Here is an 89371-nt window from a genome sequence, read left to right as displayed (position 1 = left end):
AGCAGAAACCGCTCTCGTTACCCGCTGTATATAGTACTCTTTCAAATAAAGAGTCAATATCATTTTTTACTTTTTTTTAAAATAAAATAACATAAACAACTGGTTGTATTTCAATACATTACACTAAAATAAAAATAAAACATGAAAACAGAAAGAGTTAAAGGGAGCATGGCGCCTTTAAAGTAAAATATAGCACCCTATTGCAATGCATAAAAATAGGAAGTGCCTAGGAATGGATTAATCACAATAACGCTTGTTTTATGTTACTTTAATTCTGCACAGGTACGATTCATAAAGACATTAATGTATAAAGAGAATTCGTATGATCTGTAATTTGTAAAAAGAATCAAATTCTTGTAGAAACATGCTAAGCTATGCTAGCTTTCTTTATTTAATATTGAAAAGTACTCTTAAAATCTATGTGGGATAACGAACAACAAAAAAACGATCCCGGACAGGACCCTGCTCTTGTCGTCAAACGCTTGCGTCCTGCGCGCCGACAAGTCTCTGTCCGTTGGCTTACGGGAACCGTTCTGACAGGAATCACTTCCTGCATTCTTATGGGTATTGCACTTTTTACGGCTCTTGATGAACAACAACGATTGGTAACCCCTCCACAATGGTTTACAAAAGAAAACCTCTCCCATACACAAGATCCTGAGGCCAATGGGTATAAAGGTGATCGTATTTTTCCCACCCATGCACGGCAAAGCTTTGACAGCAAACGTCAATTTGAACTATCGATTCTGCAAAAAAAAGGCGATGAACAAGTTATTCAAACACAACATTTTGAATGGATTCGTATGGCTTTAGCCGAAAAGCGCCCCCAGAAATATAGCTATCCCAAATTTGATTCTTTAAGCATTCTTGCCAGTGATTCGAAAAATCAAAGCGCCAAACCACAAGATTCTGGACAGATTTATGGAGCAAAGGTTGAAACAAAAATCACCTTACGCAGCTATGATTTTAAGGTAAATCAATTCGATTTTGACAACAACGATACGCTGACAGATGAAGAGGCACAACAAGAAGTGCAAAAAGCTGGATTCACTTTAGAAAAAAGTACCGAACTTCTTTCAGTTCTCACATTGATTGATCCTTTAAAATTAGAAGATGCATCCACTGATTCCCAAGGCACAGAATCCCCTGAAGTTCGCATTGTTCAAGAAAATGTAACCGTTTCTCCTCAAAGTCACCGTATCGATCTGACAAAAAACTATGTTGAAGATATTATTCCTATTCGTAAAAAACAAAAGATAGCCGATGCTTTCAAAAAAACCAGTTATACAAAAAAGCAAATTGAACAGGTTGTAAAAACGCTAGAAAGAATGAGCCTTTCCGATACCCTTAAAGAGGGAAGTCTTTTACGCATTGGTATTGTGACACAAGCTGGTGAAGAAGACCATCTCGTACGCGCAAGTATCTATCAAGGAATGTATCATGTTCTCACCATTGCGCTGAATGATAAAGGCCAATTCATTGAAAGCACAGAGCCTAAAATGTCTAAAGCTCTTAAAACGGCTTTTCAAAATGGTATTCCGCATTCTTATATCAATAGCGCGCAATTACCAACAGCTTATGATGCACTCTATAATGCCTTGCTAAGCCATAATATATCACAATCTCTCTCTCATCGTCTTATTCGTCTGCTTGCCACCAATATTGACATGAAAAGTCCGATAACCCCCAATGATCAAATCGAAATATTTTATGCCGTACCACAAAGCGATAAAGAAAACCAAAACGGCAAAAAGAACTTGAAAGCAAAGGAAGCATCCAAAAACACTGATCCAGAAATTCGTTATATTAGCGCAACTTTTGGAAATACAACTTATAAATATTACCGTTATCAATTAAAAGATGGAAGCGTTGATTATTATGATTCTGAAGGGAGGAGTTCAAAGCCTTTCTTGCTGCGCAAACCCACACCAAATGGGATTTTTGGCTCCCCCTTTGGTCCACGCAAACATCCTATTTTAGGCTATGTTCGCATGCATACGGGAGTTGATTGGGTTGCTCCTAAAGGATCACCCATTATTGCTGTAGGGGATGGTGTTGTCACAAGAGTAGGCGTAACAGGCGGCTATGGAAATCACACGGAAATTCAACATGCTAATGGATACGTCAGCAGTTATTCACACCAAAGCCGTTATGCACCAGATATCAAACCAGGCGTGAAAGTACGACAAGGACAAATCATTGGGTATGTTGGAACAACAGGAATGGCAACCGGTCCCCATTGTCATTTTGAAATCATTGTCAATGGCGTCAAAGTTGATCCCATGCGCATCCGTATACCGGATAGCAAAGCCTTAACCAATCAAGACCTACAAACATTCCTACAAGAAAAAAACAATATTGATTCTTTGATAAACAGCCCGTTAACACCCTCCGAAGAGACTTAAAGCATGAAAGAATCTGCATTTTTACGACTCAAAACATCTAAAAAATATGCTTTAGCACTTATTTTTCTCAAAGAGATTTCCGCACTTTAAATATCTGTAAAGAATACGCCAAAATATGCCACCACCCAAAGTCGCATAACAATGATTAAAAATAAAACGCCCTCCCATTCGCAGGTTTACGCACAATAGAAAAGTGCAAAATATGAAACCCAAAAAGGCTAACTCTTCTTGTTTGTTTTATCAAAACGATAAAAATCGCTTTGTTGTCCATGCGATAAAATCTTAATCAAAGGTAAGTTTTTCTAAAGGATGAAGATTCTAAAACCCATATCATTCTATAAACAACCCGACTTCTTGTTGAATGCTTATGCTGTTCATAGCCTTAAAGGACAGTGTTTCATGAACTTTATGAGCAAAGTATCCTTAAGAATATTCGTTACACACTTTTACAAAAACACCACATATTTAAAGTTTTACATGCCTTACAAAAAATAACAAAACTTGAAAAAACAATCTCTTCGCAAAGAAATAGAGCTTACTAATATAAGTATTATTGGCTTAAAGGAGCTCTTATTCAAAATAAATTTAAATTTTAACTTAAGCACTTCAAAGCTATAAAACATACAAAAAAGAAGAATTTTAAAAGCCGATAACCGGAGTCAACAAAGCGAAAAACAAAGAGACCAAAAGATGAAGAAGCAAAGTTTCTTCTCTTGAAGACAATTGACAATCTGATATGAATGGTGCTGTGTTCACGTTATCTAAGTCATATTTTATTCTCATTTTTATTAAAACGAACAAGCAGAGAGCAAAGAGTTTATCTCTTTAAAAAATCAGTCAGAGCTTTTTTTTGAACTATTCATGCTGAGTTTTGGCAAAGGAATGACAATCTTTGTGCCTCCTAAAGCAGAAGTTTCAAACAGAGGTTTCTCACCAAATTGCATACAGAGTTGTTCCACGACCACACGACCAAGCCCTGTTTTTTGTTCTAAAGTTTGGCTTTTCATTCCCACGCCATCATCTTCTACAATGAGCATCAACTGCCCATCTTTCTGGGGACCAAAAGAGATATAAATATGACCCGTACGTTGATCAGGAAAGGCATGTTTAAAGGAATTTGTTAGCAATTCACCAAGGATAATTCCAAGTGTTGTCGCATCTCTTGAAGACAGGCGACAATCTTTAAAGTTGGTGTGAATGGTGATGTTTTCACGCAATTCAAAAGGGACTGCCAATTCGACATCATGCACAACAGAACTGAGAAACTCTGCCAAAAAAGTCGTTTCCATATCATCACTTAAGCGCAAACGACGATGTGCGGTAGAAATTGTCTGAATACGATCACGTGCAGCTCCTAGAACAGAACGGACCTCTTCATTTTTGCTCCGGTTTAACTGGAGCCCCAGCAAAGAAGATACTGTCCCCAGAGAATTGCCAATGCGATGGCTTGCATCCTGCAACAATATTTCAACCCGTTGGCGTTCTTTTTCAGCGTGATTGCGTGCTCTTTCTAATTCTTGTGTTCGTTCTTTTACGCGGGCTTCCAGAGCGATATTTTCGCTATGAAGCAGCAATTGATACAATTTTAAAGAGCGCACATCACGATGAAAACGATTAATAACAAAATAGGCAGAAATAAAAGTACTCACAACGGAAACAATAGCTGCCAATGTCAAAGCAGCCCGCATCAATGCGATACCCTCACGCTGTTTTTGTCGCACCACATCATCCCCATTAATAAAGCTTGTCATCAATTGAGCTAAACGTGCCACAGGAATCTTTGATACTTCAAAAGAGGCCGTATGAGAAGGTTGTTCAGGAATTCCATCAAGAGCATGCATATGGGCACTCATAAATGCTTTTCGTGCTTCAACCTCTTTTTTAAAAGCCGTAAACCATTCATACCATTGTGGATGCGCATAAACGATAAGTGCGGTATAATCGAGAATATCTCCCAACTCCCGCTCTGCATTTTCAAAACGTATTTTATCTTCCGCCTTGCGCGTTTTTGCATAGCTGCGATCAGCAACAGCCATATCAATCAAGCTAATAAGGACCAAATCAGCCTGTTCGCGTAATTCTGAACTTGTATTCAACTGTGCGACTTCTCGATCAACGGCATTTGAAAGCAACATAATAAAAACCGATGCCAAAAGAGCCATAACAAGAGAAACAACAATCGCTACCCACCGCCAGCGTGATATCGTTGCATCAGAAGAAGGCATTTGAAGCATCAAATTTGTTTTTGTTGTCATAGAATGTCCATTGGCGAACTTGAAAGTCGTCATTTTTCAGTACAAAGGAAGGCAACCTTATGGAACATAAAACCTAAAGCCCGTGAGAAAGTTTATACAGGCTTTTCTTGTGTTCCTAAGGATACACGCCACACACTCTGAATTCCCTCAGATACTGACTTTACTGTAATAGCTATAACGGGAATAAAAAAAACAAGGCTATCGATCATAATTATTATGCTTTTTTAGCCGTTAAATGAACACAATGTGCTTCCAGCTGAATAAGAATCAGGACCATAATCAGACTCTCCATCCACCTTGAGAAGTTCTTGTAATCGATTACGCGCTCTGCTCACACGGCTTTTAATGGTTCCAACAGCACACCCACAAATAGCTGCGGCATCTTCATAAGAAAACCCCGATGCGCCAATGAGAATAATGGCTTCTCTTTGATCGGCAGAAAGCAAATTTAAGGCTTTTTTGAAATCTTGCAAATCAAGCGATCCATATTGAGCAGGATGAACAGCAACATTTTGAGTAAACACGCCATCGGTATCTTGAACTTCTCTTCCCTTTTTACGCATTTGACTATAAAATTCATTGCGCAAAATGGTAAAAAGCCAAGCCTTAAGATTGGTTCCCATCTCAAAACTGTCTTGCTTAGCCCACGCCTTCATAACAGTATCTTGGACCAAATCTTCGGCTTTATCCTGCTTGCCACTTAAAGAAACAGCAAAAGCTCGTAAAGCCGGTAACACCAAAAGGAGTTCTTGTTTAAAGTTTTTCGCGCACTTTGACATAAAGGATTCAAACCTTTTCCACATTGTTTAAGCCAAATTGCTCTGCGCGCTCCAACTTCTCTAAAAGCTCGAGCAAACACCGTGGCAGTGCTTCTTCTTGAATTTCCATGTAAAATTGACGTAACTTCCGTGCTATTTCGCTATTGACCCCGAGAAGATCATCTCCAACTGTAAATTGTGTGGTGAGATTTTTTTCATCACGGTCGTTCATTTTTCATCCCCCTAATCCATATAATATCAGTAGCACCGCGAAGAATTTTTTCGCCTTATGGTTGTAAATATAGCTGTCGGTAAAAAGTTCCATACAAATCAAGGAACTTTTTTATCTGCTGAGAATTTCAACCAACAAAATGCTTGAAAGGTCAAAGGAGTTATAAATTATGTCATTATCAACGCGCATTGCCCCGCATCTTCCCTATCTTCGGCGTTTTGCCCGCTCTGTCACCGGTAGCCAATCCTCTGGCGATGCTTATGTGTCAGCGATGTTGGAAGCACTCATTGCCGATATCTCCATTTTTCCCAAAGCATCCAGTGACCGAATTGGTACTTATTGGCTTTTTTGCCATCTTTTTGACCAAACCACACCGAACATCCCTGAGCCCCTGCCCCAATTTGGTCTTGAACAAAAAACCAGTGCCAAATTATCCTATCTCACGCCTCGTGCACGCCAAGCATTTTTGCTCATTGCCGTTGAAGGATTTCATGAACAAGAAGCCAGCGAAATCATGAATCTGGATACAAAAGAATTCCGTAAGCTTCTCAACCAAGCATCCATTGATATTTCTCAACAAATTGCCACTGAAGTAATGATTATTGAAGATGAACCTCTTATTGCGCTTGATATTGAGCAAATGGTAGAAAGCCTAGGTCATCGTGTTGTAGGAATAGCGCGCACGCGTGATGAAGCTGTCATCATGTATCATAAGAAAAAACCACGGTTGATTTTAGCTGATATTCAATTAGCCGATAACAGTTCAGGTATTGACGCGGTCAACGAGATTTTGAAAAATGACCGTATACCGGTGATTTTCATCACGGCTTTTCCCGAAAGGCTACTGACCGGCGAGCGTCCAGAACCAACTTTTTTAGTGACCAAACCTTTTAACCCTGATATGGTGAAAGCGCTTATTTCCCAAGCTTTATTTTTTCAAGAGAATGCTTCTAAAGCGGCTTAGAACAGAGTAACATCTTAAAATTATGATCGTTACGCCTCTTTCAAAGCCTCCCATAGATAGATCTCATATGAGTGCGCTCATGCAAGCGATTCGTGGTGCTGATATTTGTGTTCTCTATCAGGCAACAAATCTGGTTTATTTATGGGCTGAAAACTTGCCACACCATTTGCACAATAAATGGCGGGTTGGGTGTCGTGACAGCGACTTTTTTTCGCTTGACCTTGCAGACAATATGGAAACCATCAAACTGCAAGTTTTAGCGAGTGGCAAAATGCAAACTGTTGAAGCACGTTTTGAAGATACAAAAAAACAAGAGATTTGGTACAAATTTTCTATTGATTGCCACCGCAATGATAACGGAGACATTATCGGTATTATCACCACCGGTGTTAATATTTCCGGCTTACGCCGCCGTGAACAAGTGCTTAAAATCCTTCTTCGCGAGGTCAGTCATCGTTCTAAAAATCTTCTAGCGATCATTCAAAGTATTGCCAGCCAAACCGCCCGCTATACTGAATCTCTTCAGGTTTTCTTACGAAAATTTCAAGGTCGTCTTCATTCTCTTTCTCATTCTCAAGATCTGATCACTGATTCCGATTGGCGTGGCGCTCAATTTCGCGAATTGGTCCAAACGCAGGCTTTAGGCTATTTTATGAAAGAAACAGGACGTTTTTCACTTGAAGGCGTAGATCCTTATCTTTTTCCCAATGCCGCTTTGCATATTGGTTTGGCTTTTCATGAACTGATTGTAAATTCTCTTTCTTTTGGGGCCCTTTCCCAAGAAAAGGGTAGCATCTGTGTACGCTGTGAAATCGAAACAAAACTGAATGGCAAAACGCAACTTATCATCACTTGGCGTGAAAATTTTGAATCCGGCATCCCTCCCACAAACAATAAAAAAGCCTGTTTTGGTAGTGCCGTTCTCGAAAAAATCGTTCCCATTTCCGTAAATGGTTCCGCTTCCCTCAAATTGACAAAAGAAGGAATTCTCTATTGCCTCTCTGTTCCTGATACTTATTTTGATATTTTTTCTTAAAAGAGCATTTCAAATAACAAACAAGAGGAGTTTCCCCTTTTTTAGCAAAATTTCTCATCTATTTTATTAAGCACAAAGATATTTTCCAGCCTCTTTAAACCAACCACTATGCCCCCCAATAGTTCCCCAAAACCTTAACGATGAAAACTTAAGCCATATAAAATCCATTTCCGCTGTCAATCAACTTTCATCCCTTATAGAACCGCATATTTTAAGAGAGAAACCAAAACAATGAAGAGTAAACCGTTTCAGCTTTTATATGCCAAATAAAAGCGAACCTATTACCTATCTCTTTTTGTGTAACTTTCGCAATGCGCATACAATTCCATTTTGGCAGAATATGAAATTTCAAGGAGTAAAGCTAACATCCATCATCACTCTTCAGCTTTACGGGACTAAAGCATCCACGACAATAACAATTAACTGATGAAATTACACATTTTATGCTTTTATTTATCGCATTCTTTAATTGAGATATCCTCTTCAGGTACAATAGGACATCCTAAAACAGAATACACTTGTGTTTTTCATTCATGCACTTTTTTAATATTTCCCAGCGCATCCACGCTTATTTCAAAACAGTGTCTGTAAATAAAATATAATAGCCCCCGTAAAGTGAACCATCAAGCACGCCCCTTTTTACCCCACATCCTTCTTTACCTTCATGCCCATTTTCACTTCATAAAAATAGTAGCTGAGCATTATCATACCCTTTGTCCCTCATGTTACAACAGCCATTGACCTTTGAGAGCGTTCATAAGAGGCATTTTAGTCTTTTTTCAAATATTTCTCACCAACACAAAGCCCACACACAGCCTTTTATGACGTGCAAACCAATGACTTTTATTAATTCACTATAGACCGACATCTCAAAGGGGGAACTAAAAAACTGTAAAAACGTTTAACGGTGAAGAAGCCCCTAGACTGACAAATTGGAGTCCATGCTGTCAACCTCTCATTTGGAAAATAATTGATGAATCCCCTTGTTTTTATCCTCTTATTAGTTTCATGTACAGATGATTTCAATAGTTGCTATTCGAACAATACAATGGTTAAAATCTATCCAACGGCTCAAGCATGTGAACAATCCATGATACCATCCACAAAAAATTTTGCATTTTCTGGACAACAAATTTTTGCCCAATGTATAGACGTACATGCAGATTTACATCAACAAGAAGTAAAATTGATCTGGTCTGTAACAAACCGTGGAAATTTCCTGCTTAAAAGCCAAAACGAAAATAACAAGATATCTACAGTCCAGAAAGAAGGCATTTTACCAACATCGCTTCCTCTTTTGCATTCTTCTTCCACAAACCTCTTGCACAAAAAACTTTAAAAGCATAAACCCATCAGATCTCAAAAAAAATAATCAATGAAAGACATGATGGATAATAAGCGCATGCAACCTTCAAAAGACCATCACACAGAGCAAAATTCTCTGCCTCAAGATCTCCCTTTAGATCCTGCTGTAGAACGAGTGAGAAAAAAACTTATGGGTTTAATGATTATTTCCGTTTTAATAACGCTTTTCCTTATTCTAACCGTACTGTTTTTAATTGTTTATAAAGTGATCGCAACCGGATCAGCGCCAAAACAAACAGAGTTATCTTCCTCTCCCAGCAAAACCCCACACATTATCAATCATACGCTCTCTTTACCGGAAAAAACACAGATTTTGTCGCAAGGCCTCTCAGAACACAATATTGTACTGAAAGTTTTAACCCCTGATGGACAAACAAAATTTATGATTTACAATTATCACACCGGTGCACTAATCGCCGTTCTTTCTGTTGAAACAACAAAAGAAATATCGGAAACAATGCCTCATTAAGCAACTAACATCACCACAAGCCCTTACACAGCATCCCTGAAGATTTAAACATTTTCCTCTGCTTCAAGATACGACCACTCTGGCAATGGTGCGTTTTTCTCTGTATCTCCTCACTTAAATCTCGGAAAAGAAGAAACCTTTCTGTCAACGCATTCCCATGCTTAAGGAAACTGACATCGCTTGGGAAAAGCTAATAAACGTGCAAGAAATGCATCTTCTTGAATGCAAAAAATCAACATATTAATTTAATAGTGATTATTTATTTTGCATGTCGAACGAGAACCTCAAATACTGTAGGATTCTCCCCTTTCAAATCTGTTCATGAGGAACTGAATCAAAATCATTCCCCACATATCGCAGCAAGGAAATGGATGAATAAAAATAGCTCTTATGAATGATCCGGTATCAAAAGAAGAACTGTTGCAACATTGAAAATTAAAGCAATAACGCTCAGCTTACATCTTTTATTAAGCAAGGATAGCCGATAAATTTCACATGATAGGATTAGTGAGCACCATCGCAAAGTGGGCATAAATACATTGAACGATAGTAAATATAAGTGTCAATAAATAAAACAACGACATTGTGTTCTTCATACAAGAACTGCCTCTTAAAATACACGGATGCGTTTTTCTCTGTATCCCCTCACTTAAATCCCAGCAAAGAGGCAATCTTGTCTGTTGACACCCTTCGTTAAGTTCCTGACACTGACCGTGAAAATTCAAAGAAAGCGCAAGAAGCTTCTTAAGCATATATAATTTACCATCATGATACCAATAACATCATCACAAGCGCTTACACAGCATTCTGAAGGTTTAAACATTTTCCTCTGCTTCAAGATTAACCACTCGGCGACGGCGCGTTTTTCTCTGTATTCCCTCACCTAATCCAGGCAACGAAGAAGCCTCTTTTGTTGCTGTTGATGCATCTCCATTGCTCGTGCTTTCTGCTGTTGTAAGTGAAAGCTCAAGAGATGATTCATCTTGTTGGGTCCGTACAGTACGTCGACGGGGAGAACGGCGTGTTTTTTTGACAGGTTCAACATTTTTCTCAGAGCGACAGTGCTCTTGATCCGTTTTTTCATCGGATAGAGCCTCTAAAGCATTTTCACGCGCATCCCCATTTTGCGTTTTAGCATATTGGCCATTGCCATTTTTTTGCGTCGGCATCTGTAATACATCTGTATCACCCTCGACAGCATCCTTTTTTTCACCGTCAAGATTTATTTCACCGCATTCTTGCTCGTTGTTTTCATCACGATTTTCATCACCACGATTTTCATCACGTCGAACCGATTGAGACATTTGTCCAGCTGCTGCTAAAATAATACGCAAATAGTGCTCGGCATGTTGTAAATAATTCTCCGACATAACACGATCACCTGCACCTTGTGCATCACGCGCAAGGCTTATGTATTTATCGGCAATTTGCTGAGCATTCCCGCGAATTTTAACATCCGGACCGCTGCTTTCATAATTGCGAGACAACGGATTAGGACCGCGACGATTATTATTGTTATTACCATTATTGTTATTATTGCGACCGCGTACCCGTCTATTTTGTTGTGGCCTCATCTTTATCCCTTTTTGGAGTGTTTGTCTTATGTATGTCTTAATTGACTCTTCCTCATTGCATTACCTTTTGATAATGCTGATCATTTTTAACATATGGTTATCAAGCTATCCGCGTTTATTTTACTCAAACGAACCCTACTGATATTGATAAAAGCATATATTTTCTTGAAAATCACAAAACAGCAGGGAAATCGTAAATCAAAAATTCCCTCTTTCTCTGTCAAACAGCAGAAACCTAATGATGTTCACGTAAAATTCCAAGTGTTTTTTTTAAAATAAACCATATTTCACTAAAAAAATAATTATCTTGTGGACAACAAAAAGGAAAACACACATACACAACATACCTGACAAAGAAAAAATTCCTGCCAGAGAATATTAGAAGCTTCCCTTTTTTGCTCTAAAACCACCGCTCCTAAAAACGCCGATATCCTCTACCCCCTCGTGCATTTAACTCACAAGCACTTCCATCCCAACGAGTCACTGCGCGAACCTCTTTATTTTATGAATATAGCCTCTCTTCATCGCTAAAGCAACCCCTTGCGAGCGATAATCCACGATCGCTTCACAAAACCTCTTGATCTTTACAGATAGATTAATACGAAATATTATTCAAGCCCTATAAACACCAGGAGATTAATCCTCTTTCCTAAATTAAGCCCGATACTATCAATTTCTATTTTAACCCATGTTTAACCCATGGAATTTTTAAGTTAATCACAGTTTTTATTTATAACAAATTGAGCTTAAAAACAAAATATTTAAATACAAAAAAATATCAAATTATGAAAAAAACGACCAATATTTCACGTTTTTTTAAAAATCAACTTCTTCTCAAAAAAAATGCCCCTCTCAAAGCCTATCAATAAGAATGGCATAACGCATTTCCTTTCTTATCTTTCCTGATAAAGTCTTTTCTGATAAAGAAAACTGGAATTATAAAACAAGCACATTTGTAAACCTAGCACAGCGCTTTACGCATGAAGCAGCCTTGAATGTTTATAAAAGGTATGTTTCTTTTTTAGTCATTTTTATCATGTCTATTGACTTACGCCCTCAAAGAACGAAGGTTCTCAAGTCACACTGCTCTGTCAACAATCAAAATTCTTGTAAAATTCGTACACTTAATTGATTTATAACAATAATTCATATCTTTTGTGTTGAGTAAGAAAACTTAATACCGTAGGATTTTTCATCCTCAATCTGTTTGCTGTTGAATCAATCTCTTTTTCTTGCATATTACACGTGGGAAAGCCTGCGTAGAGTAAAAACGATAAAAAAAGGCTAAAAGTGCCTCTTATGAACCGTCTCTAAGGCTCAAGAACTGTCAGCAGACACCATTGGGCGCTAGCAAAGTGTGAGACGGTACCGGCTTACTCTTTTTTAAAGTGTAAAGATGAATATGCTTTATAAATTTTATACACTTCATGGGGGCTTTACCATTATACCATTCACCAGAACCATTACGAAATGGGTTTCCAACGCCTGTTATTTCCCTTAAAAAAGCTCAACAAATTCTCCTGAAACTCCACCACGCCCCCTTAAACATTTCAAGGGGGAATCCATGCCTTATGTCGCCACACCTTAAATAAGAAGTGTGATATAACAAGATCAATAAATAAAATTGCTATCGGTCTCGAGGCAGATCGTAATTTAAGAGGTTTTTATCTTCTCATCAAAATTCGCATCCTTTTAACTTTCCGAATAAAAACTTAAAAGTAATTGCGTCTTTTGCCTTTTTTGTTTTCTTTTTCATTGAGAAAACAATCGCGTAAGAGAAAATAATTTCCATCCCCAGGTCGTACCAACGTCAAACATTGTTTTTTTGCAGTATCAGAAAGCTGATCCCACATTTCACGAATAGCAAAATAAGCCTCACTTTCCAAATTAAGACAATGCTGATAAACCTCTTTTTTCATATCGGGCATAACGGAAGCAGAAATTTCCTTGCAATATACACGCAGATCAAAAACAGGAATAACCAATTCAACGGGTGCTTGTTGTGTTATTTTTTTATGAGAAGAAAAATAACTGACCACCTTTGCAACAACAAAACACAAAATCACTATACAAAAAAGTATTATGCAAACAAAAGCAATCTTGCGATATAATCTTTTGAAATAAGCCTTTTGCCTTGCACGGATTCTTTTTTCCATAAAGATTGCACCCTTTAACATCCCAAGAGAAGCTTTTACAGCAAAAAATGATAGAAGCATCTGTGTACACAATACAGGTTATAGCAGCAAACGATCAAGACTCTTATGTCAAAAGACTCTCTTTTTTTATCGTATAATTTTTATCCTATAAAATTTTTGTGAAACACTTTTCTCATGCCCTTTATGAAAAAATAGAGATTATGATTTTCTTTCACCACCTTAAAAGACGAAGATTCTTCATCCATGTGGCTCTATAAACAATTCGTCTTCTTTAAGACACATCACTTTGATTTATAAAGAGTATTTATTGTTTTGCATATTGAATGAAAGACCCGAATACCATAGGATACTCTTATCCTAAATTTGTTTTCCGTTGAAACGATCAAACCATGTCGCTTGCAAATTACAAGCGGAGTTGGCATGTGGATTAAAAACTGTACAAAAAAGACATATACCTCTTATAAAGCGTCTCACGAACCAAAGCTGTCATAACATTGGGAGCTGGAAAAGTGTATGAGAATACCAACCTGCACTTTTATGAAGCATAAAGATGAGGGAGATACCTTATAAGTTTTATCCATTTCATAGGGGCTTTACCCCTATACCATTGACGAGTGTTCTTGTGAAAGGGACTTGGGAGTAGGACATCTCTTTAAAACAAGTCCGTAAATATGCAATAAATATATATTCGGAGACAAATAATATTTGGGGCATTCTTTTTTTATGTAAGAGGCATAATCCCAAAAAGACACGCGATACACAAAGGCATAAGGCATTATCTTTATTATTTAAATAATATTGCTATAGATAGTTTTGAAAATTATAAAGCAAAAAGATGATAGCACGACGAGTGATTGATATGCCTTTATATTTTTCTCAATAAGGCTGTCTCCCTATTTCAGCAATCACTCAAATACAGCCCCCATCTGTCATACATAAAGTCTAGCTTACAAAAGCTGGAGTCGCTCAGAGAGTTTTGCCCTTCTGAATCCGTAGGATTCTCATTCTTCTTTCTCTCAAACATGCTGCAGCGTTGAGATTTGATGTTGACTGATAAGCAACAGAAAAAGCTCTGCACTCTCTTAAGAAAACAATGCCTTAAGGTTACACACATAATGGATTAGAAAGATGTCCTAGCTTTTTATCAAACATGCTGTAAAACAACGAGCGCAACATATTGGCTTTTTGCTTATCCCAAAATGTTCATCCTAATTTCTTGCCTCCAATTCCCTTGCCTCCTATGCATAAAGATCAAGTTGAAGGAAATATATGAACAACCCTGAACTCGAAAACATGAAAGGACGACGTGACAGAGTTTCGCGTTCCTTTGTCATGCAAAAGCATTAGACATTCTGAAACAAGCACACTTGCTATCTCGTAATGATTTCTTTTTTCTGCTACCGGTCAAATCCCTTTATTTAGAGAATTAGCTATCACAAGTTATGCAACAAATAGCGCTATATGCAACAAACAAAGCCTGATTTATATCCGCATGGAATCCGTTCCAGTTTACATGATTGGCTCACAAAATCCACTTGACTTTCCCCTTCTTCTTTCCCCCTCATGGGATCTCTATCACCATAGAACAAAAAGTGATATTTTATGACGCTTTATGGACAAAATCCCCACTGCCCGAAGAGTTCATCACATGATGAAAAAACACCCCTCATATTTACCACACACAAACACTTCAATATATAAAATCTTACATGCCTTCTATCACCGCACTCTCAAAAGGCAATCACTACAACAAGATAAGAAATTATTGATGCAAAACTCCAAACAAAGAAAAGAATGGACTTTCTAATCGAGATCAACAAACACTGTAAAAGACACATTTGCATTTTTGATCATGCGAGCATGTATGATAATAGACCTTCAAGTGCGCCACCATTTTACGCTTCACCCCATATCACTCTCCATCAGACAGTAACAAACATTCTTTAACTATTCAACGCCCCCCATTATAATCAACGCAAAGAAACTAAAACAGATACCTGCATTTTTAGTTTGAATCTTCCTTATTGGGATAAAACACTCAAGAATTTAGAGATTTCACTGCAAAACGAAATCACAAAATACAATGATGCGAATAATGAAAAAAATATCCAAAGCCACCTCAATAATAGATATATAGCACCCCTGTTATTAAACAGAAAAAAGCCGCACCTTTAAATGGCGCGGCTTATGAATAGAGATATAATTAAATAAAATACAAAAGAAATCAATAATAAATACTTATACACAAATCGTATAATATTGCAAGCTTTTTAATTATATTTATAAAATTTATCCAAAAAGAGTATAAATAATGACGCCTTCGTATTAATGGAAGTCATTTGCAACAACGCACTTTCTAAAATCAAAACGTATCAAATAAATCAAAATACTTTGTAGCTTTATTTCAATATCATCCATGAAAAACACACATGCTTTAAGTACATAATTATAATAAAACCCATTCTTTTACGCTTGTAAAAGCTGGTTTTTCTTAACTTGCATCCACCACTTCAAAAGACGAGATTTCACCCAATCTGATCTATTAATAGCTCGGATTATAGCGGGGTCCATTTAGCTTTCCCACATATGATTTACTTAAACTTAAAGCTCAACAAATAAGCCCTGCCTTAAATATTTGGCACACCTTTAAAAACACTTTTTGTGTTATTTGGGCTCTTACAAAGAGGCTTGCCTTATATCATCACACCTGAAAGGACAGTCTTTACAGCGTAAGACAAATAAACAACCGCTTGTGCAATCTTGTTTGATAAGAAAACAAGTGAAATTTTAGCCTTCAAGCCTGCTCAAACAGTACAACATTGCTCTTCTTTATAAGAAAAGATATAATGATACGCATTTTTTTCTTATAGGAATTTTTCTGCTTTTATTCTTGTGACAATTAAAACTTTCTTTTTATGGGATTTTTGACAAATTAAAATTGCGATAAACTGCTTTTTTCTCTTTTAAAAAAGCGTAGAAACAGCAAATTATTTATAAATTTAAAATCATTGAATGCTCTATCCAAAAGCTTTTTAAAATTATTGCAAGATTTTTTATCGTCTACAAACTTCTTTTGCCATGCGTTTCTGTTTGGGCACGGCTCCTTTCTCCGTAGGCTTTAAAAAACTTGCCCTTAGATTTCAATATGCGCCTTAATCTCCCAATACCCCATGATTAACTTTCCTGCAACAACGCTTCTCTTTTTAAAACTACACTCCCTATCAATTTTTTACCTTTTTTAACATCTCAAACAGAGTGCAATTCCACACCCCACCGAAGATATAAATAAGGTGCATCTGATCTATAGTTTCAACCCATACCTATTGTTATAATCAGTTTGTTATGACCACTCTTTTCTATTTTTCCTTTTTAAACAAAGAAGAAATCCCTCTAGACTGCTCAACACCCATGTATTGACTAACATTACTGTACTGTGTATTTCTAGCGGCTCATGTGCTGTAAGTTCTGAAACAAAAGAGCTGTCGTCTATTTTTGACCTTTCGTTTATTGAAGGAAAAAATATGTCTCCAACGGACAATGATTCTATTTTAATGTCTGATCCGCTCACAATACTGCTTGATGTCGTTAATCCACCACTCACAACACTATTAATACTGTCTTGATTCTATTTTTTCGTATTTTTTTTCTGTTCGACATTGATAAGATCTAGAGCATTTAATTTTTTTTCTAAAGCGTCCATGCGCTTTGAAATTTTTGTAATATCTTCAGATGCTGTCTTCAACAATGCGTTTAAAGGAGCATGTCCCATTCTTCCGCTAGCATAAAGAACCACACGAATACATTCAGGATCATCAATATCAGCAATAGAAAATGGAAAAAGTGCCATTATATCCCCCTTTTTGATAAGCTAAACGCGTATTAAGCATTTGAATATCTTTTTCCGTTGTACGGCTCTTGCATTCTTCAAGACAACCTCAGACAACCTCAGACAACCTCAGACAACCTCAGACAACCTCAGACAACCTCAGACAACCTCAGACAACCTCAGACAACCTCAGACAACCTCAGACAACCTCAGACAACCTCAGACAACCTCAGACAACCTCAGACAACCTCAGACAACCTCAGACAACCTCAGACAACCTCAGACAACCTCAGACAACCTCAGACAACCTCAGACAACCTCAGACAACCTCAGACAACCTCAGACAACCTCAGACAACCTCAGACAACCTCAGACAACCTCAGACAACCTCAGACAACCTCAGACAACCTCAGACAACCTCAGACAACCTCAGACAACCTCAGACAACTATGTGAAAGGCTTTTGAAAAAATTTCCTCATCAAAAATTTTTACAAGGTATTTTTTAGATTATAGTCTGTTTTCCACCTAAAGTGATAATTTTATCACCTGAAACCAAAGAAAAATGCATGTCACCTTGCTGCTTTGTTGGCTTTCCCCAAAATGACAAAGCCACGCTCACCGGGCTTCAAACAATGCCAATCGATAAACAATAGTCTGTAAACAATCTGACTTCTTATCTAATGGATTTGACTGAGCTTCCCCTTCAAATGCAGCCTTGTCTAGAGTTATTCTACAAAAAACGCTGCTTTAAGAATACGCACAGACGAAAAACATCCCAATGCATAAAGTTTTAACCGCATCTCAAACAATGGTATTTTACGACACAACGGGATAAACCATTGTTTTACAGATTTTCTCGTATCACTCTCATTCTGTTTCAAGAAGTTTCCTAACAAGTAAAAAATGCCATCTAAGAGAGTTCAATTACTCACCATGTGTTAAACGCATCGCCAATCTGCTCTAGCCAATAAAATGCCCATTTTAAAAGAATGAACGCTTTTTGCATACACGCTCTACCCAAAAGAAGGAGAGCACCATTTTGCCTTTTCTCTCTTTAAATAAACATATCCATTGATCTCTTCCCGCCACCTAAAAAGACGAAGATTTTAGCCCCACATCGGTTTGAAACAATCCAACTACTCTGAAGGGATTCCGTCTGCTGCTTACCTTATATAATTCACTTGCATAAGGCTTAACGAAGCACCCCATCCCCTGAATAGATGTCTCTTCAATACTTAAATGGATCAAGTATTGTATGTCTTATTTTCCTTATATCACCATATCACCATATCACCATATCACCAGCTTCAATAATAGTGTTTTACGGTATAACAAGATAAAATTTTATCCATGGGCTTTTTGTCATCGCCCACCAGCGCTTTAAACCCAGCACCTTAAACAATGTATCACGATACCACAAGAGGGAGCCTTTTGGATAAAATCTTTATTCCTCAGAAAAAACTCTATGAATAAAGGAAGATTTTTTGTTCTCTTTTACCCCTACCTTCAATAATTACTGTCTTGATCCTCTAAAGAACAATAGGCAAACTTACCTTTAGACATCCAACAAAGGCAGCACAAAAAATAAAATAATAAAGAGAGTTCAGTTTTTTTCTAAAGCACCTCAAAACTTTCTGCACAATATATTCTATAAGACTTTATATTCTATAAGACTTTTTCTCATAATAGATATTTTGCTCATTTTTATCTTTCTCTCTCAAAGCTTTCATTCTCAGGCTTTGACAGCATAAACCACCGCCATATTGACGGGGCGTGTTTCATCTCCCCCTGTTTTTTGCAACAAGACCTTATGTTCATGCTCTCCTGCAGGAGCTGTCAACAAATTTTTATAGGAAACTACTAGAGCCATATCTTTTTTATAACTACCGTTATTTAGCTCCTGAACTATGTTGTTAATCATTGCCAAACTATGCTGGTGTTTACCTGTCGAATCTGTTTTTCCTTCATGAGTATGAGATTTAAAAGACTCTTCTTGTCGACTTCCCAAGCGACGTCCTTTATCAATTGCTTTTCCACTATCGAGCCCCCGTAAAAACATTCCACGCAAATCGGGAACATTGAATGTTGTTTGCCCATTTCCTTTTCCCCACGTTTCCCCCAAAACAGCAAAGAGATTGGCATAGTTCTTTCGCGAATATTCTTTACCATCACAGAGTAACCATCCAGAGGGTATTTTTTCTGTAGCAAAAGTCCCAATAAATCCAGAAGAAAAAGTTTCAGGCAAAGGAGGAAAGGGCGGAATTTCAGGAAGTTTTATAGTAGGATTGGTTAAAAACCATCCATCAGCATTTTTTCCGGCAATATCACACGTATAGACGATTTCATAAAGCCCCCCCTTTTGAATTTCCCCCCCTTTTAAAGGCATAATACCCTCTGGCGTTGCCATATAAGTTGGTCTTGGCGGCAATTGATTTAAAGAAACATTTGTTATTCCTCTGTTGACGCCTTGTGCTTTAAAGCGCACAACAATGCCATCCATATAAGTCTCAAAAAAAGACTTTGTCGCCAAACGAAGTGATGTCCTCTCGTTTTCCACATCGACAGTAAACTGTGTTTCAATCCCGCCCCCATTATCCAACAAATATTCTTTGATGCGTTGCATCATAGCGCGGGCACTATCATTGACTGTGCTTGGCGGTTGCCCTTCTGCCCAGTTTATACTCTCATCGACATAAGCATTTTCTGATGCGATAATTGACCAATCATAAATCGAACTCATAGAAGATACTCTTTTTTCAAAAAGGGAAAACGAGCAAAAAATGAAGAAAAGAAAGCCGCAATTTTATTTTTAGATGCCGGTATTTTGTCCATTTTCATTTTCTCCATTTTCAGTCCTATTTTTTCATAATCAACATGCAATAACTTTGTTTTTGCATTGACATAAACAGCTTCAGGCTTCACACGCAATACGTCTTGCGCCATAACGCCCTGATAACGTTGTGGATTTCCTTTATAATTAAAGGTATAAAGTGGATATCCCTTTTTCTGCCCCACAGGGATAATATTTTCTTTTGCTCTCACATCACAAAGCCCTAAAATTCCTCCTACCAATCCAAGTACTTGCTGCGCATCACGCAATGGATCTTTTGTCACAGAAGGCATTGTCGTGGATTTTCCTGAAGTCGTTCCGTAATTTCCAGCAGCCTGTGTTCCTATCTGTAACAAGTTTTGCAATCGGTTCCAATCTTGATTATCTTTTTCTGACCATTTTTGGCGTTCAGCATCTAAGATATTTTGACGATTTACATCTTGAATCATGCCCCCTTTCAAAGCATTGCTTTGCACATTACTCTGTCCTTGATAATAGCTATTTGCCGCATTAACCTGATCATTCTGAGAGCGATCAATCATCTGGTTTGCATTCATCATATTGTTAATATCTTGATTATATTGCTGTGCTGCAGCATTTGTTGCTAAAGCGCCTAGTTCATCGGCCAGCACACCGGTGTGAGCCCCAGAGCCATAACGTCCTGCCCCAGACATCGATTGATTAATTGCATCGGAAGTTTTATTCAGGGCATTTTGCAATGCAGTATTAAATTTACTATTGCTTCCAATCCAGCTTCCCTTAGCCATACCGGAAAGATTTGTAGCGCTGTTGGTTGGTGCATTCAACCATTGCGTTACCGTTGGATTGTTATAGAGCCCTGCTGCTTGTTGTAAACCGGTCAGAGCATTTTTTGTCATATCGCTAAGACCAGCGACTCTGTCTCCCTGATAAACGTTGCCGCCAATTCCTTTATTATAAAGTCCTAGTGCATCAGCACTGGCTTGTTTAAAAATATCAGCCGCCCAAGCAGGTGGAGCATTTGTTTGTGTTGTTGTCTGCACTTGAGGTGTGGTTTTTCTACTCATGGCTTGAGAACCTTTCTATATTGAATAAGATTACGAGAATATCCGTGATGAGCGAGCCTTTTCGCCCATCCAGTTCTTCCAAACATGTGCATTTCTTCAGCATTAATTGTTCGCGCCCATTTTTCGACTTCATCAATCAATTTGACCAATTTCAGCCCTCCCTCTCCAGCAAGATCTGAGAGAACGACGCATTTTTTCCCTGTATGGGTTATTTCAACCTTGGTTATTGCAAAAGCACTAAATTGGATTTTATTTTTTAAGACCAGCCACAATTGTACTTGTCCTGTAGCGATTTCTTCAGCAATTTTTTCCAGACAAACATCATCAGGAAAGCGCTGAGCATATTTTTTCAATGCAGCATTGAGTGCCTCTTGATAGGGAGCTATTTTTTCCCATGGCCATTGCTCTGTCAAATGAGCAGAATACAAATCTTGACTCTCTTGCATCATAACTTTGGCTCTTTTAGCTTTATCACTCATCTCCCCTTAAATAACATCCCCCTACGCATTTCTCACGTTCCATGCTTACCGCACAAAAAAAGAAAAGAAGCCCCATCATCCCTTTGTCATAACAAATAGGAAACTTTCTTCTTTATAAAAATAAGCCATTGTGCAGACTATTTTTCCTTTATCGCAGAAAAGCATGAAGCATAACGCACCACCTTGTTCCTTTGTTTATAAAGGCTTTGGCCTATCGCATGCCGGCTCGCGTCAATTCCACATCAAATCCAGTGACATGAGTCCAATTCACCCCTTCAGGAATGCGCAATTTAAAGCGATAAAACCGTGCCCTTGCGCGACAATGAATTTGTCCAGTATTATAAGAAGGCTGTTTTTCTGGCAACCAAACAGTTTCCTCTTCAAGAGATTGTCGAAAGCGCATTCCCACAGACAAATAAAACTTTCCACTATTGACTTGAGGCATAATATTTTTCACCCGTGTTATCATGCCATTTGTCTGCCCCATTTCTTGTGATGTCACGACACAAGCCATAGCCCCCCCAGAAAACGAACCCAGTCTCCCCTGTTGATCAAATGCCCCCAGAATAGGCGATTCATTTTTCCAAGCTTTACTATCGAGAGAAAAGGACAAATCATCAATATTCTTAGTCACAAAATCAAGACCTTCTAGGGTTGTTCCTGCTAAGAAAATAGGCAATATCATTTTGATATCCACGAGAGCTTTTGTCCATTTTTGCAATCCCCAATCATAAATGAGCAAGATACGTTTATGAAGGTTCTCATCAGAATCAACCATCCAATAAACACGATTATACACCCCATCGATAGCCGCAGACATGGTATACAGATTATCCTGCCTTGATTTTGCGGTCATCGTTCGATCGACTTTTTCGAACCCAATAGGGATAATCTGTCCCTCATTTGTTATTTGATAAAAACCGCCCTCATCGGCAAAGAATGCTAAATCGCCTCTACAAACAATCGATTCAGCATTTTTTGCACCTCGTTTATCGTGAATTTTTTGGAAACTAAAGATAATCTTAGAGCCAGGGATAAAAGAACCAGCATAGATTGCAGAACGCATAAAGATAATTGGATTTGTTGTCTCGGTTGCCCCTTGGACGAATCCGCCATCAGGAAAATCTTGATAATCGCAACTTTTTTTCCCCACGGTCCAAAACTCAGCATCATTTAATCCAGACCAATGAACCCGCCTTGGATGCTCGGTTAATTTCATCAAACAAACGAAATCTCCCCAGATTCGAACAATCCCTGCTTGTGGTGGATTTCCCCCCAAATTTCTAAATGTTTTATCATGATTAATATCAATCACTTGTGGTTTATCATTGGCATTCACAGCAATGATAAAATCACCAAATAAAGCAAAAGACCACGGAGCATCAACATTAGCAAGATAAGATTTTCCTTTTTGGCTAATATCCTTCCACTTCATTGTTGTATTATCAAGCAAGAATATTTTTTCTCTTGTCCCAACAATAATAGAAACCCCATTTTTTGTTTTAACCGCAAGAGCACCTAAAATTGGCTCAGGACAAGGCTCTGATAAAGGTTCAAAACTTGGCATAGGAATATAGGAGCCATCAGCCGGTAGCACATTAACAAGTTCATCGGTAAAAATTCCATTGATATCCGCCACATCGGGTCGATAATCAGCGATTGGGAAAAAAGCCATCAAGACCCCCATAAAATCTTTGAAGAGCCTAGTGCCATTCAAAACACCAAGGCTTATTGATAAAAAACCACAAAAGCCCTTAAAACTCTAAAGGCATAAAATTCAACAAAATACACAACCTTAAGTTGATTAACACGTCGAAAAAAAAAGATACCATAAATAATGGCATACCCAGCGCCATCCACCAGCCCTTCACCATCAATCCCCAGCGCTTATCCAACCATAAGGGACAAACCAGCCATCAACGATTTGGAACAAAGCCTTTTAAAAACTCATTGGGCGAATCTTTGAGGAACCTTTTCGGCGCGATGTTTCAATGCGCAAAGCTTGAAGCTGTTCTTGAAAATCTCTGAAAGAAACGGCGGCATATTCAGGGTCTTTAAGAATATTTTTATAAAGTTCATATTTTGCCCGTGCTTTAATAAGATCAAAAGCATAAATCAACCAAGGATTATCGTTTTCTTTCAGCTGTTCATCGGCAAAATGAACAGGAGCATAAGAAAGCTGCATAGTTTCCACATGTTCTGGTGTTGGAAAGAGTCCTATTTTTTGATCAAGGCACGTATAAAAGAATGGCGTTCCTAGCGCAGGATGCATACCATATTGTTGATGCAACACTTCCAAGGGCTTAAAGAACAACTTTGTTGGTGTTGCATTCTTTGTTGCTAAAAAGACGCCTTCCAAGCTCTTTTCTGATTCAATAAAAACTCTCTCTTCTTGCCCATACCATGTTTTACCACTTTGTGTTTTAAAGGTCCTTTCTCTTTTTTCATTAAAGAAAAAGGGTTCGCATTCACACACACGCAAAGCCGTAAAAATTGAATCTTGAATTTGCAGGGAATATTCCGCTGTTGTATCGTCAATTTCATCTTGAATAAGCGCGACCATATAAGCAAAAGTTTTAGAATGGTCTGAATGTGTAAGGTTTAGATTTTTGGGATCAGTGTATAAAGTGGTCATAAGCCTGTCCTTTTTCTGGAAGCATTTTAAATTTTTCCCCCAACAGATCCCTCTTGTTGGGGGAAGTTAGCAAACATTCGCTTTAAGCAGGTGCTCCATAAGTTGGGATGACAATAGTGCCAAAATCCTGAGCCCCTTGCGTACTTCCTGGCAAGGTAAAGCAAGTTTTTTTCATACCCATAATGGTTTTTGCCGCGACCCCGAATTCTCTTTCATAGTCGAAGAGTTCTTCCACCAATTTATAGCGTGTCGCCCCTCGATCTTTACCAAAAGCAATCACAGCACTCTGTGCACCAAGGAGAACAGCACGACGCACATTTGGTACAGCTTTATTTGCCGTCCCAGATTCGACTCCTTCGGTAATATGTTCAGCTTCGCGCAAAACCACACCATTATACATGCCCAAAGATCCATCATAGAGCGGATTTTTGATACGACTTCCACTATAGATTGCCTTGGTAATGTCGAGCCATTGCCCCGCATCTGTATTGGTTCGCAATTGCGTCACTTGGGTTGGATGTAGATAAAGCACATAGACATTTTCCCCATCGATCCGCACGGGTCTAATTTTGGGATTTGCCAATTTAGCCCTTTCGACAGCTTTATCAATGAGCTTAAGATCAAAAACATCGTTTGATTTTAAATCTTCATCTTTTGTTTTTCCATTAGGGCGCACGATGCGTTTATCGGTTGGTGCCGTTGGCGCATTAAACCCATAATGGACAGGTTTAAGAGTAATCGTACGTCCCTCAAAGTTAATAGCTTTTGCAGTATATCCACACACTTGAATGAAGAACATCATACTCAGACGATCTGCATACCAATCAACCAAACCATTTTTTGCCTCGGTACGCAAATCATGGAGAATTCGTTGTTGATCAATCGTTCCCTCATTTTTGACACGCACAGCATGAACGAGTTCATTAATTGCCAAGCGATCATTGAGAAACTGTAAGGCTTCTTCATTGCCTTCCAATGTCTGCCCTTCACTCACCCCATCGCCTAGCAACTGCACACGCAAATTAAAGCTAATGGCATCCCCACTTGCTTTCGTGGTTTCATCCTTTAATTGCACGATACTATTTGAATCATTTCCAATCAACGGTGCAATCGGAATTGCTTTTGAGACTTCTTGGTTTAGTAATTTAGACCATGTGCGCACTGCCATTGGGTCATTAAGTCCGATATAAGTTACAGTCATTTTATCCTCTAAAAGTTTTATTGACATAAAAAACCCGGCAAAGCGCCGGTTGTTAAAACACCACATTTCATTTCAAATGGTGAATTGGTTATTCGTGAGTTTTATCTAATTTCTGTTAGCGTCTGCCTCCCCCTTATAAGAGCTCTCCTCACCACATCCGTGCTTTGAGAAATCCCCCGCATTCCCCCGCGCTAAAAACCTCTCCACGTTCCCGCAAAAAACACTCCCCGCATTTTTATTTTTAAAATTCTCTTCCCCCCATTAAACGATTAAAAGCAGCTTTATTTTTAGGATCAGAAACCCAAGCGCTAAACTCTGCTTCTGACATTTTATCAAGCATCTCCAAAGAAATCGGCCCATTTGGCGTCAAGCCGTTATAAGCAGCAAGTGTACGTGCAGAATTGTGTCTTTCCTGTAAATTTTCATCCATGTTATTGGGAACATTTGTGTAGCCAATTTTTTGTGCAATAGAGTAAATCACTTCAGCCGGATTTTGATTTTTTTGCGCACAATCGCGCAAGATCTGCTTCAACTCATCGCCAATCAACGCATCAATATTTTTGGGATCTGCCATCTCAGGATAGAGCGAAGCGCAAGCTGCCAACTGTTTAGCCCGCGTTTCATAAATAAAATCAGCTGCTTGATCAAAATCATGATGCTTTTGTTTAACACTTGCAACAGACTGCTGAAAAAACGCTTGCAACTGTTCTGCTTCGCGAGCCAGAGAAGGTTGTTGTTTTTCATTAACAAGTCCTTGTTTTTGGAGTGTTTTTCCCAACCATTGCATATAGCCTATAAAGTCTTTTTGCGGATCTGGCGGAGCATCTTCTCCCCCTTGAACCTCTTTTCCAGCCTTTTGCGAAGAATACTGTTTTTGATGCGTTTGCCCTTGAAAATTATCTTCAAGAGTTTTTTCTTCTCTTCCAATTTCACCGTCTTCCCCCTCTTGTGTTGAGAGCAGATAATCCTGTTTCAATTGGTTTTGTTCTGCCGGCGTTAAGTGTTCTTGATCCATGACATTAGCCTTCTCTTTTTTTAACAATAAAATTAAATTTTTCAGATAAAACAGCCTGAGAGCATTTATCCCCTTAATGCTTACCCATCATTTTGGCTCCAACATTTCCCCCACATGGCTCCCCCACCATGACGACAAGACTTCTATCGAACATTTTTCCCAATACACACTGTCCAATAAAACAGCTCTTCTGAGATAAAGAGAGGCGACATTGCACGACATAAGCAACATGGGTAACTATGGAAATTGTTTAGATAAGCAACTTCTGATAGACGAAATTCATCTGAAAGAGCACATCATAAAGCGGGGTCCTATTGTTGAGCCTTTACTGTCTGCAACATCTGCATTATCTGCTCTGTTCCCATATTACCCCCCATCTGCGCTGAGGCATTTTGCTCTTCTTGAAGAGAATTTTGCGCCTTTATCGCAATTTTATGAATGAGTGAGGCTGGTAAAGGCGAATAGCGTAAGAGATCGAGCATAATCTCAGGCGTTGCAAAATTTTGCATCAAAGGAAGCAGTTGCATGATCAGTGCAAAAGTACGCTCTTTTTCATTAAGACTTGTTGGCGCATCATCCACAACAATATCATATTCCAAACTTGTCACCATTTCGCGTGTCAGTGGAACATACTGGGCATTTTCATCACCAGCAATACGGACCAGCCGCCCATCGGACAGATAATTTTGAATAAGATAGAGAATAATTTTCCCCTGTCGTTGCCGATATCGACGCAACCCATCAAAAAAGGAAGCCAAAAGATTAAGTGACGATTGTCGCCGTTGTTGTTCAAGAACGCCAGGCTGATTGACAGCTCTTGTCCCAATAAATTCAGAAGACAACCCCGTCACCTGTTCGAGTGCGCTCTTTGCTTCATTAAACAATTGGAAAAACCCTTGCGGAAATTGTGCCACGGGTTTAGGCTGAATTCTTCCCCCAGACACAGCACCACTTTTCAACCAAGTAATACTATCGGCTCTAGCCCAACTCTCGAGGGCTTGTCGATCATCATCAAAAGCATCGCGTTCTGCCATAATTCCGCCTTTTGATTGGCTATTGAGCAAATGCATCACTTGACTAAAATATTTGTTTGCCCACCGTTGGGGATCTTTTGTAGGGCGCACAAGTCCGTAAAAGTGCCGGCTTAACTTATCAAAAGTACCGGTAATACATTCCCATCCCAATTGATTGTGTGGGACCAAGGGCTTATCAGGCGCTTCGAGCAGCTTTCTGCCCAAAAATGCCCGTTTGACAATTTTTCTGTTCAACCTTGTTGCTTGAACATGAGGAAAGGTTTTGCTTAAATTTTGGAAATCCTGCTCTGAATAATCGATAAACTTTCCACTTTGAGGCTCGAGAACTTTATAAATCACCTCGCGTTCAAACCAACGACATTCTACCAATGTCACCATTTTAGGACGTTGATAGGTCCCTCCCTCTTCCCAGTCTTCCTGATACCCCCTCTCAGCCTGATAACTTTGTGTCATCCCATTGCTGGTTGAATGTAAAAAACTCTGATGTTTAACCCAATCAGCATTAAGATCACTCCAATGAACATTGGGAAACATTTCCTGAGCCACAGCAAGAGGTTTTTCATCAATATACCACAAGCGTTGTGCATCAATAAGATTAGGCTTAACAGCACTTGCATCCCATACCATTTTCATAGGATCCAGCCGCGCAATGATTGGTTTTCCTTGTGGATCTTCTTCATAATCAAGGCGTGTATCTGTCCACCCCATTCCGCAAATAATTGCATCTTGAAAGGCATCGGAATCTTCGTATTCCCCATCGGCTTCATCACGAAACCACTCAGCCGCCCCTGTCAGAATCTGGTTTGCAAAGGCTGCTCCTTCTTGTCGTGGAATAAATTGAACTTGTCTTTTATTATTGCGCTCAGCCCCAATCACGGCATTAATTAAAGGTGCAATACGGTTAAAAGTCATGACCGGTCTGTTTTGTTCGTGCAAGGCAGCCAAGTCTTGCTCATTCCATTGCCGTCCATTATAAAAATCGTAATCTTCTTGGGCATTTTTTCGCCATTTTTCGACATGGGCAATATCATCCTGATACCACCCCACGAGTTTTTTAAAGAGAGCTTGATTTTCAAGCGTTTCGATTTGATCAAAAGAAGAATCTGTAGAAATATTCATTAAAAAGCCATCCATGAAGTTTGAGAATGGTGAAACGAGCGATAAGGTTTTTTTCGCGCTCTAGCATTTGGTTGTTCATAAGCCACACACATCAGTCCAAAGGCATCGGCCCCATGGCTAGCCCAATCATGTTCAGCCCCTAGTCCGATATTGCGCTGTTCGTCGCGCTTTTCATGATACCAAGCGAGTGCTTTTCTGCCCGCACATGTCGTTTCACGATTAAACCATAGTGCAGGAAACAATCGCCTTACGGCTTCGATACGCATTTTCACAGCGCCTGTCCCTTGATTAGGGATCACTTTAGTTTGAAACCCAGCTTGTTGAAGGGCACTTTCAAAACTCACATTATAAACACGATCTTTTGTTGCGCCATCATGGGGCAAAACCATGAGAGCCTTTTCATATCCCCTTTGAAAGACCCAGCCCACATGCTCTGAGAGAGGCTGTCCTTGGGCTTCATAATAATCGAGCACTCGAATTTCCCGTCCAATAAATTGCGCAACCCACAATGCGGTAGCATCAGCCTTTGCTCCTGTTCCCCCGATATCCCAAAAGATTCTCACCTGCATCAAAGGATCACGTGGAACGGTGGTAATCCGCCCTTCCATTTCAGCTTCGAGAAGACATTTCTGATAATAAGCCCCTTGGACAGCTTGGAGATATTCGCCTTCCCAAATATGGTTATACTGCTCTGGTCTTTGCTGCAAATCGTCCATTCGATCACGATTGAGTTTTTCAGGAAATTGCGGATTATCACGCCAATTAATTTCTGCCCCTTTGATATGAGGATTATCGACATTTCGGAAACGTTTTTCCACGGGTGCATTTTCATGGCACGGGTTCCATGTGACCCATAATTCTGCATTCCAATCTTTTCCTTCTTCGCGCAAAGTTGGAATGAGGGTTTGCCAAGCAGTCTCTGTCACCGGCTCCGCTTCATCAACCCAGCAAAGGAAAACGCGCCCCATTGATTTAATACTTGCGATATTTCGATCAAGCCCAGCAAACACATAGACAATCCGTCCATCTTTTGATTTAATATACTTATCGCCAATGTCATAATAGTCTTGTAAAAAAGGATAAGATTCGATAGCGCGTTTAATTTCTTCCAAAGAACTGTCATTGAGAGAATTTTGAAATTGCCTTGCACAAAGAATAATCCCGCGTTCTCCAGCCATTCCATGGCGATATCCCACAACAGCCGACATCAAAGCAAAAGAACGTGTTTTTCCAGAACCCCGTCCTCCCCAAGCAGCTCGCACATCTGCTTTTCCAGTAAAAACAGGAATAAGCTTTGGAATAAGAGCCACTTGAGCCGTTTTCTGCTCTATTTTTTGAGAAATTTTCTGAACAATTTTCATTATAAATTTTCATACTTTAGCAATAATTGCGCTTCATCCTTTTGCTTATCCCAAGTTTAATTATCCCAGAGCAATTGAAGGAAAAGAGCAATTGGAACGAAAAACGCCCTTCTCAAAAGCAGCGCTTTATCTTCTCTTCATCCTAATACGCAATGAATTTCACTTTTTTGCATGAAGCCCCCCCTTGGACCGCTTTGACCGCTTTGACCGCTTTGACCCCGCATATACACGATATGCCCCCCCCAAGGGTCCTTAAATCCCAAGGTCCCACCCCTCAAACACCGCGCCCTGTCATCCCCCAACCAAAGCACGGCATCCCCCCACCAAATCATAGCCTCAGCACATGGCTCTCAAGCATCCCCAAAGCCCAACATCCTCAAATATCATGCCTCTCAAGCTTCACCAATCCTCACACTTATCTATCCCCGATACCCCCACCAAAACACATGCATCCCGCAAGCATAATACTTCTCTCAAGTTTCACGCCCTTCACCCATCAAAACACTGTCCCATATCCACCACACAAACATCCTGCACCAAATCTCCTCCAACACATGGCTCTCAGGCATCATTCACCCAAGCCAAGTATCACGAGCGCCTACAAGCACAATAGCCTCTGCTTCAATCCCCTCAAGACAAGCAATCACCAAAGCAGCCCCCTTCCAAGATGTCACCCCGCATCATCCACCTCAGCCTAACATTTTTCAATATCACAAGCCTCCGTTGCTGAAGGATCACGCTTCTCCGGTTCAATACTTTTTGCATTCACTGGTACAATCTCGATACGCAAAACTGTTTTTAATATCTCCACACCTTCAATAACGAGAAAAGACCAAACCTTTACAAAAAATCCAAAACAGTAGATAATATCACGCCCTCTAAGCATCGTACCTCTCGAGTATCACCTCTTCAGCACACGCCCCTCTGTCATCGCCCATAAAAGCCGGCGTCCCCATAAAGCCAAGCCCAAATATCTCCCCCCGAAATATTCTGCTCTCCAATAAACGCCCAAACATCACAGCCCCCTCTTCAAGCCTCCGTTGCTGAAGGATCACGCTTCTCCGGTTCGATACTTTTTGCATTCACTGGTACAATCTCAATACGCGAAACTGTTTTAACCTCCCCTTCTCCAGTCGCCTGAAGAGGCAACACTTTTGCAAGCAGCGAAAAAAACGGTACGGGATTATTCAGAGCATGATACTGAAGATAAGATACCAACCCATCTTCACCATAGTGATAGCCCGCCTGCTCCGCCGCTGTCAGAAGAGCTTCATTAAATCGCTTTGTTGTTTTATTCAAAGCCCCTTTTTTCCGCCCTCTTCTACGTAAGGGAAGACAATGTTCATCTACCATCATCATGTTCCTTCCAACTAAAGAGAAACCAAAACCTCAAACACAAAAAATGACATGAAAATCAGGAATGAAACCTCAAAAGCAACCAGCAATTAAAAAAATGGGACACACCCTAAAAGATAAAAAACACGCACAAAGCACAAAGCCTCTGCTCCGTTTTTATGGATCTCCATTTTTACAGATCAACGTTTTTACGCTTTTACATCATTACAGAACAAAGCCAAATGAAACTCCCAAACCATTACCCCGCATCGCTCTATAAACACGGGTCTGTCAACAATCTGATTTCTCGTCTATCAGATTCCCCTGCTAATTATTTCATATGGCTATCCCACACTTCAAAGATTGGTGTTTCATCAAACACGCCAGATAAGCTCTGATCTACAATTTGACTTCAAAAAGCAAATTTTACTCTGCTGAATAAAGCTTCCACCCCGCACCGGTTTTAAACTATAATCCAACCTCTTACCCAATAAATTCCCCTACTAACATCAGATTACCGCCCCCAAACATCTCTATTTTACAGTATAACCGTATAGCAAATATTTTAATTTTCTTGCCAATCTTCTGAAACTACTTTATTGATGAGTTTGTGTTTTTGATCGTCCACGCAACGGTCAAATAGGGATTTGAAAGCCCAAAAACTCAAACGTTAATTTACCCCACTTTGCGGATATCCCAGAATTCCGGGAGTTTTTGCTATGTCCAAGTGTGATAAGCACTAAAAGCAAAAATGCTGATTCGAGTTCAGTATTTTCAACCTCCCGGAATACCAATGCGAGGGCGCTCGCCCCCAGCGGGGGGCTTAAAGTGCAAATTAAGAATTCACATTTCAACGACATTTTGATCGGTAAAAAAATCCGTCACAGACGCATTTCAATGGGACTTTCTCAAAAGGAATTAGGAAGCCATTTAGGTGTCAGTTTCCAACAAATCCAGAAATACGAAAAAGGCTCCAATCGTGTAAGCGCAGGGTGTTTGCTCGAAATTGCTAAAAAACTAGCAGTTCCTATTACCTTTTTTTATACTGATATTTTTGCAGAAGAAGATATTCCCACAAAAGAAACTCTCCTACAGCGTGATCAATACACCTATAGCGAAAAAGAACACGCACTTTTGAAAAACTTTAGAGAACTCCAGCCGAAAAAACAAAAAGCAGTTTTGTGGTTGATTTCTGATTAGACAAAAGCACACCTATCGACATCCCTCGCCAATATCCCCCTCTGCCTAAAGCCTTGCCCGCCTGATACCACCACATCTCAAAAAACGGTTTACGGCACCGGTTTACGACATCATAGGATGACAAACTTCAAAATAGGATAACAAACACCAAAACCTTGGGAAAATATCCCCACCCCTCTCACAGAATTTTATCAAGAAATCTCTCTGATTTAAACGCACAATTCCGATTGTATCATTATGATACCTTTTTACATTTACCTTGTCAAGTTTTTATATTTTTCTTTTGATATTTTTGTGTTTTTCTTTAAGGGAGCCACATCCCTCAAAACACCTCTCCAGCAAAACACTATTCCAGCAAAACGCCTCTCATAAAAAACACAATGTCCAAAACAACAAGAGCTAAAATAGGATTACCTCTAAATAGGATTACCCCTCTAAATAAGATTACCATTGTATTTCTCCTTCACCCACTTATTAAAAAAACATCTCTCAATGCTTCTCACACCCATTTCACGGATATCCCCCACACAAATACAGACGCAAATATAATTGTTAAATTCCGCATAGAATATAAAAGCCTACCACTATTTTTCTCTCTTCACATCTCTTTACACATCACCTCTTTACACATCCTCCTTTCAATCTGTTCACAGCTATTCCCAAACTCTCCTCTCCAACCAACACACGAACAGCACTCTTCATTTCCCCTCCAGTTTGCATAACTCTTCGCTTCATCCCCTCCTTCTCACCACTCCATACCATAACAATATATTGATTTATAATGATAATTTAGCATCATTGATATTGATTGAGAATTCCAAACATCGTAAGATTCTCTCATTTCAAATCTCTCCCATGTTGAATCAATCAAAATCATTCGCTTGCACGTCAAAAGCAAGGAGAGCCCGTGTGGATAAAAAAACGATTAAGAAAAGAATAAAAATGGCTCTTATGAACCGTCTCAAGTGCCAAGGGCTGTAACCAACACCCACGAGCTAGCAAATATAATGATAGTGCCGGCTTGCTTCTTCATAAGCGTAAAGATAGGAGTGCTCAATGGATTTATCATTATACCATAACAAAAAACACACACAATACATAAATCCATAAGTCCTCCGCTTCACTTTTACAGATTCACATTTTTACGCTTTTACATCTTCACAGAACGCAGCCAAATGAAACTCCCAAACCACCACCCCGCACCGCTCTGTAAACACGGGTCTGCAACAATCTGATTTCTCGTCTATCAAATTCCCCTGTTGATTATTTCATATGGCTATCCCACACCTCAAAGAAGGCTATTTCATCAGACAAGACAGATAAGCCACGGCCTAAAATATTCCCCACACGCTCTTCTCCAGTCAACACGCTTAACACCCCTCTTCATCCCAGCCTTTCCCCACTCCATTCACAAGAGCCCGTATGGATAAAAAACGATTAAGAAAGGAATAAAAATAGCTCTTATGAACCGTCTCAAGTGCCAAGGGCTGTAGCCAACACCCACGAACTAGCAAATATAATGATGATACCGGCTTGCTTCTTCATAAGCGTAAAGATAGGAGTGCTCAATGGATTTATCATTATACCATAACAAAAAACACACACAATATATAAATCCATAAGTCCTCCGCTTCACTTTTACAGATTCACATTTTTACGCTTTTACATCTTTACAGAACGCAGCCAAACGAAACTCCCAAACCACCACGCGACAATTTGATAAAAACAAAACACCTTTCAACAATCTCAAACAACAGATTTCCGTAAAGAGTTCATATGAATTTGATTGTTTAGATCTGACTATTAAATTGATATATAGAGCCGTAGAACAGAAAGTAATTTTCTATAAGACAGAAATGATAAAAGCGCTATATAACTGAAACAGAACATGAAGAATTGCGAACAGATAAAACGATATCTCTTTTCATTACAATACTGAAATTGTAAACGAGACGACTGGTAATTGTCAGCTGAATATATAATTTTCACATCTGTAAATTTTTATTGATTAATTCAATCCCAACATTTCCCCTGAAACACATTTCTTCATTATCTACTTCTTTGAGACAAACCGGCAAAGGGGTTTCATCTATTATAAGTACGGACATAATAACGGGTTACTCCAACCTCATCATAAGAAACCATAGACAGGATACCTGTCTTTATTGGCGTTATTTGATAAGTCAAGATTACACCATTTTGCTGTTTGTTTGGTTGATCTGTATAGATCACGTTATATCCATTCCGTCGCAAGAGATCAATAAATACAGGAGTAAAGTTGTCTTCTGTTTTATTTTTTTTCACAATAAGTGTTGTTGTAGCGGGCGGTAAAGGTTTTTTAAGATTACGAACAAAATCGTTAGCAATTAATTTTACATCATCTTTCGTGATATTTGGACTGACATAACTTGATGAATAATTACCCATAGATGCACAACCAGCCACCAAGACAAGAGGCAACGGAAATAAATATTTAGACATCTAGACTTCCCCTATAAATTGTATTTCCTTTTTTGAAAAGCTCCTACACAAGAAATAAGAGCCCCCTTTCTAAGAATAGTATTAACAACATATTTCTTTCCAATCAAGCATTAGTTAATCACTTTCTCGCTTGTTAAAAGAACGACCATCATCTCTAATAGTACTCAAAGCTTACGCTTAACATAAAAAACATATATATTAAAAGTACACAAAACATATGTAAAGAATGTAGTATACATATAATATATTTATACTTATTTTCATGATTTTCTGTATTATATATTATTTAAGACAGATTTATCATTAAAGAAGTACAGACATTGGATGATTTTCCAAGCAATAAAAATGATATTTTTTATCCCCATAACATTGAAATTATCACTTGCTCGAAGAGTAATTATTGTTTGAATATTTAGTCCTTTACGGGCCATTTAGATCCCGACTTCTCCACTATCTACCAATTTGTACCGATATTGTTTCTTTTGGTTTTTCATTTACGCTCATCATTAGCTATTTTATGTGTTTTTTGAAACAATTGTAAAGCTCTACCCTAAAACAACGAATGAAATTTCCCAAATCCCACGCGACAATTTGATAAAAACAAAACACTTCACAACTTAAATTCCACTGGCAAGCTTATCCCCACCCCTTTTCATTTTTTCTCCATCCCAAGGGGGATATCTACCCCTCACACATCATCCTTCATCCCTTCGCACCACCACCTCTTATCCACACTCTCCTAACCTATCCATGCGCACTCTCTTCATCTTCTATTCCCCCTTTTCTCTCCCATTATACACTTAACAACTTAACACCCCTCTTCCTCCCAACGTCCCCCTCCATTCAAGAAAACTCTTCCCCCAATCCTCACACCCCATTCCACGCCCCCAAAAGCCCAACGTGACAAAAAACACGCACAACGCATAATCCCTCCACTCCTTTCTCACAGACACATTTTTACGCTTTTACGTCATTACAGAACAAAGCCAAAGGAAAGGCTCACCACCCCACGCTGCTCTATACACACTGGTCTGTAAACGAACAAAGCTTTTTGCCCAGCCAATCCGCTCCCCACAGTCTTCAGACACCCCTCCTCAAACGACAGGACTTCATCAGGCTCAACAAATCAAGCCCTGCCCTCAAATATTCTAGCTCTTCACTCCCCCTCAAAGAGCGATGTTTTTACATTACAACAGGATAATTAACGAACCGTCTTAGAAAAAAGAAACGGCATGGAGATATTAAATATATCAATGGTCGTCATCTACTGTCGTATTAAGAGATGTTGTATCTTTATTTTTCTTAATTTTTAAAATGCCAATCATTCCCGTGGAAATAATTAATGCAGACATAGCTAAAAAGGAGCTTAACAATCCCACGAGTGCAAAAAGTCCAGCAATAAAGCCAGACACTGCTTCCGCAGAGTTCGCTAAAGTTGAAAAAGTTCCAAAACTCATACCAAAATCTTCACGACGAGAATATAATTGAATAGCTGAGACTAAACTAATATCCACAAGTGCACCAATAAATCCTAAAACAAATGCTAACACGAGAAGGAGTTTTAAATAAAGTCCTGCTGCTAAGGGCATAACAAACAGAATAACCCCATAAAGAAGCCAAAATACCATGAGCTTCAACGATGTAATCTTGAATATAATTTTACTATATAACAAACCACCAACAATAGTTCCAACAGCCATGAGAGAAAAAATATAACTCACAAGGCTTTCCTCTCCCCCTATAGAGAGGACAAAAGCTGGAATTAAAAATCTTAAAATTGCACCAGTAAAGAGAATAGCAAACGACGAGCCGACAAGCGTAATAAATAAATTATTATTTTCTTTAGAAATATATTTAAGATAGGAAGCTGTTTCTCGATAAATTTTTATAAAATTGAATGATTTATTCTCGCTTGAATTTAAATTCATGAGATTAAATAACACTATAATAGATATAAAATAGGTAAAAAAATCAAAAATGAGTACTGCCGATTTATTTGCTAAAAAAAGCAGTAGGGAACAAACTAAAGGACCCATGACGGATGCAGTTTCCTCTATAATTTGTGCAATGCTATTGGCCTTTGTCAGATCCTTTACTGAGAACATTCTGGGAATAGCAGCTTGAAAACTTGGTTGGAAAATACTTCTTCCTATCGTTGTACATATTGCTGCGAAAATAAGAACAATAATATTTGCAGTCCCTGTTATAGTGGTTATAAAAACGAATAATGAGGCTAATAATCTAACAAATTCACTTAAGATCATATTTTTCTTCAAAGAAAAATTATCAGCTAACCAACCTCCTATAGGACCAAAAAAGAGAAAAGGGATAAATCGAAAAAAATACACAAGACCTGTAAAAAAGATGTTATCTGTTAATTCTAAGACAAGTAAAATAAAAACAACTTCATAAGCATAATCACCAACTTTAGAAATAAAGAGAGAGGAAAAAAGAGCTAAAGGACTCTTTTTTAAAAATAAATTCATATCAACCATCCGATATTAAACTTTTCTACAGTTAAAGTTGCATTCCCTTCAATACAATTGGTGATATGAACTTCAAAAGAGTTGTTTACTCTAACAAATTGCTTAATAAGTTAAGTGAAAATTTTTAAAGAAATACTCCTCTTGGTATAAGCATTTAGACCAATATCAAGTAATATATTAATTTTTCTTTCTTATTTGCTTTAAAAAAAAAGAAAGAATGTAAAAATTATGAGATCAAAATCTGCTATATTATTATATTGACTTCCAGCCCACATCTCAAAGAATGAAAATTCCCAACCAGCACTGGTCTACAACCCCACTTCAAAAAGCAGCTTTCCCCACAGAACAAAGCTTACACCCAACCGCCCCTCAAACGACAACACTTCGTCAGGCTCAACAAATCAAGCCCACTCTCCTCCTATCCATGCGCACTCTCTTCATCCTCCATTCCCCCTTTTCTCTCCCATCACACACTTAACAACTTAACACCCCTCTTCCTCTAAACTTCCCCCTCCATTCAAGAAAACTCTTCCCCCAATCCTCACACCACTCCATACCATGACCAAAAACACGCACAATATGAATTTGTGAATATTTCGTCTTTTTTGTAGATAGAATTACTTATAGGTAACAGTTTTAACATCATAGCTGGGTACATACTGTTAACATCATATACTTCAATTCCATTATATATATATGTCCCCATTTCTTGATTAAAAAAACAAAGCCCACCTTTATATGCATTTCTTAATATCTCATCATCATTTAATTCTAAAGTAGGTGTTAAAAAGTTGCTTTTGTAATTCCCGATAAATTTTTCATTACAGGGCTTGGTAAAGTATCGTATTTTTTTTAAAATATCCTTTTTTAATAAAATGTCTTTTAACCATATCTTTTATGATATCATCTTTAGCTTTTGAGAAATTATTTTTTTTAAATCAGTCTTTTAGAACTTCTATCTTTAACAATATTTCTGTTTAATTTTGTTATTATATTTATTGTAGTGAATTAACTGATTTTCAGTTTCTGGATACGCTTTACAATAAAAAGCACTATTTGGAATTAATTCATTATATTTATGGGCACGAACAGCAAAGTTTTCTTTTTTTGTTTAAACTTTTTTTCTGCTTGCCATTTTTTTAATTCTCTGCTAGCTTCACACACATTCTTAGTAGTGACGGTTTCCGAAGGTACGAATTCCTCCATCGCCTTTATATCTATAAAGTACTAAGATGTGAATTTGCATAATTTATAAGATGTTTTAAATTTTGTAAGTTTGATTTTTTTGACATTGTTTCCCCAATGTTGAGAATTTTTTCCGCTTTTAAAGCCCTCTGTTACAACAGAGGGCTTATTTTTATGTTAATGTAATTATAGCTCCTGCTTTTTCTTGTAATAGATTAATAAATTTTTCAGTGTTAAAATATCTGTTTAAAATTTCATAATCTTTAAACTCATAAGTTTTTTGTTTCTGGATTAGAAAATTGAACTTGCATTCTTATTTTAAAGTCAAGTCTCATTAGCAATACCGTGTATTTTATTACATAGTAAGCTCTATTATTGTTACTAGATTTAGTTAATTTTACTGATAAATTAGACCCATATTTTGGCTGGTAGTTCCAAATTTAGAGACAATATCAAAAAAAATCTCGAATAGCTGTTCTTGCTATAACAAATAGAACTTTTTTATCATCAAAATATAGAACTGTTTGTACAGTATTAGTCTTTTTTCTGTACTAGGAAATTCTGCTTTACTAGCTGAATAACCTAGTACTTTAAATTTAAAATCATCTTGACTACACATAAATCCACAAATCCCCCGCTTTGCTTTTACAGATTCACATTTTCACGTTTTTACATCTTCATAGAACGAAGCCAAACGAAACTTCCAAACCACCACTCCGCACTGCTCTGCAAACGAACAAAGCTTTTTGCCTAGTACCCTTAAACTTCAAATCTCCCTCAAACAACAGCACTTAATCAGGCTCAACAAATCAAGCCCTGCCCTCAAATATTCCAGCTTTTCACTCCCCCTCAAAGAGCCGTGTTTTACGGCGTAATAGAATAGAAAATTTTTGATTTTTCTTGCTAATCTTCTGAAATTCCTTTAACTTAAAGTGTAATTTTGATCGTCTACGCACCGATCAAGAGGGATTAAAGGTCCTAAATCCGAGCGTAAAAACAAACCCGCATTGCGGGTATCCCGGAATTCCGGGAGATTTTGCTATGTCCAGGTGCTTCTCAGCACTAAAAGCAAAAAGCTGACTCGGATTCAGTACCTTTAACTCCCGGAATACCAATGCGAGGGCGCTCGCAACCGGAGGGGGGCTTGAAGTGCCAACTAAAAATCCACATTTTATCGACATTTTGATAGGCAAAAGAATCCGTCATAGACGCATTTCAATAGGACTTTCCCAAAAAGAATTAGGAAGCCATTTAAGCGTCAGTTTCCAACAAATCCAAAAATATGAAAAAGGCTTAAATCGTGTAAGTGCCAAATGTTTACTGGAAATTGCCCAAAAACTAGATGTCCCCGTGAACTTTTTTTATGCAGACCTTGCCACAAAAGAAGATCTTTCAACAAAAGAAACTCTCTTACACCTTGATCAATGCACCTATAGCGAAAAAGAACACGCACTTTTAAAAAACTTTAGAGAGCTCAAAGCGAAAAAACAAAAAGCAATCTTGTGGTTGATTTCTGATTAAGCAACAGCGCAATGATCAACATTATTCCATTCATATCCCCCCCTTAAGTCGAATTCAAACCAGCTCCCCACACCCTCTCAAAGAGCAATGTTCTACAGCATAATAGAATAGAAAATTTTTGATTTTTCTTGCTAATCTTCTGAAATTACTTTATCACTTAAAGTGTAATTTTGGTCGTCTACGCAACGACCAATAGGGATTAAAAACCCGAAGACTTGACACATAAATTTATCCCGCTTTGCGGGTATCCCGGAATTCCGGGAGATTTTGCTATGTCCAGGTGCTTTAGCACTAAAAGCAAAAAGCTGAGTCAAGTCAGTGTTTTTAACTCCCGGAATACCAATGCGAGGGCGCTCGCAACCGGAGGGGGGGCTTGAAGTGCCAACTAAAAATCCACATTTTATCGACATTTTGATAGGCAAAAGAATCCGTCACAGACGCATTTCAATAGGGCTTTCCCAAAAAGAATTAGGGAGCCATTTAGGCGTCAGTTTCCAACAAATCCAAAAATATGAAAAAGGCTTCAATCGTGTAAGCGCAAAATGTTTGCTCGAAATCGCCCAAAAACTAGATGTCCCCGTAAACTTCTTTTATGCAGACCTTGCCACAAAAGAAGATCTTTCAACAAAAGACACTCTCTTACACCACGATCAAGAAACCTATAGCGAAAAAGAACACACCCTTTTGAAAAACTTTAGAGAGCTCAAAGCAAAAAAACAAAAAGCAATCTTGTGGCTAATCTCTGATTAAGCAACAGCGCAACGATCAACATTATTCCATTCATATCCCCCCTAAGTCACATTCAAACCAGCTCCCCACACCCCCTCAAAGAGCAATATTTTACGGCAGATAAACGGCATTTCTCTTTAACGCTTTTACGCACAAAGCAATAAAGCAATAAAGCAATAAAGCAATCCCGCTTGTGACTTCACTCATTACATTGCAAGAAAATAGTTTTCACTACAAACAGAAATAAAAGAATCCTACGATATTCGAGAACACTCATTTAATATGCAAAAACACCGACCACTCCCTTTGCTTTGCAATAAAACACCCGCTGTCTCATCGTGAATTTTTCTAAATCAGCACGCCTCAAAGAGCGGTGTTTTATCACACAATAGGATTATCACCGCCCTTTATAGCGTGAATTTCTTCAAACTTAATCTTCAGGCAAAAATTCCAACCGATCACCTTGTTTTATAATTTTCACCGTTGTTTCATCGTGAATTTTTCCAAACAAGATATTTTCCGCCAGTGGGTCTTGAATTTCTTTTTGGATAATCCGTTTAAGCGGACGTGCACCATAGAGAGGATCATAGCCTTTATCGGCAAGAAATTTCCTCACCTCTGGCTCGATTTGCAAAGTTATTTTGCGTTCATTGAGCAAATTTTGCAAATGTTCTATCTGAATATCGACGATCGCTTCCATATCGTGGCGTTGCAATCTTTGAAAAAGAATAATCTCATCAATACGGTTTAAAAATTCAGGGCGAAAAGCCGCTTTGACGACATTCATGACATCATTTTTTGCCTGATCAGTTGTTTGTCCTTCAGGCAAAGCAGTTAAAAATTCAGCACCAAGATTAGAAGTCATAATCAGCAAGGTATTGCGAAAATCGACGGTACGTCCTTGACTATCGGTCAAACGTCCTTCATCGAGCACTTGCAACAAGAGATTAAAAATATCAGGATGTGCTTTTTCAATTTCGTCGAACAGAATGACCTGATAAGGTCTTCTGCGTACGGCTTCGGTCAGCACGCCTCCCTCTTCATATCCAACATATCCAGGCGGCGCCCCAATAAGCCGCGCCCCAGCATGTTTTTCCATATATTCAGACATATCGATGCGCAACATGGCATTAGAGTCTTGGAAAAGAAAAGCGGCCAGAGCTTTGGTTAATTCGGTTTTCCCCACACCAGTAGGACCCAAAAACATGAAAGAGCCAAGCGGACGATTGGGATCTTGCAACCCTGCGCGCGCGCGGCGTACAGCGCGAGAAACAGCTTGAACAGCTTCGCCTTGACCAATCACACGTTTGCTAATTTCATCTTCCATCCGCAACAGCGCCTCCCGTTCTGCCTCCAGCATTCGATCAACAGGAATACCGGTCCAGCGTGAAACAATCCGTGCCACATGTTCAGCAGTGACCGTTTCTTCAACGAGATGATTTTGTTGGTCATCATTTTCAGCGATGCTCAATTGTTTTTCGAGTTCAGGGATAACGCTATAAGCGAGTTCTCCAGCTTTTTGGAATTGTCCATCACGCTGTGCAATAGCCAAAGCATTGCGTGCTTCTTCGAGTTGTTTTTTCAAATCAGCAGCATGCCCTAATTTTTGCTTTTCAGCCTGCCAAGCCGTTGTCATCTCAGCTGACTGTTGTTCCAATATTTTCAGTTCATCCTGCACCCTTTTCAAACGTTCTTTTGCTGTTGGCTCCACGTCAGTTTTCAAAGCTTCACGTTCAATCTTCAACTGTAAAATACGCCGATCAAGTGCATCGAGTTCTTCCGGCTTTGAATCGACCTGCATCCGCAACCGTGCCGCCGCTTCATCGATAAGATCAATAGCTTTATCCGGCAAGAAACGGTCGGTAATATAGCGGTTAGACAAACGCGCCGCCGCAATCAAAGCACTATCTGCCAAGCGCACTTTGTGATGTTGTTCATATTTTTCTTTAATACCGCGCAAAATAGAGATAGTATCCTCTAAAGAAGGTTCAGGCACAAAGACAGGCTGGAAGCGGCGTGCAAGAGCAGCATCTTTTTCGACATATTTTCGATATTCATCCAAAGTCGTAGCCCCCACACAATGGAGTTCTCCGCGTGCGAGAGCAGGTTTTAGCAAATTGGAAGCATCCATAGGTCCATCGGATTTTCCTGCCCCCACGAGATTATGCAATTCATCAATAAACAAAATGATCTGACCATTTTCAGCTTGCACCTCTGCCAGCACCGCTTTGAGGCGCTCTTCGAATTCCCCACGAAACTTTGCACCAGCGATAAGCGCTCCCATATCAAGCGCATGAAGCTGTTTATCACGCAAAGTTTCAGGCACATCGCCATTAACAATGCGCAATGCCAACCCTTCCACAATAGCTGTTTTTCCCACCCCTGGTTCACCGATCAGCACAGGATTATTTTTGGTACGCCGTGAAAGCACCTGAATAGTGCGGCGGATTTCCTCTTCCCGCCCAATAACAGGATCAAGTTTTCCTTCGCGGGCATCTTTTGTCAAATCACGAGCATATTTTTGCAGAGCATCATATTGGCTTTCGGCATGAGGGCTTGTTGCTGTTTTTCCCTTCCGCAAATCATTAATAGCCTGATTAAGCGCTTGCGCTGTCAACCCTCCGCTTGTGAGAATATCAGCAGTTTTTGCTGTCTTTTCCATGATCAGTGCCTGCAGCACACGCTCCACAGTCACAAACTGATCACCGGCTTTTTTCGCCAGATCTTCAGCCATGTTAAAGACTTTTGCCAACGGCTGAGACAAATAGAGCTGTCCATTTCCCCCTTGCACTTTTGGCAAAGCATCAAGCGCTTCGTTAAGCGCCTTTCGAATAAGAGTAAGATCGCCACCCGCTTTTTGGATCAGTGATGCCGCCAACCCTTGAGAATCATCTAACAGCACTTTCAACAGATGCTCCGGCATAAACTGCTGATGATCAGAAGAGAGAGCGCTATTTTGTGCTGATTGTAAAAAACCTTGCAACCGTTCGCTATATTTTTCCAAGTTCATTTTTTTTCCTTCAACTTAAGCCACCGCCGCACTTTTATTCCCCCAACATTCCACAAAAGAGGCATCTTCAAAGGACCGGCCACCCCCCACAAACACCACAAATGATGCCGCATAAAGAAGAACTGTAGTGCTAAAAAGAATATGGGCCCTCACAAGCCCTATAGCAAGAGGGAGAGAAAGGCACACTGTTATTATTTAAATAAAAACTGTAACTCCCCTATAACCCCCACCATCACAGCCCCACCATCACAGCCTCGCCAGCAAAGCCTCGCCAGCAAAGCCTCGCCATCACACACTTCACAATTTAACCCCCCTCTTCCTCCCAACTTCCCCCTCCATTCACAAATGCGTCCCCCCATTTATCTCACCACATTCCACGCCAAACAAAAGCCCAACGCGACCAAAAACACGCACAATATATAAATCCACAAATTCTCCACTTCACTTTTACAGATTCACATTTTTACGCTTTTACACATTCACAGAATGCAACCAAATGAAAGGTTCACCACTCCGCAGTGCTCTATAAACAATACTCTACAATTTAACTTCTTACCCAACACCCCCTATAAACTTCAGATCACCCACTCCTCAAACGAAACTGTTTCATCAGACCAGACAAGGAAATCCAGCCTAAATATTCATCACGCTCTAAAAAACACCTTGATAAATTGATATGCCTGATATCACCGCCCCTCCAAATAACGCCGTTTTATGACATATTGATTTTTCTTGCCAATTTTCTGAAATTACTTTACCACTTAAAGCGTGTTTTTGATCGCCAACACAGCGATCAATAGGGAAGACGAGCCCTAAGCTCTAGCGTAAAAACGAACCCGCTTTACGGATATCTTCAGATTCCGGGAGATTTTGCTATGTCCAGGTGCTTCTCAGCACTAAAAGCAAAAAGCTGACTAGGGTTCAGTACCTTTAACTCCCGGAATACCAATGCGAGGGCGCTCGCAACCGGAGGGGGGGCTTGAAGTGCAAACCAAAATCCACATTTTATCGACATTTCTGATTAAGCAAAAGACGCGATTTATAATCCATATTTCACACTTTTTTAAAAAGTACCCAATCTTATAGCCTTTGAGATTATTTTGATTTTTCTTGCCAATTTTCTAAAATTACTTTATTGATAAGCACGTGTTTTTGATCGTCCACGCAACGGTCAAATAGGGAGTTGAAAACCCGAACGCTCAGTACATAAATTTATCCCGCTTTGCGGGTATCCCGGAATTCCGGGAGCTTTTGCTATGTCCAAGTGCGGTAAGCACTAAAAGCAAAAGGCTGACTGAGCTCAGTATTTTCAACCTCCCGGAATACCAATGCGAGGGCGCTCGCAACCGGAGGGGGGCTTGAAGTGCCAACTAAAAATCCACATTTTATCGACATTTTGATAGGCAAAAGAATCCGTCACAGACGCATTTCAATAGGACTTTCCCAAAAGGAATTAGGGAGCCATTTAGGCGTCAGTTTTCAACAAATCCAAAAATACGAAAAAGGCTTAAATCGTGTAAGCGTAGGGTGTTTACTCGAAATCGCCCAAAAACTAGAAGTTCCCGTGAACTTTTTTTATGCAGACCTTGCCACAAAAGAAGATATCTCAACAAAAGACACTCTCTTACACCACGATCAAGAAACCTATAGCGAAAAAGAACACGCACTTTTAAAAAACTTTAGAGAGCTCCAGCCGAAAAAACAAAAAGCAATATTGTGGCTGATTTCTGATTAAGCAAAAGCGCAACGATCAACGTTATTCGCTAATATATCAAACAACAAAACATCCTTAAGTAAAATTCAGCTCAGTACACCACCCTCCCTCAAAGAGTGATGTTTTACGGCATATAGGACAATTCACGCTATAGCTCGTTTTCTGTTTCCGTTATCGCTTTAAGTCAAGCTGATTGAGGATCAGCGGCTGGAGTTTAAAGTTTAACTATTCGTAGCATAACAGGGTTCAATACAGTGCAATCGTTACTCAAAACCATGCCCCCAATTGCGTTTACGAGACAGTGGAACCGTGTCAAGAAGGCAAAGCCCCGAAAAAAACATATGAGCGGTTAAGTAAAAATCAAAAGGTTGAGCTTATAACGTTGTAAAAGCTGCCCTATTTTAGATTATTCCCGCACGCCCTGAATCTCAGAAAAATGATTTAAAACATTTGTTTCATTGATGAGCCAATCATTAAGAACGAACAATAGACAAAGAACGGTTCACCAATATCCTGATAGCCAATAAACAGAATAATCCACTCAATCCAGAAAAAAGGAACAACTGCCCAGCCGAAGTGTGACCTAAAACAAACGCTCCAACAAAGGGAGCCAGCAACATAGCTAAATTTTGTATAGACTGCACCCATCCAGAAGCCACCCCAATCTGTTCATTGAAATTGGTTACCAGATAAACGTTAGAAGATATGGAAAAGTAGGCACTCACCACTCCAATAAGAAAAGAACAGAAAAACAAAATCTCAATACGGAGTAAATCCAAGTAAAAAAAGCACACTGAGATCATTAGAAAACCAATCATTGTTAACATTGCTGGCATTAACAACTCCGATATTTTGCCTGTAAGGGATTTATGCTTTGATTGTTTCACTCTCCAAAACCCATATAGAAAACTACCAATCGCTGAAGCAGATACCAGCATCCCAAGAACCTCTTTATTCATTTTCAGTGCATTAAGAATGACAGGCAACTGATTATTCACCATAAAGATCATGGAAAATACACAAACATCACCGCCACATAGGCATACCAAGTTGTCCCATAAAGCCTATGCTGTGATTTCATGGTGTTCGCTGTTTTTATCATGAGTGACGAGACAGGTTGTGCACCAATACAACAAAACACTATAAAGCCTAGCAATGTCAGAAATCCAGAAAACAATAAAGTATATGTATCTGAAAAAACGCGACAAAGCGTACTCCCCAAAGCAGGTCCTATCATCTTTGCTGCGCTATTGATCATATTAAGCACAGAATAGTAACGAGTCCGTTCGTGTTCAGGCACAGAATTTGCACTGAAAACGGAAATTGCTGGAATGGCTAGACTATTGAAAGTCGCTCGAATAACTGCCAGTATAATAAATCCTTGCAGACTCGTCGCCATCAATAAAACGACAGTACATAACGCCCGTAATAACAACGATGCACGCAACCAATGCATCATATAATGGCTATTGACCAACATTCCAATTGGCTTAGACAGAACGATCCAGGTAATAATGTTGCCGCTCCAATAAAAGCGACATCATATTGATCAGCTTCCCAAGTGTACACAGATACGGTCAAAATCACGATATAATCAATCCAGCCCCCAAATGACACCATGCCATTACCCAGCAAAAGCACAAACAAGCGATTGTTTGTTGCCCCGTCTATTTGCACCAAAACACGCACCCTTCTTTTTTGTTAGCAAGACTGATTGGATGATCAATTCTTCCCTCACACCCTAAAGGCATCAACGACCTTCCGCAACAAAGCACCAACAAGCGATTTTTGTTGCCCCATCTATTTGCACCAAAACACGCGCCCCTCTTTTTCCTTAGCAATACTGATTGAATTATCAATCCTTCCCTCACACTCTAAAGGCATCAACAACCTTCCCGCAACAAAGAAATTTATAATTACAAAACCACTGGTGCTAAGTCTTAGATATGTATTAAATTTTTCATCATTGATTGAACTTAATCTGCATCTCTACGAACAACGACAATAACCAAGCCGTTAATCCAGCTCTTGAATCCATTTACGATAATCCCGCGCACCTCCCCTTCAGCTCCAACACAAAAAAACGCTCTGAGCATTCTCTCCTCAAAAGGAATTCCCCCTTTATTCTTCTTCATCACTTTTTTGCGGCGGGGGCGGTAAAATATAAGCGCCTGAAAGCCAACGATTAAGATCAATGGCTCGGCACCGTGTGGAACAAAAAGGATAGGCGTTTTGTTGTGCCATCTGACCACAAATCGGACAAGGATGCGGAGGACGGATCTCTTTTTGCAAATTTAGCTCTTTTTTTTCTTGGCGCACCTTTGTCATCTGCTCCTTCATTAACTTTTCTTCTGTTCCTTTTTTTTCATTTTTGCTTTTTTCTTTTTGTTGCTTTTCACCTTGCATTGATCTTGCCTTAAAGTTTTTCTAATGCACTTCTTCAGCCCAATGAGTGAAAAGTGGATAGTGATAAGTGGTCAAGAGATCGACTGTTTCAGCCAACGGTAAACCAACCACATTGGAGTAAGAACCAGCCATATGGACAACGAAAGCGCCGGCTTTTCCCTGAATAGCGTAGCCACCAGCTTTCCCTTCCCATTCGCCAGAAGCAAGATAAGCCTTCATCATGGCAGAAGTTAAGCGTCTAAAACGGACACGACTTTCAACCAATTTTACGGTTATTTTTCCACGTTCATTGAGCGCACAAACGGCGCCATAGACCTTGTGCGAACGCCCAGAAAGGTATCGCAAACATTCATAAGCCTCGTCTTCACCCTCTGGTTTGGGGAGAATGGTGCGCCCCACAGCCACCACCGTATCAGCAGCCAAGATAACCATTTTCTGTTGAGGTAATTTTTCTTGACCATTCTGCAACTCTTCTTGACCATTCTGATTGTACCAGCGCAAAATTTCTTGGGCTTTCAGCGCTTTTTCTTTTGCCAAGCGTTTTGCGAGATTTGCAGGATGTTCTTTTAATTTTGGCGTTTCATCAATATCGCTTGCACAAACCTGCTGAGGATCAATCCCTATTTGTGCTAAGAGCGCTAAACGTCTTGGCGAAGCAGAAGCAAGCACCAAATGAATTCCTTCTGTAAGAGCATCTGCCAAACGTTTTTTCCCCCACTCTCTTATATTTTTCATTTCCACCCCTTCACAATCGGCTTCCCTCTCACCCCTTTTAAACACCCCCTTTTACGCGCCCCCTTTTTAAACGCCATTAATCTCCTTGATCTTTTTCCGCATTGATTTTACAATTTTTCAAGGCTCTTCAAACACTCCCCTTTTTTCACTCATGAAAAGCAAGCTAAAAAACTGTTAAAAAATAATAGAAATAATATGATGACTTTTACAAAAAAGCGCAAGCCACCCCTTAGGCTACTTATAGCGATATGTAATGCGCCCTTTTGTCAAATCATAAGGTGTCATTTCCACCATGATTTTATCACCGGCCAACACCCGAATACGATTTTTCCGCATTCTACCAGCAGTATGCGCAATAATTTCATGATCATTTTCCAGTTTCACACGAAACATCGCGTTCGGTAAGAGTTCAGTAACGATACCAGAAAATTCTAAAACTTCTTCTTTTGACATAAACAAACATTTCCTTTACAGTGCACATATTTTGTTAAGCTGTGCGTTATTTCCAGCGTTCATATCCTATTTTCTTAAGTTTGTGAATAAAAATTCAACAAAAAGAGAAAGGTTTTTCAAGTTTACTCTCTCATGCGCTCAAAAAACATCACCACACATATCACCACAGATATTGAGGCTCAAAACTTTCTCTCCACTAATTTTACCCACCCATTTCCTCCAATTTTATGATGATCTTGATTTCAGAGTGACGAGAAATTACGCTAAAATTTCTCCCCCTCAACCGTTTTCCCAACGCCTCTGACTATCCTCCACGACTTACAAACAATCCTCATCCCTCCAACTTTTCCTCACCTTCCGCCTTCCACACCCTAAACACGCGCCATTTGGATAAATGCAAACACCACTCCCCATCCAAAAGCCCCCTCCTTTTTTCAAAAACATCCTTCACACATCCATCCACGACATGCTCCACAGCCTTTCTCCACTCTCTATGCATTTCCCGTACAGCCTGCCCCATTTTTCCTCTCTCCACACACTTCCTCTAAGCCACTCCTTCTATTTATGTTGCACTCCCAGCTTGAAAACACGATCCCTATACATTCCGTCTCATTAACCACAACGCCCCCTAGCGACATAAAGCCTTTTCCTTTTTTGCACATTTCCGTTTTTACGCTTTTATACATTCACAGAATAAAGCCAAATAAAATTCCCACACCACCAGCCCCGCGCTACTCTGAAAACAATGCTCGACATCCCAGCTTCTTACCCAACACCCCCACGCACTTCAGATCCCCCCCTCAAACGAGACTGTTTCATCAGACCAGACAAAGAAATCCATCCTAAAATATTCATCGCACTCTAAAAAAAACTTGATAAATTAATATGCCTGATATCACCACCCCTATAAGCTCCCCTTCTAATCATGATTTCGGAGCCGCGTGAGAGGGACAAACAAGCCGTTAGGTTCTTTTGTCAAGGACGCGTTAGACGCCTTGTAAGGGTTTCCTTGACCTTAAGAACCTAGGATTGTTAGTCTCCTCATTAAACACGGTCTGATCTCATGATTTTGGTGAGCGTTCCGGAGAGTTTGAGAGGCGGAAAGCCTCTCATTAAAAAATAAAGTTTATAAATAAAAACTATTTTTATTTGCCAATCTTCTAAAATTACTTTATCACTTAAAAGATATTTTGATCGTCTACGCAACGATCAAGAGGGAAAACAAGCCCTAAACCCTAGCGTACAATTGAACCCACTTTCGTGGGGGGCCCGGATTCCGGGAGTTTTTGCTATGTCCAAGTGCTTACCAGCACTAAAAGCAAAAAAACTGACTAGGATTCAGTACTTGTGACTCCCGGAATACCAATGCGAGGGCGCTCGCAACCGGAGGGGGGCTTGAAGTGCCAACCAAAAATCCACATTTTATCGACATTTCTATAGGAAAAAACGCGATTTATAATCCATATTTCGCACTTTTTTAAAAAGTACCCAATCTTATAGTCTTTGATATTATTTTGATTTCTCTTGCCAATTTTCTGAAATTGCCTTATGAATGAATACTGTAATTTTGATCGTCTACGCAACGATCAATAGGGAAGACAAGCCCTAAGTCCGAGCGTACAATTGAACCCACTTTTGTGGGTGTCCCGGGATTCCGGGAGATTTTGCTATGTCCAGGTGCGATGAGCACTAAAAGCAAAATGCTGACTCGGACTCAGTACTTGTTACTCCCGGAATACCAATGCGAGGGCGCTCGCAACCGGAGGGGGGCTTAAAGTGCAAACCAAAAATCCAAATTTTATTGATATTTCTATAGGTAAAAGAATTCGTCACAGACGCATTTCAATGGGACTTTCCCAAAAAGAATTAGGAAGCTATTTAGGTGTCAGTTTTCAACAAATCCAAAAATACGAAAAAGGCTTAAATCGTGTAAGCGCAGGGTGTTTACTCGAAATCGCCCAAAAACTGGATGTTCCCATAAGCTTTTTTTATGCAGACATTGCCCCAAAAGAAGATACCTCACACCACGATCAATGCACCTATAGCGAAAAAGAACACACCCTTTTAAAAAACTTTAGAGAACTCAAAGCGAAAAAACAAAAAGCAATCTTGTGGCTGATTTCTGATTAAGCAACAGCGCACTAATTAACATTATTTGCCAATATATCCAACTCCCCCTATAAACTTCAGATCACCCACCCCTCAAAAGATGATGTTTCATCAAACGCGACAGATACGTCCTATTCTAAAATATTCTTGCCCCTTCACCACTCTAAAGTAAGATCACTAAAAGCACCCGTTCACCCCCTCTACAAACACAAAACTTTCCCCCTCTATTCCCTCACAGCCTCTCCTCTCCCATCAACGCACCCGCCTCTTCGTCCCAACTTCCCCTCCCTTCATAGACTCTTCATTCCCATACCCTCTCTCCACATTCCATGCCATGATAAAATCACACACCACGCATAAAGTCGCAGCTTCCTTTTTTGCACATTTCCGTTTTTACGCTTTTACACATTCACAGAATAAAGCCAAATAAAATTCCCACACCACCAACCCCGCGCTGCTCTGAAAACAATGCTCGACATCTCAGCTTCTTACCCAACACGCCCACGCACTTCAGATCACCCCCCCTCAAACGAGACTGTTTCATCAGACCAGACAAAGAAATCCATCCTAAAATATTCATCACACTCCAAAAAAACACCTTGATAAATTGATATGCCTGATATCACCACCACCCCAAATAACGCCGTTTTATGACATATTAATTTCTCTTGCCAATCTTCTAAAATTACTTTATCACTTAAAAAATATTTTGATCGTCTACGCAACGATCAAGAGGGAAAACAAGCCCTAAACCCTAGCGTACAATTGAACCCACTTTCGTGGGGGGCCCGGGATTCCGGGAGTTTTTGCTATGTCCAAGTGCTTACCAGCACTAAAAGCAAAAAAACTGACTAGGGTTCAGTACTTGTGACTCCCGGAATACCAATGCGAGGGCGCTCGCAACCGGAGGGGGCTTGAAGTGCCAACTAAAAATCCATATTTTATCGACATTTCTATAGGAAAAAAACGCGATTTATAATCCATATTTCGCACTTTTTTAAAAAATACCCAATCTTATAGTCTTTAAGATTATTTTGATTTTTCTTGCCAATTTTCTGAAATTACTTTATTGATAAGCACGTGTTTTTGATCGTCCACGCAACGATCAAATAGGGAGCTAAAAGCCCGAAAGCTTAATACATAAATTTATCCCGCATTGAATTTATCCCGCATTGCGGGTATCCCGGAATTCCGGGAGTTTTTGCCATGTCCAGGTGCGATAAGCACTAAAAGCAAAAAGCTGATTAAGCTCAGTACTTTTAGACTCCCGGAATACCAATGCGAGGGCGCTCACAACCGGAGGGGGCTTGAAGTGCAAACCAAAAATCCACATTTTATCGACATTTTGATAGGTAAAAGAATCCGTCAAAGAAGAATTGCCATGGGACTTTCCCAAAAAGCATTAGGAATGCTATTTAGCTGTCAGTTTCCAACAAATCCAAAAATATGAAAAAGGCTTAAATCGTGTAAGCGCAGGGTGTTTACTCGAAATCACCCAAAAACTGGATGTTCCCATAAGCTTTTTTTATGCAGATATTGCCACAAAAGAAAATCTTTCAACACATGCCGCACACTGTGAGCAAGAAACATACAGCGAAAAAGAACACACCCTTTTGAAAAACTTTAGAGAACTCAAAGCGAAAAAACAAAAAGCAATCTTATGGCTGATTTCTGATTAAGCAAAAGAGTAACAATTAACATTATTCCATTCATATACCCCCTTAAGTCAAATTCAAACCAGCATACCACACCTCTCAAAGAGCAGTGTTTTACGGCATAATAGAATAGAAAGATTTTGATTTCTCTTGCCAATTTTCTGAAATTGCCTTATAAATGAATACTGTAATTTTGGTCGTATACGCAACGACCAATAGGGAACTAAAAGCCCTAAATCCGAGCGTACAATTGAGCCCACTTTTGTGGGTATCCCGGAATTCCGGGAGTTTTTGCTATGTCCAGGTGCTTTAAGCACTAAAAGCAAAAAAACTGACTCGGATTCAGTACTTTTAGACTCCCGGAATACCAATGCGAGGGCGCTCGCAATCGGAGGGGGCTTGAAGTGCAAACCAAAAATCCAAATTTTATCGACATTTTGATAGGCAAAAGAATCCGTCAAAGAAGAATTGCCATGGGACTTTCCCAAAAAGCATTAGGAATGCTATTTAGCTGTCAGTTTCCAACAAATCCAAAAATATGAAAAAGGCTTAAATCGTGTAAGCGCAGGGTGTTTACTCGAAATCACCCAAAAACTGGATGTTCCCATAAGCTTTTTTTATGCAGATATTGCCACAAAAGAAAATCTTTCAACACATGCCGCACACTATGATCAAGAAACATACAGCGAAAAAGAACACACCCTTTTAAAAAACTTTAGAGAACTCTAGCCGAAAAAACAAAAAGCAATTTTGTGGCTGATTTCTGATTAAGCAACAGCGCACTAATTAACATTATTTGCCAATATATCCAACTCCCCCTATAAACTTCAGATCACCACCCCTCAACAGATGATGTTTCATCAAACGCGACAGATACGTCCTATTCTAAAATATTCTTGCCCCTTCACCACCCTAAAGTAAGATCACTGAAAGCACCCGTTCACCCCCTCTTCAAAAAGCAACTTTCCCCCTCTCTTCCCTCACACCCTCTCTCCTCTCTCATCAACGCACCCTCGCCTCTTCATCCAAACTTCCCCTCCCTTCACAGACTCTTCATTCCCAAACCCCATACCCTCTCTCCACATTCCATGCCATGATAAAATCACACACCACGCATAAAGTCCCAGCTTCTTTTTTTGCACATTTCCGTTTTTACGCTTTTACGTCATTACAGAAAGCAGAAAATCTGTAAAAAATGCATTACACAATAACGTTTTCAACAACTGTCTTTAAAATCTCGCCTCCCTTTTCATTTAAATCCCTCTATTTTCACTTAAATCATAAATATAAACCGCCCTACTATTTGCATTGACCAGCATAATTTTTTTCGACAAATTCTAGCTATCAAAAGGATTCATAAGAAGCATTTTACGACTTTTAAAAGAATTTTTATTTACATCCAGTGCTTTCTTGTAACGTACGAGAGTACATTTAATTGATTGACTATAAGAAAATTTGAAATAAGAGAACCTTTTCGTTTTTCTCATTCAACATCCGCAACGATAACTTATCCTTATAAGTCACAGTATTTTTTCGTAAGACAAAACGCACAAAACACAATATACTTGCGTTGCATATTCACACGCTTGTTTTAAAGACAAATCTCTCAACGTTCGTCACACCCATTTCGCCAACGCTATCCATGATAGGAATGGCAAAATCCCCCCCATGAAATGTATAAAATCCATTCAGCCCCCCTATCTTTACGCTTATGGAGGAACACACTGGCAGCATCACAAAAACTCTGCCAGCTCCCAATGTTGCGGACAGCCTTCAGTTCAAGAGCCAATTCATTAAAGGCATGCCTTTCTTGTACAGTTTTGACCCACATGGCCCACCCGCTCATGGTGTGCAAGCAAGTAATTTTAATTGATTCAATATGAAAAAACTAATAATGAGAAATCTTATTATATTTCAGCGTTGTGCTTCACGTTGGAAATGATAATTTATCATTATAAATCAACATCTTAATAAAAAAGAGAGTCATCCAGACGCTTTATTTTTTCTAAAAAAGGCTTCACACTGAAAAGAAAAGATCTAAAAATTAGATAAAAAAAAAGGTTTGCCTCTAATAAACAAACCTCTGCAGAAAATTATTCAGATAATTTTCAAAATTTTAAATTAATCCCTCTAAAAGCAGCAAAGATACTTCAGAAGCATCAAAATGAATACAATAACTTATTTAACGCAATGTTAAGAAAAATCAAGAATAAAAATTTTTTATCGTTAATGCACCTTAAAAAAACGAAGCTTTTTAACCCACGCAGCTCAACAATCTGGGATTGTTCTAAAAACACCTGCAACCAATCCCTTTATCTCCCTCAAAAGACAGTATAAAAGGTTCACAGAGCAAGTCTTCGCTTAAAAAACATCAATCGCAAGCGCTCATAAAAGCCAGCGTTGCATAAAAGATCAGATTATCGAATAATCTTGCTAAAATGTCTTCCCAATCAATAAAAAAGAAGCGGACTTTTAAACATTTCCGCCTCTTTGAACAATAAAATCACGATGAGGGATTATTAAAAAATTTCAAGACTGTGAAGGGAACCAATTTGTTAACAATTCATACCTTACAGGATCATCGGCACATTGTCCACCACCACATTCCAATATGGTAGAAATCAAATTTGCTGCAATCAAAAACACAAATAAGAAACTTGCCGCTTTACTCAAGACTGGAAAAGGAGAAAATTCTTTGAACTTGTGCGCCAATTCGCCTAAAATCATGACAAATGAGACAGCAAAGATACAAAGGACAGAAATAATGAAAGCCCAAGTATAAAAATGCAATCCAAAGAACGTTGAACCATATCCCAAATCATCGGGTGTGATATGCAAAAACACTTGCCGCGCTGCAACAGCACTCGTTACCATACAACCAAGAATAACCATACCATAATGGGTATTTTTCACCTTATGGTGAATATTGAGCAAGAACCCACAACCTGCCAGCATCAATCCAACGCGCTGTAGCAAACAAAGGGGACAAGGTAACTCAAACTTTACCAATTGATAATAAAAAGCCACCACCAAGACAATGGATAACCCAATGAGTCCTAGCGTATTCATAAAGATGACAAAGTGAGGATTTTTTTGTTCAACTTGTTCCATGGCTATTCTCTCAAAAAGATAAATTTAAAGTAGAAGTTGCGTGATGGTTAAAAGTGAGAAGAATGACAACGAATAAAATTGCCCACAAAGCATAACTTATATTTTTTTTGCCACACATAGTCGTTATTGCAGTACCTAAAGCGATTAAAAATGGAAGAAACATAGCTTTTAAATCTCCTTTACATCCGTTGTTTAACACTTATTTATTTCAACGTTCACCATATTACAAAATTGGGCAAAAAAGAGACCATGGATTTATTATTCACAATTCGTCATTCACTTTTCTTGTCATTATATTTAAGTGAAAAAACAAAGAACTATATAATCGCTAAGAAACACATCTCAACAAAAGCACAAAAGCGTTGATTATTCGCTTCCCCTTATATCAGCTATTATTAAAGATATATCAACAATTATAAAGAGCATATTCCCCCACTCAATTAAAAAAAACACTTGAACAGCAAAATAAATAGCCTTTGAAATTAAGAGAGCGACATCTCTTTTTTCTCAAAAGAATATCCTCACTTTGCAACGCATTTTTGCCATATTCTCATAAGCAATTTTTCAAATTGCAGCAGATTTTATAATATATGGTGATCTTGTTTATTTTAGCAAATAAAAATGAGACATTTTTAAAAAAACTGATAATCAATGGCTTTCCCCCAATGCATTTTTCCCTCTTATCTTAAATAAAAGACAATGCCGCAAGCTCAACAGCCTCATGAGTCCAACACCACCCCTTAATACCTCCCCCTCAAAATTCATCCCTCCCCCTCAAAAGAAGTGCTTCATAACCTTCAATACTTTAATTTTTCATCTCTCAAGATCCCCCTTTAAATTTTTAGCTTTCCATCTTATTTGAAAAATAACTGTTTCTCTGTCATCAATTGGCTTTGCAAAGAGAATATAAAACTTTAAAAAAATAATGATAAAGAATCGCATTGAACCTTTGAAAAGGATAGAGAATGATAAAAAAATCATGTGATGTCGCGATTTTAATGGGGAGCCAATCGGATTGGCAAACGATGTGCCATAGTGCAGATATTTTGACAAATCTTGGTATTTCTCATAGTTCGCATATTGTCTCAGCACACCGAACCCCTGAACGCCTTTATCAATTTGCAAAAGAAGCAAAAGACGCAGGATTTAAAGTTTTAATCGCCGGTGCAGGGGGTGCAGCGCATCTTCCTGGTATGCTAGCAGCCCTTACGCCTCTTCCTGTTTTTGGCGTTCCTGTGCATTCTCATTCTCTTTCTGGTCAAGATTCTTTGCTTTCAATAGTGCAAATGCCAGCAGGGATACCCGTTGGCACATTAGCAATTGGCAAAGCAGGCGCAATTAATGCAGCACTTTTAGCCGCAGCCGTTATGGCCATTTATGATCATGATCTCGCCCAGCGATTACAAGATTGGCGTCAACAACAAACAGCCAATGTCGCCAAAACGCCTGTAACGGAGGTTTAAAATGGCACCGTTTTCCAACACCACCCTCTCATCCAACACCACCCTCTCATCCCCCCCCTCCTCACCTAACATGTTACCTCCAGGCAGCGTCATTGGTTTAATCGGGGGCGGACAATTAGCACGGATGCTCGCCATAGCGGCCGCAGAATTAGGATTTCGAACAGTTATTTTTTGCCCTGAGGCCGATTGCCCAGCCGCACAAACAGCAAACAGCCATATTGTTGCCTCCTATGACGATACATCAGCCTTAGATCATTTTATTTCTCAGTGTGATGTTGTCAGCTATGAATTTGAAAATCTTTCGCTTCAAACGGTTCAATATGTAGAGAAGAGTAAGCCTGTTTATCCTTCTTCCAAAGCATTAGAGATCACGCAAGATCGACTTTTTGAGAAGCAATTTTTGCGCGATCAAGGGATTAGCACCGCCTCATGGTATGCTGTTGACAATTCTTCTTCTCTTCTTTCTGGTCTTGATGCCTTAGGCGGACGTGGTCTTTTAAAGACGCGTCGTTTTGGTTATGATGGAAAAAACCAGATCAAGCTTGATCGCCCCAATGAACAAACCCGTGACGAAGCCTTAAGGACTTTTCAGGAGCAGCCTTGTATTTTGGAAGAAATAGTTCCTTTTTTATCGGAAATTTCGGTTCTCTCGGCTCGCACAAAACAAGGGGAACATATTTTTTATGATTGCCCTGAAAACCAACATAAAAACGGAATTCTTCATAAATCCTTTGTTCCATCACATATTCCACTTGACGTGCAAAAAGCAGCCCAAGAAATCAGCCTAACAGTAATGGATGCCCTCGATTATGTTGGTGTTCTTTGTATTGAACTTTTTGTCTTAACGGATGGTCATCTTTTAGTAAATGAACTAGCGCCGCGTGTCCATAATTCTGGTCATTGGACACAAAAAGCATGCATAACTTCACAATTTGAACAGCATATCCGTGCTATTTGCGGTCTTCCCTTAGGCAGCACATACCGTCATAGCGATTGCCAAATGACAAATCTTCTTGGGAACAATTTAAGCACGTTAAAATATTTTCTCACGCAAGAGCGCACCTCGATCCATTTATATGGCAAAAGCACTGTTCACCCCTACCGCAAAATGGGACATGTCATCCAATTAATGGGACCAGCGAGCAAATCTTAACGCTCACATATAAAAACGCTTTTTCACCCAATGAACTGAAAAACACCCTCTCCCCTCACACCGATATCCAGCGGCTCAAATCGCGCACACCCCTGACCTTTTAACTTTCCCCTGACATGGGCTTCTCCCCCCTTCACACCCTCCTACAAGCCCTGCTCTTTTAAAAACATCACCTCTTCTCGCCCACAAACCGTTTCACATCTCATCCCCCCTCAAAAACAAATCTTCACTCCACACCGATTGACTATCCATGCGGCTCAACAAACGCTCCCCAACCCCTTTCAACCCTTCTTTCCCACCCAAAACTCTGTCCCCCCTTTTTTTCTCAAAAACATCATCCCCTCATCCAACATGTTACCTCTAGGCATCATTATTCTCCCATGATAGAGGCAGCCCCTTCATTTTCCTTTTAATCCCAATCTTTAGGAAAGAGACTGATCGATTGCGCCCATAGATACCAATCCACGATGCGCTTTTATTGCCTCTAGCTTCTCTTCTTATGTTTATTTTTGCACAAAAGCATTTTCACAAAAGCATGAGTTTTGTTTTCTCATAAAATCGCTGAGAGGTAAAACGTATTACTCTACCCAAACAACTCTCGCAAACGCAGCCCAATATTGATCAGAAGATAGCCCCCTCCAGCATAGCAACTTTCTTCTTTTTCTCCTCTCTCTTTTTCCTTCAACGGATAGAGGACCTTCTTCTTTTGTTCATCCGCTCAACATCTTTCTCGAAAAAGTCTCCTCAACGTCCCCCAACGGCTTAAATTTCTTCTTTACAAATCAATTTTTCTTCTCTCACGCTCCCCCTCTTTTCAGCGCATCGATTTTCCCACCTTTTCTTTAAGCTTGTTAAGACAATAAATTATAAGGCGCATCACCACCGTATAATGCTCATGGGTTTTATGGCATATCTTTATTGCATCCCGCACAGTTCTTTATAAACTCCCTTATCGTAAGCGTACTTTGTTTACGCATACTCTCACCCACAAAAGACTCTCTGTAACTCTCTATCCTGCTCAACAATGACATTCGTCAAGACCAACAGACCAGCACACTTCACGAAGTTCCCTCAATTTTCGCGCTGCAAGCTTCTTTGAAGAGCACCTAATAGCACCCTTAATTGACTAAGTATAAATGTTTGTTTTATTATCCTGATAAAGCTAAATTATACTTTTTAATACTATCATTTTAATACTATCATTGCCTTTAAAACGCTCATTATGCGAAAAAATACTTCACTTCTAACAATAATAAAATAATTTCGCTTGTATCTTATCTTAATATGTGATTAACGTTCAGCACAAACTTAGATCTTTTTATAGCAAAAATACCATACAAAAGGGGAAAATAATGGAGGGTATCTCTTCAAACAAACTCAAAGATGAAAACAATGAAAATAAGGAAGCAACTTTAAATGAGGCACAGCCTGTTCCTCCTCAAAAACGTAAAGGGGGTCCATTTAGACATATGTTGTTCCTCTTTCTTTTAACCTTTCGTAAACCCATTGTTTTCGTAACGAAAATCCTAGCGATAGGCTTTTTATTAATGGCAGGAATTCTTTGTCTAACATACCTCGCAGTAGGAAGAGAGTCATTACCCCTATCGATCGGGATACCAATGATCATTACGTCAGCTCTCTTTGGCATTTGCAACATGTATATAAATTGGTATTATGACATGCTTTTATTACGTTTATCGCCAGACAATGTGAACCTTTCACTCTTTCAATAAACATTATCATAGACCACCCTTGGGAAGGTCAAATTTTTTCTACAGCATGAATATTAAAAGGAATTCAAACCATCCACATTCAAGAGCCAAAGTATATTCTCAGTATACTGACTCCCTCACCGGATAATTTGAATTCCCCCTCCGTTTGACAATATCCAGCACTCCACCCCACGTAGAAATACACATAGAAATAATTGGGTTGCAAAAAATCATAAACTATTGCCTTAAAAGAGAAATTTATGCAGAATCTTTCACTCTAATAGCACAAATTTAATCCCCCATTAGAAGTTCCAAGCGCGCCACTCCGTCCCTGATCTCCACGTCAAAGATATAATTACAGGACGTGATTACAGCACTAAGCTTATCCATTCCCAAACCAAACATCCTCTCACCCCTCACGTAAAATAAAAAGCCTCAAACAGAAGACACTTGTGTTGCCAATTTACGCACTTGTTTTAAAGAAACACTTATTTTAAAGAAACACTTGGCCAATGCACATTGCCACCACTTCACAACAGTAGCCCCCGTCATAGAGTATAAAAGCTCTCGATAATAGCTTAAACATTCATAGTGCACCACCTTCTTCAAGCTTATGAAGCGTAAACGCCAGCCTCATCACACCGTTTTGCCAGTCCCCAATGTTGCAGCACTCTCTTGCACTTGAAAGTATTTATAAAAGACCGTTTTATTCCTTACTCTTCAAGTGTTTTTACCCATACATCAATCCCGCTTGTGATATGCAGGCAGCAAATGCTATGGTCAAAGATACATAGATTTGTAATGAGAAAACCATAACACTATGAGAGACTCTTAAGTTTGCTATGCTTACTATGAACAGTAGAAATTGATCCTTATCAATTCATCCCTTTTGTCTTCATTATGCGGTTTATTTTCTAGGTTTTAAGAGCAAACTTTAAGAATATCCTCACACACTAACAAAAAACACCTCATGGTATAAATTTTACATAAGCCTTCTACACCGCCTAAACGATGATATTTTACGGAAAAACAGGTTTCTCTTCTCACAAATGAGAAGCTTTTACTTGTTTCCACTTTTTATTGTTCTTTTTTGCGAGAATATTTTTACCTTCAAGGCAACCATTAACCCACCATAGGAAATGTATAATACACCCTTGACAAGAATAAGACTTCTTGTTAAATCTTTCTCACTTTTTTTGCAATTTTCACTTATTCGTTGTGCTAATGAAGTGGTTGTTGTGCTAATGAAGTGGTTAATGCGTACCTTAAGAGTGCGCTTCTCTTTTTGTGATCACAGCGAAAAAGTGTGTCGTGTGATGTTATGATGCAAGTACGATATCGCAGTGCAATGTTCATAGTGTGAGCAGTGTATTGGGGTTGTAATGTTGTATTTTCGTGTTTTAATGTTGTATTATGGTATTGTGTTACGTAAACTGTTTAACGGTGAATATGATGAAAATTAAAAATTCGCTTAAAGCACTAAAGGAGCGCCACCGTAACAATCGTTTGGTGCGTCGTAAAGGTCGTATTTATATTCTTAATAAAACGAACCCACGTTTTAGAGCGCGTCAGGGCTAATTCTTTTAGGGTTAATGTTTTTATGCCTACTTTTTGTAGGCTTAAAAATTTTTCTTAAGGTTTTTTGGGTTATAAGTCCGTTGGTTACGAGTCCATTGTTTGATAATATTTGGTGATTTATCTTTTGGGGGCTTGTTTTTATGGATTCTTCTATTTTTCTAAAAGCTTTTCGATTTTTTCAGCTGCGTTTTTTCTGTATTTTCCAGCGCATTTTTTTTCTTTTCTTTGTTGGCATTTTTTGTTTTGTTCCCTCTAGCTATGGGCAAAATCCTCCTTCGCTTCCTGAAGATCGTCCTTCTCCACAATCGCTTTTACCGTTAGATGATCTTATTCCCAATTCTCCTGCCCCTTCCTCAACGCCCTCTGATTCTGATTTGTCTGCGATTACTCTTGAAGATTTTGACAAAGAGCAGCTTTCCCATGTTGACAGAGTTAAGCAACGCAAAGAAGCCGAAATTTTACGCTTACTGAAAGAGTTGAAATATTGTGCTGATGTTTCTCAAGCGAAAAAGATCAGTCAACAACTTCAACTTTTATGGTCGCAATCGGGGAGCGATACAATTGATCTTTTAATGTCATGGGCTGAAAATGCGATCAGTAGCGACGATTATGGACTTGCGCTTGATTATATTGATAATGCTCTTGCACTTTTACCTACTTACGCTGAAGCTTGGGTAAGACGTGCTTGGATTCACATTCAACTAAACGATTTCAAGCTTGCCATGCTTGATCTCAACCATGCTCTTGAACTTGAGCCGCGCAACTATATAGCTTTTTTTGAACTTGGCGTTACCATGGAAGCAACAGAGCGTCCAAAACTTGCTCTTAAAGCTTATGAAGCAGCATTAGAGTATTACCCACAAATGCGCAGGATTCAAAAGCGCGTGCAAGCTCTGTTAGACGAACAATCACCGCAATCTCTTTGAAACCATTCAAGAACGAGACGCTTTACGACATCCTTTCAAACTTAGATAAAACGCAAGCCGGCTTCACATTCCACTCAATAAACTAAAAGCCCCCTGCTTATCACTACACCATCAAACGCCCCCCCACGCAATTGACCCCACTCCAAGCAATTGACAATGTCTTTTTTGAATTTTGACCTGTTTTGTATTGAAGGCAGCTTCCAAACACTTCCAATATACCCTCTACAGAATTTCTTCTCATAGCAAGCAAACGCTTCACACCTGAGTCTTCTTCACACCACCTCTTTTTTTTACATCCCTCCATCATGGATAAAAAAAATTTATAAATACGATCCTCAAAAAATATTTTTTGAAAAAAGCTTAAAACATCGCTTAGCACCTCTGATAATCTGTCATCGTCTGTTTTTATTTTTATGAGCTTCAACCATAGCAGCACATACCGTATCGGCTCTCCTCCACCTCTCAAAGTTTATAAAACAGCACTGAAATATTCCCTACAAGGAAAAAACTTCAAAGACGCAATGTCAGTTAAACAAACATCCTTGAATAAGAAACTTTTCCCCTTCAAAGCTCCTCCAAGCATTCCCGCGAAACATAAAAATCAAGCTATTGCCAATGAATATCCTCCCCACACCTCAAAGTACGAAGTCTCTTAACCCGCTTCGGTCTGTAAACAATCCGAATTCTAGCAGACTTTACTTGGTTTTCCACATATGGGATTTTCTTAAACTTAAGGCTCGACAAACAACCTTAAGGACATTCACCACACACATTAAAAACATTAAACCTATCAAGGATAGCAACCTTATATTGCCAGTAAATAACAGTATGTTACGCTATAACAGGATAAATTTTGATACCCTCACGCCTTTCTATGCACGTTTTCATCTCCCAGTATACTCACTTTTCCTATTTTCCTTTAAATTGGAACAAATCTTTCTATTGGGTATAGACCACCAACACCCATTTCAAAACCTGTCATTTTAACGCTTTTACCAAGTTGAAAATCATCCAATGACTTGATGTGAGGCGTTAATTTGTCAGAAGGTATATATGGGCAAACGGCTTGAAAAGTATTATCTTCAAATTGCAAACAATATTGACGACGAGCTAAATATTTAGCTGCTATAATTTTCTTTTTATTTTCTAATTTCCAAGCCCCTATTTTAGAGGGATGAATATCTAATTTTTTAGCATTTTCAGTTTTGAAACAATGGATACTATCAGTGTCACAATAGATAAAATTTTCAAGTCCAATTTTGTAAATAGACTCAATTAAAAACATACGAGCATAGCTTCCAGCAAATAAAGAAATTGGTAAATAACCACATTTTTGGAATATTGTTTCACCCCAAATAAATCTAAGAACATCATTTTCAAATTCGATATATCTTTTAATTCTATGAGGACGTTCAGCCATTTTTCCACATAATGAATTAAGAAACATTTTTCCTATTCTGCTGATTGTTTTATCTGAAGAATTTTTCAATTCAAAAAATTCATCAATATAATCAGTAAAAAGGTCATCTCTTGCTTGAAAAAGATAACCATCTAATAATTCCAAATTTTGGTAGTGATAAGATTGTTTAAACAATTCAAATTCTTGTAATGTTAACATGAATATTTTTTTATGTTCACATTCGTATTCAGATAAAATTTGTAAATATTCAACACCCCCAGATGATGATTGTGTGTTATTATTTAAAATAGGTATTTTGTTTTCTCTTAATTCTGCTGAATTTATATAAAATCTTTGAAGACCTAGAGGATGTAAGTCATTAGTTTCAATTTTACCTTTTTTATAAAGAGGTGCCCCTATAGGTAATTGTTTTAACATCATAGCAGGGCCCATACTATTGACATCATAAATTTCAATTTCTTTATTTATGAATTTACCCATATATCTATTAAAAAAACAAAAACCACCGTCATTTGCTTTTCTAAAAATATAATCATCATCTTCTTCTAAAGATGGGAATAAATATGTTTCTGCTTTAATTTTTGTAAATTTTTTAAACATTTTTTCTGACCATACAGCTTTAGCATCAGCTGCAAAAGTCATTTTATTTCTTCCCCATTGGAGTCTTTTTTTGAGAGCAATGGCTAATCCCTTGCTTTCATTCACACAGCAATCGATATCATTTTGATGAATAATAACATCATCAATGCACTCAAAGAGAGAAGATTCACTTTGTTTTAAATCGGTAAAAGCTGTTATTATATCTCGCAAAGGAACTAAAAATAACTCTAATGAATCGAATAGATAAACTCTTTTTGATTTATTTGATTGAAATGCAAGTTCCGATCTAAGAACTCTATCATTTTGCGAGATAAAATCATAAAATTTAGGTGTTATAAGATCATTTTGATTAAAATGACACCATGATCGAATAATAGCATAATCATAGTTTAGGTTATAAGCATAAAATCTTGTACTTTTTTCTATTTTTTTCACAAATTCTAAAAAAAGTCTAACAGGATCACCATCGTTTATTGTAAAAACAGTGATATCTGTTAGATCTTCAACATTAACAATTGAAACCATATAGGGCTTAACAGGTTCTTTAATTGTCGCCTTGAAAGTAAAAGTATATAACTTTCTAAAGTTGATAAGTCTCATATCTCCTCCCTCTTTAGATTTTATCACCTCTTTATTGTGTTTACTTCATTCTAAAGACAAAAATATTTATCTTTTACTATATTTCGCTCTTCACGAACACTCTCATAGCCTTCACCCCATGATTAGAGATACCTTTTTACACTTAGAAAATCATAGAAACGAAAAGCGTTCACAATTTGCCCTCAAAATTGATAAAACAGCACTGAAATATTCCCTACAAGACAAAAACTTCAAAGACGCAATGTCAGTTAAACAAACATCCTTGAATAAGAAATGTCTCCCTTCAAAGCTCCTCCAAGCATTCCCGCGAAACATAAAAATCAAACGATTGCCAATAAACCATTCTGCGTCACTCAATCACCCACCCCTACTCATATTTTTTGCTTTTTTTACTTTGAATAAAGCGTTCTATATATCATACAGCCATTTCCAGCAGCCACCAGAAAAATTGTAAAACCATCTTGAAAAAACTTTATGAAAAATAAGAGATTGCAGTTATTTTATCTCTAGCAGAAGCTCTGAAATTGTTTTATATTAAGGAGGGTGTTCTGCGCTTCTCGACAGGAAATAACGTATTCCTGAGACCTTAATGATCTCCAAGGGAGCTGTCCCTGATCAAGCCCGTGGGCTTTTTCATATGGCGCCCACCTATTTGTATAGGTTCCCGGGATCAGCTTTTTCCATCGGCTGTTGTGGATCACCCTTTTTTACATCAATAAAATTTTTCCAGATAAAATTATGAGGGGCTTTATTTTATGAAACAGACAGCACTTACAAAAATAATCCTCTCTGTGAATCTGCTTCATCCCTTGGCACGCAAGCAACGCAAGAGCGGCTTGTCGCACCAAGATCCCCCCTAAAGAGCACACACTTTTTTCATGCTTTTTTTTCATGAGCAGAGCTCTTGTCCTAACAGAGATTTACAAAACGCCAACAATAGATAAAATACCAGCATCTTATAAAGCAACTGGCGAGACAATGATACAAAATCCCCTCTGTGAATCTGCTTCATCCCTTCGTACACAGCAGCGCAAAAGCGGTTTATCGCGTCGTGATGCTCTTTTAATAGAAGAGCGCGCACTCTTTTCTCAGCATGCTTGTTGCCACTTTATTGAATACCTTGAAAAAAAGGGGACAGATTTTTCACGCCTCATTTTGGCAGGCTATTGGCCCATTAAATCGGAAATTGACCCACGTCCTTTACTGGATGCTGTAGCGTTACGCGGTGGGCATTTAGCCTTACCAGCAGTACTTGATTCCACCACCATGATTTTTCGTGCATTTTCGCCCAGCACGATTTTAGAGCCCATGCGCTTTGGCACCTTTGGTCCCAGTGCCGACAATGGTGTTGTTGTCCCCAATAATATTATTGTTCCGCTTTCTGCGTTTGATCATCAATGTCACCGTCTTGGCTATGGAGGAGGATATTATGACCGCGCGGTTCAAGCTCTTGAAAAACAAGGGCATCAAATGACATTATGGGGCATAGGATTTTCATGTCAGGAGGTTTCCTCTATTCCCGCAGCAGAACATGATCTACAGGTACAGGGAATTTTTACAGAAAAAGGTTTCTTAAAATGTTAAAATGTGATTAAAGCGTCTATGCGTTTTTTATTTTTAGGTGACATTGTTGGTAACACAGGCTGTAAAGCTGTTTTTGAACACCTTCCTCAACTGATTAAGAAGTGGCAGCTTGATTTTGTTGTGGTAAATGGTGAGAATGCCTCTGGTGGTTTTGGTCTCACACAAGAAACGTATCAAGATCTTTTGATAGCCGGTGTTGATGTTGTCACCACGGGCAATCATGCTTTTTCTCACAAAGAAGCATTGCAGTATGCCCATGAGAGCGATCGTTTTTTACGCCCTGCTAATTTTTCGAAAGAAACTCCCGGAAGAGGTGTTGGTATTTTTACGGCAAAAAATGGAGCCCGTGTTCTTGTCGCCAATCTGTTGGGCAGCGTTTTTATGCCGTGCAAAGTAGAAGATCCATTTGAAACAGCGGAAAATATTCTTTTAGCCTGTTCATTGATGGAGCAAGCCGATACGGTTATTTTTGACTTTCACGCAGAAACGACAAGCGAGAAGCAATGTTTTGGCCATTTTCTTGATGGTCGTGTGAGTGTTATCGTTGGCACACATACGCATATTCCCACGGCTGACGCGCAGATCTTAGAAGGTGGGAGCGCCTATTTAACAGATGCAGGTATGTGTGGAGATTATAATTCATCTCTTGGAATGGATAAAGAAGAACCTTTACACCGTTTTCTTTATAAGACGAAGCAAGATCGTTTTGAACCGGCGTGTGGTCCTGCCACCCTTTGTGGTTTAGCGGTTGAGATTTCAGATCGCACAGGTTTAGCAGAAAAGGTCTCGGCGGTACGGATTGGTCCTCATTTAAAGCCTGAAGTTCCAGATTTTTGGTAGCTTCTTTTAAGCCGCCCCTTTGATGATTACTCTCCACTGTGCGCCCTTTGGTGATCGCTCTCCAATGTTTCCTTTTGAGAACTCTATTTGGCAAGATGATTTTTCCAGCCCTTCCCAAATCCTAAAGACACCCCGCCCTCCAATTTGCCTAATACAGCAACTTTTCTAGCACAAATAAGTCACTCTTTTTAAAAAAAATAAAGGATAAAGGATAAAATTTTCGTGATTTTTAAAACGATGAGAAGGAGGTTTTATTTCGACATTTCTGCGGGGGGGGGGGGAGGAGAAATGTTAACCCCCTTCTCTAAAAAAAGCTCTATATAATAATTTATTATTTAGCAAGAGCCTCTTTAATTTTTTTTTGATTCTAACGAAAATTTAATCTTAAAATTGCTTTCTGCTTTTTAGATTTGAGCTCTCTAAAACTTTTCAAAAGGACTTGCTCTTCTTTGCTCGAGATCCTTTCATCATAAGGATACAAGACGTCTTCTTTTGTTGAGAGATCAGCGTAAAAAAAGGAAATGGGAACATTGAGAATATCAGCAATTTCTTGTAAACGCCCCGCCCCTATACGATTAGAGCCTTTTTCATATTTTTGGATTTGTTGAAAAGTCACACCTAACTGACTGCCTAATTGCTTTTGCGACATTCCGATCATTGTTCTTTTAAAGCGAATTTTTCTGCCTATCGAAATATCGTTAAAGTGTGGATTTTTAGCTTTCACTTCAAGCTCCCCTACCGGTTGCGAGCGCCTCTTATGCGTATTCCGGGAGTCAAAAACACTGAGTTCAGTCAGCTTTTTTGCTTTTAGTGCGCAGACGCACTTGGACATGGCAAAAACTCCCGGAATCTCGCGATACTTATAAAGCAGGCTAATGTCTCAGCTTGAATTCTCAGGCTTTAGGTTCCACCATTCAACCACACTGTACGACGAGAACCCTCGTTCTTGTTCATAAAATAATTTCAGGAGACCAGCAATAAAAATTAAAACAGTGTTTCTTATCTCATGAGACAATCAAACACAAAATTGCTTTCTGCTTTTTAGGTTTGAGCTCTCTAAAACTTTTCAAAAGGACTTGCTCTTCTTTACTTCCGATCCTTTCATCACAGGGATACAAGACATTGTCTTTTGTTGAGAGATCAGCGTAAAAAAAGGAAATGGGAACATTGAGAATATCAGCAATTTCTTGTAAACGCCCTGCGCCTATACGATTAGAGCCTTTTTCATATTTTTGGATTTGTTGAAAAGTCACACCTAACTGGCTGCCTAATTGCTTTTGCGACATTCCAAGCATTGTTCTTTTAAAGCGAATTTTTCTGCCTATCGAAATGTCATTAAAGTGTGGATTTTTAGCTTTCACTTCAAGCTCCCCTCCGGTTGCGAGCGCCCTCGCATAAGTATTCCGGGAGTTGAAAGAGCTGAAACTTGACTCAGCCTTTTGCTTTTAGTGCGCAGACGCACCTGGACATAACAAAAGCTCCCGGAAATCCGGGATATCCATAAAGCTGGATAAATACGTGTCTCAAGTTTCGGGTCTTTCATTCCCTGTTGATCGCTGCGTAGACGACCAAAACATTCGCTTACAATAAAGTAATTTCAGGAAATTAGCAATAAAATTTAAAACAGTGTTTCTTATCTCATGAGACAATCAAACACAAAATTGCTTTCTGCTTTTTAGATTTGAGCTCTCTAAAACTTTTCAAAAGGACTTGCTCTTCTTTGCTCGAGATCCTTTCATCATAAGGATACAAGACGTCTTCTTTTGTTGAGAGATCAGCGTAAAAAAAGGAAATGGGAACATTGAGAATATCAGCAATTTCTTGTAAACGCCCCGCCCCTATACGATTAGAGCCTTTTTCATATTTTTGGATTTGTTGAAAAGTCACACCTAACTGGCTGCCTAATTTCTTTTGCGACATTCCCAGCATTGTTCTTTTAAAGCAAATTTTTCTGCCTATCGAAATGTCGTTAAAGTGTGGATTTTTAGCTTTCACTTCAAGCTCCCCTGCCGAGTGCGAGCGCCCTCGCATTGGTATTCCGGGAGTCTGAAAGTACTGAGTTCGAATCAGCTTTTTTTGCTTTTAGTGCTGAGCGCACCTGGACATGGCAAAAACTCCCGGAATCCCGGGAAACCCACAAGAGTAGGTTCATTTTTACGCTCGGATTTTAGGGGTTTTTGAATCCCTCTTGGCCGTTGCGTATACGACCAAAATTACAGTGTTATTTATAAGGTAATTTCAGGAAATTAGCAATAAAATTTAAAAACAGTCTTTATTTGTATTTTTTATAAGAGGCACCCCACCCTCTTTTTTGATTAAATTATATACGAACGAAATGAGCGCTATTTATTGAAATAAGTATAAGATCATAATCAAGAGAAGCTAGACGTATTAGCTAGACGTAGTAAAAACCTTTCATAGGCATCATTAGCAAACAAGCAAAGAAATATCATGATGATACCACCAATGACCATTGCTGTTTGGTGTTCATAGGGTGCAACTCTCGCTGTGTATCCCCAAAAAAGAAAAAATAGGAATAAAACCAAGCCACCAGCAAAGAAGTTTAAGAAGGCAAAAACTGGTTTACGAATAAATAATAGAATAAGGAAGATTGCGTAAAGCAACTTTTTAACTATCACAGCCAATATTCTACGTATTATCTTGAACACCCCACACATTATAATTGATAAGATACTCTTTTTATGTCTTGATTTTTTTGGTGTTTGTCTTCTTAGCAGAAAGATCGCTCATGACTCCCCCATTTTCAAGCCACTATATTATAAAATATGTACTATAAAAATGATTTATCTCTAATTATATCATCCAAAAATACAACAATACTTTATTCATTTTAACTAAAAAACAAGTGCTTTATTGAGAAGAAAAGCTATTTTCATTAGCAAGAGCTGTTAAATCCTTACGTCTAAAATAGATAGAGCGTCCACAACGGATAGGGAGCTCTCCTTGCACGAGAATAATCTGTTCGTCTTTTCGCATTTCTTGTGTTATTTCATGTGGATATATTAAGGGTCTTTGTCGCAAACTTAAATGCTCTGTTCCTTCTATACCTGATGTTCCCAGAGTTATGCTTGAATCTTTCACTTCAATGGTCATTTGACCACATGCCTTAGATATATTTTCAGCAGTTTTAATATCTTTTATTGCGGCATAGCTTACAAAAGCACAATTTTCAAACCATGTCATAACGCCTAACGAACCGAAATAGCGTTCTATTTGCTCTACAGACTCGTAAAAAAGCATGAGAGATATGCCATATTTGCGTCCATGATCACGTGCTTCTTCTAAAATGTTCATATATCTTAAAAGATCAGCATTATCTAAAATAAAGAGCGCTCTTTTTGCATAATTACCATTAGCAGCTTCCATAGCTCTGAGAAAAGAGCCAACAAGGACACGCCCAACACCTGGATAAGATTTTAAAATTTTTGAGGGGATATTTAAAAAAATATCGATATCTCCTTTTGTTATATCATTAGTTTTAAAGTTATAACCACTGATAAGATCTGCATAATTAGAGAGGGAAAGCCATTGTATATCTTTTGCAACAGTAGAATAGACATCTGAGAAAGTTTGTTCAATCATGTTTGTAAACACCCCAAGAGTTTCACGAATAAATTGGGATGGAGAATTTGATCGTATAGATTGCAATTTTCCAATCACGGATGGTTCTGGCATTGACATGATCGTATGAAGGGTTTTTAAGTTTTTTTCCTGTAATGTGTATTCATCAGAAAAGACCACATGCGCAAGTATTCCTGTTAACAAATTATGTGCCTGTGATACAAAGAATTGGTCTGTCGAAGTTGATTTGTCGTTTTCAGAAAGAAGGAGTCTAGCAACTTCAACCACACCCGCTTCTCTTTCATAAAGGGGGAGATTTTCATCTAACAGCCAATCTAAAGGATTAAAAGTTTCTGTTGAAGAACTATGGGGGTCAAGAACGTATACTTTTTTTTAAAATCCTCCCTTGCGTCTTTAACTATTGGAGCGATTTCAGTTGAAGGGTCAAAAACGATCAGTGGACCGGAATATTTGAGACAAGTTGGAATAACATTACTGGTTGTTTTATAACCACCAGAACCAGCAAAAAATAACATATGGGTTGAATCAAAATCCAGTTTATATGTCAACAATGGCTGGCGACCACCTTTTCCCCATGTTGTTTTGTCTTTAGGATTAAAAGGGACATCTTTAACAATATCTTTGTCGACTCTATAGCGCTCTCCTATGACGACTTCACCATCACGAGGAAAAATCTCTTCAATCTTTTTCATACTCATCCATTGAACACCACCAAAGATCGTATTTTTTGAAATTTTCAAAGGTGAAGCTTTAGGTAATGATAGTTTTATCGTGTAACCAAGGATAACAATGCCAATAATAACACCCCCTAAAACCATCCTATCAAAGAAAGGAAAAACATCCGCCCATGTCATATTATCTTGACCTACATAGGGACTAAGTCTGATATATTCATTTGCACTATAATAAGTTGCAAACAAACCAAAGATGATCATGGACGAAATAATGATATTTTTTCTGGTATGCCTTTTTTGTAATAAGATGAATGAAGAACATGAAAGTGCAATAAGGATTAAAATATCCAGTGGCTTTGATCTTACAAACCAATAAGCATCAGGCGTCGTTCCATTTTCTGTAATGTTATTGATGGTTATATTGACCAAAAAAGCTACAATGATTGAAAAGATGAGTGGCAATGCTAAAAATATAATCTGTTTTTTGTCTAATTTATTGACCATTTTCCCCCCTGCATACCAGAAAAAGCTTCTCTTCCTATTTTTTCGAAATTTTTGAATTTTTATCAAGTTTTGAAACGTAAAGCAAACCATCTTAAGATGAAAGACTTATCTGCCTCTCTAAGACGGGCTTTTATAAAAAGCTCCCCTAAACTAATTTTTTCAAAGTTTCTTTGATGCTTCACGCGCTATTTAAATTTCTTACTTAACTCTTTTACGACACTGTATACGCTTCTTAACAGAAAAAAAACCAATAACAATACGCATTAGTGTTCACTGAAAAAAAGCGCGGTTTATCATATTTTTCCGTAAAACATTATTGTTTAGAGCCGTGATATAAGGCATGTAAAACTTTCCATATTAAGTGTTTTTTTAGAGTGTGTAATAAATGGGCATGGCTTGCCCCGTAGAGCCTTTTTAAAGTGAACCACATGAATGGGGTCAGGAGTAAGTCACCCCCCCGCCAACAGAAGCCGGACTGTTTACAGAGCAGCCCTTAAGTCAGGAATATGCATCCTTTAGAGTGGGAGGAAAACAAAGAAGGATAAGGTAGCATAACAAAAAAACTGGAGTTCCATTGCTACATTTTTAAAATTTACAACCGTTTACAAAAGTACAAAAAGTAAATGAACAATATTTAGATACGATAAAACAAAAAAATGATTTTATGACACGTCAACGCGTCATAGTGTAGAATCGACACAGGATAGTGAACGTAAACGGCGTAGTTTAAAAACAGCACAATTAACACTTGCACTTGAACCAATAGTAAGAGGTCGTTTTTAGTCTTTAGCTGATAAACTTAATGAAAATGATGGGGATTTTTCATCGTCTTATTGAAGTCTACATAAATAATAATCACACAGAAGATACATAATAAATATTTAATAAAGCAGCTGAACAATATTCCACAACCAACTTTATTAAGCAAAAGTTGATCACAATTCACTACGTGTCATACTGGACAACTCTCGTTATGAAAAGTTATATTTTATGAGCTTACTTACTCGTATAGGTTGGTGACTACAGCGCTATAGAGGAAAGCGTTCCCCCAGAAGGATAACACACGAACGGATTTACACTGTGATGCGTTGAATTTTTGCGCCACAACGGACTAATTTTTCCTCCAACCTCTCAAATCCACGATCAAGATGATAAACACGATTGACGATTGTTTCTCCCTTTGCTGCCAATGTAACAAGATAAGAGGGCTGCAATCACAAGAGAAACAAAAAGCGCGCAAATCCGTCGCCATGATGAGGCCCCCCTTGCAAATTCTCTGTTTTATGAGATGCGTTGCTCTCTAATCCATAGCGCTTTATCGGCGCCCCATTAACAATGCCATCCTCAGCTTTTAAAGAATGAAGATACTTTTTTGTTATGATTGTCTTTTATAGGTTTTCCATATTCGTTTTTTCATCAATTAAAGAGATTACATTGCCCTTTTCATCAGTACCCGTGCCCAAGAGTTCTACTAAACTTCCGTGGATTGCGAGATTCTAAAGGATTACACTCCGGATTCTTGTCATGTACTATACACCATTCTATATAAGCAGGGTCATTCTGAAAATCTTCTGAGGCACCATAAAGAACTTTTTTTTCAAGTTGATTTACACCAGACTTTTTCCATGTACCTGCAATGGTTTGAGGCAATTGAGCTTGATAACATCCAATCATAATCAATAAAGCACTCAATAATTTAAAAGTCTGCTTCATTTCATTTTCCTTGAATAATTATAAATACTATAAAATACATAGATTATTTTATTATCATATTCTTATATTAAAAAACAATAAATATTGTGAACGTTTACTATCATTTTGAATTATTTTCTTTGGCAATAATAATACAAATAACACAAATACAAAAGAAACAAAAAGCGCGCAAATCCATCGCCATGATGAGTCCCCCCCTTGCAAATTCTCTGTTCCATGAGATGCGTTGCCCTCTCGCCCATCAAGCTTTCTAGACGCCCTCAAACGATTGAGTTCTTGAACATGCATAAAACGATTTTTGAAAATCTCGTCTCTGTAATATGCGCGGTCTCTTCAACCCCGTGTTATGAGCGCCATAAACGACATTTAGACAATGATACAAATCTTTTTTTGTTTTATGAGCTCCACCCCCGCCTCTCAAACACTTATGCCCGCTCGTAAAAATACAAAAACCATGAGATAAACCCCACGTTTATTGAGAGGATTAACAAACCTTGTTTTCTGAGATTAAGCCCCCCGAAGAGAGAGATTAAAGAATACACTCAAAGGGAATTACACTGTGATACGTTGGATTTTTGCACCACAACGGACTAATTTTTCCTCTAATCTCTCAAATCCACGATCAAGATGATAGACACGATTGACGATTGTTTCTCCCTTTGCTGCCAATGCTGCAATCACAAGAGAAACAGAAGCGCGCAAATCCGTCGCCATGACAGGAGCCCCTTGCAAATTCTCTGTTCCATAGACAGTTGCTGTCTGCCCATCAAGCTTTATCGAGGCCCCTAAACGATTGAGTTCTTGAACATGCATAAAACGATTTTCGAAAATCGTCTCTGTAATATGCGCAATTCCTTCAGCCCGTGTCATGAGCGCCATGAATTGCGCTTGGAGATCGGTTGGAAAAGCAGGATAAGGTCCTGTTTTAATATCAACAGGCATAATTTTTGTGTTCTTTGGATTTCGCTTAACATGAATTCCTTGAGGTTCTATTTGAATCTCGAGTCCTGTTTTTTGAAGCACCTTAAGCACTTTTGTAAGATGATTAGGATTTGCATTTTTAAGAAAGACATCGCCTCCTGTCATAGCAACAGCCATTGCATATGTCCCCGCTTCGATTCGATCAGCAATAACGCGTATTTTTGTTCCTTTAAGTTTTTTAACCCCTTCAATTGTAAGCGTTGTTGTTCCTTCACCAGTTATTTGAGCCCCCATAGCATTCAGGGTTCGAATAAGGTTTGCCACTTCTGGTTCACAAGCCGCATTCTCAAGAAAGGTTGTTCCCTCTGCCAATGTCGCCGCCATAAGCATTACATGGGTTCCACCAACTGTGACTTTAGGGAAACGATAGTGAGCACCTTTTAACCCCCTTGGTGCTTTTGCATGAACATATCCATTTTCGATCGTAATCTGTGCGCCTAAAGTTTTGAGTCCCTCAAGGATAAAATCGACAGGTCTTGTTCCGATAGCACATCCTCCAGGAAGCGACACATAAGCCTCTAAACATCGTGCAAGGAGAGGTCCGATAACCCAAAAGCTTGCGCGCATTTTTTTCACCAGTTCGTACGGCGCACGTGTTGTCGCTATTTTTTGCGCAGTAAAATGAATTGTTCTTGAATTCACACACTCATCGTTAAACTCTTGTCCATCAACAGCATACCCAACACCATGATTATTGAGAATACGAATAAGCAGCTCGACATCGGCCAGATGAGGAATATTTTCTAAAGTGAGCGTTTCTTCTGTCAAAAGCGCCGCAATCATAAGAGGCAATGCAGCGTTTTTTGCCCCTGATATAGGAATGGTTCCTTTAAGTTTTTTCCCCCCAACAATTTGAATAGAATCCATAGTGTTTTCCCTCTTTTCCTTTGTGCCTGCCCTTCCAAAGGTTTTTCCCCCTTCGGGAAGTTATGCTTTATTAATCGTTTTAGAACGCATTCTAAATATGAGAACAAATTATTGAGAAGTTTAGTTGCAAAGCTTCACTAAAAAACATTTTTTTGCACTTTAGGGCTTTTTGCATTTTAGAGCTCTGTTTGCGCTCTTTGTCGGCTTTGCTCTTTTCGACGTTTCAGGTTTTGACGCAATTGTTGCGCCAATCTTTCTTGACGCCGTTTTGCTTTTTCATGTTGATGATTCATTTCATTTTGTTTTTGTTTTTGATGCATTTGTGTCATTGCGCAACCTTTTAAACAGTGTTGAGCTTCTATCCAAGCAACTCATAACCTTAAATATTTAAGCATATAAGAAACATATGTCATGACATAAGATACGTTTTCTTGCAAGAATATACAAATGTTCTCTTGCCTATTTTCTGACAATATGGCACAAGACAGCGCAAAGATTGAAAAAGGGCTGCGGTAGCTCAGTGGTAGAGCACTCCCTTGGTAAGGGAGAGGTCGAGAGTTCAATCCTCTCTCGCAGCACCATTTTATTCTTCTTTTGTTTATTCTTCTCCTACCCCTCTCCTCTTTTCTACAAGCATCAATCACCTCCATTGAATCCTCCATCAACGAAAGTATCATGCGCAGCATTCTCTCCCCAGTGAGAAAGGCTCTTGCCTTATTTATTAGTGCCCCCCCTAACACTCAACATAAAAGCAGCTAAAACCCACGCCCCATACGTCTCCTGTCTCACTTCCCCAACACGCCTCCCACAGTTCCTCATGCATAGGCTCTTCATGCCTTCCTTTCCCTATACCGACTAAAACAGATAGCCCCCAAAAAACAAAAGCATAACGCGCACCATTGTCACTCCCATAAAAAAGCACTTGGCCCTTTCATGAGTAAAATAATACCTCCCCTCTAACACTCAACACAAAAGCTCCCAGCCCCCCCTTCTGTCCCAATACGTCTAAACAAACTTTAACGGTCTTAATTCCCCCTTCAAACATCTCCTTCCATTTCCCAACATGCTTTACGTATCACTCCAAATCCCCTGCGCTTCCTGTGCCCCCTACTTGCCGCTCTCCTCAAACACCCCTCTTGCTTTTCCCCCTCTGCTCTTTCCTTTTTATAAAACTTTTTTCCTCCTTCAATGCTGTACAGATCCCTTTCTTGCCCGCCTCATTCTTGTTTTGCCCACCAGCAGACGCTTTGCATTCGCTCCCCGCTCTCTGTTTTTCCTTTCCTTCAAAGCAATTTCTGTCCTTATACTAAAACCTGTCTCAACACACTTAATTTGCTGTACCATCTTCTCCAAAGCCTCATTAAAACGGCTAATTTCATTTTCAAGCTTGCAAATATACGCTTCATCACGATAAGCACGTTTAATCAAAGGTGGCATATCAGGCCAATAGAGCATTAAATCCACCCATTCGCGTTGAGAAATCCATAACCCTCCTTGACATTGTGCTTTATGTTCTGCTGGAAAAGTCTTTTGCATGAAATGAGGGATCAAAATTTCAGGTTTTTTTGTTTTTATTTCTAATAAGCCATTTTCTCCCACAAAAGCATCGGGAGAAAATCCTTGTCCGCGATCATCTGCCAAAACAAAGCCAATACATTCAGGTTCTGTATGCGTAAGTTTTGCATAGAGTTGTCGTGCGATTGGTTCTAATTCTGTTCCGCGTCGCTGAGAAACCGTTGTTCCTTCCTCAACGGTTTTTCCTGTAATTCTTTCTCCCGCCAATTTCATCATCACACTATGATATCGTGAAGTTTTTTGCCCCTGTTTTTTTTGTGCCATAACCATCTCAAACAAAGAAGCCGTAATCAAACCATTGCGTACTTTCTGCCATTCTTCCGTTCCCTGAATACAATCGATAATGATTGGCATAGTATTTCTCCCCTTCATCTTTAAAGTGTTTTTTGCAATATATCCTCTTTGAAACATTCACATTGTTTAAGCCTGTGTCCCTCACACGGACTAAAGGCGACAGCATCCTTCAATGCATCCCTCAAGTATTGTGCCCCTGAAAACACAAAAACTGCTGCCCCCCTCAACATCCCCCCGCAAATTTCTCAATCACCCCAATAAAAAACCCAACCGACAACTTTTCCCCTCGCAAAGCTCCCGCAATTTCTCATCCCCCGCAATTTCTCATACATAGGCTCTTTTCTTCATATCCCCTTTCCCATATCGGCTAAAAAATTTCCCCCAAGCCCCCCAAGAAGGAAAACATAACGCGCATCATGGTCACCGCAATAAAAAAGCACTTGGGCCCATCATTGCGGCTCCCTTTTTCAATCTAGCTATTGCACGACGGAAAAATCATGGCGGCAATATTCTTCCTCCAATTTTTTTACCATAGACTGAGCCACCTCTTGCGATATGAAAAGAATAGCGTTGTGTTTTTGTGGTTCGAGTCTGATTAAATTTCGCATATTTCCAGCATAATAAAGTGGAACCCCTTGATAAGAAGTCTTGAGATAACTTGGCATATTTACCACCAATAATCTGTCAAGACATCACATGGGCGTAAACGATGCTGTTTTTCATAAGAGCCATAGAGATTATCTTCATAATCGCAAGCGGCTCTTTCATTTAAACAAGCATGATAAGCTTCACTATTCAAAACGAAGGGCTGCAATGGCGTATTTTCTTCATTCACTTCATGATTTTCGACATAAAAGTCAGCGATTTGTTCGGTAACATCTTCAGCATGAGAAGTTGTCAGATCGAGTCGTAAAACTCTATAAACAGTTTCATATTCTTCAATCAGTTCGAGCACTTCTTCGATTTCATCGATTGGTCCTTCATAAGTATTAGGATTTTCCTCTTCGCATAAAATGATAATGATTTCATCCTCTTTAACGAATGGAATATTTTTCATGATTTCCCCCTTTAGATAGTTGATAAAGCATAGCCTTGTCTTGACAAGACTAAATATAGCGTTAGTCTTATCTCCTCTATAGGAGAGATGTCAACCATTTTATCCTTCATAAAAGATATATTTTAAATCTCTGCGGGGTTCAAATGACATATGTAAATAAAAATCTATTATTCTTTGTTCCTCTCATGTCCCTTTGTTGTTCTCTATTTGTTCTTACTCGATTGCAATTATAAACACACTGGAGAGATAAAATGAGTGATATAATATTAATAAAATACTGGAGTCGTCTTGATTCAAAAGCACAGAAGGAACTTATTTTGGAGCTTCGTCAACGGGTCGCCGCAAAAGAGTCAAAATCGCCTGTCTCTCTTGCGGAGAGAGTTTTGAAATAAGCTCTATAAATTCTTTATCTTCAGGGCTAGCCCCTTTACCGTAAAGAATATAATTCATACTGATATTAATTTCGTGACAAATTCGCGAAAGAGATTCGATGGTTGGTTCTTTTCCTTCAGAAAGAATAGAATGAAGGTATCCCGCACCTTTACCGGCAGAGAGGGAGATAGATCTTTTTGACCGCCCACTTTTTTCCAAAGCGATCCTTAATCTTTGACGCCAACCATCGATATTCATAATTTCACCATATAGCGCGTCTTTTACAAAAAACACGTCCTTTTTATAAAATTGGCTTGCATTATCCTCTAAAAAGGATAAAATTAAGGAAACAAATTTTACTTTTTAGGGGGAAGAATTTTTTATTTTTGGATCATAAAAACACTTTAACCACTCCAAAGGATATAAAAGCCACCTCCAAAAGTTGCTGCCCAAAAGCAGATATATTGAAAATGTGTGGTACTCTTTATTTTTTCCATCACCGCAATCTTAAATCGTAAGTTTGCATGCGCTTCAAGCACACCCAATCATTTATAAACGTCGTAAAGAAGCCTCTCGTCATCATCAAATAGAGCCAAACAAAACACAAACTGAATCCCTATTTGCGCTTTTATCGTCAATAAAAATGTTAAAAAAAAAGAAAGTAGATTGCAGTATGAAACACGCTAATCAACAAGAAACTCCTCATTATGAATCGTCTAGGCTTCCGTATGTTTGTTGGTATCAAAATGACTTTCTAGGAGGTGTTCGTGGGATGCGCGCACACGAGATTGGAATCTATACGATTCTTCTCAATGAAATGTATGCACGCGGTCGTCCTCTAGAAATATCGGAAGAACGTTTAGCGCGTCTTTGTGGTTGTGACAAGCGAACTTTTGTTAATGTTTTAGAAATGCTCATCCAAGAGGGTAAGATTTTAAATTTAGCCAATGGATTATGGAACAAGCGTTGCGAAAATGTTTTTCAAGAGCGTGAAAAATTGCTTGAACAAAAATCCTTTGCGGGTCGTTCTTCGGCAAAAAAGCGTAAAAAAATCAATGCTGAGATTCAACAACTGCTTAACGAGAGTACAAAAGATGCTGCACAAAGCTTAGAAGCTCAAAAGACAGAAGAAAAGAAAACACCTCACGGTGTTTTTGAAAAGAAAATTTTGTGTGATGAGATAGAACCTTGTTTTTCCTGCGAAGAAAACTTTGAACAAAGCGATCACCAGTCTCTCTCTTTAGCTCTTGATTCTGCTCTCCCTTCCCCTCCACAAGAAGAAGCGGAGCAAAAAAACGCCTCCCCCTCAAACGCTCCACAAGCCGATTTCGCCCCCGCCCCTATTGCGCAAATTGTCACGAGGGAAAAAACAAAATCCGCCACCAATCTCCCACCCAGCAATCTTCCTGTATCCATCCCGCCTTCTTCCAACAAAAAAAACACCGCCTCAGTTGCCAAAGGGCACCGTCTTCCTGAGCATTGGCAAGCAGACATCAAGGCAGCAGTTTCAGAAGGTTTGAGTGAAAGCCAAGCCCATTGGCAAGAAAAGAAGTTTCGCGACTATTGGCAAGCCAAAAGCGGTAAAGAAGCTCTCAAAGTAGACTGGCAAGCCACATGGCGCAACTGGTTTCGCCGTGAAATCGAACGGCTAGAACAGCAAAAACAGGGGAGCTCCTCATCTTTCATCTCTGAGAGCAACGACATGCTTTACCGCAGTTTGATCAATTATAGCGACAATTTTTGACATCACACGAACAACGTATTTTTCAAGCACGCGCGGGGACAAAAAATGTTTCAAAACCATAAAAATAATAACAAAAACAACAATGAAATAAGCTATTCATACAGCAAAACGAGCCAACACCACCCCTACTGCTCTCACCACAAAAGTGCTCGCCCTACACGCCTCATCTCTTGCACACAAAGGAACACAAACGCTCTCCAGCCTCTGTATATCCATCCCGCCTTCTTCCAACAAAAAACCCACTGCCTCAGTTGCCAAAGGACACCGTCTTCCATGCACTTGGAAAATAGTTATCAACGCAGCAGTTTCAGAAACTTTCAGCAAAGATCATACCCTTCAAACAACGCTCGTCAGCCTTTCAGCATCCACCTTCTCTTTCTCGAGCAACACCCTTCTTCCAATGACCGCCCTTGCCAAAAAGGGTACCGTCTTCCTGAGCATTAGCAAACAGACAGCAAGGCAGCAGTTTCAAAAGGTTTGAGTGAGAGCCAAGCCCATTGGCAAGAAAAGAAGTTTCGCGACTATTGGCAAAAAAAGAGCGACAAAGAAGCTCTCAAAGTAGACTGGCAAGCCCCATAGCACCACGGATTTCACTATCAGATCGAACGGCTAGAACAGCAAAAGAGAGTCCTCATCTCCTAAATCTTGAGAAAAACAGCAATAATATCACGAATGACCATGAGCACAATTTTTGAAATCAAACAAAAACTTATCTCACAAGCAGATAGAATAGTAGAAATGCTTCTTCCCCAAGGGCACAAACGAGGCAACAATTGGATTGTAGGCAACACACGTGGTGAAGCTGGTCAAAGTTTATCAATTTGCTTGAGTGGTAGTAAAGCAGGACTTTGGTATGATTTTGCAGAAGGCACTGGAGGAGATCTTTTAGACCTTTGGTGTGAAGTCAAAGGCATTAGCCTCTCTCAAGCATTAGAAGAAGCACGCGCAACTCTCAATCTGACACGCCCAAAACCCTTTATGGTCCCTCATCGTTCCTATCGCCGTCCACCGGTTCCTACAGGGCAGACCCCGCAGAATCTCGTAAAAAACTATCTCCACAAAGAACGCCACATTCCTCTAGAGATTATAAAGCGTTACCGCATAGGAGAAAATGGTGAAAAAATCATTTTCCCCTTTTATAAACCCGATGGCACCCTTGCTCTAGTCAAAGAACGGCTCGCGCAAGCAGGAGCAAAAAGCAAACCAACCGCCTCTCAATGTGAACCGATTTTGTTTGGTTGGCAAGCCCTTTGCCCCACGCAAAATACCCCCTCAACCAACCCCACCTCTACACATGCATCCCAGCATGTGCCCTTAATGGAGAGCGCGCCATTTCCCACACTTTCTTCAACAAACCGTATAATTGTTATCACTGAAGGAGAAATTGATGCACTTTCCTTAGCTGCCTATGGATATCCGGCGGTTTCTGTTCCCTTTGGGGGAGGAAGTGGAGGCAAACACAACTGGATTGAAAATGAATTTGATCATTTAGAATCTTTTGAAACGATTTTTTTAGCCACAGATATGGACCAGCCCGGAGAAGAAGCAGCCCTCGAGATTGCCAGCAGGCTTGGACGCCACCGTTGCTACCGTGTACGTTTACCCCTTAAAGATGCTAATGACTGTTTAACCGCAGGGATTGATAAAGCCACCATAAAAGCCGCCTTTTCCTCAGCACAAAGCTTTGCACCAGAAGGTTTACGGCGCGCCTCAGACTATAAAGATCAAGTGATTGGGCTTTTTTGGCCAGAGCCTGAAAAACATCTTGGTTATACGGTTCCCTATCCTAAACTGAAGGACAAATTGCATTTCCGCCCAGCAGAATTAACGCTTTGGAGTGGTGCCAGTGGTGCAGGAAAAAGCCAATTGTTATCAGACTGTATTCCCCATTGGATTGCGCAAAAAAGTCGCCTTTGCTTAGCCTCTCTAGAAATGAAAGGAGAACAATCTTTACGGCGCTTAACCAAACAAACAGGCGGCTTAGAAAAGCCTACAAAAGAGACGATTGAACGGATTCTTCATTTTTTAGACGATGGGCTTATTCTTTATGAACATGTTGGCAAATCAAGCGTTGACACCTTGCTTGATGTCTTTGACTATTGTCGTGCGCGCTATGGCTGCGATCAATTTATCATCGACAGTCTCATGCGGCTTGGCATTGCCTCTGATGATTATGCAAGACAAGAACAAGCCGTTTATAAAATGGTTGATTGGGCTGTTTTAAACAGTGTACACATTCATCTTGTAGCCCATGCCCGCAAAGGCGGTCTGGATAAAGATATCCCCAGCACAGAAGACATTAAAGGTGCCTCAGAAATTGGCGCCAATGCCTTTAATATCATCACCATTTGGCGCAATCGATCGTTAGAAGACAAAATCTTTGCCGCCTCTCTAGCACAAGAAAAAGCAGATTTAGCCAAACGCCCTGGCGTCATTATGAATATTGCCAAACAACGTTCTGGTGATTTTGAAGGCAAAATAGGGCTTTGGTTTGATCCCCAAACCTACCGCTATCGCTGTTCTTTTGAACAAACATTCCCTCGACGTTATCTGTAATGCTCCATAAACCCCACTCTCTTTAAAAACGCCTCCGCCTTCACACGCGCACGCCTTGCTCCCACAGAAACAACAGGAAGGATAAATCCACAAATGATAAAAAACACCCAATCCTTCGAGAACCAAAGCCAGCCCAACCCCATATTCTCTGCTCCCAAACGCAAACAAAAAAAGATCGCTCCAACAACGGCGCAAAACACCAGCCCCTTCAATAGCCACAAACAACGCGTCAGCACCCCATCTTGCCGCCCCCTCATATGCAAAATCAAGAACCACTCCAACACTACAGCAAACACGATCCCTATCAAGGACAGGAGTCCCCACGGTATATCCATACTCTCCATCCCCTCAAGAGCCAAAAAAAAGACGACTCCTAAAATACAGTAAAACAGCACTTCCTTCAAAAAGAGGGAAATACCACAAATACAATAAAACGCCGCCCGCCACCACGGAATATCGAAGCGCTTGGAAACTTTATAAGTACCAATAACGACAACAATAAAAAGGTAGGAAAACACCAACAACAGCAAAAAAAACAAATCGTTCGACATCACATACCCCTCACAGCAAGCACATTAAAGGTCACACCCATGGAGAAAAAAACACCACCTACCTCAAGAACCAAGCCCCTAGAACACGCGCACGCCTTACACCCTGATAAATCAAAGGAGAAAGAAATCCAAAAATGAATAAAAACACCCAATCCTTCGAGAACCAAAGCCAGCTCAACCCTAGATTCTCTGCTCCTTCACGAGTAAAAAAAAGGATTAGTGCCAAAATGCAGCAAAACAGCACAAAATTCAAAGAACGCAACAACCTCTGTAACACCGTATCACTTTGCTCGCGTATAAAGAACCCCAAGAGCACTTTCAACAATACAGTCAAGAGCAATCCCTTTAAGAATACCGCCCTTACGCTATCCATATCCCTGACGCCCACAGCAGCAAACCACAGGATAAAGCCCATCATGCAACAAAACATGACCGCCTTCAAGAACACTTGCCCCGCCACAGGCATACTCTTGACGCCCAGATGCACCAAACCAAGGACAGTTGCAAAAATGCAAGAAAACACCGCCCCCTTCAAGAACTGCTCCCCATCAACAGCGCGACTGCCCACGCCCACATAAATAAAACCAAGGTAGGTGGCAACAATGCCATAAAGCACCACCCACCTCCAAAACATCCACCCTGTAACAGAGCGACGCTTTGCTCCCTCATAAATAAAAATCAAGGCCAGAGCAAAAAAGCAGAAAAAAACCAACAACAGCCAAAACATCACATCGTTCGACATCAAATACCCCTCATAGAAAGAACATCAAAGACCATGCCCGTGGAGAAGAGAAATGCTCATTTTTTAAGCCCCCCAACAGTACACGCACACACCGTACCCCCTCCAGAGCAAAAAAAGGAACAAGTCCAATAGTGCCCGCAAACACCCCATTGTTCGAGATCACAAACCAGCGAACCCCCATATGCTTGGCGCCATTATGCGCCAATCCAACAACAGCTCCAACAACGCAGCAAAACGCCAGCCCCTTAAAAAACATGTCCCATGCAACCACCATACGCCCCGCTCCTTTATTAAGTAAAAATCAGAGACCATGCCAAAAATGCAGCAAAAGATCAATCCTTTACAAAGAATGAAAGCCTAAACCCAAAACGCTTTGCCCCTAGACAAATAAGACCAAGGACAAGACCAAAGACAACGCCAAAAAGAATGTAAAAAACCCACTTGTTTGAGAACCACAACCAAGCCAAACCAAAATGCTCAGCTTGCGCATAAACAAACTTAGAGGTCACGCCAACAAAGAATGCAAGCACCCCACCCTTAAAAAAGTCCTTCCTTGTAAACCCGAAAAACCTTATTCCCACATAAATAGAAATAAAGGCGAGAGCCAAAGGGCAGAAAAATACCAACCACTGCAAAAACATCAAATCGTTCGACATCAAAGACCCCTCACAGAAAGAACATCAAAGATCACGCCCATGGAGAAGAGAAATGCTCATTTTTTTAAGCCCCCCAACAGTACACGCACACACCGTATCCCCTCCAGAGCAAAAAAAGGAACAAGTCCAATAGTGCCCGCAAACACCCCATTGTTCGAGATCACAAACCAGCGAACCCCCATATGCTTGGCGCCATTATACGCCAATCCAACAACAGCTCCAACAACGCCGCAAAACGCCAGCCCCTTCAAAAACATGTCCCGCGCGACCACCATACGCCCCGCTCCTTCATAAGTAAAAATCGGAGACCATGCCAAAAATGCAGCAAAAGATCAATCCTTTTCAAAGAATGAAAGCCTAAACCCAAAACGCCTTGCCCCACGATAAATAAGCCCAAGGACAAGACCAAAGACAACGCCAAAAAGAATGTGAAAGACCCACTTGTTTGAGAACCACACCCAAGTCAAACCAAAATGCTCAGCTTGCGCATAAATAAAATCAATGACAGCAGCAAAAATGAAGCTCAACAACAACATCTTGAAGAAGAAACCCTGATTTACACCACGCCGCTGCATTACTTCATAACCCAACATAAGGAAAATGCCGGGAGTGCCATAAAATACCACAGCCCGTAAAAATACGCCCCACGTCATCCCCAACGCCTTCATTTCCATATAAACAGCCACAGAGACAACAACCACAATGCAGAAAAATACCACTCTTTTCAAAGACAAAGTACCGTGCAACATCACTCACCTCCCTCATCAAGCCATTCAAGGAAAATCCACCATGCAACAAAACACCCCTCTTTTCAAGAGTCAAATCCATGGGGCTCCCCCACACAAACGCAACAGTCCAAGTCACCCCCAAGAGCGCACAACCCTCACGCACACTCCAACACATGTCTTCCTCTAATCCCCCTGTTTTGCCTAGAGCAAGCAACATTTTTTAAAAACGAGAAGCAAACGATAATTTTTAAGGAGATGATATGACCCATCAAGAGAGAAAAAATACGCAAACCTGCCCGCTTGACCATCAAGATAAAGGAAGGCACATTGGTCATTTAAAGGCGCAAGAAATCCCTGTTGAAACGAGCAATCCTTATTTTCAATCCAATCATCCAGAAAACTCCAGCAATCCGCGTACCATCAATGCCATTGCCAATGCACAAAGCCATCCCATTGCACTTTTATATGCGAAAGGACATCTCAGCAAAGCCCAATATAAAGCGGCAGAACGTTTTTATTTTTACTGGCGTCAAAGTCAAGCCGATCTCCACATGAGCCTTGATTACACCCGTGAAAAGGTTTCCTGTAGCCAAGGATACACACACCCCATTGAACGTCAAATAGAAGCATCCAATCATTTAAAAACAATCAAAGTTCAACTGGGTATTCTTGGCTATTCACTGCTTGAACGCGTTATCGGCTATGGACAAGCAATCAAAGAATTAAGTTCTTCAAAACGCAAACAAAATTCCCTTGCCGATCATTTACGAGATTGTTTAGACTTGTTAGCATTTCATTGGGGATATGCAAACCATAAACATTCTGAATAATCCCCCTCCTCGCCATTCTAAGCTACCTCCCATGTTGCTGCCCCCTCTAAAGCCCCCCACACGGGATCAACCATCCAGAAGCTCCCCCCCACCTCTTCCATCCCCTCGCCCCCCAAAGAATGCAGCTTCATAAAACCCTTGTGCTCAAGATACACTCCACACCCTTAAAAACAAAAATCCTTCCCCCACACCAGTCCTGTAATCATGGGGTGCTTTTACGTTTATTCGTTTTTTATTGAAGAATACGTTTTGTTTAAGATGCTTGCATGCATCATAACAGCTTTAAATACAGTTTATTTAAATACAATTTAATTGTTTAATTAATGTCAAGTTTCAAAATAAATATTCAATTGAAAAAAGTATTCATTAATTTTTAATGCAAAATGACACAATCTTCTTTTTTGTAAAAAGTATTTTTTATATTGATATCTTTTCAATTCTCTGCTAATTGTAGCGTAATAGTTTTGTAAGTATGAATTTGTGGATTGAATACGGTCTTTTGAATTCATTTTTTTAACATGTCCTACTCGCCAATGTTGAAATTCTCCTGCTTTTAGTCCTCTGATTATAACAGGGGACTTTTTTTATGACTGTATTTTTTATAACTGTATTGTCTTAAATCACTCTCTTATGAGCTTTGTTATATTCCTCCATAAAATCTTCCCGCAAAATAGATCATTCTTTTGTCAAATTGGCTTGCGTTCCATCCTTAAAGAACAAAGCTTTTTAACCCAATCTGATCTACAAACAGCTTGGATAGACGTCACTCTTAATTTTCCATTCAGGGTTTTCAGCTAAACTCAAGGCGCGACAAAACAAGCTCTGCCCTAAAGGTTCACCACGCCCTTAAAAAAACACTTCAATATATCCAAGGCGGCTGGCTCTCATATCACCAAACCGCAAATGACAGTGTTTTACGACATAACAGAATGACTTATATTTAATGACTTTCTTTATCCTGTACCCCACCAAAAGGTTGATGTATCACGACAACATATTGATTTATAATTATAATCACCCGTTCTTCATATTAAAATAAGAGACCCGAATATCATAGGGGTTCTCTCATTTTAAATTTATTTCATGTTGCAAGAATCAACACCATGTCTTTTGCACATTACCAACATGAGAGACATATGAAATAAAACACTTCAAAGATAAAGAATCAAAATGCCTCTTATAAACACGCTCAAGCACTAAAGGCTGTCATCACATTAGGCACTAGAATAGTATGATAGTGCTGGCTTTCCCCTTATGAGCTTTTAAAGAAGGGCTTATCCACGTCACAAGAGATTTCTCCATTATCCCATTTACCAACATCCCCATTCACCAACATTATTGTGAGATAAGACAACATGATGTTTTTTAAACAAAGACATAAATGTGCAACACAAGTATATTCTGTTTGGAACATTCTGTTTTACGTAAGGCGCGTAAGACCCCATTAAAAACTGGCATCCCCATGAGAAAAAATCTAAAGCGTGAGGATAAAAACATAAAGCAAGCGTGATTCCATTCAGATATTGCTCTTTAACCGTCAAACCGCATAAAACATAGATCCGGAAAGACGGAGGGAAGCTTTATCCATAGCACTTCATATTCTTCTCAAATATGTTGATCTTCCTGCTTTAAAAGATAAGCTAAAAATATATACAACATCTCTCCTAACATCCCCCTCTTTCTAACACCCCTCAAGAATCAAACGTTATACAGCTCATTTTGTCATATTATAAAGCACTGTTATTTTAAGGCGGTGTTGAAACAGTTAAAATAATTGAAGTGTTTAGCCAACGCCATTAGCGAAGCAAAAAAACAAACTGTTGAAAAGCCGTGTAAATCTTGTGTAAACATAAAAAAAACAAGAAAAAGGCACAAAAATATCTTAATTTTTATAAAAATACTCAGCGTCTTTTACGATTGTATTGACAAACAACCCTTATCACATAATCATCTTAAATATTGAGAATAAAGAATGAATAGCCCTAACAAATACAGCAACCTATCAATAAAAATATAAAAAAATCTTTTGGCTATCCCTGTTTTTTACGGAATAGGCCTTTCCCTATGGATACTGCTCACTCTCATGAAGCAGCATCCAAACTGTAGAGGATGCACTCCAGCCCTCAAAAGAGTGCATCCTTCCCCTCAACGGGATAC

Annotated in this window: 73 protein-coding genes, 1 tRNA gene, 1 other RNA gene and 4 pseudogenes; 24 read left to right on the top strand and 55 right to left on the bottom strand. The window is 39.3% G+C overall.

Annotation, left to right across the window (positions count from 1 at the left end; genetic code table 11):
- Window positions 1–419: 419 nt before the first annotated feature.
- Window positions 420–2405 carry a M23 family metallopeptidase gene (locus ACFIKR_RS02575; RefSeq protein WP_375658702.1) on the top strand — a complete coding sequence of 662 codons (1986 nt, stop codon included), beginning with the start codon at window positions 420–422 and terminating at the stop codon, window positions 2403–2405.
- A gap of 833 nt (window positions 2406–3238) precedes the next feature.
- Here ACFIKR_RS02575 and ACFIKR_RS02570 read toward each other — a convergent pair.
- The 3 genes from ACFIKR_RS02570 to ACFIKR_RS02560 form a co-directional block, all read right to left on the bottom strand.
- Entirely contained in the window at window positions 3239–4660 is a 1422-nt protein-coding gene (locus ACFIKR_RS02570) for a sensor histidine kinase (RefSeq protein WP_375658701.1), read from the bottom strand.
- 224 nt (window positions 4661–4884) lie between these two features.
- Window positions 4885–5439: an RNA polymerase sigma factor gene (locus tag ACFIKR_RS02565; RefSeq protein ID WP_015856820.1), complete on the bottom strand. Its 555-nt coding sequence runs from the start codon at window positions 5437–5439 to the stop codon at window positions 4885–4887.
- 7 nt (window positions 5440–5446) lie between these two features.
- Window positions 5447–5650 (bottom strand): NepR family anti-sigma factor, encoded by a 204-nt coding sequence (locus ACFIKR_RS02560; protein ID WP_015856821.1) that lies wholly within the window; start codon window positions 5648–5650, stop codon window positions 5447–5449.
- 169 nt (window positions 5651–5819) lie between these two features.
- On the opposite strand from ACFIKR_RS02560, the gene ACFIKR_RS02555 reads away from it, so the two are divergent.
- The 4 genes from ACFIKR_RS02555 (at window position 5820) to ACFIKR_RS02540 (ending at window position 9484) form a co-directional block, all read left to right on the top strand.
- Window positions 5820–6614 carry a response regulator gene (locus ACFIKR_RS02555; RefSeq protein ID WP_375658700.1) on the top strand — a complete coding sequence of 265 codons (795 nt, stop codon included), beginning with the start codon at window positions 5820–5822 and terminating at the stop codon, window positions 6612–6614.
- 22 nt (window positions 6615–6636) lie between these two features.
- Window positions 6637–7650 (top strand): sensor histidine kinase, encoded by a 1014-nt coding sequence (locus ACFIKR_RS02550; RefSeq protein ID WP_375658699.1) that lies wholly within the window; start codon window positions 6637–6639, stop codon window positions 7648–7650.
- A 973-nt stretch (window positions 7651–8623) separates the two neighbouring features.
- On the top strand, window positions 8624–8989 hold the full coding sequence (locus ACFIKR_RS02545) for a hypothetical protein (protein ID WP_375635665.1): 366 nt from the start codon (window positions 8624–8626) through the stop codon (window positions 8987–8989).
- A 45-nt stretch (window positions 8990–9034) separates the two neighbouring features.
- Window positions 9035–9484 carry a hypothetical protein gene (locus ACFIKR_RS02540; RefSeq protein WP_375658698.1) on the top strand — a complete coding sequence of 150 codons (450 nt, stop codon included), beginning with the start codon at window positions 9035–9037 and terminating at the stop codon, window positions 9482–9484.
- 815 nt (window positions 9485–10299) lie between these two features.
- Here ACFIKR_RS02540 and ACFIKR_RS02535 read toward each other — a convergent pair.
- The 16 genes from ACFIKR_RS02535 to ACFIKR_RS02460 form a co-directional block, all read right to left on the bottom strand.
- Window positions 10300–11058 carry a DUF4167 domain-containing protein gene (locus tag ACFIKR_RS02535; protein WP_375658697.1) on the bottom strand — a complete coding sequence of 253 codons (759 nt, stop codon included), beginning with the start codon at window positions 11056–11058 and terminating at the stop codon, window positions 10300–10302.
- 1712 nt (window positions 11059–12770) lie between these two features.
- On the bottom strand, window positions 12771–13214 hold the full coding sequence (locus ACFIKR_RS02530) for a hypothetical protein (RefSeq protein WP_375658696.1): 444 nt from the start codon (window positions 13212–13214) through the stop codon (window positions 12771–12773).
- A 3625-nt stretch (window positions 13215–16839) separates the two neighbouring features.
- Window positions 16840–17061: a hypothetical protein gene (locus ACFIKR_RS02525; RefSeq protein ID WP_375658695.1), complete on the bottom strand. Its 222-nt coding sequence runs from the start codon at window positions 17059–17061 to the stop codon at window positions 16840–16842.
- A 705-nt stretch (window positions 17062–17766) separates the two neighbouring features.
- Window positions 17767–17922, bottom strand: a complete 156-nt coding sequence (locus ACFIKR_RS02520) for a hypothetical protein (RefSeq protein WP_375635645.1) — start codon at window positions 17920–17922, stop codon at window positions 17767–17769.
- Window positions 17923–18773: 851 nt separating this feature from the next.
- The gene (locus ACFIKR_RS02515) at window positions 18774–19781 is read right to left on the bottom strand and encodes a phage tail protein (protein ID WP_375658694.1); all 1008 of its coding nucleotides are present in this window, start codon (window positions 19779–19781) and stop codon (window positions 18774–18776) included.
- Entirely contained in the window at window positions 19778–20917 is a 1140-nt protein-coding gene (locus ACFIKR_RS02510; RefSeq protein WP_375658693.1) for a tail fiber domain-containing protein, read from the bottom strand. The genes ACFIKR_RS02515 and ACFIKR_RS02510 overlap by 4 nt, the downstream gene beginning before the upstream one ends.
- Window positions 20914–21396: a hypothetical protein gene (locus tag ACFIKR_RS02505; protein ID WP_375658692.1), complete on the bottom strand. Its 483-nt coding sequence runs from the start codon at window positions 21394–21396 to the stop codon at window positions 20914–20916. The genes ACFIKR_RS02510 and ACFIKR_RS02505 overlap by 4 nt, the downstream gene beginning before the upstream one ends.
- 211 nt (window positions 21397–21607) lie before the next feature.
- The gene (locus tag ACFIKR_RS02500) at window positions 21608–23071 is read right to left on the bottom strand and encodes a hypothetical protein (RefSeq protein WP_375658691.1); all 1464 of its coding nucleotides are present in this window, start codon (window positions 23069–23071) and stop codon (window positions 21608–21610) included.
- Between the two features lie 264 nt (window positions 23072–23335).
- Window positions 23336–24031 (bottom strand): hypothetical protein, encoded by a 696-nt coding sequence (locus ACFIKR_RS02495; protein ID WP_375658690.1) that lies wholly within the window; start codon window positions 24029–24031, stop codon window positions 23336–23338.
- An 82-nt stretch (window positions 24032–24113) separates the two neighbouring features.
- Window positions 24114–25232, bottom strand: coding sequence for a N4-gp56 family major capsid protein (locus ACFIKR_RS02490; RefSeq protein WP_375635640.1), 1119 nt, complete (start codon window positions 25230–25232; stop codon window positions 24114–24116).
- A gap of 241 nt (window positions 25233–25473) precedes the next feature.
- Complete coding sequence (locus ACFIKR_RS02485; RefSeq protein WP_375658689.1) at window positions 25474–26247, bottom strand: hypothetical protein; 774 nt, start codon at window positions 26245–26247, stop codon at window positions 25474–25476.
- Window positions 26248–26558: 311 nt separating this feature from the next.
- A complete protein-coding gene (locus tag ACFIKR_RS02480; RefSeq protein WP_375658688.1) occupies window positions 26559–28400 on the bottom strand; it encodes a portal protein in 1842 nt (613 codons plus the stop codon).
- Window positions 28400–29761, bottom strand: coding sequence for a PBSX family phage terminase large subunit (locus tag ACFIKR_RS02475; protein ID WP_375635637.1), 1362 nt, complete (start codon window positions 29759–29761; stop codon window positions 28400–28402). Before ACFIKR_RS02475 ends, ACFIKR_RS02480 begins: the two co-directional genes overlap by 1 nt.
- Window positions 29762–30455: 694 nt before the next feature.
- Window positions 30456–30647: a hypothetical protein gene (locus ACFIKR_RS02470; protein ID WP_375658687.1), complete on the bottom strand. Its 192-nt coding sequence runs from the start codon at window positions 30645–30647 to the stop codon at window positions 30456–30458.
- The gene (locus ACFIKR_RS02465; RefSeq protein WP_375647317.1) at window positions 30640–30777 is read right to left on the bottom strand and encodes a hypothetical protein; all 138 of its coding nucleotides are present in this window, start codon (window positions 30775–30777) and stop codon (window positions 30640–30642) included. Before ACFIKR_RS02465 ends, ACFIKR_RS02470 begins: the two co-directional genes overlap by 8 nt.
- 13 nt (window positions 30778–30790) lie before the next feature.
- Window positions 30791–31117 (bottom strand): hypothetical protein, encoded by a 327-nt coding sequence (locus ACFIKR_RS02460; RefSeq protein ID WP_375658707.1) that lies wholly within the window; start codon window positions 31115–31117, stop codon window positions 30791–30793.
- 807 nt (window positions 31118–31924) lie between these two features.
- On the opposite strand from ACFIKR_RS02460, the gene ACFIKR_RS02455 reads away from it, so the two are divergent.
- Complete coding sequence (locus ACFIKR_RS02455; protein ID WP_375658686.1) at window positions 31925–32296, top strand: helix-turn-helix domain-containing protein; 372 nt, start codon at window positions 31925–31927, stop codon at window positions 32294–32296.
- A 2085-nt stretch (window positions 32297–34381) separates the two neighbouring features.
- Here the strand turns inward: ACFIKR_RS02455 and ACFIKR_RS02450 are convergent.
- The 4 genes from ACFIKR_RS02450 to ACFIKR_RS02435 all read right to left on the bottom strand — a co-directional run bounded on the left by ACFIKR_RS02450 (window position 34382) and on the right by ACFIKR_RS02435 (window position 38074).
- Entirely contained in the window at window positions 34382–34777 is a 396-nt protein-coding gene (locus ACFIKR_RS02450) for a hypothetical protein (protein WP_375658685.1), read from the bottom strand.
- Window positions 34778–35742: 965 nt separating this feature from the next.
- Complete coding sequence (locus ACFIKR_RS02445; RefSeq protein ID WP_273788452.1) at window positions 35743–35865, bottom strand: hypothetical protein; 123 nt, start codon at window positions 35863–35865, stop codon at window positions 35743–35745.
- 162 nt (window positions 35866–36027) lie between these two features.
- Window positions 36028–37263, bottom strand: a complete 1236-nt coding sequence (locus ACFIKR_RS02440) for an MFS transporter (protein WP_375658684.1) — start codon at window positions 37261–37263, stop codon at window positions 36028–36030.
- Window positions 37264–37804: 541 nt separating this feature from the next.
- On the bottom strand, window positions 37805–38074 hold the full coding sequence (locus tag ACFIKR_RS02435) for a DNA polymerase (protein WP_375652811.1): 270 nt from the start codon (window positions 38072–38074) through the stop codon (window positions 37805–37807).
- A gap of 1523 nt (window positions 38075–39597) precedes the next feature.
- On the opposite strand from ACFIKR_RS02435, the gene ACFIKR_RS02430 reads away from it, so the two are divergent.
- Both ACFIKR_RS02430 and ACFIKR_RS02425 read left to right on the top strand, forming a co-directional pair.
- The gene (locus ACFIKR_RS02430) at window positions 39598–39969 is read left to right on the top strand and encodes a helix-turn-helix domain-containing protein (protein WP_375652790.1); all 372 of its coding nucleotides are present in this window, start codon (window positions 39598–39600) and stop codon (window positions 39967–39969) included.
- 378 nt (window positions 39970–40347) lie between these two features.
- Window positions 40348–40719 (top strand): helix-turn-helix domain-containing protein, encoded by a 372-nt coding sequence (locus tag ACFIKR_RS02425; RefSeq protein WP_375658706.1) that lies wholly within the window; start codon window positions 40348–40350, stop codon window positions 40717–40719.
- 409 nt (window positions 40720–41128) lie between these two features.
- Here ACFIKR_RS02425 and clpB read toward each other — a convergent pair whose 3' ends face one another.
- Both clpB and ACFIKR_RS02415 read right to left on the bottom strand, forming a co-directional pair.
- The gene (gene clpB, locus ACFIKR_RS02420; protein ID WP_375658683.1) at window positions 41129–43708 is read right to left on the bottom strand and encodes an ATP-dependent chaperone ClpB; all 2580 of its coding nucleotides are present in this window, start codon (window positions 43706–43708) and stop codon (window positions 41129–41131) included.
- A gap of 191 nt (window positions 43709–43899) precedes the next feature.
- Window positions 43900–44067 (bottom strand): hypothetical protein, encoded by a 168-nt coding sequence (locus ACFIKR_RS02415; RefSeq protein WP_375658682.1) that lies wholly within the window; start codon window positions 44065–44067, stop codon window positions 43900–43902.
- Between the two features lie 1004 nt (window positions 44068–45071).
- Here ACFIKR_RS02415 and ACFIKR_RS02410 point away from each other — a divergent pair.
- Window positions 45072–45443 (top strand): helix-turn-helix domain-containing protein, encoded by a 372-nt coding sequence (locus ACFIKR_RS02410; protein WP_375658681.1) that lies wholly within the window; start codon window positions 45072–45074, stop codon window positions 45441–45443.
- Between the two features lie 452 nt (window positions 45444–45895).
- On the opposite strand, the gene ACFIKR_RS02405 is transcribed toward ACFIKR_RS02410, so the two are convergent.
- From ACFIKR_RS02405 to ACFIKR_RS02375, 7 genes are all read right to left on the bottom strand, one after another.
- Window positions 45896–46423 carry a hypothetical protein gene (locus tag ACFIKR_RS02405; protein ID WP_375658680.1) on the bottom strand — a complete coding sequence of 176 codons (528 nt, stop codon included), beginning with the start codon at window positions 46421–46423 and terminating at the stop codon, window positions 45896–45898.
- 5 nt (window positions 46424–46428) lie between these two features.
- Window positions 46429–46881: an MFS transporter gene (locus ACFIKR_RS02400; protein ID WP_375658679.1), complete on the bottom strand. Its 453-nt coding sequence runs from the start codon at window positions 46879–46881 to the stop codon at window positions 46429–46431.
- Window positions 46878–47102, bottom strand: coding sequence for a hypothetical protein (locus ACFIKR_RS02395; protein WP_375658678.1), 225 nt, complete (start codon window positions 47100–47102; stop codon window positions 46878–46880). Before ACFIKR_RS02395 ends, ACFIKR_RS02400 begins: the two co-directional genes overlap by 4 nt.
- A 441-nt stretch (window positions 47103–47543) precedes the next feature.
- Window positions 47544–47828 carry a DNA gyrase inhibitor YacG gene (yacG, locus tag ACFIKR_RS02390; RefSeq protein WP_375658677.1) on the bottom strand — a complete coding sequence of 95 codons (285 nt, stop codon included), beginning with the start codon at window positions 47826–47828 and terminating at the stop codon, window positions 47544–47546.
- A gap of 21 nt (window positions 47829–47849) precedes the next feature.
- Window positions 47850–48563 (bottom strand): Maf family nucleotide pyrophosphatase, encoded by a 714-nt coding sequence (locus ACFIKR_RS02385; RefSeq protein WP_375658676.1) that lies wholly within the window; start codon window positions 48561–48563, stop codon window positions 47850–47852.
- Between the two features lie 234 nt (window positions 48564–48797).
- A complete protein-coding gene (gene infA, locus ACFIKR_RS02380) occupies window positions 48798–49016 on the bottom strand; it encodes a translation initiation factor IF-1 (protein ID WP_004857577.1) in 219 nt (72 codons plus the stop codon).
- A gap of 331 nt (window positions 49017–49347) precedes the next feature.
- A complete protein-coding gene (locus ACFIKR_RS02375) occupies window positions 49348–49551 on the bottom strand; it encodes a hypothetical protein (RefSeq protein ID WP_375658675.1) in 204 nt (67 codons plus the stop codon).
- A 1241-nt stretch (window positions 49552–50792) separates the two neighbouring features.
- Between ACFIKR_RS02375 and ACFIKR_RS02370 the strand changes: the two genes are divergently transcribed.
- The 3 genes and pseudogenes from ACFIKR_RS02370 to ACFIKR_RS02360 all read left to right on the top strand — a co-directional run bounded on the left by ACFIKR_RS02370 (window position 50793) and on the right by ACFIKR_RS02360 (window position 53509).
- Window positions 50793–51146 (top strand): helix-turn-helix domain-containing protein, encoded by a 354-nt coding sequence (locus ACFIKR_RS02370; RefSeq protein WP_375658674.1) that lies wholly within the window; start codon window positions 50793–50795, stop codon window positions 51144–51146.
- A 1291-nt stretch (window positions 51147–52437) separates the two neighbouring features.
- A pseudogene (locus ACFIKR_RS02365) lies at window positions 52438–52804 on the top strand (helix-turn-helix domain-containing protein).
- A gap of 380 nt (window positions 52805–53184) precedes the next feature.
- Window positions 53185–53509, top strand: a pseudogene (locus ACFIKR_RS02360) (helix-turn-helix domain-containing protein).
- Window positions 53510–54416: 907 nt separating this feature from the next.
- Here the strand turns inward: ACFIKR_RS02360 and ACFIKR_RS02355 are convergent.
- From ACFIKR_RS02355 to ACFIKR_RS02345, 3 genes are all read right to left on the bottom strand, one after another.
- On the bottom strand, window positions 54417–54611 hold the full coding sequence (locus tag ACFIKR_RS02355) for a hypothetical protein (protein WP_375658673.1): 195 nt from the start codon (window positions 54609–54611) through the stop codon (window positions 54417–54419).
- Window positions 54612–55309: 698 nt separating this feature from the next.
- Window positions 55310–55891, bottom strand: a complete 582-nt coding sequence (locus ACFIKR_RS02350) for a disulfide bond formation protein B (RefSeq protein ID WP_375658672.1) — start codon at window positions 55889–55891, stop codon at window positions 55310–55312.
- A 10-nt stretch (window positions 55892–55901) separates the two neighbouring features.
- Window positions 55902–56054, bottom strand: a complete 153-nt coding sequence (locus ACFIKR_RS02345) for a DUF5993 family protein (protein ID WP_375641765.1) — start codon at window positions 56052–56054, stop codon at window positions 55902–55904.
- Between the two features lie 802 nt (window positions 56055–56856).
- Here ACFIKR_RS02345 and purE point away from each other — a divergent pair.
- The 5 genes from purE to ACFIKR_RS02320 all read left to right on the top strand — a co-directional run bounded on the left by purE (window position 56857) and on the right by ACFIKR_RS02320 (window position 62723).
- Window positions 56857–57354, top strand: a complete 498-nt coding sequence (gene purE, locus ACFIKR_RS02340; protein ID WP_375658671.1) for a 5-(carboxyamino)imidazole ribonucleotide mutase — start codon at window positions 56857–56859, stop codon at window positions 57352–57354.
- 1 nt (window position 57355) lies between these two features.
- The gene (locus ACFIKR_RS02335; RefSeq protein ID WP_375658670.1) at window positions 57356–58507 is read left to right on the top strand and encodes a 5-(carboxyamino)imidazole ribonucleotide synthase; all 1152 of its coding nucleotides are present in this window, start codon (window positions 57356–57358) and stop codon (window positions 58505–58507) included.
- A 1352-nt stretch (window positions 58508–59859) separates the two neighbouring features.
- Window positions 59860–60240 carry a hypothetical protein gene (locus tag ACFIKR_RS02330; RefSeq protein ID WP_375658669.1) on the top strand — a complete coding sequence of 127 codons (381 nt, stop codon included), beginning with the start codon at window positions 59860–59862 and terminating at the stop codon, window positions 60238–60240.
- Between the two features lie 1431 nt (window positions 60241–61671).
- Complete coding sequence (ykgO, locus tag ACFIKR_RS02325) at window positions 61672–61797, top strand: type B 50S ribosomal protein L36 (RefSeq protein WP_013545486.1); 126 nt, start codon at window positions 61672–61674, stop codon at window positions 61795–61797.
- A gap of 140 nt (window positions 61798–61937) precedes the next feature.
- Window positions 61938–62723 (top strand): tetratricopeptide repeat protein, encoded by a 786-nt coding sequence (locus tag ACFIKR_RS02320; protein ID WP_375658668.1) that lies wholly within the window; start codon window positions 61938–61940, stop codon window positions 62721–62723.
- Window positions 62724–63642: 919 nt separating this feature from the next.
- Here the strand turns inward: ACFIKR_RS02320 and ACFIKR_RS02315 are convergent.
- A complete protein-coding gene (locus ACFIKR_RS02315) occupies window positions 63643–65370 on the bottom strand; it encodes a DNA polymerase (protein WP_375658667.1) in 1728 nt (575 codons plus the stop codon).
- A gap of 515 nt (window positions 65371–65885) precedes the next feature.
- Between ACFIKR_RS02315 and ssrS the strand changes: the two genes are divergently transcribed.
- The 3 genes from ssrS to ACFIKR_RS02300 all read left to right on the top strand — a co-directional run bounded on the left by ssrS (window position 65886) and on the right by ACFIKR_RS02300 (window position 67767).
- Window positions 65886–66046, top strand: a non-coding RNA gene (gene ssrS / locus ACFIKR_RS02310) — 6S RNA.
- Between the two features lie 275 nt (window positions 66047–66321).
- Window positions 66322–66927, top strand: coding sequence for a 5-formyltetrahydrofolate cyclo-ligase (locus ACFIKR_RS02305; RefSeq protein WP_375658705.1), 606 nt, complete (start codon window positions 66322–66324; stop codon window positions 66925–66927).
- Window positions 66928–66945: 18 nt separating this feature from the next.
- Window positions 66946–67767, top strand: a complete 822-nt coding sequence (locus tag ACFIKR_RS02300; RefSeq protein WP_375644521.1) for a TIGR00282 family metallophosphoesterase — start codon at window positions 66946–66948, stop codon at window positions 67765–67767.
- A 367-nt stretch (window positions 67768–68134) separates the two neighbouring features.
- Here ACFIKR_RS02300 and ACFIKR_RS02295 read toward each other — a convergent pair whose 3' ends face one another.
- From ACFIKR_RS02295 to ACFIKR_RS02265, 8 genes and pseudogenes are all read right to left on the bottom strand, one after another.
- The gene (locus tag ACFIKR_RS02295; protein ID WP_375658666.1) at window positions 68135–68599 is read right to left on the bottom strand and encodes a helix-turn-helix domain-containing protein; all 465 of its coding nucleotides are present in this window, start codon (window positions 68597–68599) and stop codon (window positions 68135–68137) included.
- Window positions 68600–68771: 172 nt separating this feature from the next.
- Window positions 68772–69128, bottom strand: coding sequence for a helix-turn-helix domain-containing protein (locus tag ACFIKR_RS02290; RefSeq protein WP_375658665.1), 357 nt, complete (start codon window positions 69126–69128; stop codon window positions 68772–68774).
- A 277-nt stretch (window positions 69129–69405) separates the two neighbouring features.
- Window positions 69406–69798, bottom strand: a complete 393-nt coding sequence (locus ACFIKR_RS02285; RefSeq protein WP_375658664.1) for a helix-turn-helix domain-containing protein — start codon at window positions 69796–69798, stop codon at window positions 69406–69408.
- An 840-nt stretch (window positions 69799–70638) separates the two neighbouring features.
- A pseudogene (gene traG, locus ACFIKR_RS02280) lies at window positions 70639–72548 on the bottom strand (Ti-type conjugative transfer system protein TraG).
- Window positions 72549–73994: 1446 nt separating this feature from the next.
- On the bottom strand, window positions 73995–74261 hold the full coding sequence (locus tag ACFIKR_RS02275; RefSeq protein ID WP_375635614.1) for a hypothetical protein: 267 nt from the start codon (window positions 74259–74261) through the stop codon (window positions 73995–73997).
- A gap of 163 nt (window positions 74262–74424) precedes the next feature.
- Window positions 74425–74621, bottom strand: a pseudogene (locus ACFIKR_RS09655) (UDP-N-acetylglucosamine 1-carboxyvinyltransferase); the annotation flags it as partial.
- A gap of 192 nt (window positions 74622–74813) precedes the next feature.
- Window positions 74814–76109 (bottom strand): UDP-N-acetylglucosamine 1-carboxyvinyltransferase, encoded by a 1296-nt coding sequence (gene murA, locus ACFIKR_RS02270; protein WP_375655699.1) that lies wholly within the window; start codon window positions 76107–76109, stop codon window positions 74814–74816.
- 176 nt (window positions 76110–76285) lie between these two features.
- Window positions 76286–76438 (bottom strand): hypothetical protein, encoded by a 153-nt coding sequence (locus tag ACFIKR_RS02265; RefSeq protein WP_375658663.1) that lies wholly within the window; start codon window positions 76436–76438, stop codon window positions 76286–76288.
- Window positions 76439–76615: 177 nt separating this feature from the next.
- Between ACFIKR_RS02265 and ACFIKR_RS02260 the strand changes: the two genes are divergently transcribed.
- Window positions 76616–76690 (top strand) — tRNA-Thr (locus ACFIKR_RS02260).
- A 604-nt stretch (window positions 76691–77294) separates the two neighbouring features.
- On the opposite strand, the gene ACFIKR_RS02255 is transcribed toward ACFIKR_RS02260, so the two are convergent.
- The 4 genes from ACFIKR_RS02255 to ACFIKR_RS02240 all read right to left on the bottom strand — a co-directional run bounded on the left by ACFIKR_RS02255 (window position 77295) and on the right by ACFIKR_RS02240 (window position 79665).
- A complete protein-coding gene (locus tag ACFIKR_RS02255) occupies window positions 77295–78038 on the bottom strand; it encodes a YqaJ viral recombinase family protein (protein WP_375647299.1) in 744 nt (247 codons plus the stop codon).
- 416 nt (window positions 78039–78454) lie between these two features.
- Window positions 78455–78643, bottom strand: coding sequence for a hypothetical protein (locus tag ACFIKR_RS02250; RefSeq protein WP_375658662.1), 189 nt, complete (start codon window positions 78641–78643; stop codon window positions 78455–78457).
- Window positions 78644–78645: 2 nt separating this feature from the next.
- A complete protein-coding gene (locus tag ACFIKR_RS02245) occupies window positions 78646–79035 on the bottom strand; it encodes a hypothetical protein (RefSeq protein WP_375658661.1) in 390 nt (129 codons plus the stop codon).
- A gap of 312 nt (window positions 79036–79347) precedes the next feature.
- Complete coding sequence (locus tag ACFIKR_RS02240) at window positions 79348–79665, bottom strand: transcriptional regulator (RefSeq protein ID WP_015857134.1); 318 nt, start codon at window positions 79663–79665, stop codon at window positions 79348–79350.
- Between the two features lie 415 nt (window positions 79666–80080).
- Between ACFIKR_RS02240 and ACFIKR_RS02235 the strand changes: the two genes are divergently transcribed.
- Window positions 80081–81151 carry a DUF1376 domain-containing protein gene (locus ACFIKR_RS02235; protein ID WP_375658660.1) on the top strand — a complete coding sequence of 357 codons (1071 nt, stop codon included), beginning with the start codon at window positions 80081–80083 and terminating at the stop codon, window positions 81149–81151.
- Between the two features lie 96 nt (window positions 81152–81247).
- Here the strand turns inward: ACFIKR_RS02235 and ACFIKR_RS02230 are convergent, their stop codons facing one another.
- Window positions 81248–81475, bottom strand: a complete 228-nt coding sequence (locus ACFIKR_RS02230; RefSeq protein ID WP_375658659.1) for a hypothetical protein — start codon at window positions 81473–81475, stop codon at window positions 81248–81250.
- A 354-nt stretch (window positions 81476–81829) separates the two neighbouring features.
- On the opposite strand from ACFIKR_RS02230, the gene ACFIKR_RS02225 reads away from it, so the two are divergent.
- Window positions 81830–83707, top strand: coding sequence for a toprim domain-containing protein (locus tag ACFIKR_RS02225; protein ID WP_375658658.1), 1878 nt, complete (start codon window positions 81830–81832; stop codon window positions 83705–83707).
- Here the strand turns inward: ACFIKR_RS02225 and ACFIKR_RS02220 are convergent.
- From ACFIKR_RS02220 to ACFIKR_RS02195, 6 genes are read right to left on the bottom strand one after another with little or no spacing between them, the layout of a single operon-like run.
- Window positions 83698–84258 (bottom strand): hypothetical protein, encoded by a 561-nt coding sequence (locus tag ACFIKR_RS02220; RefSeq protein WP_375658657.1) that lies wholly within the window; start codon window positions 84256–84258, stop codon window positions 83698–83700. The genes ACFIKR_RS02225 and ACFIKR_RS02220 overlap by 10 nt on opposite strands.
- Before the next feature lie 58 nt (window positions 84259–84316).
- A complete protein-coding gene (locus tag ACFIKR_RS02215) occupies window positions 84317–85000 on the bottom strand; it encodes a hypothetical protein (protein ID WP_375658656.1) in 684 nt (227 codons plus the stop codon).
- 10 nt (window positions 85001–85010) lie between these two features.
- Window positions 85011–85274, bottom strand: coding sequence for a hypothetical protein (locus tag ACFIKR_RS02210; protein WP_375658655.1), 264 nt, complete (start codon window positions 85272–85274; stop codon window positions 85011–85013).
- 58 nt (window positions 85275–85332) lie between these two features.
- Window positions 85333–85656 (bottom strand): hypothetical protein, encoded by a 324-nt coding sequence (locus tag ACFIKR_RS02205; protein WP_375658654.1) that lies wholly within the window; start codon window positions 85654–85656, stop codon window positions 85333–85335.
- Window positions 85657–85712: 56 nt separating this feature from the next.
- On the bottom strand, window positions 85713–85973 hold the full coding sequence (locus ACFIKR_RS02200; RefSeq protein WP_375658653.1) for a hypothetical protein: 261 nt from the start codon (window positions 85971–85973) through the stop codon (window positions 85713–85715).
- 15 nt (window positions 85974–85988) lie between these two features.
- Window positions 85989–86405 (bottom strand): hypothetical protein, encoded by a 417-nt coding sequence (locus ACFIKR_RS02195; RefSeq protein WP_375658652.1) that lies wholly within the window; start codon window positions 86403–86405, stop codon window positions 85989–85991.
- A gap of 239 nt (window positions 86406–86644) precedes the next feature.
- Here ACFIKR_RS02195 and ACFIKR_RS02190 point away from each other — a divergent pair, with 239 nt between their 5' ends.
- Window positions 86645–87214 (top strand): hypothetical protein, encoded by a 570-nt coding sequence (locus tag ACFIKR_RS02190; RefSeq protein WP_375635598.1) that lies wholly within the window; start codon window positions 86645–86647, stop codon window positions 87212–87214.
- Window positions 87215–89371: the final 2157 nt, after the last annotated feature.

It is taken from the genome of Bartonella sp. MR30HLJHH, assembly GCF_042194195.1.
Classification (GTDB): domain Bacteria; phylum Pseudomonadota; class Alphaproteobacteria; order Rhizobiales; family Rhizobiaceae; genus Bartonella; species Bartonella grahamii.
Note: the sequence above shows the minus strand (reverse complement) of the source record. Positions and strands in the feature narration are given on the sequence as shown.

Bases quoted from the DNA above. Each gene is read 5' to 3' on its own strand.
- ACFIKR_RS02575 (WP_375658702.1), top strand. From the start codon at position 420: ATGTGGGATAACGAACAACAAAAAAACGATCCCGGACAGGACCCTGCT.
- ACFIKR_RS02570 (WP_375658701.1), bottom strand. From the start codon at position 4,660: ATGACAACAAAAACAAATTTGATGCTTCAAATGCCTTCTTCTGATGCA.
- ACFIKR_RS02565 (WP_015856820.1), bottom strand. From the start codon at position 5,439: ATGTCAAAGTGCGCGAAAAACTTTAAACAAGAACTCCTTTTGGTGTTA.
- ACFIKR_RS02560 (WP_015856821.1), bottom strand. From the start codon at position 5,650: ATGAACGACCGTGATGAAAAAAATCTCACCACACAATTTACAGTTGGA.
- ACFIKR_RS02555 (WP_375658700.1), top strand. From the start codon at position 5,820: ATGTCATTATCAACGCGCATTGCCCCGCATCTTCCCTATCTTCGGCGT.
- ACFIKR_RS02550 (WP_375658699.1), top strand. From the start codon at position 6,637: ATGATCGTTACGCCTCTTTCAAAGCCTCCCATAGATAGATCTCATATG.
- ACFIKR_RS02545 (WP_375635665.1), top strand. From the start codon at position 8,624: ATGAATCCCCTTGTTTTTATCCTCTTATTAGTTTCATGTACAGATGAT.
- ACFIKR_RS02540 (WP_375658698.1), top strand. From the start codon at position 9,035: ATGATGGATAATAAGCGCATGCAACCTTCAAAAGACCATCACACAGAG.
- ACFIKR_RS02535 (WP_375658697.1), bottom strand. From the start codon at position 11,058: ATGAGGCCACAACAAAATAGACGGGTACGCGGTCGCAATAATAACAAT.
- ACFIKR_RS02530 (WP_375658696.1), bottom strand. From the start codon at position 13,214: ATGGAAAAAAGAATCCGTGCAAGGCAAAAGGCTTATTTCAAAAGATTA.
- ACFIKR_RS02525 (WP_375658695.1), bottom strand. From the start codon at position 17,061: ATGGCACTTTTTCCATTTTCTATTGCTGATATTGATGATCCTGAATGT.
- ACFIKR_RS02515 (WP_375658694.1), bottom strand. From the start codon at position 19,781: ATGAGTTCGATTTATGATTGGTCAATTATCGCATCAGAAAATGCTTAT.
- ACFIKR_RS02510 (WP_375658693.1), bottom strand. From the start codon at position 20,917: ATGAGTAGAAAAACCACACCTCAAGTGCAGACAACAACACAAACAAAT.
- ACFIKR_RS02505 (WP_375658692.1), bottom strand. From the start codon at position 21,396: ATGAGTGATAAAGCTAAAAGAGCCAAAGTTATGATGCAAGAGAGTCAA.
- ACFIKR_RS02500 (WP_375658691.1), bottom strand. From the start codon at position 23,071: ATGGCTTTTTTCCCAATCGCTGATTATCGACCCGATGTGGCGGATATC.
- ACFIKR_RS02495 (WP_375658690.1), bottom strand. From the start codon at position 24,031: ATGACCACTTTATACACTGATCCCAAAAATCTAAACCTTACACATTCA.
- ACFIKR_RS02490 (WP_375635640.1), bottom strand. From the start codon at position 25,232: ATGACTGTAACTTATATCGGACTTAATGACCCAATGGCAGTGCGCACA.
- ACFIKR_RS02485 (WP_375658689.1), bottom strand. From the start codon at position 26,247: ATGGATCAAGAACACTTAACGCCGGCAGAACAAAACCAATTGAAACAG.
- ACFIKR_RS02480 (WP_375658688.1), bottom strand. From the start codon at position 28,400: ATGAATATTTCTACAGATTCTTCTTTTGATCAAATCGAAACGCTTGAA.
- ACFIKR_RS02475 (WP_375635637.1), bottom strand. From the start codon at position 29,761: ATGAAAATTGTTCAGAAAATTTCTCAAAAAATAGAGCAGAAAACGGCT.
- ACFIKR_RS02470 (WP_375658687.1), bottom strand. From the start codon at position 30,647: ATGCTTAGAGGGCGTGATATTATCTACTGTTTTGGATTTTTTGTAAAG.
- ACFIKR_RS02465 (WP_375647317.1), bottom strand. From the start codon at position 30,777: ATGTTTGGGCGTTTATTGGAGAGCAGAATATTTCGGGGGGAGATATTT.
- ACFIKR_RS02460 (WP_375658707.1), bottom strand. From the start codon at position 31,117: ATGATGGTAGATGAACATTGTCTTCCCTTACGTAGAAGAGGGCGGAAA.
- ACFIKR_RS02450 (WP_375658685.1), bottom strand. From the start codon at position 34,777: ATGTCTAAATATTTATTTCCGTTGCCTCTTGTCTTGGTGGCTGGTTGT.
- ACFIKR_RS02440 (WP_375658684.1), bottom strand. From the start codon at position 37,263: ATGAATTTATTTTTAAAAAAGAGTCCTTTAGCTCTTTTTTCCTCTCTC.
- clpB (WP_375658683.1), bottom strand. From the start codon at position 43,708: ATGAACTTGGAAAAATATAGCGAACGGTTGCAAGGTTTTTTACAATCA.
- ACFIKR_RS02415 (WP_375658682.1), bottom strand. From the start codon at position 44,067: ATGGGGGGACGCATTTGTGAATGGAGGGGGAAGTTGGGAGGAAGAGGG.
- ACFIKR_RS02405 (WP_375658680.1), bottom strand. From the start codon at position 46,423: ATGGTGAATAATCAGTTGCCTGTCATTCTTAATGCACTGAAAATGAAT.
- ACFIKR_RS02400 (WP_375658679.1), bottom strand. From the start codon at position 46,881: ATGATGCATTGGTTGCGTGCATCGTTGTTATTACGGGCGTTATGTACT.
- yacG (WP_375658677.1), bottom strand. From the start codon at position 47,828: ATGCAAGGTGAAAAGCAACAAAAAGAAAAAAGCAAAAATGAAAAAAAA.
- ACFIKR_RS02385 (WP_375658676.1), bottom strand. From the start codon at position 48,563: ATGAAAAATATAAGAGAGTGGGGGAAAAAACGTTTGGCAGATGCTCTT.
- infA (WP_004857577.1), bottom strand. From the start codon at position 49,016: ATGTCAAAAGAAGAAGTTTTAGAATTTTCTGGTATCGTTACTGAACTC.
- ACFIKR_RS02355 (WP_375658673.1), bottom strand. From the start codon at position 54,611: ATGTGGGTCAAAACTGTACAAGAAAGGCATGCCTTTAATGAATTGGCT.
- ACFIKR_RS02350 (WP_375658672.1), bottom strand. From the start codon at position 55,891: ATGGAACAAGTTGAACAAAAAAATCCTCACTTTGTCATCTTTATGAAT.
- ACFIKR_RS02345 (WP_375641765.1), bottom strand. From the start codon at position 56,054: ATGTTTCTTCCATTTTTAATCGCTTTAGGTACTGCAATAACGACTATG.
- purE (WP_375658671.1), top strand. From the start codon at position 56,857: ATGATAAAAAAATCATGTGATGTCGCGATTTTAATGGGGAGCCAATCG.
- ACFIKR_RS02335 (WP_375658670.1), top strand. From the start codon at position 57,356: ATGGCACCGTTTTCCAACACCACCCTCTCATCCAACACCACCCTCTCA.
- ACFIKR_RS02330 (WP_375658669.1), top strand. From the start codon at position 59,860: ATGGAGGGTATCTCTTCAAACAAACTCAAAGATGAAAACAATGAAAAT.
- ykgO (WP_013545486.1), top strand. From the start codon at position 61,672: ATGAAAATTAAAAATTCGCTTAAAGCACTAAAGGAGCGCCACCGTAAC.
- ACFIKR_RS02320 (WP_375658668.1), top strand. From the start codon at position 61,938: ATGGATTCTTCTATTTTTCTAAAAGCTTTTCGATTTTTTCAGCTGCGT.
- ACFIKR_RS02305 (WP_375658705.1), top strand. From the start codon at position 66,322: ATGATACAAAATCCCCTCTGTGAATCTGCTTCATCCCTTCGTACACAG.
- ACFIKR_RS02300 (WP_375644521.1), top strand. From the start codon at position 66,946: ATGCGTTTTTTATTTTTAGGTGACATTGTTGGTAACACAGGCTGTAAA.
- ACFIKR_RS02295 (WP_375658666.1), bottom strand. From the start codon at position 68,599: ATGTCCAAGTGCGTCTGCGCACTAAAAGCAAAAAAGCTGACTGAACTC.
- ACFIKR_RS02285 (WP_375658664.1), bottom strand. From the start codon at position 69,798: ATGCGAGGGCGCTCGCACTCGGCAGGGGAGCTTGAAGTGAAAGCTAAA.
- ACFIKR_RS02275 (WP_375635614.1), bottom strand. From the start codon at position 74,261: ATGAAGCAGACTTTTAAATTATTGAGTGCTTTATTGATTATGATTGGA.
- murA (WP_375655699.1), bottom strand. From the start codon at position 76,109: ATGGATTCTATTCAAATTGTTGGGGGGAAAAAACTTAAAGGAACCATT.
- ACFIKR_RS02265 (WP_375658663.1), bottom strand. From the start codon at position 76,438: ATGACACAAATGCATCAAAAACAAAAACAAAATGAAATGAATCATCAA.
- ACFIKR_RS02255 (WP_375647299.1), bottom strand. From the start codon at position 78,038: ATGCCAATCATTATCGATTGTATTCAGGGAACGGAAGAATGGCAGAAA.
- ACFIKR_RS02250 (WP_375658662.1), bottom strand. From the start codon at position 78,643: ATGCCAAGTTATCTCAAGACTTCTTATCAAGGGGTTCCACTTTATTAT.
- ACFIKR_RS02245 (WP_375658661.1), bottom strand. From the start codon at position 79,035: ATGAAAAATATTCCATTCGTTAAAGAGGATGAAATCATTATCATTTTA.
- ACFIKR_RS02240 (WP_015857134.1), bottom strand. From the start codon at position 79,665: ATGAATATCGATGGTTGGCGTCAAAGATTAAGGATCGCTTTGGAAAAA.
- ACFIKR_RS02235 (WP_375658660.1), top strand. From the start codon at position 80,081: ATGAAACACGCTAATCAACAAGAAACTCCTCATTATGAATCGTCTAGG.
- ACFIKR_RS02225 (WP_375658658.1), top strand. From the start codon at position 81,830: ATGAGCACAATTTTTGAAATCAAACAAAAACTTATCTCACAAGCAGAT.
- ACFIKR_RS02220 (WP_375658657.1), bottom strand. From the start codon at position 84,258: ATGTCGAACGATTTGTTTTTTTTGCTGTTGTTGGTGTTTTCCTACCTT.
- ACFIKR_RS02215 (WP_375658656.1), bottom strand. From the start codon at position 85,000: ATGTCGAACGATGTGATGTTTTGGCTGTTGTTGGTTTTTTTCTGCTTT.
- ACFIKR_RS02210 (WP_375658655.1), bottom strand. From the start codon at position 85,274: ATGGTGGTTGCATGGGACATGTTTTTTAAGGGGCTGGCGTTTTGCTGC.
- ACFIKR_RS02205 (WP_375658654.1), bottom strand. From the start codon at position 85,656: ATGTCGAACGATTTGATGTTTTTGCAGTGGTTGGTATTTTTCTGCCCT.
- ACFIKR_RS02195 (WP_375658652.1), bottom strand. From the start codon at position 86,405: ATGTTGCACGGTACTTTGTCTTTGAAAAGAGTGGTATTTTTCTGCATT.
- ACFIKR_RS02190 (WP_375635598.1), top strand. From the start codon at position 86,645: ATGACCCATCAAGAGAGAAAAAATACGCAAACCTGCCCGCTTGACCAT.